Genomic DNA, 115,343 nt, shown 5'->3' with positions numbered 1-115,343 from the left:
CAAGGTAAAGACGGGTTCGAAGGGCTTTCACCAGGACGTGCCCGTCGACGACGTGATCATCGAAAAGGCGGTCGTCGTCGAATAAGACAACGCGCGGGTGCCGGTCAGTGAATCGGCTTATTCTTTAACCAGCGATGAGCCACTGAGAGAAGCACACTTCAATGCTGCAAGAAACGCCGCTGCGAAGCGTCGCCGCGGGCGTGCCTGGCGAGGGCAAACGCCCGCACGCGGCGCGCCCGTTCTTCTTCATCGCGGACCTGCACCTGAGCGAGGCGATTCCGCACACCGTCGCTGCGTTCGAGCATTTCATCCGTGTGACGGCCGAGCATGCTGATTCCGTTTTCATTCTCGGCGATCTGTTCGAATACTGGATCGGCGACGACATGCTCGCCGAGCCCTTTCCCGCCCGCATGGCCAAGCTGATGCATACGCTGTCGGAGCGCGGCATCGCCCTTTACATCATGCACGGCAACCGTGACTTTCTGCTGGGCAAGCGTTTCATGAAGGCGGCCGGCGCAATCTGGCTGCCCGATCCGTTCGTCATCACCGCGTTCGGCACCAAGATCGCGCTCACCCATGGCGACGCGCAATGCACGGCCGACCGCGGCTATCAACGTTTTCGCGGCTTCGCACGTAACCGGCTCGCGCAGTGGCTGTTTCTCGTGTGGCCGTATCGCTGGCGCAAGGCGCTGGCAGAAAAGATGCGCCGATCGAGCGAAGCAGGACGCGCGCGCCCCGTCTCGCCCCGCTACGACGTGACGTCGGAAGGCATCGCGGCGCTATTCAGAAAGACCAGGACGGCCACCATCATTCACGGCCATACGCATCGGCCCGCGCTGCATCATGAGAAAGGCGGCATGCGCTGGGTGCTGCCGGACTGGGATCTCGATCATGGTGAGCGCCGCGGCGGCTATGTGCGCATCGATTCCGAAGGGATCAAGGCGTTGCGGCTAGACAAGTAACACCCGGGCGCGTGGCATCGACGCGATAGCTGCCTCGTCCTCGCCGCCCGCCGCTTAACGTTCCGCTCAACGTTCCACCACCTCGACCTTGCCTTCGAGCGCCGCCGACAACCGGCGCAAATTCAGCAGTGCGGCATCCGCGCCTTGCAGCGCCTCGAGACTCGCGCCGAGACGCTCCAGCGCCGCGACGATCTCGTCGATGCGCTGCGACTGCGATGCCGCGTGATTGATGAGCCCGTGAATCGCGAGGGAAACGGGGTCGTCGGCATTCGGTGTGATGCCGTATGCGCAAAACCCCGGACGCGCCGCCGAGCTTACGTCGGCGCCGGACGAGGCCGTGGCCGACGCGCTCGCCGCTGCCGGCATGATCACACGCGCCGGGTTGCCGACAGCCGTGCCGCCCGCCGGCACCGGCTTCACGACGACCGCGTTCGAGCCGATCTTCGCATCCGCGCCGATCGTGAATCCGCCCAGCACCTTCGCGCCCGCGCCGACGATCACGCCGCGTTCGAGCGTCGGATGCCGCTTGGCGCCGCGCGTAAGCGACGTGCCGCCAAGCGTGACGCCCTGATAGATCGTGCAGTCGTCGCCGACTTCGGCCGTCTCGCCGATCACGACGCCCATGCCGTGATCGATGAACACGCGCCGCCCGAGCGTCGCGCCCGGGTGAATCTCGATGCCCGTCATGAAGCGGCCGATCTGCGAGACAAAGCGCGCAAGCCAGCGCCGCTTAGCGCGCCAGCACGCATGCGCAAACCGGTGAAACACCAGCGCGTGCAGGCCTGGATAGCACGTGAGGACTTCCCAAGCGCTGCGGGCAGCGGGATCGCGCTCGCGGATCGTGGCGATGTCTTCGCGGAGTCTCGTGAACATGGCAATGAGGCTGTCGTAGGGATTGAGCGCCGTCGCGCTGCGCGCGGGGACGGGCCGCCGCCGCTGGCGCCCATGGCAGGCGTCCATTGCACGCGGCGAGCTTTGCTTATGACGTTCGAGCCATTGTAGGGCGAATGCGCGAAACCTGCCGGAAGCCCACGCAAACGACAAGGTCACGCACGGCGCGGGCAAAACGGCCACCCACGGCTGCCGGACGCTGTCGGATTTCGTCCGTCCGGCCACGGCAGGACGACGGCGAATCGCGCGCTAACGTTCGTCGCCGTCGCGCCCTTTCGTATTCAGCAGAATATGTTTCGCGATGCCGCGCACGATGTTCACCTCTTCACGCTCGAGTCCTGCACGCGCGAACAGCCGCCGCAGACGCGACATCAGCTTCTTCGGGTTGCCGGGATCGAGAAAGTCGAGCGCGATCAAGGCGTTTTCCAGGTGCACGTACATGCGCTCGATTTCATCGCTCGCAGCGAGCACGCCCGCGTTGCCGGCCGGCGTCTGTGCGCTCTCACCTTCGACCAGATACGCAATGCGCAATTCGTACGACAGCACCTGGATCGCCTGCGCCAGATTCAGCGAGCTATACGCGGGATTCGCGGGGATATGCGCGAGCGCGCTGCAACGCTCGACGTCCTCGTTGGAAAGACCCGTGCGCTCGTTGCCGAACACGAGTGCAATGTCGCCGTGGGCGGCATGCTCGTGCGCCTGTGCCGCGGCGGCGCGCGGCGCGAGTTGCGGCGGCCCGTATTCGCGCGAGCGCGCCGTCAGCGCGAGCGACCAATGCGCACCCGACAGCAGCGTCGCGAGCGTCGACACGACGATGATGCCGAGCGCGAGCACGTCGTCGCCCCGCTCGCCATCGCGATCGCTTCCGGATCGTTCTTCACGTCGGCCACGCGCGGCGCGACCAGCACGAGCCGCGAGAAACCCATTGTCTTCAGCGCGCGCGCCGCCGCGCCGACATTGCCCGGATGACTCGGCTCGACGAGCACGAAGCGGGTCGACGTAAAACCGCCCCCGAGCGTGCTGGCGTTGTCGGGAGCGGTGCTGGGTGAAGGTGAAGATGAAGGCGAAGGCGTCTGAACCACGATAAATATGGAAGAGCGAGGAAACGGTAATGGTAGCGCCAACTTGCCACCTGTTTCCATCCGCCGATTGGCCCAGACGGCGCTTGTCCCGTCGCCACGGCTGCATCCGTCACGTTTTGCGCGCCGCCGGCACGCGGCACCCCGAACTGCCTCGAACGGGCGAGACTCAGGTAAAATCCCGATATTCGCGCCGTGCCACTTGCCTTTCGTGGGCAAACGGCTTATCGCATCGCTCTTCGTCAATTCGTCTCCGTCGACGGAATGTATGTCCAGGTTTTGACCCAGTCTCAACCGGCGTGCGTTTCGCGCGATTAACAGCTTGTTTTCAGCTCAATATCGGACAGCCGCCGCGCGTCCGGCTTAAGGATTCAGACTCATGCATCCCATGCTCAATATCGCTGTCAAGGCCGCTCGCCGCGCCGGGCAGATCATCAACCGCGCGTCGCTCGATCTCGACCTCGTGCAGGTCAGCAAGAAACAGCACAACGATTTCGTCACGGAGGTCGACAAGGCGTCAGAAGCGGCCATCATCGAAACGCTGACCACCGCCTACCCCGATCACGCCATCCTCGCCGAAGAATCGGGCGAATCGGGCAACGAGTCCGAATACCAGTGGATCATCGATCCCCTCGACGGCACCACGAACTTCATTCACGGCTTCCAGTACTACTGTGTGTCGGTTGCGCTCGCGCACAAGGGCATCGTCACGCAGGCGGTCGTCTATGATCCGACGCGCAATGACCTGTTTACGGCCTCGCGCGGCCGCGGCGCGTACCTGAACGACCGCCGCATCCGCGTCGGCCGCCGCGACCGGCTCGCGGACAGCCTGATCGGCACGGGCTTTCCCTTCCGCGAAAAGGACACGCTCGAGCCCTATACGCACCTTTTCGCCGACATGACCAAGGCGTGCGCGGGTCTGCGCCGTCCGGGCGCGGCGGCGCTTGATCTGGCGAACGTCGCAGCGGGCCGCCTCGACGGCTTCTTCGAACAGGGCATCAACGCGTGGGACATGGCAGCGGGCAGCCTGTTGATCACAGAAGCCGGCGGGCTCGTTGGCAACTACACCGGCGATTCGGACTTCCTGCACCGCAATGAAATCGTGGCGGGCAACCCGAAGATCTATGCGCAGATGATTCCGATTCTGTCGCGCTACACCCGCACCAGAGAACAAGCAGCATAAGACGCTGGGCGTTGTCGAAAGGCGGCTTCGGCCGCTTTTTGCGTTTTGGGGCGCCGCCAGGCATCGCCAGGCGCACGACGCGAACGCCCAGGAAACGGCCTGCGGCCGGCTAAGTGCGTCGCGCGTCGAACGCAAAAATCCGGGCGCTGTGTTCCAATCGAAACCATGAAGAAAGGTTTCTACACGATTATCGCGGCGCAATTCGTGTCGTCGCTCGCCGACAACGCGCTTTTGATCGCGGCCATCGCGCTGCTCACCGAGATCCGCTCGCCGGCGTGGATCACGCCGATGCTGCAGATGTTCTTCACGATCTCGTACGTGCTGCTCGCGCCGTTCGTCGGCGCGTTCGCCGACGCGCTGCAAAAGCGCCACGTGATGTTCATCTCGAACGCACTGAAGGCGGGCGGCTGCCTGATGATGATCGCGGGCGTCCATCCGATGATCGCGTACGGCGTGGTCGGCTTCGGCGCCGCCGCTTACTCGCCCGCGAAGTACGGCATTCTCACCGAGTTGCTGCCCGCCGAAAAGCTCGTTGCCGCCAACGCGTGGCTCGAATCGGCCACCGTGCTGTCCACCATCGTCGGCACGATGCTGGGCGGCGCGCTGATCAGCACGTACGCGACGCGCTTCGTGCAGCACGCGCAATGGCCGCTGATCCATTCCGCCGCCGACCTCGCGATGCTCGCCGTCATGATCACCTATGCAATCGCCGCCGCGCTCAACGTGGGCATCCCGGACACAGGCGCGCGCTACCCGAACCGGCTGAACGAACCCGGCGAGCTGGTCGGCGAGTTCGTGCGCTGCTTTAACGTGCTATGGTCCGACCGGCTCGCCCAGATCGCGCTGTGGGTCACGACGCTGATGTGGGGCGGCGCAGTCACGCTGCAGCTGCTCGTGCTGAAGTGGGCGGACGCAAATCTCGGGCTGTCGCTGTCGAAGGCGGCCGTCATGCAGGGGGTCGCGGGCCTCGGTATCGCCATCGGCGCGGCCGCCGCTGCGGCGTGGATTCCGCTGCGCAACTCGCTGAAGGTGTTGCCCGTCGGCCTGATCACGGGCGGCGTCGCCATCGCGATGGCCTTCTACAGCAAAAACCTCTTTCCACCTGACACGGGCCTGCGCGTCGGCTCATTCTTCACGCCCGCCTACATCGCCTTCGCCTACCCGTTGATGGTTTTGCTCGGTGCGCTGTCGGGCTTCTTCATCGTGCCGATGAACGCCGTACTTCAGCACCGCGGCGCAACCCTGCTCACGGCCGGCCATTCGATCGCCGTGCAGAACTTCAACCAGAACCTGGCGGTGCTGCTGATGCTCGGTGCGTACGCGATTCTGCTCACGGCGAAAATGCCCGTGCAATGGATCATCGCCGCGTTCGGCCTGTTCATCACGGCGATGATGTGGCTCGCAAAACGCCGCAGCGCCGCGAACGCGCACAAGGTCGACATGCATGCGCTGATCGAGGAATGAGCGAAGCGTGTGCCAAGCATAGCCTCGCCTATTTTGTGACGGGAACCTGGCCATCCGGCCAGGTTCGCTGGATGCGTCGACGGGTTACACTCACGCCCTGAACAGTTACGCAAGAAAGACACGAGGATGGGCACTCAAACGGCAGCCGCAAGCGATATCGCGCAACACACCCCCATGATGCAGCAGTACCTGCGCATCAAAGGGGAGCATCCGGGCACGCTCGTGTTCTACCGGATGGGTGACTTTTACGAACTGTTTTTCGACGACGCCGAAAGGGCCGCGCGCCTGCTCGATCTGACACTCACGCAGCGCGGCGCATCGGGCGGCAACCCGATCAAGATGGCGGGCGTGCCGCACCATGCCGTCGAACAGTACCTGGCAAAACTCGTGAAGCTCGGCGAGTCTGTCGCGATTTGCGAGCAGATCGGCGACCCTGCTACATCGAAGGGCCCCGTCGAGCGCAAGGTCGTGCGCGTGGTCACGCCGGGCACGCTGACGGACGCTGCCCTGCTCTCCGACAAGTCCGACACCTATCTGATGGCTGTGTGCACCGGGCATAACCGGCGAGGCATCGTGACGACCGTCGGTCTAGCCTGGCTCAATCTGGCAAGCGGCGCCCTGCGCCTCGCGGAAGTCGCGCCGGATCAAGTCGCCGCCGCGCTCGAACGCATTCGCCCCGCTGAAATTCTGGTGGCCGACGTGCCGTCGTCGAGCGAGTCGAACGGCTGGACCCTGCCGTCGGGCTTCGGCGCGACCACGCGCGTGCCCGTTTGGCATTTCGACATCGCTTCGGGCACGCAACGCCTGTGCGATCAGATGGAAGTGGCGAGCCTCGATGGCTTCGGCGCGCATTCGCTGTCGTGCGCGTGCGGCGCGGCGGGGGCGCTGCTGCTGTACGCGGCCGCCACGCAGGGCCAGCAGTTGCGCCACGTGCGCAGTCTGAAAGTCGAGTACGAATCGGAGTACATCGGGCTCGATCCGTCCACACGCCGCAATCTCGAACTGACGGAAACGCTGCGGGGCACGGATTCGCCTACGCTCTGCTCGCTGCTCGATACGTGCTGCACGACGATGGGCAGCCGTCTGCTGCGTCACTGGCTTCATCATCCACCGCGCGATGCGTCGATTGCGCAGGCGCGCCAGCAGGCAATCGGCGCGTTGCTCGATGCGCCGCATGAAGCCAGTCTCGACTCGCTGCGCGGCGCATTGCGCCAGGTGTCGGATATCGAACGGATCACGGGACGCCTTGCCTTGCTGTCCGCGCGTCCACGCGATCTGTCGAGTCTGCGCGACACCTTCATCGCGCTCCCCGAACTGCGGGCGCAACTCGCTCCCGTGACGTCGGCGGCGGATTCCCTCGCACGTATCGATGCCTCGCTGGAACCGCCCGCCGGTTGCGTCGATCTGCTGAAGCAGGCCATCGCGCCGGAGCCAGCCGCGATGGTGCGCGACGGCGGCGTGATCGCGCGCGGCTACGACGCGGAACTCGATGAACTAAGAGATATTTCGGAGAACTGCGGACAGTTCCTGATCGAACTCGAAACTCGCGAACGGGCGCGAACGGGCATCGGCAATCTGCGCGTCGAGTACAACAAGGTTCACGGTTTCTATATCGAAGTGACGCGCGGCCAAACCGACAAGGTGCCGGACGACTATCGCCGCCGTCAGACGCTGAAGAACGCCGAGCGCTACATCACGCCCGAGCTGAAGACATTCGAAGACAAGGCGTTGTCCGCGCAGGAACGCGCACTCGCGCGCGAGAAGGCCTTGTACGATGCGCTGCTGCAAGCGCTGCTGCCGTTCATCGCCGACTGTCAGCGCGTCGCGTCGGCGCTCGCCGAGCTCGATCTGCTTGCCGCCTTCGCAGAACGGGCCCGCGCGCTCGACTGGGTTGCGCCGGGCTTCAACGGAACGGGCGGCATCGAGATCGACCAGGGCCGGCACCCCGTCGTCGAGGCGCAGGTCGAACAGTTCATCGCGAACGACTGCGTGCTCAGCCCGGAGCGCAAGTTGCTGCTGATCACCGGCCCGAACATGGGCGGCAAATCGACCTTCATGCGCCAGACCGCGCTGATTGCGCTGATGGCGTATGTCGGCAGTTATGTGCCTGCGCGGCGCGCATCGTTCGGCCCGATCGATCGCATCTTCACGCGCATCGGCGCCGCGGACGATCTGGCAGGTGGCCGCTCGACCTTCATGGTCGAAATGACGGAAGCCGCTGCCATTCTCAACGACGCAACGCCGCAAAGCCTTGTACTGATGGACGAAATCGGCCGGGGGACGTCGACCTTCGACGGGCTCGCGCTCGCGTGGGCCATCGCGCGGCATCTGCTTGCGCACAATGGCTGCCATACGCTGTTCGCGACTCACTACTTCGAACTCACGCAGTTGCCAGCCGAATTCCCGCATGCGGCGAACGTTCATCTGTCGGCCGTCGAACATGGTCACGGAATCGTGTTCCTCCACGCCGTCAACGAAGGCCCGGCCAACCAGAGCTACGGCCTGCAAGTTGCACAACTGGCGGGCGTGCCGAACGCGGTGATTCGCGCGGCGCGCAAGCATCTCGCGTATCTGGAGCAGCAATCGGCCGCACAACCGGCGCCGCAACTCGATCTGTTTGCGGCGCCCGTCATCCAGCTCGAAGATGCGGACGACACCCCGTCAACAGCGGCGCCGGACGCTGCAACACAAGCCCTTGTCGAAAGGCTGCGCGAAATCGATCCGAACGATCTGCGTCCGCGCGATGCACTCGATCTGCTGTACGAACTGCATGAACTGGCCAAGTCGCCAGATGCTCACGGCTAAGACGCGCGGTGCGCGTATGCGGCCGCGCCGGCGTCGCGCGCGCGGCGCGGCGCGCTCCGCCCTCGTGCTCGCTGCCGGGCTGTTACTGGCCGCGCACGGCTGCGCGACGTTGGCGAAAGATGCGTCGTCTCACTACGCATTCGCTGTCATCGGCGGCACGCTCCAGAGTCCCGCGGACGAGCCGCTCACGCTGCGCCTGCTCGACGCGATCGGCCATGACCCCGACATCTCGTTCATCGTCTACGACGGCAACCTGAAGAACGGCAAGGAAGCCTGCCGCGACTCGCTGTTCGAAACGCGCCATACCGTGCTCGAAACATCGAAACCCGCCCTGATCTTCGTTCCGGGACAGCACGACTGGGCGGATTGCGGTACGGCCGAAGCCGGCGGCTATGATCCCGTCGAGCGGCTCGATCTGCTGCGACAGACGCTATTCGCGGACGAGTCGTCGATGGGACAGAATCCGATTCCGCTCGCGCGCGAAAGCGAAGTATCGCGATTTCGGCCCTATCGCGAAAATGTGCGCTGGCTGATGCACGATACGGTGTTCGTGGGGCTGAACGTGCCGGGGCCGAACAATCACTATCTGAACGCGGGCGGGCGCAACGGCGAGTTCGAGGACCGTGTCATCGCGAATGCGTTCTGGCTCGATCATGCTGCTGAATATGCGAAACGCCGCGACGCGCGCGCCATCGTCGTGCTGGTTCAGGGGGACTTCGATCCTGAGCGCTACGAGCGGCCTGAGCGATTTGCGTGGCTGCGCTTCGGGCATCGGTCGAAGCGCGACGGCTTCATGGAATTCAAGCGCAGTCTCGTCAAGCTCGCCGAAACGTTTCGCGGCCCTGTCGTGGTGATTCATCAGGATGACGATCGATCGCGTGCGAGCTTTATGATCGATCAACCGCTGCGCAACGACAAAGGCGAGCTGGTGATGAATCTCACCCGAATCGCATTCGCGCCGCGAAGCCCTCAGAACCAGTGGGTACAGATCGATGTGGATCTTGGCAAACGGCCACCGCTGCGCGTGAGCGTGAAGGACGTGCCGAAGAATTTGCCATTGCCCACCGCGCCGACACTGTCGCCGCACATCGATGCATCACCCCCCACGCCCCCGCCGATGCCGACCGTGCCCGATTCCGCGCCCGCATCGGAACTGCCGCCAATCCTGCCCGAGCCGCCTCGCTCGCCGGCGCCCGATTCCGGCGGCGCGGCCAGCAGCGGCGCAAACGCGGGCAACGGAGCAATGTTCCACTAACGCCCGCCAGATACGACAACGGGCGCCTAGGCGCCCGTTTCGGTTGGTGCCGCGCCGTCGGCTATCTGGCCGGGCGCGATGCGGTCGACTTCAATGCAGCGTCGGACGTGACGGTTCGGCGTCGTCGGCGCCATCTTCGTCATCGTCTTCATCGACGATTTCGAGGCCGCTGGCGCCATGCGCGTGCTCGTGCTGGATTTCGTCGTCGGTCGCTTCGCGCACGTCCTGAACCGTCAGCTTGAAGCGCAGCGCCATGCCCGCGAGCGGGTGATTGCCGTCGAGCACGACCTTGTCTTCGGCGACGTCAGTGACCGTGTAGATCAGCGAATCGAGGTCTTCGTCGCCTTCTTCCGGCGTGCCTTCGAACTGCATGCCGACTTCGAGCGGTTCGGGAAAACGGCTACGCGGCTCGATCTTCACGAGCTCGGGATCATACTCGCCGAACGCGTCCTGCGGCTCCAGCTGGATCTGGGTTTCGAAGCCGGGCTCATGGCCGTCAAGCTCTTCCTCGATCTTGGGGAACGTGCCATCATAGCCGCCGTGCAGATAAACCATCGGCTCGTCGCTTTCCTCGATCAGATTGCCTTGCGCATCCGACAGCTTGTAAGCGACCGATACGACGGTGTTCTTTGCGATTTTCATTCGATTCTCCAGATTACGACTCACATTATACGATGCCCGTGCGGCCCCCTGACTACCCCGCTGGCAAAGCTTCAGCGCGTCCTTCCAGGACTCCCGTTTCCGCCTCTCGCGCGCCATCGCCCGATCAATCCTCGCCCCTGTTAGGCAACCTGACGCCGTCGCAATTCATGCGGCGTTACTGGCAAAAAAAGCCGCTCCTGATCCGTCAGGCGATCCCGGACATTGCCGCGCCGCTCACTCGCGACGAACTCTTCGAGCTGGCCGACCAGGACGAGGTCGAATCGCGCCTCATCACGCACTTTCGCAACAAATGGCAGCTCGAGCATGGCCCGTTTGCTGCAGACGAGTTGCCGTCCGTCAGACAACGCGCGTGGACGCTGCTCGTCCAGGGCGTCGACCTGCATAACGACAGCGCGCGCGCACTACTTGACCGCTTTCGCTTTGTGCCCGACGCGCGCCTCGACGACCTGATGGTCTCGTATGCGACAGATGGCGGCGGCGTCGGTCCTCATTTCGACTCTTACGATGTCTTCCTGTTGCAAGTACATGGCAAACGCCGTTGGCGGATCGGCGCACAACGCGATCTGTCATTGCAGCCGGGCTTGCCGTTGAAAGTTCTACAACACTTCGAACCCGAAGAGGAATGGCTTCTGGAGCCCGGCGACATGCTTTATTTGCCACCGCATATCGCCCATGACGGCGTTGCGCAGGGCGAATGCATGACCTGTTCGATTGGCTTTCGCGCGCCGTCGACGGCCGAGTTGGCCGCGCAATTTCTCTACTACCTTGCTGAGCGCGGCGAAGCGGCCGGTGCGCGCGATCGCGACGCACTGTATCGCGATCCGCAGCAGCCCGCCGTCGCGAAGCCTGCGGCACTGCCCGCCGCGCTGGTCGATCGGGTGGGTGCAATCCTTGCTAAGATCGACTGGAGCGACAAGGATGTGTCGACGTTTCTCGGTACCTACCTGAGCGAGCCGAAACCTAGTGTCGTGTTCGATCCGCCGCAACGCCCACTCGATGCAGCGCGCTTTGCGAAGCGTGCAAGCAACGAAGGCGTGCGGCTCGACCGTAAAACTGTGCTGCTTTACGACAATCGCTTTTATTACCTGAATGGAGAAGAAAATAGCCTGACAGGCGTAAAAAGCTGGTTGACTGAACTCGCTGACAGCCGCTATCTGAGTGCGAAACGCTTTGTAACACTCTCACAGCAATCGTCGGTGACAGCACTGCTACACGAGTGGTATCGTGCGGGCTGGATACAGATGGGGGAACTGAGATAAGATTCGCTCCGCTGTCATACCGTATAGCGAAAAATTGTCTGAGAAAGACAACGTATTGGCCCCGGATTTGTCGACGGTCGATACGAAAGTGCATATAATTTCCGCCCAAGCCGTAGGGAAGATTCACGCTCATGAAGTGCGGTCTCCACCAGCGGCCCAGGTCGGTGTTGGAGCACATTACCGGTTTTATTTTGCGCTGTTGCTTACCTTTAACCATAAAAGGACGTGATCATGAAGAAATCCCTCCTCGTAGCATCCCTGTTGGCAGCTGTGGCACTGGCTGCATGCAACAAGAGCAGCGACCAGGCAGCTGCCCCGGCTAGCGACGCTGCTGCCGCTTCGGCACCGGCTGCTGCTGCTTCGGATTCGGCTGCTGCTGCTTCGGGCGCTGCCGCTGCTGCGAGCGACGCTGCTGCTTCGGCTTCGACGGCTGCTTCGGACGCAGGCGCTGCTGCTTCGGACGCTGCTGCTTCGGCAGCTGCTCCGGCTTCGGGCGCAAGCCAGTAAGCTGTAGCACAGGGTTCGCCTCAGGGCGAAACTGCCACGGGAAGTCCGAGGGCTTCCCGGGCAAAACAAAACGCCACGGTTCAAACCGTGGCGTTTTGTTTTATGCATCGATTTTTATTTTACTTATTCGACTCGCATGCGAACCGGGATTTAGCTTCCAAACGCTTTAAACCAATCGCACCGTATAAATCTCTGCACGACAAAGCCTCGCTGCCTCGGTAACGCAAAAAGCGTTCGCCGATACAACGAGCTTTTCTCTTCCTCAAGCCTGCGGGTTCTCCTCGAAAAACTCGCGCACGACATCGATCTCCCGCGTGCGCTTGAACGGCGGCAGGCTCTGCCATATACGGCGTCCATAGGGTTTGTCGACGAGACGCGTATCGCAGATCATCAGCACGCCCCGATCGGTTTCAGAACGGATAAGACGCCCCGCGCCCTGCTTCAGCGTAATCACGGCCTGAGGCAGCTGATGAACCGCAAAAGGACTCAGACCTTTCTTAGTCAGCGCATCGAGTCGCGCAGACAGCACAGGGTCATCAGGCGGCGCAAACGGAAGCTTGTCGATGATGACGAGCGACAACGCATCGCCGCGCACATCGACGCCCTCCCAGAAGCTCTGGCTGCCCACGAGAATCGCATTGCCGTACGACCGAAACCGGTCGAGCAGTTCCGTGCGGCTTGCATCGCCCTGCACGAGCAACGGCATGTTCCAGCCGCGCGATTCGATGACGTCGCGCAGCTTCGACGCGATCCGGTCGACGGCGCGCAGTGTCGTGCACAGCATGAAGACGCCCCCACCTGAGGCTTCGATTGCGGGGAGCGCGGCATCGAACACAGCATCGGTGAACATCGGTGACGACGGCTGCGGCAGGTTGCGCGGCACATAGAGCAAGCCCTGCACGCCGTAATCGAAGGGACTCGGCAGCGTCATCGAGCGCCGCGAGTTGAGGCCCATTTGCGCCGCATAATGCGTGAAGTCGCCGCGCACGGACAACGTGGCCGACGTGAACACCCACGCGCGCGGCACGCCTGCGCGCTGCTTCGCGAAAATCGGCGCGACCGACAGCGGCGTTTCGTGCAACTGCACAGTGTGCGAAAACACTTCGATCCAGCGAACCTTCTCGTTCAGATCGCTCTTCGCGTCATCGGCAGCCGTGGTTGCCGCATCGCGTTCCGTCTGCGTCGGCGGCGTCGTCCAGCCCGACAGCACGTCCTGCAATTCGCGCGCGCGGCGCAACAACGCGGCCAGCGACTCGGCCCGCTCCGACTGCGCCGCGAGCGCGCTGGCGAGCGCACCGAGTTCCGTTTCGACGGCTTGGAGCGCCGGGAACAACGGATGATCGTCGGGCAACTGGCCAATCGACAGACGTACCGAGTCTTCCTTGAACGCGAGCCGCACATCGCGCGCCGAACGTTCGAGCGCCGCGCCGAGCTTCACCCAGTCGACGGCATCACGCGCATGGCCAAGCCCCTCGGCTACCGAGTCGCGCGCGAGTTCGAGAAACTGCGTGGTCGACAGCGTTTCGCCGAAGAACAGCGTCGCCGTTTCGGGAAGCTGATGCGCTTCATCGAAGATGACTGTGTTCGCCGTCGGCAGCAATTCCGCCATGCCCGTGTCGCGCAACATGATGTCGGCGAAAAACAGATGGTGATTGACGACGACGATATCCGCCTGCTGCGCCTCGCGACGCGCCTGCATCACGAAGCAGTCCTTGTAGTGCGGGCATTCCTGGCCCAGACAGTTGTCGCGCGTCGACGTCACCATCGACCACACGGCCGCCGTCTCCGGCACGCTCGCGAGTTCGGCCTTGTCGCCCGTGCGCGTGATCTTCGCGAAGCGGATGATGTCCTGCAGATACGACGTTTCCTGCCGCGACGGCAAGCGGCCGTTGTCCGCCGTGCGCTGCAAATAGTAGTGGCACAGATAGTTCGCGCGCCCCTTGAGCATCGCGACCGACACAGGCACCGCAAGCGCGTCGCGCACGGTCGGAATGTCGCGCTGATAAAGCTGGTCCTGCAGATGCTTCGTGCCCGTCGACACGATCACCTTGCCGCCCCACAACATGGCCGGCACGAGGTACGCGTAAGTCTTGCCCGTGCCCGTGCCCGCTTCGACGATCAGCGTGTTCTCGCCGCCTTCCAGACTGTCGTCGGCAGCCGCGCCATCTTCCGGCACAGCCTGCCCGGCGGCAGTCGCGGATGACGACTGCAACCGCCGCGCCGGGCGCTTCTGCGCCTCGAACATCGCGGGTTCGGGCATCGCGCGGCCCGAGGCTTCCATTGCGGCCGCCACGGCACGCGACATTTCGATCTGTGAGGCACGCGGCCGGTAGCCGTCGATCTGGCGCGCAAGCAGGCCGTCGGCGGCGAAGATGTCGGCGAGTTCGGACGAACGCTTGTGGCTCAGCGAGGCCGCCAGCGCGCCGCCGCCCGACGCGGGCTTCGCGGCACGCTCACCATGCGCAGACGCGTCATCGGCGCTCGCCGCGCGGGAAGAAGTGTGAAGCGGTGAATTCAAGGCAAGCTGTTCCTGCAAAGTCCGGCGTACGCCACGGGCAGAACGACGCAGGCTGCCTCGCCGCTCCGTCAGTTGCGCACTTCGGGTTCCAGCTGCAATTGCAGCAGGATGATGGTGTCCTTGACCTTGAGTTTGCGCTTTTTCAGGCGCTGTATCTCGAGGTCGTCGATGCCGGGGTCCTCGGACATTCTGTCGATCAACCGGTCAAGCCCGCTGTGCTCCGATTCCAGTTGCAGAATGCGGTCGCGCAGGGTGTCCGCGTCGATGACGCGATGGTGGTCGCGCATGCTCGCCTCCTCTTTCGAAACGGCGAAGGCCGCGCCGTGCGGTCGCTACGCTCGAGGTTGCTGTCCGGCCTGAAACGCGTTACGGCTGCTGATGCCTGATGCTACTACTGCTGTTGCTGCTGCTTCTGTTGCTGCTGTTGCTTCGCCTGCTCATCCTGCTTCTGCTTCGCCTTCTCGGCCGCCTGCTTCTGGCGCGCCTCGACATCGGCTTTGTGCTGCGCGGCGTTCGTCTGCTTCTGCTGGTAGCGCTGCTGCTTCTCGATGCGCTCCTGCGCCTTCTGCGCCGCCTGCTGGTGTGCCTCGTCGAGCTTGCGCTGGAAGTCGGCCTGCTTCGCGTCGTACGCCTTCTGGTTCGCGGCCGCTTGCGACGGCGAGATGCCGCGCTGCGCCTGGTCGATTGCGTGCTGTTGCTGCTTTTGCTGATACGCCTGCTCGTTCGCGGCGCGCTGCGGCGCTTGCGCGTCGCGCTGTGCCTGGCTCAGTTGATGCTGACGCTGCTTGTCCTCGTACGCCTGTGCGTTGCGCGTGTCCTGCTCGGCGCGCGCGGGCGCCTCGGCTTCCGCCTGCGCCCGCTTGATGGCCGCCTGCTCGTCGCGTTGGCGCGCATGCTCGACGCGTTTTTCGTCGTCGAGCGCGAGCTGCTCCTTGCGGATGTCGGCAGCAACGACGCGCATGTCTTCACGCGCCGAATTCAGGCAGTGGTTGACAAAAAACTTGCTATAACAGTTGTGCTGCGCAACGCCGTAGCGGTAGTTGTTCTCGGCGGTGCGCGCGTCGAGCGCCTTCTGACGCGCGTCGAAGTCGTTCGCTGCCGAGGCTTGCGTGCTGCCAGCCGCGACGCCCGAAGCCGCCACCGCAGACGAAGCCGCGACGGGATTGTCCTGCGCATCGGCGATGCGCGGCATGACTGAGACGAACGAAACGAACGAGACCGACGCAGCAAGCGCGAGCGCCCGAACGGATGCCGCAACCCCGAATGCAATCGAAGCGACGGGCGGCCTCGAGACAGACGGTGCGGGCAATGCGAGCGATGATCGGCGTGAAGGTCCGGGCAGATTTCCGGACGTGAGGCGTGAGGTCGGCAACGTCGTAGAGGGTCAACGGAACATGCCCGAAATTCTATCACCCCGCGCTTGAGCGCTCGGTCATTTATGGCAAAATGCCCCGCTTCAGCGAGCTTTCACGAGCTTTGCCGACGTTTCAGCAACCCGGCCGCCGCCCGCCTCGCGCGAGAGCGGCCACAGTCGAATCCGGCAGGAAGATCAAGCCCTTATGACGGACACCGTAGCACTCAAGATCGTACAGCGCATCGCCACCGAACTGACCGTCCAGCCGCGCCAGGTCGCGGCGGCCGTGGAACTACTCGATGAAGGAGCGACTGTCCCGTTTATCGCCCGGTATCGCAAGGAAGTGACGGGCAATCTCGACGACACGCAGCTGCGCACGCTCGAAGAGCGCCTGCTCTATCTGCGCGAGCTCGAAGACCGCCGCGCCGCCATCATTGCGAGCATCGACGAACAGGGCAAGCTGACGGACGAGCTGCGCGCCGCTATCGAAGGCGCCGACAGCAAGCAGGTGCTCGAAGACCTTTATCTGCCGTACAAGCCGAAGCGCCGCACACGCGCACAGATTGCCCGCGAAGCCGGTCTGCAGCCGCTCGCCGATGCGCTGCTCGCCAATCCCCTGCTCGACCCGCAGACAGAAGCCGCGCAATACGTCGATGCCGACAAGGGCGTCGCCGATGTGAAAGCCGCGCTCGACGGCGCACGCGACATTCTCTCCGAACAGTTCGGCGAAACGGCGGAACTGCTCGGCAAGCTGCGCGACTATCTGTTCAATCAGGGCGTGGTGACGTCGTCGGTCGTGGAAGGCAAGGAAGGCGAAGAAGGCGAGAAATTTCGCGACTACTACGACTATTCCGAAACGATCCGAACCGTGCCGTCGCACCGCGCGCTCGCCCTCTTCCGTGGCCGCAATGCGGGCGTGCTGATGATCAAGCTGGGGCTCGGCGAGGAACTCGACGCGCAGGTGCCGCATCCCGGCGAGGCGATGATCGCGCGCCACTTCGGCATCGCGAACCAGAGCCGCCCGGCGGACAAGTGGCTGTCCGACGTGTGTCGCTGGTGCTGGCGCGTGAAGGTGCAGCCGCACATCGAAAACGAGTTGCTGACAAACCTGCGCGAAGAAGCCGAGAGCGAAGCGATCCGCGTGTTCGCACGCAATCTGAAGGATCTGCTGCTCGCCGCGCCGGCGGGCCCGAAAGCCGTGATCGGCCTCGATCCGGGCTTGCGCACGGGCGTGAAGGTCGCGGTCGTCGATCGCACGGGCAAGCTGCTCGCGACCGACACGATCTATCCGCACGAACCGCGCCGCGACTGGGACGGTTCGATCGCGAAGCTCGCGCGGATCGCCGCGCAGACGCAGGCGGAGCTCGTCAGCATCGGCAACGGCACGGCATCTCGCGAAACGGACAAGCTCGCGAGCGAGCTGATGTCGCGCCATCCCGAACTGAATCTGCAGAAGATCGTCGTGTCGGAAGCGGGCGCTTCCGTGTACTCCGCATCGGAACTCGCAGCCAAGGAATTCCCGGAACTCGACGTGTCGCTGCGCGGCGCGGTGTCGATCGCACGCCGTCTGCAAGATCCGCTCGCGGAACTCGTGAAGATCGAACCGAAGGCAATCGGCGTCGGTCAGTATCAGCACGATGTGAACCAGCGCGAACTCGCGCGCTCACTCGACGCTGTCGTCGAAGATTGCGTGAACGCCGTCGGCGTGGATGCGAACACGGCGTCAGTCGCGCTGCTCGCGCGCGTGTCCGGCCTGAACGCGACGCTCGCGCGCAACATCGTCGATTTCCGCGACGCGAACGGCCCGTTCCCAACCCGCGAACATCTGCGCAAGGTGCCGCGTCTGGGCGACAAGACGTTCGAACAGGCAGCGGGCTTTTTGCGCATCAATGGCGGCGAGAATCCGCTTGATCGCTCGTCGGTGCACCCGGAGGCGTACCCCGTCGTCGAGCGGATGCTTGCGAAGATCAGCAAGAGCATCGGCGAGGTGCTCGGCAATCGCGACGCGCTTGGCCGTCTGTCGCCCGCGGAGTTCGTCGACGATCGCTTCGGCCTGCCCACTGTGCGCGACATCCTCGCAGAGCTGGAAAAGCCCGGCCGCGATCCGCGCCCCGAGTTCAAGACGGCGACGTTCCGCGAAGGCGTCGAGAAGATTTCGGATCTGTCGCCGGGCATGGTGCTCGAAGGCGTCGTGACGAACGTCGCCGCGTTCGGCGCGTTCATCGATATCGGCGTGCATCAGGACGGTCTCGTGCACGTGTCCGCAATGTCGACCAAGTTCATCAAAGACCCGCACGAAGTCGTGAAGGCGGGGCAGATCGTCAAGGTGAAGGTGCTCGAGGTCGACGTGAAGCGCCAGCGCATTTCGCTGACGATGCGGCTGGACGACGACTTCGCGGCTGGTGCGGCAACGGGGCGTGCGGGCGGACAGCAGGATCGCGGCGCCGGACGTGCTGCGGGTGGCGGACGGCCCCAGCAGCGTTCGCGTGAGGCGGAACCCGTCAACGCGATGGCGGCGGCGTTCGCCAAGTTGAAGCGGTAAAAGCGCTGCCTAGGCTCGCGGGCGTCGCCGTCGGGTGACACCCGTGGCAAGGGCATGTGCGTCAGCGGTTTCGCGGATGCCACCGACGCCGCTCATCACACGCGTCACAGCCCCAGACAACCAAACATCAAATCTCGATCTTGGTTCCGAGTTCGACGACGCGATTGGCGGGAATACTAAAGAAGTCCGTCGGCTTCGCCGCGTTCTGATGCATCCACGCGAACACGCGTTCGCGCCATACGGACATGCCGGGCAACTGCGTCGGCACAACGGTCTCGCGCGCGAGGAAGAACGACGTGTCCATCAGCTCGAACGACATGTCATGCGAGACGCTGATCTGTTCGAGCACCGCCTTCACATCGGGCGTCTCGTTGAAGCCGTACGCGGCCTTCACCAGAAACAGCCCGCCCCCGACGTCCTTGACCGTCAAACGATCCTTGTCCTCGACATACGGAATATCGCGCGTGATGAACGTGAGGAAGATCGTGCGCTCGTGCAGCACCTTGTTGTGCTTCAGGTTATGCAGCAGGCTCACCGGGACCAGCGTCGCGCTGCCCGTCAGATAGATCGCCGTACCCGACACGCGATGCGGCGGATGCGCGAGCAGCCCTTGCACGAACGGCATGAGCGGAATACCGTCGGCGGCGGTGCGCTCCTTCACGATCATGCGGCCCTTGAACCACGTCATCAGCAGGAAGAACAACAGCGCGCCGATGCCGAGCGGCAGCCATCCGCCTTCCGCGACTTTCAGCAGATTCGCACCGAAGAAGCCGAGATCGACCAGCAACAGCGCGCCGATGATCAGCGCCACGACGCCTTTGTTCCAGTTCCACACCTTGACCATCACGACGCTCGCGAGGATCGTCGTGATCACCATCGTCGCGGTGACCGCGATGCCGTAAGCCGCGGCCAGATTGTCCGAACTCTTGAATGCGACGACGATGCACAGAATGATGAAGAGCAGCATCCAGTTGACGACGGGCACATAGATCTGCCCGATCGCCAGTTCAGAGGTGTGCAGGATCTTCATGCGCGGCACGTAGCCGAGCTGGATCGCCTGGCTCGTCAGCGAGTACGCACCCGAAATCACCGCCTGCGATGCGATCACCGTCGCCACCGTCGACAGCACGACGAGGGGCAGCAGCGCCCAGTCCGGTGCAAGGAGATAGAACGGGTTTTCGATCGCCTTCGGATCATGCATCAGCAGCGCGCCTTGGCCGAAGTAGTTGAGCACCAGCGACGGCATCACGAGCGAATACCACGCGCAGCGGATGGGCGCCGCGCCGAAGTGCCCCATGTCGGCGTACAGCGCTTCCGCGCCCGTCAGCACCAGCACCACCGAGCCGAGCACGACGTAGGCCTGCAACACGTGCGCCGACATGAACGAAAACGCGTAGTACGGATTGAGTGCCTTGATGACTTCCGGCGACTGCACGATGTGCGACAGGCCCAACACGGCAAGCGTCAGGAACCACAGCACCATGATGGGGCCGAACAGCCGGCCGACGGTGGCCGTGCCGTGGCGCTGAATCCAGAACAGCAACACCAGGATCACCATCGTCAGCGGCAGAACGAGGTGCGAGAGTTTGGGCGCGGCGATCTCCAGGCCTTCGACGGCCGACATCACCGAAATCGCGGGCGTAATCACCGCGTCGCCGTAGAACATGCAGGCGCCGAAGATGCCGAGCATCACCAGCAGGCCGGCTGCTTTGCTTTTTGCGTCGATCGAGCGCAGTGCCAGCGCCATCAGCGCGAGCACACCGCCCTCGCCGTTATTGTCGGCGCGCATCACGAACATCACGTATTTGATGCTCACCACCACGACGATCGCCCAGAACAGCAGCGAGATCACGCCGAGAATCGAACTTTCGGTAAGGGGAATGCCGTGGGAGGGGCTGAAGGCTTCTTTCAGCGAGTACAGCGGGCTCGTGCCGATGTCCCCGAAAACCACGCCGATCGCAGCGACTGCAAGCGATGGCAACGGCTGCTTCGGGACGTGAGAGTTGTCTGTCATAAACGCGAAAAGAATCCGTTCCTGAGCGGCAAAAACGAACGCTATTCTAAAGAATATGGGCGTCGAATCCCACCATGCGGCCCGTTGTGTCGGCGCCACGCCTTTCGGCCACGACAACGCAGTGTAGCATCGCGCCCTTTGCCCGGTCTGCGATTGCGCGTGTCAAGGGCTCCATTGTCAAATTCTAATGGCCCGCCTTGATGGGGCGGCAGGAAGTCACCACCGGGCCGCGCTGACGCTGTGCTCCCGTTTTGATGTGCCCATAAAAAACGGAGCCATCACAAGGCTCCGTTCGAGTACACCGCAACATGCCGTCGCCGAAATGGGGCGACGGCGTCCGCATACTAGCCGGCGTCCGACGAACGCTCCTGACCGCGCTTGATCCACGCGCTGAGATTGTGCGGACGTACTGTGTCCCACTCCTCGAACGGTTGATGAATCCACGGGTTTGTCGCGAGGTACTGGACGTGATAGTCCGGCTTGACCTTCGAGCACGCCTTCCACCACAGCACGGCCGAACGCACCGACGTGATGGCCGGATAGCGTTCCTTCAGATGCTGCTGCACGCGCGCGAGCGTCACGCCCGAGTCGACGAGGTCGTCGACCAGCAGGACATTGCCCGACAGTTCGCCGCGCGTCATCGTGATGTATTGCGCGATGTCCAGCTCACCCTGCTCCGTGCCCGCCGCTTCGCGGTAGGAGCTGGTCGCCAGGATCGCGAGCGGCAAGTCGTAGATGCGCGACAGCTGGTCGCCGACGCGCAGGCCGCCGCGCGCGAGGCACAGGATCTTGTCGAACTTCCAGCCCGACTCGTGGACAGCCAGCGCCAGCAGCTCGATCAGCCGGTGGTATTCGTCCCAGCCGACCCAGAGGTTCCTGTCGTCGTTGCGTGGGTCCTTCATTTCAATCATCGGTACACCCTGGATCATGCGTTAAACCTTGAAGGGGTGACGCAAAAGAATGGTCTCGTCGCGGTCCGGACCCGTCGACACCATGTCGATAGGCACGCCCGCCACTTCCTGCACGCGTGACAGATACGCCTGTGCGTTCGCGGGCAGCTTGCTCCATTCCTTGATACCGACCGTGCTTTCCTTCCAGCCGCCGAACGTTTCGTACACCGGCTCGCAACGCGACACTTCATACGCGCCGCGCGGCAGAATGTCGGCATTCTTGCCGTCGACCGTGTAGCCGACACATAGCTTCACTTCGTCGAGGCCGTCGAGCACGTCGAGCTTCGTGATGCACAAGCCCGACACACCGTTGATCTGGATCGAGCGGCGCAGCGCGGCGGCGTCGAGCCAGCCGGTGCGGCGCGGACGGCCCGTCACCGAGCCGAATTCCTTGCCGACCTTCGCAAGCGTCAGGCCGACTTCTTCCTGGCGATTCGCGTTGTCCGCGTCGTACAGCTCGCTCGGGAACGGACCCGAACCGACGCGCGTGCAGTAAGCCTTCGTGATACCAAGGATGTAGTTCAGCTTCTGCGGACCGACACCCGCGCCCGCGCTAGCCGCACCCGCGACGCAGTTGCTCGAAGTGACGAACGGATATGTGCCGTGATCGACGTCGAGCAGCGTGCCTTGCGCGCCTTCGAACAGCAGATTGTTGCCCGCGTGGTTCGCGTCGTACAGACGGCGCGAGACGTCCGTCACCATCGGCTTCAGACGCTCGGCGTAGCCCAGCATCAGATCGAGCGTCTGCTGATAGTCGACAGCAGCCGCGCCGAGGTATTGGGTGAGCACGAAGTTGTGGAAATCGAGGTTCGCGCGCAGACGTTCGGCAAAGGCTTGCGGCTCGAACAGGTCCTGCACGCGCAGACCACGGCGCGCGACCTTGTCTTCGTATGCCGGCCCGATGCCGCGGCCCGTCGTGCCGATCTTGCCTGCGCCGCTGCGAGCTTCGCGAGCCTGGTCGATGGCAATGTGGTACGGGAGGATCAGCGTGGTGGCTTCGGAAATGAACAGACGCTTTTGCACGTCGACGCCGGCCGATTCCAGCTCTTCGATTTCCTTGAACAGCGCTTCCGGCGACAACACGACGCCATTGCCGATGTAGCAGGCGACGCCCGGGCGCATGATGCCCGACGGAATCAGACGCAAGATGGTTTTCTTGCCGCCGATGATGAGCGTATGACCGGCATTGTGACCGCCCTGGAAGCGGACGACGCCTTGCGCGTGGTCCGTCAGCCAGTCAACGATCTTGCCCTTGCCCTCATCACCCCACTGGGTACCCACGACGACGACATTGCGCCCAGGGTTCACATTCACTGCGCTGGCAGACATGTTGATTCTTAAGCTGGTTAAAAACGTATTTTACCTATGTTCGCGGGAGGCACCGGATTTTTTCGCGGACTGATGCCGGGAATTTTTCCAGATTTTCCTTTTGCGCTCAAAGGCATGGAGGCGGCGGCGCACCGCCGCGTCAGCACACAAGGGCCGCGGCGGCCACACGGCCGATCGTTGCGGCGTCACGCTTCACATTGCGTTTCATATGACGCCGCACGCATTCAGGCCACTCAGGACTTTGATTCGACGATCCATTGGCCGTTGCGCTCGATCAGCACGCGGTCGCATGCGAATTCGTCGAGGGCATGATCGTGGCCCGGCAGGGCCTGAATCACGACCTCGCCCGCATCGCGCAACGCGGCCACGCTCGTGCGCAGCGCTTCGTCGTGCTGCCACGGCGCAAGGATCGCGCTGCTACGCGCCTCGATGGGCGAAATGCGCGCCACTTCGCGCAGGTCCAGCGAAAAGCCGGTTGCCGCGCGTGCGCGGCCATACGCCTGGCCGACCTTGTCGTAACGGCCGCCGCGCGCGACGGCGTTCGGCACGCCGTCCACGTACGCCGAGAACATCACGCCGCTGTGATACGCATAGCCACGCAGATCGGCGAGATCGATCATCACTTCCGCGCCGTCGACCTGCTGCGCGAGGAACGCGAGATCGTCGAGCGCACGCGCGATTTCCGGCGCGTTCGGAAGACGTACACGCGCTTCTTCGAGCACGGAAGCATCGCCGTAGAGCGTGGGCAACGCACGCAGCGCGTCGCGCGTGACGGGCGTCAGGCCCGCCGTCAACTCATTCAGCAGCGGCACGTCCTTGCCCGCGAGCGCGCCGTACAGCGCCTCGCCGAGCGCCGCAGCCGCCGGCTCGCCGTCGACCAGCGCGCCGAGCACGGCGGCATGGCACAAGTCGAGGCGGACCTTGCCGAGGCCCGCCAGATGCAGCGAATCGAGCATCAGTTGCTGGATTTCCAGATCCGCTTCGAGACCGGCGTGACCGTAGATTTCCGCGCCGATCTGGATCTGCTCGCGCGTTGCGTGCAGGCCGCGCGGGCGCGTATGGAGCACGTTGCCCGCGTAGCACAGCCGCGTCACGCCCTGGCGGTTCAACAGGTGCGCATCGATGCGCGCGACCTGCGGCGTGATGTCGGCGCGCAGACCGAGTGTGCGGCCCGACAACTGATCGACTAGCTTGAACGTACGCAGATTCAGGTCGCTGCCGCCACCCGTCAGCAGCGATTCCAGGTATTCGAGCAGCGGCGGCATGACCATCTCGTAGCCATACGCGCGAAAACGGTCGAGCAGCCGGCGGCGCAATTCTTCTATCTTGCGTGCCTCGGAAGGCAGCACGTCGGCGATATTCTCGGGAAGTAACCAGGTCGACATCGATACAGTCCTACGATGGTGAATCCGGCGCCGTGGCCGACGCCGTTGAAATGGGGACGAGGCGCAGCGCGCGTCAACGCGAAACGTCGTACGAAGCTCGCGTCTTGCATTGGCCTTCATCGGCACGGCCGGCCGTGCGAGCGCGGCCATGCGCGCAATGTTTTCAGGCGCCGAAAAGCTGCCGTGTTGCCCGGCGACGCCCCGGGCCGATAGCATCGTGACGCAGGACTACGCCTCGTGAGCGCCGCCCGGCATCCGATCACGTTTAAGTCGCGATCAGCAGCAGAAGCAGCCCGAGCACCATCACGATCAGCCCGCCGATCCGGATATGGTGCGGCGGACGCTCCGCTATTTTACGAAACGTGTCGCGCCACGCGCTCGGAAAGACGAACGGGAACATCCCCTCGATGATCAGCATCAGTGCGATCGCGAGCAATAACGAGCCGGCTATGTCCATGCGATGAAGGCCGCCGCGATGCGTGTGCCGCGGCGTTCCGGTAATCAGTGTTTGTGCGCGCCCGTTGACGCGCCGGAAGACGGTTGGGCGACGCCCGCGGCGTCCGGGCCACGCATGAAGCGGAAGAAGTCGCTGCTCGAGTCGACCACCATCACGTCGCCCGGCTTGAAGCTGTTTCTGTAGGCCTGCATGCTTTGGTAGAACTGATAGAACTGCGGATCGCGGCTGTACGCATCCGCTGCAATCGACGCCGCCTTCCCGTCCCCATCGCCCTTGATTGCCTGCGCCTGCTTGTAGGCGTCGGCGAGCACCGCCTGCTGCTGATGCGCGGCGTCGGCCTTGATCTGATCGGCTTCCGACTGGCCCTGCGCGCGCTCCTGATCGGCCAGCTGCTCGCGCGCGGCGATCATCCGCTTGTAGACGGAATCGGCCATCGAGGCAGGAAAGTCGATTCGCGTCAGCTGCACGTCAACGACATCCACACCCAGCGAAGCCGCACCCTTTTGCATGCCGTCGCGCGCGGCCGTCGCGATTGCTTCCTGCCGGGCGAGCGCGTCGGGCAGCGTGTATTTCGCGAACGCGTCGCCGAGCGCGCCGCGCGCGAGCAGCGCGAGACGGTCAGGCAGGCTCTGCACGTCGCCCTTGGTTTCCGCGACGAGCTTCACGGGATCGGACACGCGAAACTTGATGACGGGGTTCACCAGCAGATCGGTCTTATCCGACGTCGCATAGCGGTCTTCATCGGGGCTGTCGAGCGACTGGATGCGCGTGTCCACCGACGTCACCGTTTGCAGCGGCGGCGGCAGCTTCACATGCAGGCCGGGACCGGCGAGCGTCGGCGCAGCGCCGCCGCGTGCCGACAGGACGGCCATATGCCGCTGATCGACGATAAATACCATCGACGATGCCGCGAACAGCACGATCACGACGGCCACGATGAGCGCAACGATTTTATTCATGTTCGCGCTCCTTATTGCAGATCGTCTTCGCGGCCGCGGCTGCGGAACGAATCGCGCGAACGGAAGGCGTCGCTGGCGGCCGCCGCCTGGCTGGCGCCGCTGACGGGCGCGGCGGGCGGCGCGACGATGGTCGGCGTGTTGCCGCCTTGCGCAGCCGGCGACGCGTTCTGCCCCGGCGGCACCGCCTGCGCCGATTGAGCCGATTGCCCCGCCTGGGACGATTGCGCGGCGGATGCCGGGCCGGCCGCAGCCGCGTCGGCGACGCGCTGGCGGGTCTGCTCGACCAGCTTGTCGAGCGGCAGATACAGAACGTTGCTGCCCGTCTTGCTGTCGACGAATACCTTCGTCGTATTCGAATAAATGTGCTGCATCGTTTCGAGATACATGCGTTCGCGGACGACAGCGGGCGCCTTCGAATACTGCGCGTACACTTCCTTGAAGCGCTCGGCGTCGCCTTCAGCCTGCGCGACGACGCGGTCGCTGTACGTCTTCGCGTCATCGATCATGCGCGCCGCTTCCGCCTGCGCGCGCGGCAACAGGTCGTTTGCATAAGCTTGCGCGTCGCGCTTTGCGCGTTCGCGATCCTGGCGCGCCTTGGCGGCGTCGTCGAACGCGGCCTGCACCTGATCCGGCACCTGCACGCTCTGGATCGTCACGCCCGTCACCACGAGTCCCGTATGCAATTCGTCCAGGGAATGCTGGATCGATTCCGTCAGTTGCGCGCGAATGGCTTCGCGATCCTGATTGAGAATGTCGGTCATGCTGCGCGCGCCGACGATTTCGCGCACAGCCGCCTGCGCAGCCTGCGTGACACTCTGGTCGGGGTCCGCGCTGCGGAAGAGGTAATCGGCGGGCTTGCGGATCTGGTACTGGACGGCAAAGCGCACGTCGACGATATCGGCGTCGTGCGTGAGCATCGACGCGTCCTTCACGTTCGCGAGACGCACCACGTTGTTGCGGCCGATTTCGACGGAGCGGACCTGACCCACGTTGACGACTTCGTGCGTTTCGAACGGGTATGGCAGACGCCAGTGCACGCCCTGCCCGGCCGTGCCGCGCAGTTCGCCGAAGCGCAGCACGACGGCCGCCTGGCCGTCCTGCACGACAAATACGCCGCTGCCGAGATAAATGGCGATCAGCACGCCGATGATGATGCCGACACCGATGCGCGCACCCCGCCCGTTGTCCGGACGCGGACCGCCGCCGCCTCCCTTGCGGCCGAAGATGCGCGACAGACGCCGATTGAAGTCGCGCCACATTTCGTCGAGATCGGGCGGACCTTCGCTGTCTTTACCGTTGGGCGGGCGCTTCGAGTCGTTCAGGCGCTGGCGATCGCCATTGCCTTCGCCCCGGCCCCAGCGCGGGTCGTTCAGCGACAACATGGCGCGCAGACGCAGCCAGATACTCCGCTCGTTGTAATCGTTCACCTGTGTTCGTTCACCAGAGTAGACAGCGGGTCAATGCAATTGGAACGGGTCGGCGCCCGTGTCTGGGATCTTGCGGTCTTCGCGGTGGTCTTCGCCCGCATCATCGTGTAGGTCTTGATGAAGTGCCGCCGCTCTCGGGTCTCCCTCTGACAGTACACCGTCAGACTCCGGAAGTTGTTCGGCAGTTGCGATTTCGGCGATGGCAGCGCGCAGTGTGTCCAGCCCTTGCCCCGTGCGCGCGCTCAAAAAGACGCGCGAAATATTACCATACTCATCCCTTTCGACCGCGTCGCCTCGGGCCGCCAGTTCAGGCACGGCGTCGATCTTGTTGAACACCAGCACCTGGCGGATCGTGTCCGCGCCGATCTCGCGCAGGACATCGTTCACCTGATCGATCTGATCGAGCCGCACCGCGCTCGACGCATCGACGACGTGCAGCAGCAGATCGGCGTGAATGGTTTCTTCGAGCGTCGCACGGAAGGCCGCGACCAGTTGGTGAGGCAGTTCGCGGATAAATCCTACGGTGTCCGACACGACAATCTGCCCGACGTCCTCGCCGAGATACACGCGGCGCGAGGTGGTGTCCAGCGTGGCGAACAGCTGGTCGGCGGCATAGGCCTGCGCTTTGGTCAGCGCGTTGAACAGCGTGGACTTGCCCGCGTTCGTATAGCCAACCAGCGACACCGACATCGTGCGGTTGCGCGCACGCGCGCGACGCTGCGTGCCATGCTGACGGCGCAGCTTTTCGAGGCGCCCCTTGAGCATCTTGATGCGCTCGCCGATCAGCCGGCGGTCAGTTTCCAGCTGTGTTTCGCCAGGGCCGCGCAGGCCGATACCGCCCTTTTGCCGCTCAAGGTGAGTCCACGCGCGAACGAGCCGGGTGGCCAGGTATTGCAACTGCGCAAGCTCGACCTGCAGTTTGCCTTCATGACTGCGCGCGCGCTGCGCGAAGATATCGAGAATCAGGCTGGTACGGTCGACCACGCGTCTGTTAAGCGCCCGCTCCAGATTACGCTGCTGCGCGGGCGCAAGCGCGTGATTGAAGATGACGATGTCGACGTCGTTCGCTTCGCACGCGACGCGCAATTCTTCTGCTTTGCCGCTGCCGACGAACATCGCGGCATCGGGACTGGAACGGCGGCCGGTGAGAGTAACGGCGGGATGGGCGCCCGCGCTTTGCGCGAGCAGGCTGAGTTCTTCGAGACTGGCTTCGAAATCGATCTTGCCGAAGTCGATGCCGACGAGTGCGGCGTTAATCAAATTGGTGGATGTCAAAATGAAGCGGCCGGTCAGTGTCGCCTGCGGACGACGCTCGACCGGCCGAGACGAAGGTTAGGACGATTCGGAATCCGGGTGGAAGTTCACCGGACGGGCAGGCACGACCGTAGAAATGGCGTGCTTGTAAACCATCTGGGTGACCGTATTCCGGAGCAACACGACGTACTGGTCGAACGATTCAATGTTCCCTTGAAGCTTGATGCCGTTGACCAGATAGATCGAGACGGGCACATGCTCTTTACGCAGTGCGTTCAAAAACGGGTCTTGTAACAATTGCCCTTTGTTGCTCATAGCAAACTCCGTATTTTTTTGCAGGTTGACTTAATTGCCGGCGAAGAAAAAGAAATCCGCCGTCAATCGCTACACTATAGCCGATTTTCATTACCCGGCGGTTCGCCTGGCCGTTCGGCCAAGAGCCACTGTACATGCGGGTTTCAGCCCTTGTCCGCGTAGGGGTTCGTCGAGGATCGGAACTCTATTCGCAATGGAGTGCCTGTCAGCGCGAAAGTTTCACGGAAGCGGTTTTCGAGGTAGCGCTTGTACGTATCTGTGATGGCATCGAGCGCATTGCCGTGGATCACGATGATCGGCGGATTCTGCCCCCCCTGGTGTGCGTAGCGCAGCTTCGGACGCACGGGGCCCCGGCGGCGCGGCTGCTGGAACTCGACGGCTTCGATCAGCGCGCGTGTGAGCTTCGGCGTCGGCAGCTTGGCCATCGCGGCCTTGTAAGCGTCGTCGACAGAGCGCATCAGCGGGCCGATTCCCGTTTTTTCCGCTGCGGAAATGAAGTGAAACTTGGCGAAGTCGAGAAATTTTAGCTTGCGCTCGAGATCCGACTTGGTGCGCTCACGCACATGCGGATCGAGCCCGTCCCACTTGTTCACGCCCACCACGAGCGCCCGCCCCTGCTCGACCACGAAGCCCGCGATGTGCGCGTCCTGATCCGAAATGTCCTGGCGCGCGTCGAGCAGCAGAATCACGACATTCGCGTCGGAAATGGACTGCAGCGTCTTCACGACCGAGAACTTTTCGATCGCCTCGAACACCTTGCCGCGCTTGCGCAGGCCAGCCGTGTCGATCAGCGTGTATTTTTTGCCTTGTCGTTCGAAGTCGACGTAGATCGAATCGCGCGTCGTGCCGGGCATATCGAACGCGATTACGCGGTCTTCGCCGATCAGCGTATTGACCAGCGTCGACTTGCCGACGTTCGGGCGCCCGACAATCGCGATCTTGATGCCGTGCTGCGCCTTTTCTTCTTCGCTTTCTTCCAGCTGGTCGGCGTACGCGAGGTCGAGCGCCTCGTTGATCATTTCCGCGACGCCGTCGCCGTGCGCGGCCGAAATCGCGCGCGGGTCGCCGAGGCCGAGTTCGTAGAAATCGGCAGCCACGTTCGTGTACTTCATCCCCTCGGCCTTGTTGACGACGAGGAAGATCGGCCGGCCCGTCTTGCGCAGGTAGCCGGCGATCGACTTGTCCTGCGGCGCGAGGCCGTTACGGCCGTCGACGATGAACACGATGACGTCCGATTCCTCGACCGCCTGGCGGGTCTGGCGCGCCATTTCGAAAAGAATGCCGTCTTTCGCGACAGGCTCGAAGCCGCCTGTGTCAACGACCAGATACGGTCGTTCGCCGCCGACGCGCCCTTCACCGTAGTGACGGTCGCGTGTGAGGCCCGGCAAATCGGCGACGAGCGCATCGCGCGAGCGCGTGAGCCGGTTGAACAGCGTGGATTTCCCCACATTGGGGCGCCCGACGAGGGCAATAACGGGTTTCATCAGATTGTGTTCACAGTGAAGCGCGGTATCGAAAGGACGATCTTCCGCGCTGGCAACGCCATGCGGCCGTTGCACGGCTGCGTTTGACGAAAATTATCACGAATTTGACCCGTTTCGAACCGCGCAGAACTTGCGCGGGCGAACGGATGTCAGGCTGGCTCAATGGGCGGCTGCCCACGCGGTTGCTGCAGGGGTTGCTGCAGACGCTGAGGCACACGCGGTGCCGTTCTCATGCGGCGGGCGGCGCAAAACAGGAGCGTCGGTAGTTTCTTACCGCGTATTCACGCCTCGCTCTTGTGCCCCCTGCGTGTTCCCTTTTGTGCCCCCTCGGATCGCCCTTCGACTGGCAACGGCGTCACGCATCGCAAGACCGTCGGCGCAGCCTGTCCGACGGTCCCGGGGTCTTCGACGGCGCCGTTCGATTCGGCGCCATCAAAACAGATGCGGCCGGCAAAGCCGGCCTGCATGCCACCGCACGATGCGCCCGCAACCATCCGGACGCGCCGTGCAGCCGAACGCGGATTAACGCGGACGGAAACCGTACAGGTCGCCGTCGTGCGTCTGAACGATGAGCGTATCGCCGGCTAGCACGGGTGCCGCCGTAATCGCGCTGCCGTCCGTCTTCGCGCGGGCGACGAACGTGCCGTCGTCGCGCGACAGGAAGTGCACAAAACCCTGGTAATCGCCGAGCACGGCCGCGTGACCGAGCAGCAGCGGCACGCCGACGTCGCGGCTCTTCAGCTGGTCGTTGCGCCACAGCTGCTTGCCCGACGCGGCGTCATACGCCGACACGACGGCCCAGTCGTCGCCTGCGACCACGACGCGCTCGTCCTGCGCGAGACCGCTCGTGCTCGAGAACGCCTTTTCCCACAGCGCGCGGCCCGAGTTCGCATCGAAACAGCCGAGCTGCCCCTGGAACGTGACCGCGCAGGTTTCCGCGCCAACCAGCGTGGGCGGGCCCGTGACGTCGTTGATGCGCTCGACTTCCGTCACGCCCTTCGGATACGACACGGGTGTCGTCCAGTAAGCGTCGCCCGTCTGCAGATTAATGGCCGCGAACTGGCCGCCCGGGAAGCCAGCCAGCACGGCCTGGTCGCCCGCGAACGTCATGCCCGACGCCACGCGCAGATTGAGCGGCACCGCCCGGTTGCGGTAGTTCCACTTTTGCTCGCCCGTCTGCGCATTGAACGCAGTGATCTGCCCGTCGACGGTGCGCACGATCACGAGGCCATTGCCCACGAGCGGCGGCGACAGGATCTCGCCGGGCGCCGAACCCTTCCACGACAGCTTGCCATTCTGGTCGAGGACATACACCTCGCCCTTCAGACCGCCGACCGCCGTCAGCGTGCCGTCCGTGCCGACGCCTGCCGACAGGTCGTCGCCGAGTTTCGTGCGCCAGACGTCCTTACCCGTCTTCGCGTCGATCTTCGCGACCGAGCCGTTCTCGCCCGCCGCGTACACGGCGTCGCCGACGGCCACGGGCGAGAACAGGTAGCGACCGGCCTTGCCGACGCTCGCCGTCCACGTCTGCTGGACATCGAGCACGGGTTTGAACTCGGTGAGCGGCGTGGGCACGCGGCGCTCGTCTTTCGACGATGAGCAGGCCGTCAGAGCAAGCACGGTCATCGCACAAGCAACGGGCACAGCGTAACGTTTCAGCAGATTCATCGGTGAACGAAGCATGTATGTTGTATTGATCAAATAGAAACGGCGAACGTTGCGATTGCGCGCAACGCTCAGCCGCCCAGCGCGTCGAGCTTGAACTGGATCAGCTGACGGGCCGACACGTCGCTCTGCGGCATCGAGTCGAGCGCGAGCTTGTATGCGGCGCGTGCATCGTCGCGCTTGCCTTGCGCCGCGAGCAGATCGCCCCGGCGGTCAGCCACCACGCCCTTGAATGCATCCGACGGATCGTTTAGCAATGCGAGACCCGCGTCATACGCCTTTTCGTCGAGCAGCAGCGACGCCAGACGCAGCTTCGCGATCTGCTTGAATTCGTCGTCCTTCGCGTGATCGACGGCCCATTGCAGTTGCGCCTTCGCGCCCGGTTCGTCGCCCGCCGCGTAAAGCGCCTTCGCAGCCGCGAGCGCCGTCATTTGCGCGTATGCCGTGCCGCTGAATTTATCTTCCATGTCGGTGGCGACGCGCGCGATGGTCGCCTTGTCGCTGCCCGCCGTGGCTTGCTGAACCTGGTCGTACAGCACGGCCGCTTCCGCGGCCTGATGGCGCTGCCAGTAGTTCCAGCCGTTCCAGCCTGCGGCGGCGACCAGCGCTACCAGCACGATCCACGTGACGGCGTTCCCCCACTGCGTCCACCAAGCCTTCAGGCTTTCAATCGATTCTTGTTCGTCGTGGTAACTCATCGCGACGCGTTTTCCTTTCCTGGTGCCTTATCTGAATAGGGCCGCAGCGATCGCGGCCCGTCGAACGACGCAGCGATCAGTCGTCCCCGTCTTCGGTGGACGCAACCATCGCATTGATTAGATATTCGGTCAAGTGTTCGAGCGGCACCGATTGCTGCTCGCTCTTTGCGCCGCTTTGCGACGTGTCGCGCAGCGACTTGACGCCCGCCGTGCCGTTCGCGATCTCGTCTTCGCCGAGGATCACGGCGAACGCGGCACCGCTGGCATCGGCGCGCTTCATCTGCGACTTGAAGCTCGCCGCCTGACCGTCAGGACTGCAATGCAGAATCACGTCGAGGCCCGTGTCGCGCAAACGCTCGGCGACGATGAACGCCTGGTCGCGCGCCGCGTCGCCCTGATGCGCGACATAGACATCGCAGCCTTCCGCTTCCGGCACGAGGCCCTCTTCCTTCAGCAGCTCGAGAATACGCTCGATGCCCATGGCCCAGCCGCACGCCGCCGTCGGCTTGCCGCCCAGCTGCTCGATCAGCGGGTCGTAACGGCCGCCCGCCGCGACCGTACCTTGCGCGCCGAGCTTGTCGGTGACCCATTCGAACACGGTCAGATTGTAGTAATCGAGGCCGCGCACGAGACGCGGATTGATCGTGAACGGAATGTTGTTCGCCTTCAGGATGCGCTGCAGTCCTTCGAAGTGCGCGCGAGATTCGTCGCCGAGAAAATCGATCAGCTTCGGCGCGTTCTGCGCAACTTCCTGCAGCGCCGGATTCTTCGTATCGAGCACGCGCAGCGGATTCGTGTACAGACGGCGCTTCGCGTCTTCGTCGAGCACGTCCATGTGCTTTTCGAGGTACGCGATCAGTTCGACGCGATGCTTCGCGCGTTCTTCGGCGAGGCCCAGCGAGTTGATCTCGAGCTTGATGTCCGTCAGCCCCAGGTCGTCCCACAGACGCTGGCACATCAGAATGATTTCAGCGTCGGTATCCGGCCCCGCGAAGCCGAGCGCCTCGACGCCCACCTGATGGAACTGGCGATAACGGCCGCGCTGCGGACGCTCGTGACGGAACATCGGGCCGATGTACCACAGCCTCTTCGGGCCGTCGTACAGCATGTTGTGCTCGATCGACGCACGCACGACGGCCGCCGTGTTCTCCGGGCGCATCGTCAGGTTCTCGCCGTTCAAGGCATCGGTAAAGCTGTACATCTCTTTTTCGACGATGTCGGTCACCTCGCCGATACCGCGCGTGAACAGCTGCGTGTGCTCGACGATCGGCGTGCGGATATTCTGGTATCCGTACGAACGCAGCATCGACTTGACTGTCGTTTCGAAAAACTCCCACAAGCCGGCGTCCTGCGGAAGGATGTCGTTCATGCCCTTCACGCCGGACAACTTTTCAAGCTTCTGCTTCTTCTGTTCAGTCATCTGTCTTCGATTGACGATTGGATGTGGAGCGAATCAGTTCGTCGCTTCGGCGCGGACCGCGTTGGGGCCATAGCTGCGCTCGACGTAATCGCTCACGATCTGCTGGAATTCCTGCGCGATGTTTTCGCCGCGCAGCGTCTTGACCTTCACGCCGTCGATAAACACAGGCGCGGCCGGGTTTTCTCCCGAGCCCGGCAAGCTGATGCCGATATTCGCGTGCTTCGATTCGCCCGGACCGTTGACGATGCAGCCCATGACGGCCACGTGCATCTTCTCGACGCCGGGATACGTGTCGCGCCACACAGGCATTTGCGTGCGCAGATACGTCTGGATCTGCGAAGCCAGTTCCTGGAACAGCGTGCTCGTCGTGCGTCCGCAGCCGGGGCACGCGATGACCATCGGCGTGAATGAGCGCAGGCCCATGGTCTGCAGGATTTCCTGGCCGACGATCACTTCGCCCGTGCGCGACGCGCCCGGTTCCGGCGTCAGCGAAATACGGATCGTGTCGCCGATGCCCTGCTGCAACAGCACCGACAGCGCCGCCGTCGACGCGACGATGCCCTTCGAGCCCATGCCCGCCTCCGTCAGGCCCAGGTGCAGCGCGAAGTCGCAGCGGCGCGCCAGTTCCTGGTACACGGCGATCAGATCCTGCACGCCGCTCACCTTGCACGACAGGATGATCTTGTCGCGGCCGAGGCCGAGTTCGACGGCACGTTCCGCCGAACCGATCGCCGACTGGATCAGCGCTTCGTACATCACGCTTTGCGCTTCCCAAGGCTCGGCGCGCGCGGCGTTCTCGTCCATCATCTTCGCGAGCAGATCCTGGTCGAGACTGCCCCAGTTCACGCCGATACGAACCGGCTTGTCATACTTCGCGGCGGCTTCGATCATCTGCGCGAACTGCGTGTCGCGCTTCGCGCCCTGGCCGACGTTGCCGGGGTTGATCCGGTACTTCGACAGCGATTCCGCGCAGCCCGGATAGTCGCGCAGCAGCAGATGGCCGTTGTAATGAAAATCGCCGACGAGCGGCACCGTGACGCCCATGCGGTCGAGTTGCTCGCGGAGCGCGGGCACGGCGGCGGCCGCTTCCGGGGTGTTCACCGTGATGCGCACGAGTTCCGAGCCCGCTTGCGCGAGTTCCTTGATCTGGATTGCCGTGCCGATTGCGTCGGCCGTGTCGGTATTCGTCATCGACTGCACGCGCACGGGTGCGTCGCCGCCGATAGTGACGAGCTGGCCGCCCCAACGGACGTCGACGGCATGCGAGCGGCGACGCGGCGCGTGACCGCCGAACACCGGCACGGTCGAAACAATCTGACTGCTAGATTTCACTTGATCGGAATGCATCGATAAACCCGCTTACGCCGTCGGCCCAGCACCGCGAAACGCCCGGCGCGATGAGAAACACGGCGCGTGAATTGAAAAAGCGCCGCGGCCCCGAAGCCGCGACGCACACGATTGATTTGCGTCAGGGCAGCGCGAAGCGCGCCACATTGCCCTTCGCGGACGCATATTTGGCCGGGTCGACCGGCTGGCCGTCCAGCGTGATCGAATCCAGACCTGCCTTGTTGCCGACCGTCACCTTGAGCGGCGGCACCGCGCTGATTTCCTTCGATTCGCCCGCGTGCACAAGACCCGAGAACACTTCCTTGCCGTCCTTCTGACGCACGCTGAACCAGCTGTCCTGCTTGACCGACAGCGCCACCGTCGACGAACCCTCCGGCGCGACGGACGGCCCGCTGGCGGACACCGGCGCCGACGCCGTGATCGCGGGCGCAGCGCTTGCGGCCTTCGGCGGCGAGGCAACGGAAGCGGACGCCGGCGCGGACGCGGCGCCTGCCGTCGGCATCGGCGTGGGCATCGGCGTTGCCGACGCACCTTCGTCTGCCGCGGCCTGGGTGTTGGCGGGCGCTTCGGTTTGAGTCTCCACCTGCGCCGTCGACGCCGGCGCGGAGACTTCACCCGTCACGGCTGCGCCGCTGGCCGCCTGTCCCGCCGCCGACGACGCATTGTCCGTCGCGGCAGGCACGCCGACGATACCTTTCAGGCGCGCCAGCCACGCATTCGATTCGCCGCTGTTCGTATGCCACATCGCGAGCGCAATCAGTACGACGACGGCGAGCGCAACGCCCCAGATCCACGAGCGGCGGCGCGGCGCGCTATGGCCGAGCGACAGCGATACTTTTCCGCGCGGCAGATCGGTACCCGCCGATGCCGGCATCGTCAACGCGGGCTCCGGTACGCCTTTCTCGCGGCGCAGCGCCTGCGTCATCGGCGCGGGATCGGCGCCGACCATCTTCGCGTAACTGCGCACGACGCCCAACGCGAACGTGGTATCCGGCAGCTGGCTGAGATCGCCCGCCTCGAGACCGCGCAACTTGATCGGCGAGACCTTCAGGCGCGCCGACACATCCTCGACCGACCAGCCCTTTGCTTCGCGCAATTGCGCAAGGCGCGCGCCGACGGCCGCTAGCGAGTCGAACCCGGTCGGCACGGCAGCCGGCGCGACCGCCGACAACGGGCGGTCCGTATGCGTATCCATGTCGTGCGGTTGCGGGTGCTGCGGCTCACTCATCCCAAATCCTTTCGCGTCGATTCTTTTTTCACTCAGCGAACGGGTGAACCATTCGCTCACCCCGTTTCGCAGACCGTTTATAACAAAATGTGCGGCTGTGTGTGCCGCTTCCGATCGCTTCTGCAAACTTTCTTTCACTCCACGCGACGCGGCGTACCCCGAGCGGCCTGTTCGCTGACATGCCGCCTCTTTTCGCCTGTCGCGGGCCTTACACCGCGCGGACTTCGATGACCTTTGCGCGGCCGGTACGCTCGGCGAGCCGCGTACGGTCCTTGACGGCACCCGCCAGCTGACCGCAAGCCGCGTCGATGTCGTCGCCACGCGTCTTGCGCACTGTCGTGACGACCCCTGCGTCGATCAACACTTGCGCAAACCGCTTGATCTGCTCGTTTTTCGAGCGCAGCAGACCCGATTCCGGGAACGGATTGAACGGAATCAGGTTGAATTTGCACGGCACGTCGCGCGTGACGGCGAGCAGTTCGCGCGCGTGCGCCTCGCTGTCGTTCACGCCGTCGAGCATGCAGTATTCGAACGTGATGAAGTCGCGCGGCGCGACTTTCAGATACCGCTGGCACGCGGCCATCAGCTCGCGCAGCGGGTATTTCTTGTTGAGCGGCACGAGCTCGTCGCGCAGCGCGTCGTTCGGCGCGTGCAGCGAAACGGCGAGTGCCACGGGAAGGTCGGCGCCGAGCCGGTCCATCATCGGCACCACGCCGGACGTGGACAGCGTGACGCGCCGGCGCGACAGGCCGTAGGCGTTGTCGTCGAGCATCAGGCGCATGGCAGGCACGATGGCGTCGTAATTGAGCAGCGGCTCGCCCATGCCCATCATCACCACGTTCGTGACGACGCGCTCACCCTTGCCTTCGCCGCCCGTTGCGCGCCCGCCGGCCGTGCCGAGCGACGCGCGCAGCGCAAATTCGGCCATGCGCAACTGGCCGATGATTTCACCCGTGGTGAGATTGCGCGAGAAACCCTGTTTGCCCGTCGAACAGAACCGGCAGTTGACGGCGCACCCTGCCTGCGACGACACGCACAGCGTGCCACGCGTTTCTTCGGGGATGAAAACGGTTTCAACGGCGTTTCCGTTGCCGACGTCCACGAGCCATTTGCGCGTGCCGTCGGAGGAAATATGATCGCTGACGATGGGCGGCATCGTGATCGATGCGCGGCCCTTCAGCTTTTCGCGCAACGACTTCGCGAGATCGGTCATCCCGTCGAAGTCGGCAGCGTTGTACTGGTGAATCCAGCGCTGCAATTGCTTGGCGCGAAACGGCTTCTCTCCGAGGCTGTCGCAATACGCGACGAGACCCGCGGCGTCGAGATCGAGAAGGTTGACGGTTGGACTGCTCGTCATATCGAATCCTGCCATTCAGTGCGAGACTGCGTTCATGCAACAAGCTGCATGAACGCGAAAACCGCTCGCGCCCGCTCCTGCTGCTGTTACTACTGAACTACGAAGCGCTTAGCGCGAGTAGACGTTGACTTCCGGGAAGAAGAACGCGATTTCGACGGCTGCCGTTTCGGCTGCGTCCGAACCATGCACTGCGTTCGCGTCGATGCTGTCGGCGAAATCCGCACGGATCGTCCCCTTATCGGCCTTCTTCGGGTCCGTTGCGCCCATCAGGTCACGGTTTTTCAGAATGGCGCCTTCGCCTTCGAGAACCTGAACCTGCACCGGACCGGAGATCATGAATTCAACCAGATCCTTGAAGAACGGACGCGCAGCGTGCACAGCGTAGAACTTCTCCGCGTCGGCGCGCGACAGTTGAACCATGCGCGATGCGATGATCTTCAGGCCAGCGTTTTCGAAGCGGCTGTAGATCTGGCCGATCACGTTCTTTGCCACTGCGTCCGGCTTGATAATCGACAGGGTGCGTTCGAGCGCCATAAAAACTCCAGAAAATTAAGAGGTTACAGATTTAAATGAATCCGCTATTGTAGCATGTTCCCGTGTATGATTGCGATTGAACCCTTACGACGCTGTAAGGTCCAATTCAAACCTCGCAAACCGTTTAAGACAGTGCTAAGAAAGGGGAAACACAATGTAATCGCACGGTGTTGTGCGCCGCATTGAAACTCCCTGTTCCAGCGTTAATCTTAGGAGTGTGGGTTCGCGCGACCGGCGGCAACCGCCAGCCGGCGCCGTACGAAAAACCGTTGCAAGCCACGTCGCAACACTGCGTCTGACGCAAGGAGAAACCATGAACGAGTATCCCTATAACTTCGGCCGCGGCGGCTCCGTCACCACGGCCGAGACCCGCAACCGGGTGCTGCGCAACACCTACTGGCTGCTGGCGCTGTCGATGGTGCCGACAGTGATCGGTGCGTGGGTGGGCGTCGCCACCGGCTTCTCCCTGTTCGCCGCCACTAGCCCGGCGATGAGCATGCTCGCCTTCTTCGCGATCGCGTTCGGTTTCATGTTTGCCATCCAGAAGACGAAAGACAGCGCCGCGGGCGTGTTCGTGCTGCTCGGCTTCACGTTCTTCATGGGGCTGATGCTGTCGCGCCTGCTCAGCTTCATCCTCGGTTTTTCGAACGGGCCGCAGCTGATCATGCTCGCCTTTGGTGGCACCGGTGTGATCTTCGCCGCGATGGCAACGATCGCCACGGTCAGCAAGCGCGACTTTTCGGGCCTCGGCAAGTGGCTGTTCGTCGGCGTGATCGTGCTGCTGCTGGCTATGGTGGCGAACATCTTTCTGCAACTGCCTGCGTTGATGCTGACGGTGTCCGTGCTCGCCATCGTGATCTTCTCGGCGTACATGCTGTTCGACGTGCAGCGCGTCGTGAACGGCGGCGAGACGAACTACATCACGGCCACGCTGGCGATCTACCTCGACCTGTATAACGTGTTCGTCAACCTGCTGTCGATCCTCGGCATCTTCGGCGGCAACCGCAACTGACCGGCGCCGGCCGGCCTTGGCCGGATCGATCGCCCGCCAAAATAAAACGCCCGTGACGAGCCATCGTCGCGGGCGTTTTTTCATGCTTGCGCCCCAACGGGCGCGATCCAACCACTCAGAGAGTTAGCCAGCCAAACCCGTCTGTCTGGCTTGCGACCATCACTTCCGTCGACGCCGTACCGAGCACGCCTGCCATTGCTGCGCGTGCCAGTTCCGGCAAATTGTTCTGCTGGCTCAGATGTGCCGCGACGAGATGCCGCAGTTTCGAGCGATCGAGCGACGCGAGAATGTCCGCCGCCGCGTCATTGTTCAGATGCCCGTGGTTGCCGCCGATCCGCGCCTTCAGCGACGGCGGATAGCGCGATGCCGCCAGCATCCCGACGTCGTGGTTGCATTCGAGCACGAGCGCGTCACAGCCGCTCAACACCGCGCTGATATGTGCCGTCGAGGTGCCCACGTCCGTCAGGACGCCAAGGCGCGACGCACCGTCCGAGAATACGAACTGCAACGGCTCGCGCGCGTCGTGCGGCACCGTGTACGGCAGGACGCTGAGATCGCCGATCGCCACCGTCTCGTCGCTCCAGAGCACGTGCAGGTCGATATCCGCCTCATCGGCACCGACGGCGCGCGCCGTGCCCCAGCTCATGTACAGGGGAATCAACAGCTTGCGCGCCAGCGTCAGCGCACTGCCGATGTGATCGCTATGTTCGTGGGTGATGATAATGGCGTCGAGTTCGTCGACGCCCGCGCCCAGCCGTTCCAGCCGCCGGGCGACTTCCTTGCCCGAGAAGCCGCAATCCAGCAGAACGCGGGTGGTCGTGGCACCGCTTTGGGCTTCGACCAGCAATGCATTGCCTTCACTGCCGCTTCCCAGACTGGCGAATCGCACGACCCGCCTTTAGTTCAGTTGCGCATGCAGCAGCGACACGATGCGCTGCGCGTCCGACGACGTATCCACCTGGCCATTCGAATCGACGACAGCCACCTGCGTCAGTGCGTCGCCCTTCGAGCGCACGTTCACGAGGAATTCCGGGCTGTCCTTCTTCGCGCTCTTGTCGCTGTAGAAGAGCTTGCCGAACAGTCCGTCGCGCTTGAGTTCCTGCATCGAGTCTGCGTAGCGCACGTAATAGATGCCCTTCTCGCGATCGCGATTGTCGACGGTAAAGTTCGTGCGATCGAGCGCCAGCCCCACTCGCAGCCATGCGCGATCGAACGACTCAGGCAAGTCGAGCGTGGCGCCGCCAGCCGTCTTGTCGAGCTGCGCCGGCGCCACAGCCGGATGCGCATCCGTGAGCAGCTGCTTGGACTGCGCGTCGGTGAGGCCGAACTTCTGCATCAGCTTGGCGAGGAATTCGGCTTCCAGCACGGGATTGCGCGGCCGTTCGACCCAGCGCGACGACGTCTTGTCCTGCCCCGTCAGCACTTCTTCCATGGCCGAGTGCGTGATCGAAATGTCCGTGCCGCCGCTTGCGTCGCGCGAAACCAGCGTGCGGAAGCTGTCGCGCGTGCCCGACGAGTATGCAAAATCGACCACGCGGCCGATTGTGCGGCGGAACCAGTCGTCCGGAATGTTGGCGCGGTTTTCGGCCCAGTCGGTCGACATGATGCCCGTCGACGGCGCGTCCGTTTTCAGTGAGAAGCCGTTTTCGGTCCAGAATTCCTGCAACTGCGGCCACAGTTGTTCCGGCGTGCGGCCGTCCACGACGAGCCAGCGACGGTCGCCGTCACGCTCGACGTGCATCCCGAACGGGTCCTGCGCGGACGGCACACCTTCCGTCAGATTGCCCGCCGCCGTCTTCGCACGTTGCGGCGCGCCGCCAAGCGCGGTGCCCATGGGGGGGCGCCTCGTAGCGTTGGTCGATCTGCGCGGCCGTCAGGTCGCTCGGCACGGCGAGCGGCGGCGCGCTCGACGTGTCCTTGTAGTTCACCCGGTCCGACGCGAGCATGTCGTTCAGCGACTCGCAGCCAGAAAGCGACACAACCGTGCCAGCCGCAAGCGTCAGCGCCGCCAGGCGCGTTGCGTGGAGGGAAAGTGCGGAACGTTTCATGGGGTCCTTCGTGAAGCTAGAACGCGCTGCCGGGTTCGGTGCGGGACCGTGGGCGATATCGACGTCAGTTGAAAAAATGCCGGGAGGCGCCTGAAATGTCAGACGCTCAGCCGAGCAGCCCTGCCTCGCGCAGCGCGGCGCGCACCACATCGTGGTAACGCGCGTCGAGCGGCGTAAGCGGCAAACGGATGCCGCCCTGAACGCGGCCCAGTTGCTGCAGTGCCCACTTCGCGGGAATCGGGTTCGATTCGATGAAGAGGTTCTTGTGCAGCGACAGCAGTTTCAGATGAATTTCGCGCGCGGTCTTCGCATCGGCGGCGATGGCCGCCTTGCACAGCTCGCTCATCAGACGCGGCGCGACGTTGGCCGTGACCGAAATATTGCCGTGGCCGCCCAGCAGCATCAACGCGATCGCCGTCGGATCATCGCCGCTGTAGATGCCAAAGTGCGCCGGCGCGGACTTGATCAGGTGCGCGGCGCGGTCGATGTTGCCCGTCGCCTCCTTCACGCCGATGATGCCCGGCACGTTCGCGAGTCGCAGAATCGTCTCGTTCGACATGTCCGCAACCGTGCGGCCCGGCACGTTGTACAGAATGACGGGCAGATCGACCGTTTCCGCGATCTTCGCGAAATGGCGGTAGATGCCTTCCTGCGTCGGCTTGTTGTAGTACGGCACGACCTGCAGCGTGGCGTCGGCACCCACTTTTCTGGCCTGCTCGGTCAGCTCGATGGCTTCCGTGGTGGAATTGGCGCCGGCGCCCGCGATCACGGGAATGCGGCCCGCGGCGGCCTCGACGGCCGTCTTGACCATCAACACGTGCTCTTCGACCGACAACGTCGCTGATTCGCCGCTCGTGCCGACCACGACCAGCCCGTTCGTACCCTCTTCGATGTGCCAGTCGATCAGCTTGCGGAAAGCCGGCAGATCGAGGCTGCCGTCTTCGAGCATCGGAGTGATGATGGCGGGAATGCTGCCGCGAATCGCGACGCCGTCTTGCTGGGTGCCGTTAGCCATGAAACGCCATGAATTTGTTCAATAAACTTCGATTGTAGCGGATTAACCGGCCAAATCGTAACGCGGGGGAAGCCCCATATCTTTCGTTCTGACCGCCCCGTCGCCCTCGCGAATCGCGCAAATCCGCTGGACGTAGGCGGGGCGCGGCTCAGCAAGGAAGCCATCTTGAAATGCAACGACACGTAACAGGCCCCGAACGACGTCGAGCAATTCGCCGGGAGCGAGCAAAAAATGAGGGTTGGATGGCTTGCCGACCGTTTCGTTGCCTTGCGCGAACGTCTCGTAGACCAGCACGCCGCCGGGCGCCAACGCATCGATCAATTGGGGAAAGAGCGGACGATGCAAGTAGTTCGTCACGACGATCGCGGCGAATCGCGCGTGCGCGGCGATCGGCCACGGGCCGTTTTCGATGTCGGCGGCGATCGTTTCGAGGCCCGCGATCCCTTCCATTGACGCCAGCGCGGCGGCATCCCGGTCAATGGCCGTGACGGGATGGCCGCGCGATGCGAAATATCGCGCGTGCCGACCGGCCCCCGACGCCACGTCGAGCACCGCGCCGCCCGACTCGACCAGATGCGCCCAGCCCCTCACCCAACGTGACGGTTCACCGATCGCGGCGTGGCCGCCGGCGACCGACGCGCCCGGAGTCCGGCTGTCCGTCATCAGGTGTACGACAGGCCCATCGCCTCGCGCACGTCGCGCATCGTCTCCGATGCAAAACGGCGCGCCTTGTCGCAGCCGTCGGCGACGATCGCGCGCAGCAGCGAGGGATCATCCATGTACTTCTGCGCGCGCTCGAGCATCGGCTGCTGCTCGCGCAAAATGCCTTCGATCACCGGCTGCTTGCACTCCAGGCATCCGATGCCCGCCGAACGGCAGCCCTTCTGCACCCAGTCGTGCGTGTCCTTGTCGGTATAGACCTGATGCAGTTGCCACACGGGACACTTGTCGGGATCGCCCGGATCGGTACGGCGCACGCGCGCCGGGTCGGTCGGCATCGTGCGGACCTTCTTGGTGATCGTCTCGGCGTCTTCACGCAGGCCGATGGTGTTGCCGTACGACTTCGACATCTTCTGGCCGTCGAGGCCGGGCATGCGCGACGCTTCCGTCAGCAGCACCTGCGGTTCGACGAGAATGAGCTTGCGCGAGCCTTCGAGATAGCCAAACAGCCGCTCGCGATCGTTCATCGACAGGCTCTGCGACTCCTGCAACATCGCGCGCGCCTGTTCGAGCGCCTCGTCGTCGCCTTCCTGCTGATAAGCGTTGCGCAGTTCGTGATAGAGCTTGGCGCGCTTGCCGCCGAGCTTCTTCGCCGCTTCCATCGCCTTCTCTTCGAAGCCCGGCTCGCGACCGTACAGATAGTTGAAGCGGCGCGCGAGTTCGCGCGTCATTTCGACGTGCGGCACCTGGTCCTCGCCGACGGGCACGAGCGACGCGCGGTACAGCAGAATGTCGGCCGCCATCAGCACCGGATAGCCGAGGAAGCCATAGGTCGACAGATCCTTGTCCTTGAGCTTCTCGATTTGCTCCTTGTACGTCGGCACGCGTTCGAGCCAGCCGAGCGGCGCGCTCATGCCGAGCAGCAGCGACAGCTCCGCATGCTCGGGCACGCGGCTCTGGATGAAAAGCGTCGCCTGCGCGGGATCGATGCCCGAAGCGAGCCAGTCGATCAGCACTTCCCATACGTTCTTTTCGATCACTTCGGGCGTTTCGTAGTGCGTCGTTAGCGCGTGCCAGTCGACCACGCAGAAAAAGCACGGATACTCGGACTGCAGACGCACCCAGTTTTTCAGCACGCCGTGATAGTGGCCGAGGTGCAGCGAGCCGGTGGGCCGCATGCCGGAGAAAATACGGTCGGGGTACATGGTTTTTGGTTTAGAGAAGCGAAACGAGGGGAGTCAGGATGGCCGTCACGGCCTCGTAGCCCATACCGACGAGGGGACGCAGCCAGAAGCGCGTCAACGTGCCCGTCATCACGAGCGCCATCACGATGAAGAAGCCGTAGGGCTCGAGGCGCGCGAGCATCATCGCCGGCCGCACGGGCAGCAGCGCGGTCAGCACGCGCCCGCCGTCGAGCGGGGGCAGCGGAAACAGATTCAGCACGCCGAGCACGAGATTCACGCCGACGCCTGCGCCTGCCATCCGCGTGAAGAATGGCTCGTCGACGTTCATTGCCGCGAGCCCGACGCCGAATACGCCCCACACGAGCGCCTGCACGAAGTTGCACAGCGGCCCCGCGAGCGCGACCCACAGCGAACCCCAGCGCGGATTGCGCAGATTGCCGAACGCGACGGGCACGGGCTTCGCGTAGCCGAACATGAACGCGCCGCTGGTGGCGAAGTACAGCAGCAACGGAATCGCGATGGTGCCGAGGGGATCGATGTGCCGCATCGGGTTGAACGACACCCGCCCGAGCACATAGGCGGTGTTGTCACCGAGCATGCGCGCGACGTAGCCGTGGGCCGCCTCGTGCAGCGTGATCGCGAAGATCACGGGCAACGCGTAGACGACAATGGTCTGTATCAGGGAGGAATCCATATCTCTATTGTAACAACGGCGCCTTGCGGCTCTGTCGGCTTTCGTTCATGCGATGTTCAGGCCGTCTCTTCGAGACCGAACGGCGCGAGCGAGCCGCGCCCCGGCCGCACCAGCACGGGTTCGTCGCCCGTCAGGTCGATCACCGTCGAAGGCTCGCACGGGCACGCGCCGCCGTCGATCACGAGATCGAGCTGCTTCTCCAGCTTTTCGCGGATTTCTTCGGGATCGTTCAGCGGCTGCGTTTCTCCCGGCAGGATCAGCGTCGAGCCGAGCAGCGGCTGGCCAAGTTCCTCGAGAATGGCGAGCGTGATTGCGTGATCCGGCACGCGCAGGCCGATGGTTTTGCGCGACGGATGCGACAGCCGGCGCGGCACCTCTTTCGTGGCTTGCAGCACGAACACGTACGGGCCCGGCGTCACGGACTTGATCAGACGATATTGGCGGTTGTCGACAAGCGCGAAGTTCGCGAGCTCGGACAGATCGCGCACGAGCAGCGACAGCAGTTGCCGCTCGTCGATGCCGCGAATGCGACGCACGCGGTCGACGGCATTCTTGTTGTCGAGCTGGCAGGCGAGCGCGTAGCTCGAATCGGTAGGCAGCGCGACCACACCGCCGCTTTCGATGATCTGCACGGCCTGCTTGATCAGGCGCGGCTGCGGATTGTCCGGATGAAGCCGAAAGTATTGGGACATGATGTCGGTCGAGAGGTCGAGAAGCCGCTGGGTACGCAGCGACGGCTCATGCAGCACCCGTGCCTGCGCACGGCGAAACCAGAGCTTACAGCCAACGTTCCCAGACGGGCGTCAGATCCGACGGCAGGGGAGGCAAACTGCCCAGATCGACGCGACCTTCGCCCGCCGCGTGAAAATCCGAACCGCGCGACGCCTCGAAGCCGAAACGCCGCGCGACGTCCGCATATTCGCGGTACTGATCGGGCGTGTGACTGCCCGTGACGACCTCGATGGCCTTGCCGCCCAGATCGATGAACTCGCCGAACAGCGCGTCGAATTCGGTGGACGTGTAGGCGTAGCGGCCCGGATGCGCGATCACCGCTTCGCCGCCCGCCGCCTGTATCCATTTGACGGCGTCGGCGAGCTTCGACCAGCGGTGCGCCACGTAACCCGGCTTGCCGTCGCCGAGATAGCGGTTGAATACGTCCTGCGTGTTTTCCGCGTAGCCGCTCTCGACCATGAAACGCGCGAAGTGCGTGCGTGAAATCATGTCGGGGTTCGACACGAACTTCAGCGCACCCTCATACGCGTTGGGAATGCCGAGCGCCGCGAGCTGCTCGCCGATCGCTTCGGCCCGCGCGGCGCGGCCGTTGCGCGTGCGATAAAGCCCTTCGACCAGTTCCTTGCAGGCAGGATCGACATGCAAGCCGACGACATGAACCGTGCGCGAGGCCCACGTCACGGAGATTTCGACGCCGCTCAGATACCGCATGCCGAGCGCCTCGGCGGCTTCGCGCGCCTCGACCTGGCCAGCGATCTCGTCATGATCGGTCAATGCCCACAGCGTCACGCCGCCTGCGTGCGCGCGGCGCGCGACTTCGGCCGGCGCAAAGGCGCCGTCGGAGACGGTGGAGTGGCAATGCAGGTCGGCGTTCATCATTTTCTTGGTAGCGTGATGATCCATTTTACTGCAATGCAGTAAGCGGACGCAGACGTTTCATCGCGGCCAATTCGGAACGTCCGCTACGCGCAAAACGCCTCGATCAGCGCAGCGATTTGCTCCGGCTGATCGTGATGAACCATATGACCGGCGTCGTCGATGATCGCTTCGCGCCAGTCGGCGAACGCCTGGAACCGCGCCTTGAATTCGTCGAGCGGAATCGTGCCCGCGATGGCCGCCAGTGTCGGCGACGTAGCGGCTTCGACGTGCAGCACCTTGGCCCGCACGTTCGCCCATACGGCCATGATTTCGTCGAGCCGGTACAGCAGCGGCCCACGAATCTTGTGCGCGGGGTCGGCAAGCAGCACGTAGCCGCCCTCGCCGTCCGGCTTCGACCAGTGCTCGGCAAGAAAGCTCGCCCGCTGCGGCTCGAGCCGCGCGTTGGTCTTGATGAGGCGCGCGGCGACGTCGTCGAGCGTCGCGTAAGGACGCAGCGACGGCGGCGCGCGCAGCTCGTCCAGCCACGACGCGATCCGCCGCGGCAATTGCGCGGGCTTCGACGGTGCAAGGCCGAACCCCTCCAGATCGACGACGCGCCGCACCCGCTCCGGCCGCACGCCCGCGTACAGGCAGACGATATTCGCGCCCATGCTGTGCCCGACGAGATTCACCTCGCCCGTCGGCGCGTAATGGTCCAGCAGCGCGTCGAGGTCGGCCAGATAGTCCTGAAACCAGTAGTGGCCGCCGCCCCGCTCTTCGACGGGCCAGTCGGACAGGCCGAAGCCGCGAGCATCGGGCGCGATCACCTGCCAGTCGCCCGCGAGCGCATCGACCACGAACTGGAACGAAGCGGCCACATCCATCCAGCCGTGCAACATGAAGAGCATCGGCGCGTCGGCCTTGCCCCAGCGGCGCACATGCAGGCGCACGCCGCGCACGGTCAGGAATTCGGAAACGGAGCGACGGGGAGAACGGTCCATGACGGGGCTCGAAAACGAATGGTCGTTCGATTATATCGATATAGCGGCGCGACGGCTTGTAACGGGATCGCGCGCCGTCAACCGGCGTCGCGCGACGGCGGTTGCGCGTCCAGACCCGCCAGCGCCGCCAGTTCCTCTTCCTCGAAACCCGCGTCGCGGCGCGCTTCGAAGTTGAAGGGCCCGCGCAGCTTCGGGGCGCGATATTCGTCGGCGAGGCGCAGATAGGTCGGGTGCGCGTCGATGCCCGCCTCGTCGCACAGATGCCGGAACCAGCGATTGCCGATCAGCACATGGCCTATTTCGTCGCGCAGGATGACGTCGAGAATGGCTGCCGACGCGTGGTCGCCCGCCTGCTGCAAACGCGCGCGAATCGGCGGCGACGCGTCGAGACCGCGCGCCTCGAGTGTGCGCGGCACGAGCGCCATGCGCGCGAGAACGTCGCCGCGCGTGCGCTCGCACATGTCCCACAAGCCGTCGTGCGCCGGGAAGTCGCCGTATGCGTGGCCGAATTCCGCTAGACGCGCCGACAGCAGCGAAAAATGATGCGCCTCCTCCAACGCTACCTTCAGCCAGTCGACATAGAACGCTTCGGGCATGGCGCAGAAACGCCAGACGGCGTCGAGCGCAAGATTGATCGCGTTGAACTCGATATGCGCGAGCGCATGGAGCAGTACCGCGCGGCCTTCGCACGACTGCATGCTGCGCCGGCCGAGCTTGCGCGGTTCGACCAGTTCGGGCCGCGCGGGACGGCCCGGCAGTCCGGCAGGCTCGTCGAACGAACGCTCAGGCGCAATGGCCGCCGAGCCATGCTGCACGCGTGCGTAGAGCGCCTGCGCGGCCGCCGCTTTCAGGGCAGGCGCGGATTCGCGCAGAATTGCCAGCGCTTCGGCGCGCGCGCAGATCAGGGCTTGGGGACGAATGGAGTCGGCGGAATGCATCGCAGGACGGCACGTCGGCGCAAAGGACCAAACCCGCGATTCTGGCACAACGCGACGCGCGCGCAGCGTCCGCACGGGCTGATGGCACAACCGTTTACAATACGCGATTCGGCCTTGCCGCGCGGGCGGTCGCCGTTGCGCACCGCGCGGCGCGCACAGACGCCCCGCGACGACAGCACCCACCGATGCATCGGACCAGAGGAGACACCGTGGCAATCTACAAGCTGGGCGACGCCGCCCCGACCATCCACGAAAGCGTGTTCGTCGCGGACACCGCGACCATCATCGGCAACGTGACGCTGGAGGAAAACGCGAGCGTCTGGTTCGGCGCGTCGATTCGCGGCGACAACGAGCCGATCACCGTCGGCAACGGCACTAACATACAGGAAGGCGCCGTCCTGCACGCCGATCCCGGCTTCCCGTTGACGCTCGAAGCCAACGTGACGGTCGGCCATCAGGCGATGCTGCACGGTTGCACGGTGAAGGAAGGCGCGCTGATCGGCATTCAGGCCGTGGTCTTGAATGGCGCGGTAATCGGCCGCAATTGTCTGGTTGGCGCAGGGGCCGTCGTTACCGAAGGCAAGATTTTCCCTGACAACTCTCTGATTCTCGGGTCACCCGCAAAGGTCGTCCGGGAATTGACTGAAGCAGATATCAAAGGCCTACAGCGCGCCGCGGCCATTTACGTGGAGCGCAGGGATTATTTCAAGGCGCAACTCGTGCGCATCGGCTAGCGCCGACCGCACGACGCGCCACGCGCGGCTTTCGCACCGCGCGGTTCGACCGAGGAAAAGTTGTGAGCGACCAGTTGCAAAAATTCATGTTCAGCGCGGCGCCCGTTCGTGGCGAGATCGTTTCACTGCGCAATACGTGGCAGGAAGTGCTGACGCGGCGGAGCTATCCGACGCCCGTGCGGAACGTGCTCGGCGAAATGATGGCCGCGTGCGCGCTGCTGTCGGCGAATCTCAAGTTCGACGGCACGCTGATCATGCAGATCTTCGGCGACGGCCCGGTGAAAATGCTCGTCGTGCAGTGCAACTCGGATCTCTCGATGCGCGCGACCGCGAAATTCTCCGGCGACGCCGCGCACACCATTCCCGACGACATCACGCTGATCGAGCTTCTCAACACGAGCGGCCACGGCCGTTGCGTGATCACGCTCGATCCGCAGAACAAGGTGCCGGGCCAGCAGCCGTATCAGGGCATCGTCCCGCTGGCGGGTGAGGACGGGCCGCTGAAGTCGATGGCGGAAGTGCTCGAACACTACATGCGCCATTCCGAGCAGCTCGACACCCGTATGTGGCTGGCTGCGAACGGCGAGCGCGCCGTGGGCATGCTGCTGCAAAAGCTGCCCGGCGACGGCGGCATCGTTCCGCATCCGGGCGAGCTCGACGCCGATACGTGGGACCGCGTCTGCACGCTCGGCGGCACGCTGACGCACGACGAACTCCTCACGGAAGAACCGAACACGCTGTTCCGGCGCCTTTTCTGGCAGGAGAACGTCCAGCATTTCGAACCGGCGAGAACGCGCTTCGAGTGCAGTTGCTCGCGCGTGCGCGTCGGCAACATGCTGAAAATGCTGGGCCGCGAAGAGGTCGACAGCGTGATCGAGGAGCGCGGCCACGTCGAGATTCACTGCGAGTATTGCAACCAGCGCTATGAGTTCGACCCCGTCGACGTCGCGCAACTTTTCGTCGCAAGCGGGCTCTCACAGGGAGTGGCGCCCGCCGCCGACCAGCGGCACTGAGCGCACCTGCAGGCGCCGCCCTATCCGCATGCGGATGCACAACACACGGATGGCGGCGCTTCAGGTTCGGGCCCGGCGGTTGCTGGCAGGCTCGCCGCCCTTTGCTTAGGTATCCGACGGATGGAGATCGACATGAAAATCCGCACGTTGTTGCCGCACGCTTTTCACAACATAGCCGCGCTGGCGCTCGTGGCGGGAACGGCCGCACTGTCGGGATGCATGATGGACCCGCGCGGCCCGTCGCCGATCTACAGCCGCCTGCCTGCTGATCAATCGGGCATCGCCGCGACCGCGCAGCCGCTTACGCCGGAAGAGCGCGCCCGATACGATGCAATCGACAGGCAGGTGATGGCCGAGCAGAACCAGGCAATGGCCGACGCCGCCGCCGCGCAGGCGTGGTCGCGGTACTACGCCCCGCCCGTATCCGTCTTCGGCAGCTATTCCAGCGGCGGATGGGGGCACGGCTGGGGAACGGGGATCGGATACGGTTATGCGCCGGGCTGGGGTTGGGGCTGGTAAGCGCACGCTCTGCGTAATGCCGGCGCAACGCTGCCGTCGAGTGCTCCCATCCGAAGAAAAAGGCGCGGTTCATTGCTGAACCGCGCCTTTTTCATTGAACCGGCCAAAGCGGGCATTTAGCCCGACTTCTTCTCCTTCGCATCCTTTTTCGCGTGCTTGCGATCGGGCTTCGCACGCGACTCCGGATTCGGCACCACACGCAACGGCGCGCCCGTAATTTGCCCGCGCGTCGACGTATTCGACTGCGGCACGTTCGCTCCCGTCAGCGGCGCGTTCGGTGAAACGAACTGCACGAATACCTCGCTGTCCTTCACCATGCCCATTTCGTAGCGGGCGCGTTCTTCGACGGCAGCCGTGCCGTTCTGCAGATCCTGCACTTCGCCCTGGATGCGTTCGTTGCGCTCTTTCTCGTCGGCGTTCTTTTTCAGCTGTTGCGCGAGTTCCTGCTGAAGCTCGTGGACACGCAGCCAGCCGCCGTGGCCCCACCACAGCGGATATTGGATCAGCACCAGCAGAACGAGCAAGACGACGGTGACGAGCCGCATGAAATGAATTGCAGGGTTGAATACGCGCCGCCCTGCGCTGTACGCAGGGCGGCAAAGGTGAATCAGTAGCGAAGCATAACCGGTTTAACGGTTAATGAGACGGAAATGTTGACAGGAAGCGTCACTCTCGCCTGCCAACGGCCTCGAATGCGTCATCACTGGGACGGGAATCAGCGCAGGTTGTAGAACGCCGACTTGCCCGGATAGCTGGCGATATCGCCGAGATCTTCCTCGATACGCAGCAGCTGGTTGTACTTCGAGATGCGGTCGCTGCGCGACAGCGAACCCGTCTTGATCTGTCCGGCGTTCAGGCCGACCGCGATGTCTGCAATCGTCGAATCTTCCGTTTCGCCCGAGCGATGCGAGATCACCGCCGTGTAGCCCGCGCGCTTGGCCATTTCGATGGCCGCGAAGGTTTCCGTCAGCGTACCGATCTGGTTGATCTTGATCAGGATCGAATTCGCGATGCCCTTCTCGATGCCTTCCTTCAGGATGCGCGTGTTCGTCACGAACAAATCGTCGCCGACCAGCTGGATCTTCTTGCCGAGCTTGTCGGTGAGGAGCTTCCAGCCTTCCCAGTCGCTTTCGTGCATGCCGTCTTCGATCGACACGATCGGAAACTTGTCGGCGAGCGTGGCCAGGTAGTCCGTGAATTCCGCCGACGACAGCTGCAGGCCCTCGCCCGCCAGCTGGTACTTGCCATCGTGGTAGAACTCGCTCGCCGCGCAGTCGAGCGCGAGCAGCACGTCTTCACCGGCGCGGTAGCCGGCCTTTTCGATCGCCTGCAGGATGGTCGACAGGCATTCGTCGTTGCTGCCGAAGTTCGGCGCGAAGCCGCCTTCGTCGCCGACTGCCGTGCTCATGCCGCGATCCGACAGGATCTTCTTCAGCGCGTGGAAGACTTCGGCGCCGCAACGCAGCGCCTCACGGAACGTCGGCTGGCTGACGGGGACGATCATGAATTCCTGGATGTCCAGGCTGTTGTTCGCGTGCGCGCCGCCGTTGACGATGTTCATCATCGGGACGGGCAATTGCATCGCGCCCGAGCCGCCGAAGTAGCGGTACAGCGGCAAGCCGGCTTCTTCAGCGGCAGCCTTCGCGACGGCCATCGACACGGCCAGCATCGCGTTCGCACCCAGGCGCGACTTGTTGTCCGTGCCGTCCAGTTCCAGCAGCGTCTTGTCGAGGAAAGCCTGCTCGGAAGCGTCGAGACCCATGATCGCTTCGGAGATTTCGGTGTTGATGTGCTCGACGGCCTTCAGCACGCCCTTGCCGCTGTAGCGGCCCGTTTCGCCGTCGCGCAGTTCGATCGCTTCACGCGAGCCCGTCGACGCGCCCGACGGCACAGCCGCGCGGCCCATCGTGCCCGATTCGAGCAGCACGTCGCATTCGACGGTAGGGTTGCCTCGCGAATCGAGAATCTCGCGACCGATGATATCTACGATAGCACTCATGGTTTCCTCTGAAATGACGATGAATTCTTAAGGTGGGACGTCCGATTCGCTAAGACCGCGTGCGGCCGGACGCGTTCGACGACCATCGGATTGAATCACGCGCGTGTCGCCGGACAGCAGCAACACGCGCGTGTGTTTGCATCAGTTGAAATCGTTCTCGAGGAACGGTGTGCGCTTCACGGCCTGATCGAGCGTCATCAGCGTCTCGAGCAGATCGGCCATGCGATGCAGCGGCACGGCATTCGGACCGTCCGATCTGGCTTCGGCCGGGTTCGGGTGCGTTTCCATGAAAAGGCCCGCGACACCCGTGGCCACGGCGGCGCGCGCCAGCACGGGGACGAACTCGCGCTGGCCGCCCGAACTCGTGCCTTGCCCGCCCGGCAATTGCACAGAGTGGGTTGCGTCGAACACAACGGGCGCACCCGTTTCGCGCATGATCGCGAGCGAGCGCATGTCCGACACGAGGTTGTTATAGCCAAACGACACGCCGCGCTCGCACGCCATGAAGCGGTCTTCCGAGAGACCGGCTTCACACGCCGCATCGCGCGCCTTGTCGATCACGTTCTTCATGTCATGCGGCGCGAGGAACTGGCCTTTCTTGATGTTGACGGGCTTGCCCGAGCGCGCGCACGCGTGAATGAAGTCCGTCTGACGGCACAAGAATGCAGGCGTTTGCAGCACGTCGACGACGGCAGCAACCTGCTCGATTTCGTGCTCGCTGTGGACGTCCGTCAGAACCGGCACGCCCAGCTGACGCTTCACTTCGGACAGGATGCGCAAACCCTCATCCATTCCCAGACCGCGGAATGACTTGCCACTGCTGCGATTCGCCTTGTCGTACGAAGACTTGTAGATAAACGGAATCTTCAGCTTCGCGCAGATTTCCTTCAGCTTGCCGGCCGTGTCGATGGTCATCTGTTCGGATTCGACGACACAGGTGCCCGCGATCAGGAAAAACGGCTTGTCGAGGCCGATGTCGAAATCGCCCAGTTTCATACTTTCTCCTCGACGCTCGCCTCGCGATGAGCGCGCGCCGCTTCGACGAATGCTTTGAAGAGCGGGTGGCCGTCGCGCGGCGTCGACGTGAATTCGGGGTGGAACTGGACGCCGACGAACCACGGGTGCATCGAACGCGGCAGTTCCATCATTTCCGGCAGATCTTCGCTCGGAGTACGGGCGCTGATGATAAGGCCGCCCGCTTCGAGCTGGGGCACGAAGCGGTTATTGACTTCATAACGGTGACGGTGACGCTCGTTCACATCCTTGCCGTAGATCTCTTCGGCCATCGTGCCCGGCTTGATCGGGCAACGCTGCGAACCGAGGCGCATCGTGCCGCCCAGATCGGATTCTTCCGTACGCTTCTCAACCTTGCCTTCGCGGTCGTACCACTCGGTGATCAATGCGACGACGCGATTCGGCGTTTCCTGGTCGAACTCCGTGCTGTTCGCATCCTTCAGGCCGACGACGTCGCGCGCGAATTCGATGACGGCCAGCTGCATGCCGAGACAGATACCGAGGTACGGCACTTTCGCTTCGCGTGCGTAGCGGATCGCCTTGATCTTTCCTTCCGTGCCGCGACGGCCGAAGCCGCCCGGCACGAGCACGGCATCGAGATGCTTGAGACTGTCGACGCCGTTTTCTTCCAGCTCTTCAGAATCGATGTATTCGATGTTGACCTTGGTCGACGTGTGGATCGACGCATGGCGCAGCGCTTCGATCAGTGACTTGTACGACTCCGTCAGCTCGACATACTTGCCGACCATGCCGATCGTCACTTCGCTCTTCGGGTTTTCGAGCTTCTCGACCATTTCCGACCAGATCGACAGATCGGCCGGCTTCGCGCTCAGCTTCAGCTCTTCGCAGATCAGCTCGTCGAGGCCCTGGTCGTGCAGCATTTGCGGAATCTTGTAGATGCTGTCCACGTCCCACACCGAGATCACGGCGTCTTCCGGCACGTTCGAGAACATCGAGATCTTCGCGCGCTCGTCGTCGGGGATGCGGCGGTCGGCGCGGCACAGCAGCACGTTCGGATAGATACCGATTTCGCGCAGCTTCTGCACGCTGTGCTGCGTCGGCTTTGTCTTGAGTTCGCCCGCGGTGGCGATGAACGGCACCAGCGTCAGATGCACGAAGCATGCGCTGTTGCGCCCGAGGCGCAGGCTCATCTGACGCGCGGCTTCGAGGAACGGCAGCGATTCGATGTCACCCACCGTGCCGCCCACTTCGACGATTGCCACATCCGGCTCGCCGCACGTCGCGGATGCCGCGCCGCGCTCGACGAATGCCTGGATTTCGTTCGTGATGTGGGGAATCACCTGCACGGTCTTGCCGAGATAGTCGCCGCGGCGTTCCTTGCGGATCACCGATTCGTAAATCTGGCCCGTGGTGAAGTTGTTGGCCTTGCGCATCTTCGTGCTGATGAAGCGCTCGTAGTGGCCGAGGTCGAGGTCCGTTTCAGCGCCGTCTTCCGTCACGAACACTTCGCCGTGTTGAAACGGACTCATCGTGCCGGGGTCGACGTTGATGTAAGGATCTAGCTTGAGGAGGGTGACTTTCAGACCGCGCGATTCGAGGATCGCGGCGAGGGAAGCGGCGGCAATACCCTTGCCGAGGGAAGACACTACGCCGCCGGTGACGAAAACATATTTGGTCATCGCTGGATGCTCGCGGGAAAAACGGATTATACCCGAACGTCTGCTTCCAGCCCAGACCAGGGGCGGCTCCTTCGAGGCGATCGAACGTGCTTTTCGGCGCCTATGCAGCCCGGTCGGACCCGGACAAAACGACAGCCGCCGCACCCGGGCGGCGGCGTCATTCGAGCCCGTGCAGCAGACGTTGCACGGCGCGCGCCGTCTCGATGGGCCGCTCCATCGGGAACAGGTGGCTGCCCTCGATCCATTCGAAATGCTCGCCTGTCATTCGCCGCGTCGCATGGAGTCCCGCCTGGCGCACTTCCCGCGAGCGGGTGCCGGCGACGAAGCCGACCGGAACGGGCGCGCCGCGCGACAAACGGCCGCCGAACGTATGCGGCAAGGTCTTGTAAATGCGGTATTCCGTCTGCCGGTCGAAGGCCAGTTCGCGCGTGCCATCCGCGCCCGTCTGCGGAATGCCGAAGTCGATGTAGTCCGACAGCACGCGCTCGTCCCAGCGGGCGAACGCGTGCTTCGAGTGAAAGTGCCGCCACGCCTCGTCGCGGCTGCCCCAGCGTGTGCGGCGCGTGCGCGTCGCGGCAGCGGGCGACAGCCGCTCGTCCAGGCCCGTCCACTGCGAGACGCGCAGCATGTTGCTGCGCCAGCCCGCGATAACGGGCGAATCGAGCATCACGACGCCGCGCACCCATTGTGGTTTTCTGAGCGCGGCCATCAGCGATAGATAGCCGCCCAGCGAATGCCCGACGAGCCAAACCGGGTTCACATAGGCACGCTCGATGTCATCCAGCAACTCCTCGACGAGATGAGGCCAATCGCGCGTCACGGGATAACGCGCGTCATGTCCGATCCGTTCGATGAAACGCATGTCGTAGTCGTCTGCGAGTTCGGCGAAGATCGTCCGATAGACGGACGCAGGAAATCCGTTCGCATGCGAGAAATGGATGATGTTTTTCAAGCGCTACTGCCTCCGTTCTTATTTGTTCTCTAATTTGTTCTCTGTGGCGCTGCCGGGTTGTCTCATCTATCCATCCAGTAGCGACGATGCGTCTGCCGATAGCGCTCGAGCGACAGCGACGCGCCGCCTGCTTCGATGCGCGCGGCGCCGTCCTCGTCGCTGCGCGAAAGCGCGATGCCGCGCGCCCGAAACCGTTCGAAGACGCTTGCATACGGATGGTGAAAACGGTTGCGATAGCCTACCTGAAATACCGCAATGGACGGCCCGATAGAATCGAGGAACGGCTCGGTCGACGAGGTCTTGCTGCCGTGATGCGGCACAAGCAGCACTTGCGCGCGCAACGCGGCGCGCTCACGCGCCAGCAGCACTCGCTCGACGGGGGCTTCGATGTCGGCGGCCAACAAGGCAGTCAGCCGTTCTTCATGCGCTTGCGCTTGCGCTTGCGCTTGCACTTGCACTTGTCCTTGCCCGTCCGTTCCAACGGGCGTACCGTGACGCGCGCTCGCCGCCGCGCTCACGCGCAGCACGCAGCAATGCGCATTCGGCTTGCCCTGGAGCGGACCCGCGTCCGGCCACAGGATCGCGAAGTCGACGCCATCCCATTGCCAGTGCTGGCCCGCTGCGCAGCGCACGGTCTGCGCACCCTTTTTGACGGCATGGCGCCAGAGCGGATGCGTCGGCGCAAGACCGCCCAGCAGTTGCCGCACTTCGACGCCGTCGAGCACGGCGGGCACGCCGCCCGAGTGATCAGAGTCCGCGTGACTGACGACGAGCGTATCGAGCGATGCTATGCCCGCCGCCTGCAGATACGGTACGACGATGCGCTCGCCCGCGTGGGTCGACTCGGGGCCCGGCCCGGCGTCGAACAGCAGCACGTGGCGGGCTGTCTCGACGACGACGGACGAGCCCTGTCCGACGTCGAGCGCCGTGAGGCGGAACGCTCCTTCGGCGGGCGCCGCCGACGCGGGCGCAAGGAGCGGCAGCCATGCCAGCGGCGCAGCCCAACGCAACGGCCAGCCGGCCGGCGCGAGACACCACGCAACACCGATCGCGGCAGCGGCCATGGCCCACGCGCCAGGCTGCGGCAATTGCCACACCGTCCATGGCGGCCCCGACAGCAAGTGCAGCCCAGCCGCGAGCCCTTCGAGCAGATGATGCGCAAAGCGAAACGCGAACGCATCGAACGGCGCGGGCAGCGCGATTCCAGCCAGCACGGCGGGCGTCACGAACACGCTGACCCAGGGAATCGCGAAGGCGTTCGCGACGGGGCCAACTAGCGGAATCTGCGAAAAGAAGCAGACGGTGAGGGGCGCCAGCGCGATCGTCACCGCGAACTGCACGCGCGCGCCGCTGCGCATCCGCTCGACCAAAGCTTGGGCGCAGCTGCCCAGCGCATGCGCGCACCGCACTGCCAGCGAACGCTCGACGCCTTCGTCCGGCGACGGACCCGACTCCGCGCGACGCGCGACACGCGGGTGTCCTGACGTCGCGAACAGAATCGCGCCGACCGCGCAGAACGACAGCCAGAATCCCGCCGACAGCACTGCCCACGGATCGACCAGCAACACGAGCCCCAGTGCCCACGCCAGCACGACGGAAGGCGCGATGCGCCGTCCGCCCATCTGGCCGAGCGCAATGACGCCCGCCATCCACAACGCCCGCTGCGCGGGCACGTTAAAACCCGCCAGCGCCGCGTGAAAAGCGGCGAACAGCGCGCCGCTGCCGATCGCCACCTTCTGCGCGGGCACGATCAACGGCGAGCCGCCGCCGACAAAAAATGACCGCCGCCACAGCATCCCCGCCAGCCAACCCGCGAGACCGGCGGCAAAGCCGATGTGCAAGCCGGATATCGCGACAAGGTGGCTCGTGCCCGTGCGCCGCATCAGCAGCCAGTCGGCGGCGCTGACGGCGTCCTGCGCCCCGATGGCGAGCGCGACGACAATGCCCATGTGCGGCGCGTCGGCGAGCACAGCGGCGATGCGTTCGCGGATCATCCAGCGCCAGCCGTCGACCGTCACGCCGATGCCCTGCGCCCTTCCCTTTAGCCGCGCGGCCTGCAGCGGCGCGCTGACGTAGCCGGTGGCGCGCACGTCGCGAGCGAACAGCGCGGCTTCGGCGTCGCGCACGCCCCAGTTGGCATTGCCGTGTGGACGCTTGAGCCGCACGATCAGGCGCCAGTGCGAACCCGGCTCGAGCGCGGGCGGCGGTGCGTCTTGCGCGATCCACGACAATTGCAGCGTGCGCGGAAAGCGCTCGACGGATGCATCGGCGGATTCGACAGCGAAAAGGAAGCGCGTACCGTCCGCGGTGCGCGTGGACAGCCCTTTGACCCAACCACGCACGACGATGTCGCGCCCTTCCCACGCATGCGGCAATTCGAACGCAAGCCGCGTCTGCGCGCGCCACGCCGCATAGCCGAAGCCGACGCAAGCAGCCGCGACCAGCAGCATGCACCAGCCCGCCGAGCGCACGCACCCTGCGCCGCCAGGTCTCAAGCACGCAAATCCGATGCACGGCAAGACGAAAGTGCCGGCGGCCAGCACGAGCCAAGCGAGGCCCTCAGGCAGCGAAGCTTGCTGCTGCAACCACACGATGCCCAACGCAAATCCGCACCACACTGCCCGCATGCCACCTCCGCGCAAGATGCTCGCACCGCGCGCGGCATTTTCATCAGGATTCCGAAATATCTGAAACGAAGTGCCGGCCGCGCAAGCCAGACATCGATTATGCAGGGTAAAGGGCGAGCCGCGGCAAGGCGGCGTGTGCATTGGCCGTTGTGCCTATCGCCAGTTCGCTTTTGTCGATGCCGCGCTGCCCGGCAAGAATCGCGCCGATAGCGGGAATCTGGTCTGGCGTGTTGCGTTGTTTGTAGCGCCACGACGGCGCGATGTCGGGCGCATCGGTTTCGACGACGAGAGCATCGAGCGGCAACTGCGCCGCGAGCCGCCGGATCTGCAGCGCGCGCTCGAACGTCACGTTGCCGCCGAAACCGAGATGCATGCCTTGGTCGATGAACGCCTGCGCCTGCTGAAAGCTGCCGTTGAAGGCGTGCGCGATGCCGCGATGCACCTGATGGCGCCGCAAGCCCTTCAACACCTGATCCTGCGACTTGCGCACGTGGCAGATCACGGGCAGATCGAACTCGCGCGCGAGCTTCAGCTGCTCGTTGTAGTAGAACTGCTGGGTTTCGTCGTCGAGCCCCGGCACGAAATAGTCGAGCCCGATTTCGCCAAGTCCGACGAACAAGGGATCATCGAGACTGGCCTCGATCTCCATGCGCAGCACGTCGAGATCGGCGGGTTGCGCCTGCGGCGTGAAGAGCGGGTGAATGCCGAGCGCGTAGGCGCCGCCTTTCACCCGGTGCGCCAATTCGCGCACCGTCGAAAAGTTGCTGCGCGCGATGCCAGGAATCACGATCCGGCTCACGCCCGCTTCGAGCGCCGCACCGGCGACCTCGTCGCGGTCGGCGTCGAATTCGGAAGCGTCGAGATGACAGTGCGTATCGATCCACATGCGCGCGGCCTCGTTTCGATGAGTTCCGTTGAAACGCGGGTTGCGCTTCAGACGGGCACGGACGGCTCCTCGTACAGCACGCCGTCGCGCAGACGCATCGTCCGGTCGCAGCGCGCCGCCAGATCGGGATCATGCGTGACGATGACGAAGCTCGTGGACAGCGTGTTCGACAACTCCAGCATCAGGTTGAACACCGTGTCCGCCGTGCCGCCGTCGAGGTTGCCCGTCGGCTCGTCGGCGAGCACGCAGGCGGGCTGGGTGACCAGCGCGCGCGCAATCGCGACGCGCTGCTGCTGACCGCCCGACAACTCGCCCGGACGATGCTTCGCACGATGCGCGAGCCCTACGCGCTCCAGCATGTCGAGTGCCTGCTTGCGCGCGTCGTCCGTCGTCATGCGGCGGATGCGCAGCGGCATCGCGACGTTGTCGAGCGCGGTGAATTCGGGCAGCAGGTGATGAAACTGGTACACGAAGCCAAGCGCGCGGTTGCGCAGGTCGTTGCGCTCGCGCTCCGAGAGCTTCGTAAACGGCTTGCCCATCACTTCGACGTGCCCGGCGCTCGGATCATCGAGGCCGCCCAGTACGTGCAGCAGCGTGCTCTTGCCCGAGCCCGACGCGCCGACGATCGCCAGTTTCTCGCCGCGCCGCACGGAAAGTTGCGTATTGTTCAGCACCTGCACGTTCAGGCCGCCCTGAATGAACGACTTCGAAATGCCCGTCGCTTCGAGCACGTAGGGATGCAGCGCCGCTTCCTGGGATGCCATGAGGTTATTGTTCGGACGATCATTCATAACGCAGCGCCTCCGCCGGACGGACCTTGGCGCCGCGCCAGCTCGGATACAGCGTGGCAAGACACGACAGCAGGAAGGCGATCACGCCGATCCTGATCACGTCGCCGGGCACGAGTTCCGACGGCAGCTCGCTGATGAAATACACCGACGGCGGCAAAAACTGCACGTGCAGCAGATGCTCGATCATCGGCACGAGCCACGGAATGCTCCACGCGATCAGGCAGCCAAGCGCGACGCCGATGCCCGTGCCGACGAAGCCGATCGTCATGCCCTGCACGACGAAAATCTTCATGATTGAACTGGGATGCGCGCCAAGCGTGCGCAGGATCGCGATGTCCGCCTGCTTGTTGGTCACCGTCATCACCAGCGACGAAACGAGATTGAACGCTGCCACCGCGATGATCAGCGTGAGGATGATGAACATCATGCGCTTTTCGATCTGCACCGCCGAGAACCACGTCTTGTTCTGCTGCGTCCAGTCGCGGATGTACAGGTCGCCCGACAGCGTGCGCGCCAGCTGATGCGCGACTTCCGGCGCGCGCTGCATGTCCTTCAGGCGCAGGCGCACGCCTGTCGGCGCGGGCAGGCGGAACAGCGCCTGCGCGTCCTTGATGTTGATGAGCGCGAGCGTGCTGTCGTACTCGTAGTGGCCGGACTCGAATACGCCCACCACGTTGAACTGCTTCAGGCGCGGCAGCAGGCCGGCCGGCGTCATCGTGCCTTCGGGCGCGACGAGCGTGATCTTGTCGCCTGGCATCACGCCGAGATTCGCGGCGAGGTCCGCGCCGAGCACGATGCCGAACTCGCCCGGTTTCAGGTCGTTGAGGCTGCCCGCCTTCATCTCCTTGCCGATATCCGACACTTCGGGCTCCAGCGACGGCTCGACGCCGCGCAGCGCGACGCCGCTCACGGCGTCCTGGCGCGTGAGCAGCGCCTGCGCCTCGACGTACGGCGCGGCGCCGACCACTTCCTTGTTCTGCTTCGCTTCCTGGGCGGTCAGCTGCCAGTTCGGCATCGAGCCCGTCGGCGAAAAAATCTCGACGTGGGCGAGCACCGACAGCATGCGGTCGCGCACTTCTTTCTGGAAGCCGTTCATCACCGACAGCACGACGATCAGCGCCGCGACGCCGAGCGCGATGCCCGACATCGACACGAGCGCGATGAACGAGATAAAGCCGTTACCCGTGGTGCGTTTGCCGGCGCGCGTGTAGCGCCAGCCAATCTGCCATTCGTATGGAAGTTTCAAGCGAGTCCTTTTTCAGCGTGATTGCGCTGGTCTGCCATTGCGTGCCGGCGCGCGGCCTGGAGCGCAAACGCTCGCGGACACACGCACGCCGTCTCGATTGGGCGCGAACGGCGGCCGATGGTTCCGGAACGCGATGGTTCCGGCACGGATTTCCGCGCGCGTCGCTCGTCGTCTTCTGCCCGCTTCGGACAAGCGGTGCAGCCGTGCGAGGCTTCGCGCGATCGCCGTCCGGCCGTTGCCCAAGCGTTGCGCGAATTGTACGCGCCGTGGCACGCGCCGCCGTTTTCCCCTCGCGCGACACGCGCCGCCATCGCGGATCAACGGGGCGAAGTTTGCCATACAATGCGCAGCATCATGAACGCCAACCGACTGCATCTTCTTCTGCCGTTCGCGCTGCCCGCCGCGGCCGACGCCTCCACCGCACTGCATTCCCTCGACACGCCCGCGCTCGACAAGCTGGTCGCGCGCGCGACGCTCGTCGAACGCGTGATCGGCGAAGACTTTCAGCGCACGCTGCCGCACGAACGCTGGGTTGCGCGCAGCTTCGGCGCGGTGCTGGCGGGCACGGCCGCCGCCGACGAGGCGCCCCTCGCGCCCTACATGCTGCTCGCCGACGGCGGCCATCCCGGCGACGCCACCTGGGCGTGCGTTCAGCCCGTGCACGTGCGCATCGCGCACGACCATCTGGTGCTGATCGATCCCGCCTCGCTGGAACTCTCCGACGACGACGCGCGCGCGCTGCTCGACACCGCCCGTCCGCTGATCGAGGAACTCGGCGTGCGAATGGAGGCGCCGCATCCCGCGCGCTGGTATCTGTCGAGCGCAACCTTCGGCACGCTGGCGGGCGCCTCGCCGTTGCGCGCAAGCGGCCGCAACATCGAAATCTGGCTGCCGCACGAAGCGCACACGGGTGAGCGCTCGCGCGCGTGGATGAAGCTGCAGAACGAGGTGCAGATGGCGTGGTTCGAGCATCCCGTGAACGAAGCGCGCGAGGCGCGCGGCCTGCCCGCCGTCAATTCGATCTGGTTTCACGCGCAAGGCGCGGCGCAACCGGTGAGCAGCGACTTCACGCGCGTGCTGTCGGACGCTGCCGCCACGCGCGGACTCGCGCTCGCGGCGAAGGTCGGCATCGGCGCGCCGCCCGCTTCGTGCGACGCGTGGCGCAGCGACCGCGCGAACGGCGCCGCCGCGACGCTGATCGAACTCGACCCGTTCTCCGCACCGTTCATCGAGCAGGACTGGGGCCGCTGGAACGCCGCGTTCGCCGCGCTCGAGCGCGACTGGTTCGCGCCCGCGCTGGCCGCGCTGCAAGCGGGCGAACTCGGCGAACTGGGGCTGACGCTGTGCGGCGACACCGGCTCGGTGACGCTCAACATCACGCGCGGCGATCTGCGCAAATTCTGGCGGCGCCGTCTGTTCGCGTCGCTCTTTATCGAATGAACTGTCTTCCGACTCTCGCCGCATGACCCGAATCGTTACGCGCACCTGCGCCCCCGCCGACACCGAAGCGCTCATCCGCCACGGCCTGCATCCCGTCCTTGCGCGGCTGTACGCGTCGCGCGGCGTGTGCCTGCCCGATGAAATCGAAACCGGCCTTGCGCGCCTCACACCGCCGACGTCGCTCAAAGGCTGCGACGCGGCAGCGGCGCTGCTCGCCGATGCGCTCGAAAGCAGTCGCCGCATGCTGGTGGTCGCCGATTACGATTGCGACGGCGCGACGGCCTGCGCCGTCGCCGTGCGCGGCTTGCGGATGTTCGGCGCGCAGATCGACTACCTCGTGCCGAACCGCTTCGAATACGGCTACGGCCTGACGCCGGAAATCGTCGCGCTGGCCGCGCAGCGCGCGGGCGGCCGCCCCGATCTGCTGATCACCGTCGACAACGGCATCGCGAGCGTCGACGGCGTGGAGGCGGCGAACGCGCTCGGCATCGACGTGCTCGTCACGGATCACCACCTTCCCGGCGACGAGTTGCCCGCGGCCCGCGCGATCGTCAATCCGAACCAGCCGGAGTGCGCGTTTCCGAGCAAGTGCATCGCGGGCGTCGGCGTGATGTTCTATGTGCTGCTCGCGCTGCGCGCCGAGTTGCGCAAGCGCGGCGCATTCGGCGACGCGCGGCCCGAGCCGCGCCTTGACGGCCTGCTCGATCTCGTCGCGCTCGGCACGGTGGCCGATGTCGTGAAGCTCGACAGCAACAATCGCGTGCTGGTCGCGCAAGGCCTGCAGCGCATCCGCAACGGGCGGATGCAGCCCGGCATCGCCGCCCTGTTTCGCGCCGCGGGGCGCGATGCGCGCAGCGCGTCGGGATTCGATCTCGGCTTCGCGCTCGGACCGCGCCTGAACGCAGCGGGACGTCTGTCGGACATGTCGCTGGGCATCGAATGCCTGACGACAGACGATGTCGGACGCGCGTGGGAACTCGCGCAGCAACTCGACACGATGAACCGCGAGCGGCGCGAGATCGAAGCAGGCATGCAGCAGCAGGCGCTCGACGACCTGTCCACGGTCGATCCCGCCGGCTCGACGACGATCACGCTGTTCAATCCGGGCTGGCATCAGGGCGTGATCGGCATCGTCGCGGGGCGGCTGAAGGAGAAGTTTCACCGGCCGTCGTTTACGTTCGCGCTCGCCGACGACAGCGGCGAAACGGTCAAGGGCTCGGGGCGCTCGATACCCGGCTTCCATCTGCGCGACGCGCTCGATCTGGTGTCCAAGCGCGAACCGGGGCTGATCGCGAAGTTCGGCGGCCACGCGATGGCGGCGGGCCTGACGATCGCCACATCCGATCTGCCGCGCTTCACGGCGGCTTTCGAGCAGATCGGTCGCGAATGGCTGACGGCAGAGGTGCTTGCGCGCACCGTCGAAACCGATGGCGAACTGGAAGATGCGTACTTCACGCCGCAATTCGTCGAGATGCTGGACGCCGCCGTGTGGGGTCAGGGCTTTCCGGCACCTGTTTTCTCCGGCGAATTCGATGTGATGTCGCAGGCGCTCGTGAAGGACAAGCACCTGAAGCTGCAACTGATGCGCGGACGCCAGCGTTTCAACGCGATCTGGTTCAATCACACGACTCCGCTGCCGGCGCGGACCACGGTTGCCTATCGGCTTTCGGCCGATACGTGGAATGGGGTTGCGCGGGTGCAGCTCATTGTCGAGCACGCCGTGCTGTAGGTGCTGCTGGCGCAGCAGGCTCTTTTTGCTGATCCGTTATAATTTTCGTTTTTTTGCTGGCGTTCGCTTTTTGCCGGCATCCGCTCTTTGCTGGCATCCGCGTGGCGCCTTCGCGACGCGAGCGTTGCCCCTGTGCGGGGCGGCACCTACTTTTCTTTGCCGGCTGCAAAGAAAAGTAGGCAAAGAAAGCAGCACCAGCACTTACCCACGGGCCCCCAACGCCCCCACACAGGCATGACCCGTCGCCACGAAGCCCGATGTATAAAGGGTTACGCAAGCGCGTGAAGCGAGTCAGGCGTCGATTTTTGCGCTGGCAACGGTGTTCGACGGACGCGTTGCCGTATGAAGCGTGGGGACGTCGAGAGCCCGTGGGTAATTGTCAAGCGGCTCGGTGTGGAGCGGCTTTCTTTTGCCTACTTTTCTTTGCCGCTAAAGTAGGTGCCGCCCCGCACGGGGCAACGCGCGCGCCGCGTAGGCGGATCGCGGATGCCGACGACATCGCAAGCGCATGACGGCAAAGCCCGCGCCACGCAGACGCATCGCGGATGCCAACGACATGGCAAGCGCACCACGGCAACGCCCGCGCCACGCAGGCCTGACGGAAACCGCACCCAAACCGCCTATAATTTCACCTTTTAAAGCCCCTCAGAAAGAAAGCCAAAATGGAAGCGGAACGCCTCAACTCGATCGAATCCTCTCTGGCCGACCTGCGCGCTCGCGCAGGCGAGCTCCGGGGGTATCTTTGACTACGATGCCAAATCGGTAAGGCTTATCGAAGTCAACAAGGAACTCGAAGACCCGAACGTCTGGAACGACCCGCAGCACGCGCAGGCGCTCGGCAAGGAAAAGAAGCTGCTCGAAGGCGTCGTCGAGGTGCTCGGCTCGCTCGAAAACGACCTGCGCGACACGCAGGAACTCTTCGACATGGCGCGCGAGGAAAATGACGAGGACACCCTCGTCGCGTGCGAAGAAGACGTCGCCAAACTGACGGCCCGCGTCGAAGACATGGAGTTCCGCCGGATGTTCTCGAATCCGGCTGACCCCAACAACGCCTTCATCGATATCCAGGCAGGCGCCGGCGGCACGGAAGCGTGCGACTGGGCGTCGATGCTGCTGCGCCAGTATCTGCGTTACTGCGAGCGCAAAGGCTTCAAGGCCGAAGTGCTCGAAGAATCGGAAGGCGACGTTGCCGGCATCAAGAGCGCGACGATCAAGGTCGAAGGCGAATACGCATACGGCTTCCTGCGCACGGAAACGGGCATTCACCGCCTCGTGCGCAAGTCGCCGTTCGACTCGTCGGGCGGCCGCCACACGTCGTTCTCGTCGGTGTTCGTGTATCCGGAAATCGACGAGTCGTTCGAAGTCGACATCAACCCGGCCGATCTGCGCATCGACACCTACCGCGCTTCGGGCGCGGGCGGTCAGCACATCAACAAGACCGATTCCGCCGTGCGTATCACGCACTTGCCGTCGGGCATCGTCGTGCAGTGCCAGAACGACCGCTCGCAGCACCGCAACCGGGCCGAAGCCATGGCGATGCTGAAGTCGCGCCTGTACGAAGCCGAAATGCGCAAGCGCCAGTCGGAGCAGGACAAGCTCGAAGCGGGCAAGTCGGATGTGGGCTGGGGCCATCAGATCCGCTCGTACGTGCTCGACAACAGCCGCATCAAGGATCTGCGCACCAACGTCGAAATCAGCAACACGAAAAGCGTGCTCGATGGCGACCTGGACGCATTCATCAGCGCAAGCCTGAAACAGGGCATCTAGGCGCGCACCGGCGCGGCAGATTCTGCCGTGCCGCATTTTTTTCACTGCCTGTGCCCCGCCTTGACGGCGCGCGGCACCCGACACCGAACATCATCACCATGACCGAACCGACGCAGCCTAACGAGCCGAACGCGGCCCAAACGAATGCCGCCGAGTTGGACGACAACCAGATCATCGCCGAGCGCCGCGAAAAGCTGCGCGCGCTGCGCGAGCAAGGCGTCGCCTATCCGAACGACTTCCGTCCGACCCACCATGCCGCCGATCTGCAAACGCAATACGCGGACGCCGACAAGGACGCGCTCGAAGCGCAAGCGCTGCAGGTCGCGCTGGCGGGCCGGATGATGCTCAAGCGCGTGATGGGCAAGGCCAGCTTCGCGACGGTGCGCGACGGCTCGGGCCAGATCCAGTTCTTCATCACGCCCGCCGACGTCGGCGAAGCGACGTACGAAGCCTTCAAGAAATGGGACCTCGGCGACATCGTCGCGGCCAAGGGCTTGCTGTTCCGCACGAACAAGGGCGAGCTGTCCGTGCGCTGCACGGAACTGCGCCTGCTGTCGAAGGCGCTGCGCCCGCTGCCCGACAAGTTTCACGGCCTCGCTGACCAGGAAATGCGCTATCGCCAGCGCTACGTCGATCTGATCGTCACGGACGAAGCGCGCAAGACGTTTGTGGCGCGCACCAAGGCCGTGTCGTCGATCCGCAAGTTCATGGCCGACGCAGACTTCATGGAAGTCGAAACGCCGATGCTGCACCCGATCCCGGGCGGCGCGGCGGCCAAGCCGTTCGTCACGCACCACAACGCGCTCGACATGCAGATGTTCCTGCGTATCGCGCCCGAGCTGTATCTGAAGCGGCTGGTGGTCGGCGGCTTCGAGCGGGTGTTCGAGATCAACCGGAATTTCCGTAACGAGGGCGTGTCGCCGCGCCACAATCCGGAATTCACGATGATGGAGTTCTACGCCGCGTACACGGACTACAAGTGGCTGATGGACTTCACCGAGCAGTTGATCCGCCAGGCAGCCGTCGATGCGCTCGGCAATGCGGCCATCACATATCAGGGCCGCGAACTGGATCTGTCCAAGCCCTTCCATCGGCTGACGATCACGCAGGCGATCCAGAAATATGCCCCGCAATACTCGGACGCGCAGCTTGCCGACGGCGCGTTCCTGCGCACGGAACTCAAGAAGTTCGGCGTCGACACGACCCAGCCGCAGTTCCTCAACGCCGGACTTGGCGCGCTGCAATTGGCGCTGTTCGAGGAAACCGCCGAGTCGCAGTTGTGGGAGCCGACCTTCATCATCGACTACCCCATCGAAGTGTCGCCGCTCGCGCGCGCGTCCGATAGCGTCGCAGGCATCACCGAGCGTTTCGAGCTGTTCATCACTGGCCGCGAAATCGCCAACGGCTTCTCGGAACTGAATGATCCCGAAGATCAGGCCGCGCGCTTCAGGAAGCAGGTCGACCAGAAGGACGCCGGCGACGAAGAAGCGATGTACTACGACGCCGACTACATTCGTGCGCTCGAATACGGCATGCCGCCCGCGGGCGGCTGCGGCATCGGCATCGACCGTTTGGTGATGCTGCTCACCGATAGCCCGAGCATCCGCGACGTCATCCTGTTCCCGCATCTGCGCCGCGAAGACTGATCCTGTGGCTGTCGGCGCTGGCTTTTCCGCGCCGACTTTTGGCGCTGATTTTTCTGCATCTTCCCGCGCGCGACCGACTGTGCGTCGCGCGCGGCGCCTTGCGCCCTACCTCCCTTCCGCATATACCGATTGTTGTAACTATCGGTAAAAGCTGCCTGGCTATTCGCCTTTCGCCGCAGTGTCCCTTCCGCCGAAACGCAACGACGGCGCCGCTTCAGGCTGTTGGTGCAGTTTGTGCGTACGATGCAACTAAGTGTTGCTCGGCGCCCCGGTTACAAAATGAAACGCTGGCCGCGAGCGCATGTCCGACACTTATACGGCCGGCTTTCATCAACGCTTGCCGTGGCTCGCGAAGTCCCTTCAAGGTCGATTCTGCCCAGTCGGAGGCCTATATGAACAATCCGAACAATGCACCACGCCGCCTGCATCCGCTCATTGCCGTGGCCGCGGGTGCCGTCATCATCGCCAGTCTGGCGGCAACGGCTGCCGTGACGGGACTGTTCCCGAGGGCAACCAGTAGCGGCGCGCAAAACGATCAGACTCAGGCTGCGGCGGTGACGCAGCAACCTGTCGTCGATACGACGCAGCCCGTCAATCCCACTGCCCAGCAGCAGGCCGCCGCGCAAGAGCAGGCTGAGCAAGAAGCTCAACAGCGCGCCGCACAGCAGACAGCGCAGCAACAGGCGCAACAGGCTCAACAAGCACAACTGGCGCAGCAACAGCAAGCGGCGGCGGCCCAGGCAGCGCAGCAGGCGCCGCTCGCACCTGCACCGAGCCAGCCCTACGCGCAACAGCCGCAATACGCACAGCAAGCTCAGCCGCAGCAGCCCGCGCGCCCCGCCTATTGCTCGACCTGCGGTACCGTCGAGGCCATTTCCGCCGTTCGTACCGAAGGGCACGGCACGGGGATCGGCGCTGTCGGCGGCGCGGTGGCGGGCGGGGTCGTCGGCAACCAGTTCGGCAGTGGCGGCGGACGCACCGCGATGACGCTGCTTGGCGCACTCGGCGGCGGTCTCGCCGGCAACTCGGTCGAAAAGCATCTGCGCAGCACCACCAGCTATTCGGTGCGGGTGCGGATGGAGAACGGCAAGATGCGCTACTTCACGTTTCACGAACCGCCGCCGTTCCAGCAAGGCGAGCGCGTGCGCATTCAGAACGGCGCGCTTGTCGCGGGTTGAACGGCCTTCCAGTCCACCGCGCATAAAAAAGGCGACTCGCACGCGAGTCGCCTTTTCCTTTTCCTTCTGCCGGCTGCACGCCGGATTCAGCGCAAAGCGTGTTGCACTCAGTAATCCGCGTCCTCGATCCAGGCTGCCTGGATGGCTTCGAGAATCTTTTCGTTCGAGCGGTTCGGATCGTCGTCAAAACCGTCCAGCTCCATCACCCAGCGATGCAGATCGGTGAACCGCACCTGCTGCGGATCGATCTCCGGATGCTTGTCGGTCAAGGCCATCGCGATGTCTTGCGTATCGGTCCACTTCATGGCTGCTTGCTCCTTTTAGTGATTTTCCTTCGCGTGGTTGATCGAATAACGCGGAATCTCGACCACAAGGTCGTCGCCCTCGGGCATCAGCGCCTGGCACGACAACCGCGACTCCGGTTCGAGACCCCATGCCTTGTCGAGCAGATCGTCTTCCGTCTCCTCCGATGGCTCGAGCGCCTGGAAACCTTCGCGCACGATCACATGACAGGTCGTACACGCGCAAGACTTCTCGCACGCGTGCTCGATCTCGATGCCATGCTCGAGCAGATTGTCGCAGATGCTCTTACCCGGCACGGCGTCGATGACTGCGCCGTCCGGACACAGTTCGACGTGAGGCAGCACAACGATTTGAGGCATACGTATTCCGTTTGGTCTGTGGGGCACGGACGCCGCCCTTCAGGCACCGTACCATTTTACTGGTGGCGCGGCCGTTTTTGGCACGCGCCGCGTGATTCAGATTTCGTCGAGTTTGCGGCCCGCGAGCGCGCGGCGAATGCTCTTGTCCATCCGGCGCGCGGCGAATTCGTCGGTGCCTTCTGCGAGTGTCTTCGTCGCGGCCTCAATCGCGTCGACATCGTCCGACGGCGAAATCGCGCGCAGCGCGGCGACGAGATCTTCGAGCGCCGCACGTTCGTCGGTGTCGAGCAGTTCGCCGTCGGCGGCGAGCGCCGCTTCCGTCGCTTCGACCAGGCGCTGCGCCTCGACCTGCGCCTCGCGCAGCGCGCGGGCGCGCATATCGACCTCGGCGGTATTGAAGCTGTCTTCGAGCATTCGCGCGACGTCGTCATCGGCGAGACCGTAAGACGGCTTCACGACGACCGACGCCTCCACGCCCGAGTGCTGCTCGCGCGCGAACACGGACAGCAGACCATCGGCGTCGACCTGATACGTCACGCGGATGCGCGCCGCGCCCGCCGCCATCGGCGGAATGCCGCGCAGCTCGAACCGCGCGAGCGAACGGCAATCGGACACGAGCTCGCGTTCGCCCTGCACGACGTGAATCGCCATCGCCGTCTGGCCGTCCTTGAAGGTCGTGAACTCCTGCGCGCGCGCGACGGGAATAGTCGAGTTGCGCGGAATGATCTTCTCGGCAAGGCCGCCCATCGTTTCGACGCCAAGCGACAGCGGAATCACGTCGAGCAGCAGCCAGTCGTCGCCGTCCGCGCCGCGGTTGCCCGCGAGCAGATCGGCCTGGATCGCCGCGCCGAGCGCGACGACCTGATCGGGATCGAGATTGGTCAGCGGCGGCTGGCCGAAGTAGCCTTCGACGGCGCGGCGGATCACGGGCATGCGCGTCGCGCCGCCGACGAGCACGACGCCCTTGATGTCGGCGGGCGTCACTTTCGCGTCGCGCAGCGCCTTTTTGGTCGGACCGAGCGTGCGCTGCACGAGCGTCTGGGTGATCGCTTCGAAGGTCGCTTCGTCGACAGTGACGTCGATCTTCGCGCCGCTCGACAGCGTGACCTGAACGGCCGTGCTCGGCGCGGACGACAGCGCTTCTTTCGCAACGCGCACGGTGTCGAGCAGATGCCGCACGTCTTCCGGCTTCAGCGATTGTCCCGCGATGTCCGCCTGTTCGAGCACGTGCCGATACAGCGCGTGATCGAAATCGTCGCCGCCCAGCGCCGAGTCGCCGCCCGCTGCCAGCACTTCGAAAACGCCTTTCGTGAGCTTCAGGATCGACAGATCGAAGGTGCCGCCGCCGAGGTCATACACCGCGTACAAGCCTTCCGCGCCATTGTCGAGGCCGTAGGCGATCGCGGCTGCCGTCGGCTCGTTCAGCAGACGCAGCACATTGAGGCCCGCGAGACGCGCGGCGTCCTTGGTGGCCTGGCGCTGGGCCTCGTCGAAATAGGCGGGAACCGTGATGACGGCGCCCACCAGTTCGTCGCCAAGCGTGTCCTCGGCGCGATGACGCAGCGTCGCGAGAATTTCGGCCGACACTTCGACAGGACTCTTCACGCCGTCGACCGTGCGGATCTGCACCATGCCAGGCGCATCGACGAAATCGTACGGCGCGTTTTCCGCATGCTCCACTTCGCTTTTGCCGCGGCCCATGAAGCGCTTGACGGAGACGATCGTATTGCGCGGATCGGTCGCGGCTTCCGCCTTCGCCACGCGCCCGATGCGCCGGCCACCCTTTTCGAGGTAGCGCACGACGGACGGCAGAAGATAATGGCCTTCGTCGTCGGGGAGCACGTCGGGCACGCCGCTGCGCACGGCCGCGACGAGCGAGTTGGTGGTTCCCAGGTCGATGCCGACCGCGAGGCGCCGCTGGTGCGGCGCGGGCGCCATGCCGGGTTCAGAGATTTGCAGTAAAGCCATCTGGAATCTTCTTCGGGGTCTCGTGGGCCCCGGTCCTGATCATATGAGTTCGCGTTTGACTGGGCAGCGGCCGGTCCGGCCGGACGGGCGGCTAGCTGTCGAGTCGCTCGATCTGCGTGCCGATCTCGGCGGCCACCCGTTCGATGAACATCAGTTGCCGCACCGCCTCGCCCGCCGCCTGATTCGAGCCGCTGTCGAGCAGCGCGGCCAGTTTGGTGAAGCGCACCTTTTCTTCGTCGCGCAGTTCGACGAGCAGCGCGTCGAGCGCGTCGACGTTTTTCGCCGCCGACGCATCTTCGATCGCCTCGCGCCATTCCATCTGCTGCATCAGGAATGCCGGCTCCATCGCCGTGTTGTTCTCCGCACCGACATCCACGCCGCGCAGCGACAACAGATAGCGCGCCCGCTTGAGGGGATCGCGCAGCGTCTGATAAGCCTCGTTCGTGCGCGTCGCCCATTGCATCGCGATGCGCTTTTGCGCGTCGCCCGCGGCGGCAAAACGGTCAGGATGCACCTGCGCCTGCACCGTGCGGTACGCGTGATCCAGCGCGGACGCATCCAGCGCGAACTGCTCGGGCAGGTTGAAAAGCTCGAAGTGACTGTCGTTCAGCGAGGCCATCAGAGTTACTTTGTCCGTTCAGTGCACGCACACGCAGTGCAGCGACGCGGCGAAATTGAAAAAAGGCGGCACAGGCCGCCTTTTGAGCATGACTCGCGCGCTTACACGCGGAACGATTCGCCGCAGCCACACTCGTCCTTGACGTTCGGGTTGTTGAACCTGAAGCCTTCGTTCAACCCTTCGCGCGCGAAGTCGAGTTCCGTGCCGTCGATATAGGCGAGGCTCTTCGGATCCACCACGATCTTCACGCCGTTGCATTCGAAAACCTGGTCCTCGGGCGCGAGTTCGTCGACGTACTCGAGCTTGTATGCGAGCCCCGAGCAACCCGTCGTGCGCACACCGAGCCGCAGTCCGACGCCCTTGCCACGCCGGCTCAGATATTTCTGCACATGTTGTGCTGCTTTTTCGGTCAACGTAATTGCCATAGCGTTTCTCAATGTGCGGCACGCTGTCGTTCACTACGACGCCCCGCGACGCATGTCGCCACCTTGCTTGCGACCCTGCCTGCTTCCTGAATCGTTCAGGCGGACGTCGCGCGCAACTGCGCGTTCCGTCCGCGTTCTGCCTGCGCTTCGTCTTAAGCCGACTCGGTCTTCGCCGCGTCGGCCGTCTCGCCGTGACGCTGCTTGTAGTCGGCGACGGCTGCCTTGATTGCGTCTTCCGCGAGAATCGAGCAGTGAATCTTCACCGGCGGCAGCGCCAGTTCTTCGGCGATCTGCGTGTTCTTGATCGTGAGTGCCTGATCGAGCGTCTTGCCCTTCACCCATTCCGTGACGAGCGAGCTCGACGCGATGGCCGAACCGCAGCCGTACGTCTTGAACTTCGCGTCTTCGATCACACCGTCCGCGCCCACGCGGATCTGCAGCTTCATCACGTCGCCGCAAGCCGGCGCGCCGACCATGCCCGTGCCGACAGCGTCGTCGTCTTTCGCGAACGAGCCGACGTTGCGCGGGTTTTCGTAGTGGTCCAGAACCTTGTCGCTATATGCCATTTCTCACTCCTTGATTCGATTCAACCTGCGTGCGTTTATCGACTAATCGGGGCGCTCAGTGCGCGGCCCACTGGATGGTCGACAGATCGATGCCGTCCTTGTGCATTTCCCACAGCGGCGACAGATCGCGCAGCTTCGCAATCTTGCTCTTCAGCAGGTTGATGACGTAATCGACGTCCTGCTCCGTCGTGAAGCGGCCGACCGTGAAGCGGATCGAGCTGTGCGCGAGTTCGTCGTTGCGGCCGAGCGCGCGCAGCACGTACGACGGCTCGAGCGATGCCGACGTGCAAGCCGAACCCGACGACACGGCGACGTCCTTCACAGCCATGATCAGCGATTCGCCTTCGACGAAGTTGAAGCTGATGTTCAGGTTGTGCGGCACACGCTGTTCCATGTCGCCGTTCACATACGTTTCTTCGATTTCCTGCAGGCCGCGCATCAGACGATCGCGCAGCATGCGGATGCGTTCGTTCTCGGTCGCCATTTCTTCGCGCGCGATGCGGAACGCTTCGCCCATGCCGACGATCTGGTGCGTAGCCAGCGTGCCCGAGCGCATGCCGCGCTCGTGGCCGCCGCCGTGCATCTGCGCCTCGATGCGCACGCGCGGCTTGCGGCGCACGTACAGCGCGCCGATGCCCTTCGGGCCGTAAGTCTTGTGCGCCGAGAACGACATCAGGTCGACCTTCAGTTTCTGCAGGTCGATCTCGACCTTGCCCGTCGACTGTGCAGCGTCGACGTGGAAAATGATGCCCTTCTCGCGACAGATTTCACCGATGGTCGCGATGTCCTGGATCACGCCGATCTCGTTGTTCACGTGCATCACGGAAACGAGGATCGTGTCCGGACGCAGCGCAGCCTTGAAGACGTCGAGGTCGATCAGGCCGTCGTCCTTCACGTCGAGATACGTGACTTCGTAGCCTTCGCGCTCCAGCTCGCGCGTGGTATCGAGCACGGCCTTGTGCTCGGTCTTCACCGTGACGATGTGCTTGCCCTTGCTCTTGTAGAAGTGCGCGGCGCCCTTGATGGCCAGGTTGTCGGATTCCGTCGCGCCCGACGTCCAGATGATTTCGCGCGGATCGGCGTTGACGAGCGCCGCGACGTTTTCGCGCGCTTCCTCGACGGCACGCTCCGCATCCCAGCCATACGCGTGGCTGCGCGATGCCGGGTTGCCGAACTGCTCGCGCAGGTACGGAATCATCTTGTCCACCACGCGCGGATCGACGGGCGTCGTCGCGCTGTAGTCCATGTAAATGGGCAGGTGGGGAATGTCGTTATTCATCAATCGCTCCGGGGACATCAGTGCCAATGGCTTCGCTTTTCTGGCGATGCGCGTCTCAAGCGCGCTATCAGCCGGCCATGTTGAAAACAGAATTGGGTCCTTTCGGCACCACGCGCGGCTCGACGGCGGGCGCTTCCGTGCGCCGGTCGCGCAGCACGGCCGTCGCACCTTCGCGCGAGCGCTGCTGGTCGACCAGGTCTTTCAGGGAAACGGAGTCGAGATACTCGACCATCTTCTGGTTCAGCGTCGACCACAGCTCATGCGTCATGCAATGGCCGTCGTGATGCTTGGTGCCTTCGCACGAACCCTTGCCGCCGCATTGCGTGGCATCGAGCGGCTCGTCGACGGCGATGATGATGTCCGCAACCGTCACATCCTCCGCGCGACGCGCGAGGTTGTAGCCGCCGCCCGGCCCGCGTACGGATTCGACGATCTCGTGACGGCGCAGCTTGCCGAACAGCTGCTCGAGGTAGGACAGGGAAATGTGTTGGCGCTGGCTGATACCCGCAAGCGTCACCGGGCCCTGCTCCTGGCGCAGCGCCAGGTCAATCATCGCCGTGACGGCGAAACGGCCTTTCGTGGTGAGTCTCATATGTGGTGGGAACCGCAATTCTCGACAAGTTTGGTCAAGTATAAATACATGACGGATTTAGTCAAGTATCCCTATCTCGATTTGGGTCATTTACTTAACGAAAACTGGGTTAAGGGGTCAATTGGGGCCGCAACGCCGCAATCAGGCCGCGACAGGCGGCTTCGCACTGGTCCAGCACGATTTCGAAGCCCTCGCCGCCGCCGAAATACGGGTCGACGACCTCGCGCGAATCGAAACCAGGCGCGTCTTTTTCCGCGCCCCGGACGCCGGGCGCTTGGGCATCCGGCGCGAATTCCATCAACAGGCGAATCTTGTCGCGGTATTCCGGCGCGCAGATTAGCTTCAGCGCGGCGACGTTCTTGTCGTCCATCGCGATGATCAGATCGAAGCGCTCAAAGTCGGCTGCCGAGATCTGGCGGCCACGAAATGTCGACAAATCGTAACCGCGGGATTTGGCGGCACGCTGCGCGCGCTCGTCGGGCGCTTCGCCGATGTGCCAGTCGCCCGTGCCCGCCGAATCGACGATCACGCGATCCGTGAGCTGCGCCTGCGCCAGCATGTACCGCATGACGCCTTCCGCAGTCGGGGAACGGCAGATGTTCCCAAGGCACACGAAGCAGATAGCGACGGTTTTCATCGATGGCTGAGCGGCCCAGCCGCGAATGTCAAAAGTGTTGCGAAACGGTGCCGCGATTATACAAAGCCGTGCAAAATCACGCCCACGGCGCGTCAGGCAGACCCGTTACATCGGCTGCGCGGACATACGGGCCGTCGCGGGCATCGTTTCGGCGGGCATGACCGCCTCGCTTCCGACAAATCCGTACGAAACCGTACGCGCGAGTTCCGCCGACACGCGCTCGGCAGCGAGCGGCGTCTGCGACGACTGAACAGATGCAGCGTGATACAGATGCAGGTAAGCGGCAGCAGCGAGCGGCACAACGATTGCCAAAGGCCAGTACACCGATATTTTGTTTCTCATGATGTTGTTTCTCTCTAAGCGGGCCATCGTGCATAGGCGCACTCTGCCCAGTGAAAATGGTAGACGAGTACGCAATCCGGAAAAACCCGCCCCGGGAGAACACAGCGTTGCGCCTAGATGAATAGTCGGACGAGGCGACGTTGCAAGACACCCACGACAGCCTTTCGAGCGTCGAAAGAATTCCTTACAAAAGCACACACAGGTAATACGCTCGCGGCGCTACAAATGACATAAGGACCGCGCGCCTATCGTTGCGCCTCTTGTTTTCATAACACTCAAATGAAACGTCTTATTCCTCCTCTCGCTTCTGCCGCCGTTGCGCTGTGCGCCATGGCGGCGCTCGGCGGCTGCGTCGCGTATCCGTCCGGCGGGCCGGCCTATGGCTACGACGGCGGCTACTACGACGGCTACGGCGCGCCTGTATATGGCTATGCCGAGCCGCCCGTCCAGTCGAGCCTGTTCCTCGGCTTCGGCGGATCTTCCCGGCCTGACTACGATCGCCGGTATTGGGGCCGAGGGTACGACCACGGCTATCACGGGGATCGCGGCAACTGGAACGGTCACGGTGGAAACAATGGCAACCCGCACGGACCACCGCCCCAGGCGGGCGGTCCGCCGCCGAATGGCGGCGGTCAAGGCGGCTGGCATGGCAACCACCCGCCCCCGCAGGCGGGCGGCGGACAACCGCAAGGAGGCGGCAATCGCGGCGGCGGTCAAGCGCCGCCTCCCCCGCCGCGCGGCACGGGTAGTCAGGCATGGAGCGACGGCGTCAGGCCGCACTGAGCGACCGTTTGCCGTATCGATGCCAAAGAAAAAAGAGGCTGCATCACACGATGCAGCCTCTTTTCTATTGATGCGACCGCGAGCGGCCGATTCAGCCGAGATGCGTCTTGCTCGCCGCGTACAGTTCGCGGAAGGTGCGGCCGACGGGCGCCGGCATCTCCCGCGTATTCGTCCAGCCTGCGCCGAGCGGCAGCTTCGCGATCGACTTCCGGCTGCCGCCCATCCGTTCGAGTATCCGCACGGCGAGCTTCGTGAAGATGCCGTAAGCCGCCGGATGCATCGCCAGATAACCCCAGACGGCAAGACCAAAGCGCTCCTTCCATGGGCGCAGATGCCGTTCCACTTGGCGCTCGCGCAGCTTGCGCAAGAGGTCCGACAGCGGAATGCCGACGGGGCACACGCTATTGCACTCGCCGCACAGCGTGGCGGCCTGCGGCAAGTCGAGCGCCTTCTCTATGCCGACGTAGCTCGGCGTCAACACGGAACCCATCGGCCCCGGATACACCCAGCCATACGCGTGGCCGCCGACCTTCTGATAAACGGGGCAATGATTCATGCACGCGCCGCAGCGAATGCAACGCAGCATGTCCTGAAAGTCGCCGCCGATCAGCCCCGTGCGCCCGCCATCGACGAGCACGACATACATATGCTCCGGCCCGTCCTGATCGTCCGCGCCGCGCGGGCCCGTCAACACCGAGAAATAGTTCGACACGTCCTGCCCCGTTGCCGAACGCGGCAATAGGCGCATGGCCGTCGCGAGATCCTCGAGCGTCGGCAGTACCTTCTCGATCCCCGTCACGGCAACGTGCACGCGCGGCATCACCGTGCACATGCCCTCGTTGCCCTCGTTGGTCACGAGCGCCACGGAGCCCGTTTCCGCGATCACGAAGTTGCCGCCCGTCACGCCCATGTCGGCTGTCATGAAATGCGGGCGCAGCATTTCGCGCGCTTCGCGCGTCATCTCGGGAATTTCGGTCAGACGCGGCCGCTTGTGGGTCTTCGCGAACAGATCGGCGATCTCTTCCTTATCTTTGTGGACGACGGGCGCGATGATGTGGCTCGGCGGCTCGTTGTCGTTGATCTGCAGGATGTATTCGCCGAGATCGGTTTCGACCGACTGCACGCCCATCTGTCCGAGCACCTCGTTCAGGCGCATTTCCTCGGACACCATCGACTTCGTCTTGATCACCTTCTTCACGTCGTGCTTGCGCGCAATGTCGGCGACGAGTTTCGCCGCATCCTGCGTCGACTCCGCGAACAGCACCGTGACGCCGCGCCGCGTCGCCTCGCGCTCGAAGGTTTCGAGCCAGACGTCGAGATTCTCCAGCGCGCGGTTGCGCCGCTCCTTGAGCGCGGCGCGCGTAGCGGGAAAGTCGATCGCGGTCATCGCCGATGCGCGCGCCGACACGAACTTCGTCGACAGTTTCGTGAGGTTCTGCTGCAGGCGCTGGTCGGCGAGCTTCTGGCCTGCGCGCGCCTTGAACTGCATCGTTTGGACTTGCATGATGGCCCTAGGGACGGGTTACCGGTATGGACTCAAGCGCGAAACTGCGTGGCGCCGAAGCGCGGCGCGGCGAAACGGCGCACTCAGGCGTCGCCCGCCAGCACCTGCGCGATATGCAGCACGCGCGTGGTCGTATCGCCCGTACGACGCAGCCGCCCTTCGATATTCAGCATGCAGCCGAGATCGCCCAGCACCACGGCCTGCGCGCCGCTTGCCTGAATGTTCGCGCACTTCTCGTCGACAATCGCAGTAGAAATATCGCCGAACTTCAGCGCGAACGTACCGCCGAAGCCGCAGCAGTGCTCGCAGTCCTTCATCTCGGTCACGGCGACGCCCGCCTGCGCCAGCAGTTCGCGCGGCTGCCGCTTGACGCCCAGCTCGCGCAATCCGGAGCACGAATCGTGATACGTGACGGGCCCCGGGAAGTCGCCCGGCGTCAGCTCGACCTTTGCGACGCTCGCGAGAAAATCGGTCAACTCGTAGACCTTGGGGCGCAGGCGCCCGAAGCGGGCCATCAGTTCGGGGTCGTCGGCGAACAGGTCGCCGTAGTGCGCGCGGATCATCCCGCCACACGAACCGGACGGCACGACCACGTAATCGTATTGCTCGAACTCGCGCAGCGTCTTTTCGGCGAGATCGCGCGCGATGCGCCGGTCGCCGGAGTTGTACGCGGGCTGTCCGCAGCACGTTTGCGCCGGCGGCACGAACACGTCGAAGCCCGCGCGCTCAATCAGCTTGATGGCGGAAAAGCCGATTTCGGGACGCATCAGATCGATCAGGCAGGTGACGAAAAAACCGACTCGCATGGATGCTCCTCCGGGGAAACGTCCCCGATTATCCGCTGTTTGGCGCGCAATACCAACGCGTAACGCCATGCGCGCGCAATGGCGCGCGTGATCGTTGCGATTCGAGCCGCGCCTCCAATGGCGTTCGCTTTTTTCACAATACGAGATACAATCAGTTTTCCGCTGTTTGACGCGTCAACTGTCTAGCCTTTATGAGCGATACGAACCCGGACCCAAAAACGTCGATCCAGGTGATCGAGCGCATGATGCGCCTCCTGGACGCCCTCGCCGCGCACAGCGACCCTGTCAGTCTGAAGGAGCTCGCACAGCGCACCGATCTTCATCCTTCCACCGCCCATCGCATCCTGAACGACATGGTGACGTGCCGTCTCGTGGATCGCTCGGACCCCGGCACGTACCGCCTCGGCATGCGCCTGCTGGAACTCGGCAATCTCGTGAAGGCGCGTTTGTCAGTGCGCGACGCGGCATTGATGCCGATGCGCGAACTGCACCGTCTGACGGGGCAGACAGTGAACCTGTCCGTGCGCCAAGGCGATGAGATCGTCTACATCGAGCGCGCCTATTCCGAGCGCTCGGGCATGCAGGTGGTGCGCGCGATCGGCGGCCGGGCGCCGCTGCATCTGACATCTGTCGGCAAGCTGTTCCTCGCCGCCGACGAATCCACCCGCGTACGCGCTTATGCAACGCGCACGGGGCTTTCGGGCCACACGCAGAACAGCATCACTGATCTCACCAAGCTGGAACGCGAGCTGTCGCACGTGCGGCAGCAGGCGTGCGCGCGCGACAACGAAGAACTGGAGCTTGGCGTGCGCTGCATCGCTGCGGGCATTTACGACGACACGGGCAAGCTCGTCGCGGGACTTTCGCTGTCGGCGCCCGCCGACCGTCTGCAGGACTCGTGGCTTGGTCAGTTGAGCAAGACGGCGCTCGTTATCTCGGAGTCGCTCGGTTATCACCCGCAGACGCAGCACGCTGCGCCGACGGCCCAGGCGATGTGACCGGACGCGTCGCGAAGCTACGCTCTTCGCGACGCAAATCAGTCAGCACGCACAAAAAACCCCGCAGTGCGGGGCTTTTTGTCGAACAGACGGCGCTGGCGTTTGAGCTCAGGTTCCGGCGCCATTGGCGTCGGCGCTCGTGATGCGCTGCTCGCCGCCGTTGTCGATCCACGTGCGCAGACGTTGCGCATCGGCGAAACGCGAATATTTGCCCGACGAGTCGAGCAGCACCATGATCATCGGACGATCGTGGATCGTCGCCTGCATCACGAGGCACTCGCCGGCCTCGTTGATGAAGCCCGTCTTCTGCAGGCCGATGTCCCACGACGAATTGCGCACCAGCGCGTTCGTGCTGTTGTACGCGATCGTGCGCTTGCCGGTGTACACCTCGTAGCTGCGATCCGTCGAGAACCTGCGGATCATCGGATACTGATAAGCCGCGTTGACCATCTTGACGAGGTCGCGCGCGCTCGACACGTTCTGACTCGTCAGGCCAGTCGGGTTTTCAAAGTGGGTATCGGACATGCCGAGCGCCTTCGCCTTCGCGTTCATTGCCGCCATGAACGCTGGACGACCGCCCGGGAAGTAGCGCGACAGTGCCGCCGCCGCGCGGTTTTCCGACGCCATCAGCGCGATATGCAGCATGTCCTCGCGCGACAGCACCGAGCCGACGGACAGGCGCGAACCCGTGTTCTTTTCGTAGTCGCGGTCTTCGTCGGTGACTTCGATCTGCTCCGTCATCGGCGCCTTCGAATCCAGCACCACCATCGCCGTCATCAGCTTCGTGATCGACGCGATGGGCACGACGGCGCGCGAGTTCTTGTCGAACAGCGACTCCGACGTGTTCTGGTCGACCACGTACGCGACGCTCGAGCGCAGCGCCAGCGCGTCAGGCGTTTCGTGCAGGCCGAACGCCGTGCCGACGGACGGCTGGCGCGGCTCGAACGCGACGCGGCGCACGGCCGTGTGATGGCGGCCGTTCATCGTGTAGGCGACGCGGCGCTTCTTCGAAACGGCGCGGGGTTGATCATCGTCCGCCGCGGCGGCACTCACCGCCTTCGACGACTTGCTGGAGACCTTCTCGGCAGCCGCCTTCTTGGCCGGCTTCTTGCCTGCTTTCGCGGACTTGGCGGGCGCCGTGGCCGTTGCGGCAAACGCGTCCACGGGCGCGGCGAACGCGGCAGCGATGACCACCGAGGCAGCCACCGACAGAGCGGTGCTGAGCGCCGCGCCGTGCATCACTTTCAGTGACGAAAACATGTCGGTTTTCATTGGTGTTCTGGGTTGGAGCGGCGAGAGAGTTTTCGCCAGTGTAGTAAAACAGTTAAAAATTAGCAATATTAAGCACTTATCGACAGTCGTTAAACCGAGTTGTCAGGCTCGATTGATAAAAGCCAATAAGTTTCGCCTGCGTCATCGAAAAAACCAATGGCCAACGGACGAGCTGGCTTCACCTGCTGCTGAAAGGCTCGCACTCGTTCAGCATATCGGCATATTCGTCACAAACTTGATTGGGAGAAGTACGGTCGCGCACGATAGAGAAGCGATCCATCGGCCCGACTGGGCAAGACCTCTGCAAATGACGCCGCAGACCGGTCAACAATTAAGCGCCTACTGTGAAGCAGCACGCCGCGCGTTCGACCGGGATGGGCTTTTAACGTTCCGCCAAGGTTTTCGGTTTACCTGAGAATTTTACCTTTTTGCTCAGGAATTCGCCGTCAGACTGCCGACACCCTTGCCCAGCTTGAGAGACCACGATTTTTGCAGCACCACATCGGTGCAAACCCTGGCGTGCAGGCGCTTCATCGCGATGTCATAAACGCTTCATAACGTATTGTTTTATTAGTAATTTCCCTGCGTTGTGCGTTGCACAAAAAAGTACTTGACATCCATCGTTGTCATCCTAAAATGGGAACCGTTGCTGCGACGCACAATGCATCGCGGACAAGCGAACCACGCACATTTTGCTGTTAACCCAACTCGGACCGCGAAAGACGGGCCGGTACTCCAGGAGCGTAAACATGACTCTGCTGACCCCTGAGCAATTCGCCGCAGCACAGAAGGCCAACCTCGAAACGCTGTTCGGCCTGACCTCGAAGGCATTCGAAGGCGTCGAAAAGCTGGTCGAACTGAATCTGCAAGTCGTCAAGTCGACGATCGCCGAAAGCCAGGAAAACGCACAACGCGCGCTGTCCGTGAAGGACGCGCAGGAACTGCTCGCGCTGCAAGCGAGCCTGACGCAGCCGGTGGCAGAAAAGGTTCTGTCGTATGGCCGTCATCTGTACGAAATCGCATCGGCTACGCAAGCTGAATTCGCCCGTGTTGCTGAAGCGCAATACGAAGAGCAGAACAAGAAGGTGCAAGCGCTCGTCGAGAACGTCGCGAAGAACGCACCGGCTGGTTCGGAAACGGCTGTCGCCGTGATCAAGTCGGCCATCACGGCCGCGAACACGACGTACGAAACGGTTCACAAGGCAACCAAGCAAGCCGTCGAAATCGCTGAAAGCAACTTCAACGCGGCTGCTACGGCTGCGTCGAAGGCCGCTTCGCAAGCTGCTGCGCAAGCTTCGCGCACGGCAGCTTCGGCCAAGAAGGCTGCTGTCTAAGAATCGACGCAACGGATTCAACGGATCGGGCTTCACCTGTGCGTTGACGGATGCCCCATCATCCGCCGGCGCGCAGCCGCGAGACACACTATCGAAGTGACTGGCGGAACGGAACAGCGCCGCACGGTCGACACTTCGATGACCAGGCGGCCAGACGCTCCGATACGTTAAACAGCGTATCGTTTCCCCGGCTCACGCCGGGATTTTTTTGTCCGCTCGCCTTGCACCGACGCCGCACGCTGGCATCGATGCCCCATGCAAAACGGCGCCCCTTCTCGCGAGGGGCGCGCCGTTCTCACATGCGCAGACGGGAAGCGGCGCGTGCCGCTCGCGGCTTACTTCTTCTTCTGCGGCGGCAAATCCGTGCAGACGCCTTCGTACAGTTCGGCGGCCATGCCGATCGATTCGCCCAGCGTCGGGTGCGGATGGATGGTCTTGCCGATATCCGTCGCGTCCGCGCCCATCTCGATTGCGAGGCACACTTCGCTGATCAGATCGCCCGCATTCAGACCGACGATGCCGCCGCCGATCACGCGATGCGTCTCTTCGTCGAAGATCAGCTTCGTGAAGCCTTCGTCGCGGCCATTGGCGATGGCGCGACCCGACGCGGCCCACGGGAACACAGCCTTGCCGTACTTGATGCCTTCGGCCTTGCACTGGTCTTCCGTTTTCCCCGCCCACGCAACTTCCGGATCGGTGTAGGCCACCGACGGAATTTGCAGCGCGTCGAAGTACGCCTTCTCGCCGTGCGCCGCCTCCGCCGCAACGTGGCCTTCATGCACGGCCTTGTGCGCGAGCATCGGCTGGCCGACCACATCGCCGATTGCGAAGATGTGCGGCACATTCGTGCGCATCTGCTTGTCGACGTCGATGAAGCCGCGGTCCGTGACGGCCACGCCCGCCTTGTCAGCTCCGATCTTCTTGCCGTTCGGGCTGCGGCCCACGGCAACCAGCACGAGATCGTAGCGTTGCGGCTCCGCGGGCGCCTTTTCGCCTTCGAACGTCACATAGATGCCATCCGGCTTCGCTTCTGCGCCCGTCGTCTTGGTCTTCAGCATCACGTTGCCGAAACGCTTGCTGTTGAACTTCTCCCAGACCTTCACGAGATCGCGGTCCGCGCCCAGCATCAGGCCGTCGAGCATTTCGACGACGTCGATCTGCGCGCCGAGGGTCGCATACACCGTTGCCATTTCCAGCCCGATGATGCCGCCGCCGATCACCAGCATGCGCTTGGGAATCTGACGCAGTTCGAGCGCGCCCGTCGAATCGACGATACGCGGATCTTCCGGCAGGAACGGCAGCTTCACGGCCTGCGAACCGGCCGCGATGATCGCCTGCTTGAACTTCACGACCTTCTTGCCGTTCTCGCCCTGCACTTGCATGTGATAGGGATCGACAAACGTGCCGACACCCGTCGCCACTTCGACCTTGCGCGCCTTTGCCATGCCTGCGAGACCGCCCGTCAGCTTCTTGACGACGCCGGACTTGAAGTCGCGCAGCTTGTCCAGATCGATCTGCGGCTTGCCGAACGTGATGCCGTGCGAGCCGAGTGCCTCTGCCTCGTCGATGACGAGCGCGGTGTGCAGCAGCGCCTTCGACGGAATGCAGCCCACGTTCAGACACACGCCGCCGAGCGTCGAATAGCGCTCGACCAGCACCGTCTTCATGCCGAGGTCGGCCGAACGGAACGCAGCCGAGTAACCGCCGGGACCGGCGCCGAGCACGAGCATGTCGCATTCGATGTCGGCGGAGCCCGAGTAGCTGCCGGCTTGCGGTGCGGGCGTGGGTGCCGCAGCGGGCGACGGCGCGGGTGCAGCCGCCTTCGGTGTGGGAGCAGCCGCGGCGCCTTCCCCTTCGAGCAGCAACAGCACGCTGCCTTCCGACACGGTGTCGCCGACCTTGACCTTCAGCTCCTTGACGACGCCGGCAGCCGGGCTCGGGACATCCATCGTCGCCTTGTCCGATTCCAGCGTGACGAGCGACTGCTCTTTCTCCACGCGATCCCCGACCTTCACGGCCACTTCGATCACGGGCACATCTTTATAGTCGCCGATATCGGGGACTTTGATTTCCTGCACGCCGCCGCCGGATTTGGCCGGTGCCGCAGCGGGCGCGGGTGCAGCTTTCTCAGGTTCTTTGCTGGCTTTGGCTTCGCCACCAGCCGTTTCGACCAGCGCGATGACGGTGCCTTGCGAGACCTTTTCGCCCGCCTTTACGCGCACTTCCTTGACCGTGCCGGCCGTATCGCTCGGCACTTCCATCGACGCCTTGTCCGATTCGAGCGTCAGCAGCGACTGCTCTTTTTCGATAGTGTCGCCCGGCTTGATATTGACTTCGATGACATCGACGTCCTTGAAATCGCCGATGTCCGGCACCTTCACTTCGACGAGACTCATTAGTGTCCCCTTCTCTTATTGACCGTGTTGAAAGAAGGCCGCGAAAAATTGAACCCGAAAACCAGAGAACGACAGTCGACACACAGCGAAGACTTAATGCCGTCCGCCAAGGACGCGGCTTTCTTCTGCCTACTTTTCTTTGCAAGACAAAGAAAAGTAGGTGCCGCCCCGCACAGGGGCGACGCTCGGAGAAAGACGCGAACGCAGGTTCAACGGAGGCGCTTGAACAACCGCATCAAAACGGAACCCAAGCGCCAGCGGCAACCTGACAACAATCAAAGAATCACACGCCGGAAATCGGCAAGAATCGACCCAAGGTACGCATTGAAGCGCGCCGCCTCGGCGCCGTCGATCACGCGATGGTCATACGACAGCGACAGCGGCAGCGTGAGACGCGGCACGAACTGCTTACCGTCCCACACAGGCTTCTGATAGCCGCGCGACAGACCGAGAATCGCCACTTCAGGCGCGTTGATGATCGGCGTGAAGGTCGTGCCGCCGATGCCGCCCAGCGACGAGATCGAGAAGCAGCCGCCTTGCATCTGGTCGGGCTTGAGCTTGCCTTCGCGCGCGAGCTTCGACAGCTCGGTCATTTCCTTCGCGATATCGACGAGACCCTTCTTGTCCGCATCGCGGATCACGGGCACGACGAGACCGTTCGGCGTATCGGCTGCAAAACCGACGTGGTAGTACTGCTTGAACACGAGGTTGTCGCCGTCGAGGCTCGCGTTGAACGTCGGGAACTTCTTCAGCGCCGCGACGACGGCCTTGATCACGAACGCCAGCATCGTGAACTTGACGCCCGATTTCTCATTTTCCTTGTTCAGCTTGACGCGCAGTTCTTCCAGCTCGGTGATATCCGCTTCGTCGTTGTTCGTGACGTGCGGGATCATCACCCAGTTGCGGTGCAGGTTTGCGCCGGAAATCTTCTTGATGCGCGACAGCGGCTTCGGATCGACCGGACCGAACTTCGTGAAATCGATCTTCGGCCACGGCAGCAGGCCGAGTTCGCCGCCGCCTGCGCCCGCGGGTGCCGCTGCAGCAGCCGGCGCCCCGCGCTGCCCCGTCATCACACCCTTGACGAACGCCGTGACGTCGTCCTGCGTGATGCGGCCCTTCGGTCCCGTGCCCTGCACGCGCGACACGTCGACGCCCAGTTCGCGCGCGAACTTGCGCACGGAAGGCGACGCGTGGCTCGCGCGATGTGCGCCACCTTCGCCTGCGGGGATCACGGGCGCCTGAGCGAGCGCGGACGGCTGGGCGGGCGCCGGGGACGGCACAGCAGGCGCATCCGACGGCGCCTCTTCCCGCTTCGCAGCGGCGGGCGCGGGAGCGGGCGCGGCCGCACCGCCGCCTTCGCCTTCGCCTTCGAGCAGCAGGATCAGCGTGCCTTCCGACACGTTGTCGCCCACTTTGACCTTCAGTTCCTTGACGACGCCGGCGGCCGGGCTTGGCACGTCCATCGTCGCCTTGTCCGATTCGAGCGTGACAAGCGACTGTTCCTTCTCCACGCGATCCCCGACCTTCACGGCCACTTCGATCACGGGCACATCTTTATAGTCGCCGATATCGGGGACTTTGATTTCCTGCACGCCGCCGCTCTTTGCAGCAGCGGGCGCCGGCGCGGGTGCCGCAGCGGGTGCGGGCGCAGGCGCCGGAGCGGCTGCACCGTTGCCTTGCGCGGGCTTCGCGGCGGCCGCGCCTTCACCGTCGAGCAGCACGATCAGCGTGCCTTCCGACACCGTGTCGCCAAGCTTGACTTTCACTTCCTTGACCGTGCCCGACGCCGGGCTCGGCACATCCATCGTCGCCTTGTCGGATTCCAGCGTGACGAGCGACTGCTCTTTCTCGACGGTGTCACCCGCCTTCACCAGCACCTCGATTACAGGAATGTCCTTGTAATCGCCGATATCCGGTACCTTGACTTCGATCGCTTGGCTCATTGTTTTCTGTCTCCAGGGCCGCGCGCACCTCAGCCGCCCGCTTCGGGCGGCGAGGTGCGCATTTGGGGCTCGCGGGCGATGCCTTACACGGTCATCGGGTTGGGTTTGGACGGATCGAGGTTGTACTTCTTCAGCGCGTCGGCCACGACCTTGCGCTCAATCGTACCCTCGTCGGCGAGCGCGTTCAGCGCAGCGACCGTGGTCCAGTAGCGGTCGACTTCGAAGAAGTGACGCAGCTTTTCGCGCGTATCCGAGCGGCCGAAGCCGTCCGTGCCCAGCACGACGAAGCGTTGCGGCACAAACGCGCGGATCTGGTCGACCAGCGCGCGGACGTAGTCCGTCGACGCGATGACGGGGCCCTTCGCGTCCTTCAGCAGCGTCTCGACGTGCGAGAGCTTCTTCTCGCCGAGCGGGTTCAGCAGGTTCTGACGCTGGACTTCGTGACCTTCGCGGGCCAGTTCCGTGAAGCTCGGCACGCTCCACAGGTCGGCTTCGACGCCCCAGTCGTTTTTCAGCAGGTCGGCGGCGGCGATCACTTCGTTGAAGATCGTGCCCGCGCCCATCAGCTGCACGCGCGGCGCCTTCGCGTTGTCGGCGCCCTTGCGGAACGCGTACATGCCCTTGATGATGTCCTTCGCCACATGCTCGCCCTGCGGAATCGCCGGGTGCTCGTAGTTCTCGTTCATCACCGTGATGTAATAGAACACGTCTTCCTGCTCCTGCACCATGCGGCGCAGGCCGTCCTGCATGATGACGGCGAGTTCGTAGCCGAACGTCGGGTCATAGCTGATGCAGTTCGGCACGGACGCCGCCCACAGCAGCGAGTGGCCGTCTTCGTGCTGCAGACCTTCGCCGTTGAGCGTCGTGCGGCCTGCCGTGCCGCCCAGCAGGAAGCCGCGCGAGCGCATGTCGCCCGCCGCCCATGCCAGATCGCCGATGCGCTGGAAGCCGAACATCGAGTAGAAGATGTAGAACGGGATCATGATCTCGCCGTGCGTCGAATACGACGTCGCCGCTGCGATCCAGTCCGACATGCCGCCTGCTTCGTTGATGCCTTCCTGCAGGATCTGGCCCGTTTCCGACTCACGGTAGAACATCAACTGGTCGGAATCTTCCGGCACGTACTTCTGGCCGTCCTGATTCCAGATGCCGATCTGACGGAACAAACCCTCCATGCCGAAGGTACGCGATTCGTCCGGCACGATGGGCACGACGCGCTTGCCGATCGCCTTGTCCTTCAACAGGATGTTGAGGATACGGACGAACGCCATCGTCGTCGAAATTTCACGGCCTTCGCCCGTGCCTTTCAGCAGCGGCTCGAATGCGTCGAGCGCCGGGACGGGCAGCGATTCCGCCTTCTGGCGGCGCGCCGGCAGATAGCCGCCGAGTTCCTGACGGCGGGCGCGCATGTATTCGAGTTCCTTCGAGCCTTCTTCGAAGGTCAGATACGGCACGTGCACAATCTCGTCGTCCGAAATCGGCAGACGGAACTGGTCGCGGAAATGCTTGAGCGCCTCCACCTGCATCTTCTTCTGCTGGTGGGTGATGTTCATCGCCTGGCCCGCTTCGCCCATGCCGTAGCCCTTGATCGTCTTCGCGAGGATCACGGTCGGCTGGCCCTTGGCCTGCGTCGCTTCCTTGAACGCCGCGTAGATCTTGTGCGGATCATGGCCGCCGCGGTTCAGGTTCCACACGTCCTCGTCCGACCAGTCGGACACCAGCGCCTTCAGTTCCGGCGTGTTGAAGAAGTGCTCGCGAACGTAAGCGCCCGACTCCGACTTGTACGTCTGATATTCGCCGTCAACAACCTCCATCATCCGGCGCATCAGCGCGCCCGACTTGTCGCGTGCGAAGAGTGCGTCCCAGCGGCTGCCCCAGATCACCTTGATGACGTTCCAGCCGGCGCCGCGGAATTCGCTTTCCAGTTCCTGGATGATCTTGCCGTTGCCGCGCACCGGGCCGTCCAGGCGCTGCAGGTTGCAGTTGATGACGAACACGAGGTTGTCCAGACGCTCGCGGCCGGCCATGCCGATCGCGCCGAGCGATTCCGGCTCGTCCGTCTCGCCGTCGCCGAGGAATGCCCACACCTTGCGGCCGTCCGTCTTGGCGATGCCGCGCGCCTGCAGGTACTTCATGAAGCGCGCCTGATAGATGGCCATGATGGGACCGAGGCCCATCGAGACCGTCGGGAATTGCCAGAAGTCCGGCATCAGCCACGGGTGCGGATACGAAGAAATGCCCTCGCCGCCGACTTCCTGGCGGAAGTTGTCGAGCTGGTTCTGCGTCAGGCGGCCGAGCAGGAACGCGCGCGAGTAGACGCCCGGCGACGAGTGGCCCTGCACGAACACGAGGTCGCCGCCATGCTCGGACGACGGCGCGTGCCAGAAATGGTTGAAGCCGACGTCATACAGCGTCGCCGCCGACGCGAACGATGCAATGTGGCCGCCGACGTTGGTTTCCTTGCCGGCGCGCAGCACCATCGCCATCGCGTTCCAGCGCGTGTACGAGCGAATGCGGTGTTCGATGTCCTGGTCGCCCGGAATCTTGGCCTGGTTGGCGACGGGGATCGTGTTGATGTACGGGGTATTGGCGGAGAAAGGCAGATGTTCGCCGTGCACGCGGGCAAATTCGATCTGCTTCTCGATCAGGTAGTGAGCGCGGTCGGGTCCAACAGCAGAAATCACGCCATCTAGGGCTTCGAGCCATTCGGCCGTTTCTTGCGGGTCGCTATCGTCTTTGGCGTTGGCGACGTACTTCAGGACTTCGTCAGGTACAGCGGACATGCTCGTCTCCTGGATATGGGAACGCTCTGTGAACAGGCGACGCGGACGAACGACGACCGCGGCAGCTTCCGGCCGATTGTAATAAGGCCCACAACGCCTGCGCAAGGAAATTTTCGGATTACGAGAGTCTTTCTCATAATGCGGAAAAATGCTGCGGCGCACCCTGGTTTGACTGCCCATCAGCAAGTACGTCGGCTAGTTTGCGCCGAATTGCGTGACTTTCACCTCTTTTTTGCGTCATTTGCGTGTCAGCCGCTGCGCTACAATGCCAGCCATGTTGACCGATCGGCTTTTCGCACGCTCGGCGCGCTCTGCCGGACCGTCGGCGGATTCGTCGCCGTCCCGCTGGCACCACGGACCGTGGTGGTCGAATTCCTATTTGCTGACGCCGCTGCTGTCGATCCTCGTCTTCCTCGTGGTGATGAGCCTGATCCTGTGGAGCCTGAACCGGCGCGAGCAGCAGCAGCAGGAAGACACGCTCTACCGCAACGTCGCGTGGGCACAGCAGCAGATCCGCCTGTCGATGACGGGCGCGCAGGAACAGCTTCAGGCGCTCGCGCGCGATCTGGCCACGGGCCATACCGACTCGCATTACTTCCAGACGTCGACGGCCGACATCATGCAGGGGCATCCCGAGATCCTCTACATGAACTGGTACACGGGCGCGCAGCAGCCGCGCTGGCCGAACAACGAGCTGCCCGTGCTCGGGCAGCGCCTCGCCAAACCCAACGACCAGCAGATGGACGAGGCCGTCAAGGCCGCCTTCGCCGAAGCGAAGAACACGCGCCGCCAGGTCTACTCGCCGCTGATATATGACGACGTCGGCAACGGCTACATCACGCTGCAGACGCCCGTTTACCGCGACCGCGACTTTCTCGGCACAGTCGCGGCCGTATTTTCGATCGAAGGGATACTGAAGCGCGACATCCCGCCTGAGCTGTCCGCGAAGTACAAGATTTCGATCATCGACATCAACAACCGGGAACTCGCCACCACGTCGACGCGCCCCCGCCTGCCGCGCGACGCCTACTACGACCTGCCGCTCGATCCGCCGGGACAGGGCGTGTCGGTGCGCGTGTACGCGTATCCGCAGATGACCAACTTCACGAACAACACGCTCGTGTGGCTGGTCGCGGGGCTGTCGTGCTTCGTGCTGTGGAGCTTGTGGAGTCTCTGGAAGCACACGCGCCAGCGCTTCGAGGCGCAGCAGGCGTTGTACGCCGAAGCGTTCTTCCGCCGCGCGATGGAAAACTCCGTGCTGATCGGCATGCGCGTGCTCGACATGCACGGCCGCATCACGCACGTGAATCCGGCGTTCTGCCGGATGACTGGCTGGGACGAGAGCGATCTCGTCGGCAAGAACGCGCCGTTTCCGTACTGGCCGCGCGATTCGTACCCGGAAATGCAGCGTCAGCTCGACATGACGTTGCGCGGCAAGGCGCCCTCGTCCGGTTTCGAGCTGCGCGTGCGCCGCAAGGACGGCTCGCTGTTCCACGCGCGGCTTTACGTGTCGCCGCTGATCGACAGTTCGGGCCGGCAGACGGGGTGGATGTCGTCGATGACCGACATCACCGAGCCCAAACGCGCGCGCGAAGAACTCGCCGCCGCGCACGAGCGCTTCACGACGGTGCTCGAAAGCCTCGACGCCGCCGTATCCGTGCTCGCCGCCGACGAAGCCGAACTGCTGTTCGCCAACCGCTACTACCGGCACCTGTTCGGCATCCGCCCGGACGGTCATCTGGAGTTGGCGGGCGGCGGCGGTTTCGACAGTTCGGCGGCATCGTCGGATTCGATCGACATGGTCGACGCGTTCGCCGGCCTGCCCGCCACCGCGCTCACCGAAAGTACGGCCGACGCGCAGGAAGTCTACGTGCAAGGCATCCAGAAGTGGTTTGAAGTGCGTCGGCAGTACATCCAGTGGGTGGACGGCCATCTTGCGCAAATGCAGATCGCCACCGACATCACCACGCGCAAGCAGGCGCAGGAACTCGCACGCCAGCAGGACGAGAAGCTGCAGTTCACAAGCCGCCTGATGACGATGGGCGAAATGGCGTCGTCGCTTGCGCACGAGCTAAACCAGCCTCTCGCGGCCATCAATAACTATTGCTCTGGAACCGTCGCGCTGGTTAAATCTGGTCGGACAACTCCCGACAACCTGTTACCAGTCCTCGAAAAGACGGCGCAGCAGGCGGTTCGGGCCGGCATGATCATCAAGCGCATCCGCGAATTCGTGAAACGCAGCGAACCGAAACGCCAGGCCACCCGCGTCGCCGACATCGTCGCCGACGCCGTCGGTCTTGCCGAGATCGAGGCCCGCAAGCGCCGCATTCGCATCGTGACGGACATGCGCTCGCGTCTGCCCGTGATCTACGTCGACCCGGTGCTGATCGAGCAGGTGCTCGTGAACCTGCTGAAGAACGCCGCGGAAGCCATGCACGACGCACGGCCCGACGCCGTCGATCCCGTCATTCGCGTGGTCGTGAGGCTCGATTCGGGCTTCGTCTGCATCAGCGTCGTCGATCAGGGTCCGGGTGTCGACGAAGCCACGGCCGAGCGCCTCTTCGAACCGTTCTACAGCACCAAGTCCGACGGCATGGGCATGGGGCTGAACATTTGCCGTTCGATCATCGAATCGCATCGCGGACGCCTGTGGGTGGTGAACAACGTCGAGTCCGACGGCCATATCACGGGTGCCACTTTCCATTGCAGTCTGCCTATTGGAGAGCCTGACGGCCCGAGCAACGGCGGGTCCGAGGCGCCGACACCACAAACCGTTACGGGAGAGCTATGAACACCCCAGTTACCACACAGGAAACCGTGTTTGTCGTCGACGACGACGAGGCGGTGCGAGATTCGCTGCGCTGGCTGCTGGAGGCGAACGGCTATCGCGTGCAGTGCTTCTCGAGCGCCGAGCAGTTCATCGACGCCTGGCAGCCGCATCAGCATCCCGGCCAGATCGCGTGCCTGATTCTCGACGTGCGCATGTCGGGCATGAGCGGGCTCGAACTGCAGGAGCGCCTGATCGCCGACAACACGCTGCTCCCGATCATCTTCGTGACGGGTCACGGCGACGTCCCCATGGCCGTGTCGACGATGAAAAAAGGCGCGATGGATTTCATCGAAAAGCCGTTCGACGAAGCCGAACTGCGCAAGCTCGTCGAGCGCATGCTGGACAAAGCGCGCAGCGAAAGCAGCAGCGTCCAGCAGCAGCGCGCCGCGGCCGAGCGTCTGGGCAAGCTGACGGCGCGCGAGCATCAGGTGCTCGAGCGCATCATCGCGGGCCGTCTGAACAAGCAGATCGCCGACGACCTCGGCATCAGCATCAAGACAGTCGAAGCGCACCGCGCGAACATCATGGAAAAGCTCAACGTGAACACGGTCGCCGATCTGCTGCGTCTCGCGTTGTCAAACAAGCCTCAACAGGCGCAGTAAGCCGCAGTACATCCGCAGTACGTCGTATTGCGGCGGCCGTCGTCGGATGGCCGCGATCCACGCCCGCGCGATTGACGTGCGCGGGCGCATGCAGGTGCCAACGTCGCGCGACGCCACCTCCTCTCGGTCTTGAGCCGGCCGCAAACGATTCCGCCCGTCGCGTTCCGCGCCCGATTCATTAGCGGTCCCAACCGAATTTCACTTCCGCGTTTTACTCCCGTTTCCGGTCGGGCCCTCGCGCCTCGTTTGCCGTCGCTGGCAGCCAGAGACCGCCGCGTCGCTTCTCGTCCCGTGTCTTGAGATCCCGCATTGACAGCGGCGACTTTGCTTCCTAATTTACATACAAATCTTCCGGCAGCCTGACGGACACTGGACATGCGTAGCGCGGTCGCGCCGCGAGTATCGCCAGCCATGATGCACGTCGCATGCAACACCATCGCCGCGCTTGCGCGGGCAATCCACTTCCATTATCAGTCGACACACACCGTCGTCCGCTCATCGCTCCATTGCGACAACACCATACCCTGGCGATCCGGCGTTACCCGGCCGCCATCGAGTACATAACGCAGCAAGGAGGTTTTCATCGTGAAACGTTACGGACCGTACAGGTCGCGCGCGTGGCTCATTTGCGCGGCGCTTGCGGGCTTGCCGCTCGCCGTGGGTGTCGTCGCGCCGACTGACGCCGTCGCCCAGACGCCCGCCAAGGTGTCGAACCAGCAGCTCGATTCATTGACAGCGCCCATTGCGCTCTATCCTGACGCGCTGCTTGCGCAGGTGCTAATGGCCGCGACATTTCCGCAGGACGTCGATGCGGCCGCCGCGTGGTCGAAAGCGAACACGCAGTACAAGGGCGACGACGCGGTGAAAGCCGTCGCATCAGAGCCGTGGGACCCGAGCGTGCAGTCGCTCGTCGCGTTTCCACAGGTGCTCGCGACGATGGCGTCGAAGCCCGACTGGGTTACGCAACTCGGCAACGCGTTTCTCGCGCAGCCCAACGACGTGATGGACTCGGTGCAGCGCTTGCGCAAACAGGCGCAGTCGGCAGGCAATCTGAAGTCGAGCGAGCAGCAGAAGGTGATCGTCGAGCAGAACACGATCCAGATCGAGCCCGCCAATCCGCAAGTGGTCTACGTGCCCACCTACAATCCGACCGTCGTCTACGGTACGTGGCCGTATCCCGCCTACCCGCCCGTCTATGTGCCGCCGCCGCCCGGCTACGCCATCGCATCGGGCTTCATGACGGGGCTCGCATTCGGCGCGGGCATCGCCGTCGCCAACTCGCTGTGGGGCGGCTTCAACTGGAACAATCATGACGTGAACATCAACGTCAATCGCTACAACAACATCAACGTCAACAACCGGATCACCTCGAATAACACCACGGCGAACTGGAACCGTAACGCGAACATCAACCGCAACAACGCGAATCTCAATCGCAACAACGCCAATTTGAACAACGCCAATCTCTCTGCGCAGCGCGACCAGTATCGCGGCCGCGACGCCTCGCGTGCTCAGGCGCAGCAGACGCTGCAGAACCGAACCGGCCAGAACCTGAGCGGCAACGCGAGTCAGCGCGTGCAGAACATTCATCAGGGCGGCGCTGGCGCTGAAGGGGTCCGCAACAGCGCACAGAATCTGAACCGTGACAACGCGTTGCGCGGTTCGGGCGACGCAGCCGGCTCGCGGCAGGATCTCCAGCGAGGACAATCGAGCCGTCAATCGCTCGCGAGCAACGGCGCGAACAATCGGCCGGGCGCCGGCGGCGGCGGACAGCAGTTCGGCGGCGGACGGGGCGAAGGCGGTCGCGCTGGAGGCGCGGCTGGCGGCCAGGGTGGCGGCTTCCATGGCGGAGGCGGAGGTGGAGGCGGCAATCTCGGCGGCGGCGGCCGCGCCGGCGGTTTCGGCGGCGGCGGTGGCGGTGGCGGTGGCGGCGGACATTTCCATCGCCGCTAAACGACGACACAGGAGGCACACATGATCCGCAACTCGACTCGCGGCGCACTGCGCGCCCCGCATTCCGCACAACCATGCGCGGCACACGCGACTACCGGGCGCGTTTCGCACGCGCTCACGGTCGCTGCAGTCGCGGTGCTCTTCGCCGTCGCGCAGCCTGCTGCCGCGCAGGCGGTCTATCCGTCGCCCGATGCGGCCGCCGAAGCGTTCGCCAATGCGCTCTCGACAAACGACCAGCCGGCGATGGAAAAGGTGCTCGGCAAAAACTTCGGCCGTTACATTCCGACCACCAATATCGGCGAAGACGACATCTACGCATTCCTCGGGCAATGGGCGAAAGGCCATCACCTCGTCGACGATCCCACGCCCCACCACGGCCGCAAGAGCGTGCATCTGGCCGTCGGGGATGGCGGCTGGACGCTGCCCATTCCCATCGTGCAAACGGCGCGCGGCTGGCAATTCGATACGCCCGCCGCCACCGACGAGATGCTCACGCGCCGCATCGGCCGCAACGAGCGCGCGGCGATTCTCACGTCGCAGGCTTATGTCGACGCGCAGAACGACTATCGCGGCCAGATGCAGCACTACGCGCAGAAATTCATCAGCTCACCCGGCAAGCGCGACGGCCTGTACTGGCCGACCGCACCCGGCGAGCCCGACAGCCCCCTGGGCCCGCTCGCCGCGACGATGCCTCATCAGATCGCGCCCGGCGAAGCCTACTACGGCTATCACTACCGCATCCTCACGTCGCAGGGCGCGGCAGCCGATGGCGGCGCGCAGAACTATCTGCAGGACGGCGTGCTGTCGAAAGGCTTCGGCCTCGTCGCGTGGCCAGCGGAATACGGCAAGACGGGCGTGATGAGTTTCATCGTCAACCAGAACGGCAAGGTCTTTCAGAAGAATCTCGGGCCGCAAACGGCGCGCGTCGCGGGCGCGATCACGTCGTTCAATCCCGATTCGTCGTGGCAGGCAGCGCAGCCGTGACCGCCCGCTGAATCTGCGTCGAGCCCCGACGCCGCATGGGCGGCCGGCGTCGGGCCTTGGTATGAAAGCGCGACTGGCTCGCCCGCCGTTGCGAGCGTTTCGGCTCGCGGCCAGGTAGCTTCACATTCCCGCCGCGCACCCCAAACCGATCCCATCCCCGACGGTATAATGTCGAACTTCGCTGCGGCGCGGTTTTCGCGCCGGGCGCTTTGCGGCACGCGACGGGTTCCTGCCCGCCAGCGTCAATCGCGCGATGCGCAGCATCCGCCACGGCGAGGGCCGCAAACGCGCAAGCAGCACGCACGACGCGCGGCATGCGCGGCAACTTGTCTCCATGCCCTGCGCCTGTCCGCCCCGCCCGCATTCCGACACGCCCATTCTCGACCGACCATGACAGCCAAACTGATCGACGGCACCGCCCTTTCCAAGACCTTGCGCGCCGACGTCGCCACTCGCGCCGCCGCCCTCGCCGCCCGCGGACATCAACCGGGGCTCGCCGTCGTGCTCGTCGGCGACAATCCGGCGAGCGAGGTCTACGTCCGCAACAAGGTGAAGGCTTGCGAGGACAACGGTCTGTTCTCGTCGTATGACCGCTATCCCGCGACGCTGACGGAAGCCGGTCTGCTCGCGCGCATCGACGAACTCAACCGCGATCCGAAGATTCACGGCATTCTCGTGCAACTGCCGCTGCCCGCGCACATCGACGGCCACAAGGTGATCGAAGCAATCGCGCCGGAGAAGGACGTCGACGGCTTTCACGTCGCGAATGCCGGCGCGCTGATGACGGGCAAGCCGCTGTTCCGCCCGTGCACGCCGTATGGCGTGATGAAGATGTTCGAGGCTTACGGCATCGACCTGAACGGCGCGAACGCCGTCGTGATCGGGCGCTCGAACATCGTCGGCAAGCCGATGGCCATGCTGCTGCTGCAAGCCAACGCAACGGTCACGATGTGCCACAGCAGGACGCGCGACATCGGCGCGTTCACACGCGAAGCAGATGTCGTCGTGGTCGCGACGGGCCTGCGCAATACGCTGACGGCCGACATGGTGAAACCCGGCGCGACCGTCATCGACGTCGGCATGAACCGCGACGAGAACGGCAAGCTGTGCGGCGACGTCGACTTCGCGAACGTCAAGGAAGTGGCCGGCCACATCACGCCCGTGCCCGGCGGCGTCGGCCCGATGACGATCACGATGCTGCTCGTCAACACGATCGAAGCAGCCGAACGCGCGGCCGGCAACGCCTGAAGATGCGCCGTCAGATGCGCGGCAACTTAAAAGCGGCGGCCAACGAACGCTCAAATGGGCCATCTGCGTCGAACCGTCGCGTGCCTCGCGCTTGCGGCGTTCGAGTTGCCTCGCCGTGCTGCGCGCAATGCACGCGCGGCACAAGGCCATCGCGGGACGCTCGATCCAGCGCGAAGAAAACGCCGCCGCCGCGAGGATGAACGGCGCGCTGACGACGACCGAGAGCATCGGCGGCATGGCCGGTGCGATCGCCGCCACGCATTGCTGAACCATGAAGCCATACAGGTAGATCGCGTACGAGTAATCGCGGCGCGGCACCCAGTTGCGCAATAACGGCGTCGTGCCGATCCACAGCACGCCATAGACGAACGCGATATAAAACAGCACCCGCGCGCCCGCCATGTCGCGAAACACGAGAAAGACCAGCAACAGTCCCAGCGCGGCAAATCCGTCGATGCGCACGTGCTCCCGCCATCCGTACAGCAGAACGCCGAGAAAAAAGAACGACTCGGGGAAAAACGAATAGCCGCCCGCCTTATCCTGGAAATCGCGCAGCTCCACACGCAACGCAAACGCGATCGCGCAAAGCAGCACGGCGATCACGCAGCGTCGCGGCGTCGACAGCAGGCCTGGCATGCCCGTCACCAGCACGAGCAGATAGCAGCGCACTTCGAGCGGCAGCGTCCACAGCGGCGCGCAGATATCGTGGCCGAAGCGGTCGTGGTCGAACACGCCCGGCAGCGTGCAGGCGCGCTTGAGCGCGAGCGTCGAAAAATAGTCGACGTTTCGCCAGATGCTCACTGACGCGAAGTACTCGTGCAATGAAAGCGTCGTGAAGATCGCCCGACGATGCAAATCGCCACCAGCGAAGCCCCGACAAGCGCCGGCAGCAATCGCGCCAGCCGCAGCGCGACGAAACGCGGCACCGAGCGCTGATGCTCGAAGCTCGCGCTCACCAGCATGCCGCTCAACAGGAAGAACGCGTACACGGCAAGACTGCCCGCGCCGTCGAAACCCAGTGCCGCGGCGACACCGTCGGCGGCATGCGGGCGCTGGATCGTATACGCATGGCAGTAGACGACGGCGCACGCGGCCATCAGTCGGACGAGGTCGAAATTGTTCGCGTCGCGAGCGAGCGCGCGCGACAGGGTCGGTGGAAGCGGAGTCATCGCGAAGGCTACCTGATGCAGGGCGGCCGCCGTGCAGGCGCGGCGGCAACGGAAGGATGCGGGATGCGCGCCATGTTGCGGCGCGCGACGACGCTTCAACGATGCCCGACGACACCCGCCCCGACCGTGCGGTTGCCCACGCTTGCGTTCTGGTACAAATATGCCTGCGCCCGCCGTATCTGCGCGCGAGCGGCAGTTCTGATAACTTTGTCTCCCAAACGGCTGTACCTTGGCGACCGTCCACGGGCTGCGTCGTATAAAGCTTGAACAGTTGGAAATGGCGAACGGCGCCCCAAGCTATGTCGTGCAGCGCATCGCATGATCGACGCGCGCGGTTTGCGCGACGTGCGTTTCATGTGCCGCGCCTCATATTCAGACCCGGATGCGCATCGTCCGGGCCTTCATTTACCGCTTCATTTACCGCGTCAGACAGGAAGCATCATGTCCACCTCTCAATCGACATCAGACAATCCGCTCCTCGATTTCTCCGATCTGCCGCGCTTTGGCGAGATCCGCCCCGAACATGTGACCCCCGCTCTCGATGTGCTGCTCGCCAATGCAAGAGCCGCCGTCGACCGCGCAAGCCAGCCGTCGACGCCAGCGTCGTGGGACGACGTCGTCGAGCCCGTCGAGCGCGCGACCGAGCCGCTGTCGCGCGCGTGGGGCGTGATCGGCCACCTGAATGCCGTCGCCGATACGCCTGAACTGCGCGCCGCGCACGCCGACAATCTGCCGCGCGTGACCGAATTCTGGTCGAGCGTCGGACAGAATCTGGCGCTCTACGAGAAGTACAAGACGCTTGCCGCCAGCGGCGATTTCGAATCCCTGACGGGCGAACGCAAGAAAATTCTGAACAACTCGCTGCGTGATTTCAGACTGTCGGGTGCCGAACTGCCGGAAGACAAGAAGCCGCGCTTCGCCGAGTTGCAGGAGCGCCAGGCCGCGCTGTCGAAGGCATTCTCGGATCACGTGCTCGACGCGACCAACGCTTATGCGTACGTCGTCGAGAACAAGGACGACCTCGCGGGCCTGCCCGAAGATGTGATCGCCGCCGCGCGCGAAGCAGCCGAGCGCGAGCTCAAGAGCGGCTGGAAATTCACGCTGCATTTCCCGTCGTACTTCCCCGTGATGCAGTACTCGGAAAACCGCGCGATGCGCGAAACGATGTACCGCGCGTATGTCACGCGCGCCTCCGAGCTCGGTCCGCAGTACGGCAACGGCAAGGCCGAGTGGGACAACACGGAGAACGTCGCCGAGAGCCTGAAGCTTCGCCAGGAGGAAGCTCACATGCTCGGCTACGGGAACTTCGCGGAAGTGTCGCTGGCGCCGAAGATGGCCGAGTCGCCGGAACAGGTCATGGCGTTCCTCGAAGATCTCGCGACGCGCGCGCGCCCGCACGCCGAGCTCGACTGGAAGGAGTTGCGCGAGTTCGCCGCGAGCGAGCTCGGGCTCGCCGAACTGCAACCGTGGGATGTCGCGTTTGCCGCCGAGCGCCTGCGCGAGAAACGCTATTCGTTCTCCGAGAACGAAGTGAAGCAGTACTTCCCTGAAGACATCGTCCTCAAGGGCCTGTTCAAGGTCACGGAGACGTTGTTCGACGTGAAGATCCGCCCCGACCAAGCGGCCACCTGGCACGACGACGTGCGCTTCTTCCGCGTCGAGAACCAGGACGGCGGACTCGTCGCGCAGTTCTATCTGGACCTGTACGCGCGCGAAGGCAAGCGCGGCGGCGCCTGGATGGACGACGCGCGCTCCCGCCGCAAGCCCGTGAACGGCGCCGTGCAGACGCCCGTCGCGTATCTGACGTGCAACTTCTCGGCGCCCGTCGGCGGCAAGCCGGCATGCTTCACGCACGACGAAGTGATCACGCTCTTCCACGAGTTCGGCCACGGCCTGCATCACATGCTGACGCGCGTCGATGAACTGGGCGTGTCGGGCATCAACGGTGTCGAATGGGATGCCGTCGAACTGCCGTCGCAGTTCATGGAGAACTTCTGCTGGGAGTGGGATGTGCTCAGTGACATGACCCAGCACGTCGATACCGCGAAGCCGCTGCCGCGCGATCTGTTCGACAAGATGCTCGCCGCGAAGAACTTCCAGAGCGGTCTGGGCACGTTGCGCCAGATCGTGTTCTCGATGTTCGACATGAAGCTGCACGTCGACTTCGACCCCTCGGGCAAAGAGAGCGCGAACGATCTCGCGCGCGAGATCAACGAGCGTTTCCATGTGATTCCGCAAGCGGCGTTCTCACGCTGGCCAAATACGTTCAGCCACATCTTCGCGGGTGGTTATGCCGCGGGCTATTACAGCTACAAGTGGGCCGAAGTGCTGTCCGCAGATGCATATGCAGCGTTCGAAGAAGCCGCGCAGTCGGGCAAAGGCAGCGTGCTCGACGTGGCAACGGGCACGCGTTATCGCAAGGAGATCCTCGAAGTGGGCGGGAGCCGTCCCGCGATGGAATCGTTCAAGGCATTCCGTGGCCGCGAGCCGAACATCGACGCGCTGCTGCGTCACAACGGCATGGCGCCGGGCGCCGCGCATTGATGTGCCGCATTGATGTGCCGCATTGATGTGCCGCATTGATCTGACGCAGTGATCTGACGCAGTGATCTGAGACAGGACGAGCGGTCTGCCTGATGTCTGGTCAGTGACCGCTGAAACGACAACGGCCCGATAGCGTAACGCGCGATCGGGCCGTTTTTTTTATGCGACGTGCGCCGTGGTCATTCCGTCAAGGCAACAACGGGCGCGTGATCCGACGGCTGGTCCCACTTGCGCGGCGTCTTGTCGACGTCGCAATGTGTGCAGCTGGCGGCGAGCGGCTTCGACAGCAGGATATGGTCGATGCGCAGCCCGGCGTTGCGGCGGAATGCCAGCATACGGTAGTCCCACCACGTGAACGTCTTTTCGGGCTGCTCGAACAGCCGGAACGAATCGGCGAGCCCGAGTTCGATCAGACGCGTGAACTGCGCGCGCTCTTCCGGCGACACCAGGTTCTGCCCTTCCCACGCCTTCGGGTCGTGCACATCGCGGTCTTCCGGCGCGATGTTGTAATCGCCGAGCAACGCGAGCTTGGGATATTGCGCGAGCTCGCTCGCGACCCAGTCGTGCAGTGCGTCCAGCCAGCGCAGCTTGTAGGCGAACTTGTCCGTGCCGGGCGCCTGGCCGTTCGGAAAATATGCGGAGATTACGCGCACGCCTTCAATTGTGGCGGCAACCACACGCTGTTGCGGATCGTCGAAGCCAGGAATGTTGCGCACGATGCTGCTCTCGTCGACGCTCATGCCGTCGCGCACCAGAATGCCGACGCCGTTGTACGTCTTCTGTCCCGTGAACCAGCTGCGATAACCCTTTGCTTCGAGTTCGGCGCGCGGAAATTTTTCGTCGGGCAGCTTCAGCTCCTGAAGACACAGCACGTCGGTCTGACTCAGTTCGAGCCAGTCGATCACATGCTGCTGACGAACCTTCAGGGAGTTCACGTTCCACGTGGCTAATTTCATCGCTCGTTCTCGTTGTAGCGGGTGCTGGATGGAATCTTACCGCGATCGCGCCCGTGTGCTCAGTACGCCGCCATGCATAGGACAAAAAACAAAAAGCCCGCAACGCTTGTGGCGATGCGGGCTGTTTGAAGCGTAGTGCTTGAGGCCGTGTGGAGCAGGACACGATCCCTTGAAACTGGTTGCGGGGACAGGATTTGAACCTGTGACCTTCGGGTTATGAGCCCGACGAGCTGCCAGACTGCTCCACCCCGCGTCAGAGGAAGCGAATTGTACGGACACATTCGGCACCCGTCAAACATTTGGCCGAATTTTTTTCAGGCTCTTCCGCTACGCGCTCGCGACGTACGCTGAACGGTCACTCTTCCTATGTCATTCGAACGACTGCACACGCATGTCTTCCGCCGATAGAATCGATGTCATATCAAGGAGCCGCTCATGGATCTGATCATCCGTCGTGCCGTATTGCCGCGTAGCGCTGCGCAACAGAATGGCCCTGTCGATATCGGCATCGCGTCGGGGCGAATCGTGGATGTCGCGCCGCATGTCGCCGCCACCGCGCGAGAAGAGATCGACGCGAACGGCGCGCTCGTCACGCCGCCGCTCGTCGACGCCCACTTTCATATGGACGCGACGCTCTCCTATGGCCTGCCGCGCGTGAACGCATCGGGCACCTTGCTCGAAGGCATCGCGCTATGGGGCGAGCTCAAACCGCATCTGACACAAGAGGCGCTTGTGGAGCGCGCACTGCAGTATTGCGACTGGGCTGTCGCGCGCGGCTTGCTGGCTATTCGCACGCACGTCGACGTGTGCGACGAGCGGCTCCTCGCCGTGCAAGCGCTGCTCGAAGTGAAACGCCGCGTCGCGCCGTATATGGACCTGCAGCTCGTCGCGTTTCCGCAAGACGGCCTGCTGCGCAGCGCGGGCGCGTTCGACAACCTCAAGCGCGCCATCGAAATGGGCGTCGATGTGGTCGGCGGCATTCCGCACTTCGAACGGACAATGGCGGACGGCGCGGAATCCGTGCGGCTCTTGTGCGAGTTCGCGGCGCAAAAGGGTTTGCGTGTCGATATGCATTGCGACGAATCGGACGATCCACTCTCGCGCCATATCGAAACGCTGGCGGCACAAACACACCGGCTCGGTATGCAGGGTCGCGTCACGGGCTCGCACCTGACGTCGATGCATTCGATGGACAACTACTACGTCAGCAAGCTACTGCCGTTGATGCGCGAAGCGGGCGTGGCCGCCATCGCCAATCCATTGATCAACATCACGCTGCAAGGGCGCTCGGATACCTACCCGAAGCGGCGCGGCATGACGCGCGTGCCGGAAATGCTCGCGGCAGGCATCAATGTCGCGTTCGGTCACGACTGCGTGATGGACCCGTGGTACAGCCTCGGTTCCGGCGACATGCTCGAAGTCGCGCATATGGGTCTGCACGTCGCGCAAATGACAGGCATCGATGCGATGCATGCGTGCTTCGATGCCGTCACGGTCAACGCAGCGCGCATTCTGGGGCTCGAGCGTTATGGCATTGCGCCGGGCTGCGATGCGAACCTCGTCGTGCTCGATGCCCGCGATGCCGTCGAAGCAATCCGCTTGCGAGCCGCGCGGCTTGCCGTCGTGAGCCGCGGGAAAGTGGTCAGCCGCGCGCCCGCCGCCCGCGCGACGCTATCGCTGGACGGCCGTCCCACGGAAGTGGACTTCAAGCTGCATCGCGGATAAGAAAAAAAGCGGGTCCGGCGATACCGGACCCGTTTTGCCGTCGATTGCTGGCGGAAGCTCTGCGGTAGCGTCGGATGCGCAAAGAAACGCAGCGGCAACGCGAGCTTCACCCCATCAGGCGCTTACGGTTCGAGATTCAACTCCTGAATCTTGCGCGTGATCGTATTGCGTCCGATCCCGAGGCGCTCCGCTGCTTCCACTTTGCGCCCGCGCGTGAAATCGAGCGCTTCGCGGATCACGGCTGCTTCGAAACGGCGCGACAGTTCGTCCATCACATCGGGCGCATTTTCGCGCAACAGCTTTGCGACTTCCGTGCGCAGCCCGCTCTCCCAGACGGCGACAGGCAGCGGAATGCCGGCACCGCCGCCCGGCACGGACACGCCCGTTATCGGCGCAACGCCATTGGCCGCGCCGCCATTGCCCACTGCGGCCTCGCTCGAAACGACACCTGCAGCGGGGACGAATTCCGACCCGCCCTGCTGCGTCGAAACGAGATCGGGCGGCAAGTCCTTGATCTCGATGGTCTGCGCGGGCGCCATCACCGTCAGCCAGTTCGCGAGATTCTCGAGCTGACGCACGTTGCCGGGAAACGGCAGCGACGTCAGATAAGCGAGCGCCTCATCCGACACGCGCTTGGGCTCTACGCCCAGATCACGCGCGCTCTTTTGCAGGAAATGGCGCGTGAGCAGCGGAATGTCCTCGCTGCGCTCGCGCAATGGCGGCAGACGCAAGCGGATCACGTTGAGCCGGTGATACAAGTCCTCGCGGAACAGCCCTTGGCGCACACGCGATTCGAGATTCTGATGCGTCGCGGCGATCACGCGCACGTTCGCGCGCAGCGGATTGTGTCCGCCGACTCGATAAAACTGCCCATCCGACAAGACACGCAACAGACGCGTCTGCAAATCGAACGGCATATCGCCGATTTCATCGAGAAACAGCGTACCGTTCTCAGCTTGTTCAAAGCGGCCCTGACGCATCGCCTGTGCGCCCGTGAACGCGCCGCGCTCATGACCGAACAGTTCGGATTCCAGCAGATCCTTCGGAATCGCTGCTGTGTTCAGCGCGATGAATGGACCGTTCGCGCGTGGGCTATGTCGGTGCAAGGCACGCGCGACAAGTTCCTTACCGGTGCCTGATTCGCCCGTAATGAGCACGGTAGCGGCCGAATGCGACAGCCGGCCGATCGCGCGGAACATGTCCTGCATGGCGGGCGCCTGGCCGAGCATCTCCGGCGCTTCAGCGACGCGGTCGTCCCACGTCTGCTCGCCGCGCATGCTTTCGTCAACGGCGCGGCGAATCAGCTCGACGGCCTTGTCGACGTCGAACGGCTTCGCGAGGTACTCGAACGCGCCGCCCTGGAACGCGGCCACGGCGCTATCGAGATCCGAAAACGCGTCATGATGATGACGGGCAAGCCCGGCACGCGGTCGCGCACCGTCTGCAGCAGTTCGAGTCCCGAGCCGCCTGGCATCCTGATGTCGGAGACGAGCACCTGCGGGCTGTCGTGTTCCAGCGCGCCTGCAGCTTCGCGCACGTTCGCGAAGCTGCGCGTCGCGAAGTTCTCGCGCGCCAGTGCTTTTTCGAGCACCCAGCGGATCGATTGGTCGTCGTCTACTATCCAGATCGGCTTCATATAGGTCCGTCAGAAGTCTTGTATATCGTGTGGTGTCAGCAGTCGAGCGGCAGCAGAATCTGAAACTCGGTATGACCCGGACGGCTCTCCACTTCGATCATCCCGTCGTGCTGCTGCACGAAGGTCTGCGCGAGCGTCAGGCCAAGACCGCTGCCATCCTCACGCCCTGATACGAGGGGATAAAAGATGCGATCGCGTATGTCCTCGGGAATGCCGGGTCCGTTGTCGACGATATGCAAGTCCAGTGCCAGCTTGCAAAGACGTTTCGCGATCGTCACCTTCCGGGCGACGCGCGTGCGCAACTCGATGCGCGCATCGCCCTGCGAGATGCGTTCGCGCAGCGCTTCGGCCGCATTGCGCACGATGTTCAGCAGCGCCTGGATCAGTTGTTCCTTGTCACCGCGCAAGTCGGGGACGCTCACGTCGTAATCGCGCTCGATCGTGAGGCCGCGCGGAAACTCCGCGAGGATCACGGCGCGCACGCGCTCGCACACTTCGTGAATATTCACGTCGCCGACGATATGCGGATGACGATGCGGCTCGAGCAGCCGGTCGACGAGCGTTTGCAGCCGGTCCGATTCCTTGATGACGACCTGCGTGTACTCGCGCAACTCGTCGCGTTCGCGCGCGCCGAGTTCGAATTCGAGCAGTTGCGCCGCGCCGCGAATGCCGCCGAGCGGGTTCTTGATTTCATGCGCGAGGTTGCGGATCAGCTGCTTGTTGACGGCCGTCAGATCGTGAATGCGCTCTTCGCGATCGGAGCGCAGATGCCGCTCGTTCTCGAACAGTTCGAGCAGCACGTAGTCTTGCGCGCTCTCGAGAAAGCCGACGACGGCATGCACATGCAGCGGCTCGTGGCCTGGGCGTTCGAGCACGGCATCGAGATGCGTCGCGTGAAAACGGTGGGCGGCGATGGCGGCGATGGTCGCCGTCAGTTCTTCGCCGTTCGTGAAGATGTCGGGCCACGCCATTTGCGTCAACTGGCGGCGCGACATTTCGAGCATCGACTCAGCCGACGGATTCGCGAACGCAACGCGCAGCGTTCGCTTGTCGAGCACGAGCACGACGGTGGGCAGCGCCTCGAAGCCCGGCAGCAGACCGGACTCGACGAGTTGCGCATCATCCGACAGTGCGTCGGCATGCCCTTTTCTGGCCTTGATGAGGTTCTTCAATACCATCTTGATGTCGGGTCGGTACGCACGCGGTTCAGTACAGCTACGACTGGCTGTGCCACAAAAACGTCACTGTTTTCGATCCAACGAAAAAGGGACGGCGCCGCCGTCCCTTCATGACCGATCGCAGCGTCGGGGCGTACGCTTCGCCGCTCTTCGCGAGCGAAGCGCAGCGCCACCTGGAGCGATTACAGCGAGTAGTACAGTTCGAACTCAACCGGGTGCGTGGTCATACGCACGCGCTGCAGCTCGCTTTCCTTCAGTTCGAGGTACGCGTCGATCATGCCGTCGGTAAACACACCGCCGCGCGTCAGGAACTCGCGATCTGCGTCGAGTGCTTCCAGCGCCTGATCGAGGCCGGCACACACGGTCGGGATCTTTGCATCCTCTTCCGGCGGCAGGTCGTACAGGTTCTTGTCGGCAGCTTCGCCCGGATGGATCTTGTTCTGCACGCCGTCGAGACCCGCCATCATCAGTGCCGAGAAGCACAGGTACGGATTTGCGAGCGGGTCCGGGAAACGCGTTTCGATACGGCGGCCCTTCGGGTTCGCGACGTGCGGAATGCGGATCGATGCCGAACGGTTGCGTGCCGAGTAAGCCAGCTTCACGGGCGCTTCGAAGTGCGGCACGAGACGCTTGTACGAGTTCGTACCCGGGTTCGTGATCGCGTTCAGCGCGCGCGCGTGCTTGATGATGCCGCCGATGTAGAACAGCGCGAATTCCGACAGGCCAGCGTAGCCGTTGCCCGCGAACATGTTCTGGCCGTCCTTCCAGATCGACTGGTGAACGTGCATGCCCGAACCGTTGTCGCCGACGACCGGCTTCGGCATGAACGTCGCCGTCTTGCCGTACGTGTGCGCAACGTTGTGGACGATGTACTTCAGCTGCTGCGTCCAGTCAGCGCGCTGAACCAGCGTCGAGAACTTCGTGCCGATCTCGTTCTGGCCCTGGCCAGCGACTTCGTGGTGGTGCACTTCGACGGGAATGCCGATCTGTTCGAGCAGCAGACACATTTCCGAGCGGATGTCCTGGAACGTGTCGACGGGCGCGACCGGGAAGTAGCCGCCCTTCGTGCCCGGACGGTGACCCGTGTTGCCGCCTTCGAATTCCTTGCCCGACGACCACGGCGCTTCTTCCGAGCCAATCTTGACGAAGCAGCCCGACTGATCCGTGTTCCACTGGACCGAGTCGAAAATGAAGAATTCCGGTTCCGGACCGAAGAAGGCCGTGTCGCCGAGGCCCGTGCTCTTCAGGTACGCTTCTGCGCGCTTGGCGAGCGAGCGTGGGTCGCGCTCATAGCCCTTGCCGTCAGCCGGTTCGACGACGTCGCAGGTCAGCACGAGCGTCGATTCTTCGTAGAACGGGTCGATGAACGCGGTGTTCGAATCCGGCACGAGCAGCATGTCCGACGCTTCGATGCCCTTCCAGCCGGCAATCGAAGAACCGTCAAACGCATGGCCGCTTTCAAACTTGTCTTCGTCGAACGCCGACACCGGCACCGAAACGTGTTGCTCCTTGCCGCGCGTGTCGGTGAAACGGAAGTCGACAAACTTGACGTCCTCGTCCTTGACGAGCTGCATGACGTCGGCCACGGATTTACTCATAACCTATCTCCTGATTAACGAATTCGGCGGGTTCAGCCGCCGCCCAATCTAGCTGACCAGCCTCGACGCGTCCACCCCTCGCACGATTTCAGAGAGGGTTGGCCGTTTCTCGCATCGGGCCAGTTTTGATCGGCACCAATAAAGCAGCTTCCGTGCCATGTTCTCGCTCCGGCTGCGCCATTTCGTTGCAGCCCCAATGGCGACGCGCGTTCGCAGGGAATCCCCGCGCGCCGTTTGCGGGAATGTGGCGGCTCGCCGCCGCCGGAACGCACCGAGAATGTGCATGCATCAAATCATCGCCCGCTTAACACTTCATTCTGGTGCAACAACGCATATTCGCACCATTTTGAGGCGAATGCGTTAGCGCTCCGTTTCATGCGATCGATACGCCCCCGATGCGCCCGCCCGACACCTTGCTAGAATGTTTTTTTGGCCCTAAGGAGATTTGCTGTCATGAGTACGCTCGAACAGTTGTACAGCCAGGCTGAAAAGCGCCGTGTCGACAACCAGCTTCCGTACGCGGGCGCCCTCACGCCTGCCGAGGCATTCGAGCTGCTCCAACTCGACCCGCGCACCCGTCTCGTCGACGTGCGCACGCGCGCCGAGCTGGACTGGGTCGGCCGCCCCGTCGTCGGTGACGGGCAATACGCGCACGTCGAGTGGACGCGCTATCCGGGCGGCGTGCCGAACGCGGAATTCATCGATCAGCTGCGCCAGGTCGCAACGCCCGACACGCCCGTGCTGCTGCTGTGCCGCAGCGCCGCACGCTCGAAGCTCGCCGCCATCGCTGCTACGCAAGCGGGCTTCACGAAGGCGCTGGATCTGCTCGAAGGCTTCGAAGGCGACAAGGATGGCCAAGGGCATCGGAAGACCGTGTCGGGATGGTGTTTTCGCGGGTTGCCGTGGATCGGCGCGTAGGCGATCTCACGCAAGCGTGACAAGCGTAAGAAATCACCCTGCCTCATCTCAAGACATGCGGCGCACGGTGAACACGTGCGCCGCTTTTGTTTGGAATCGTCCGCGTGCGATGTGACATCCGGATGATGCCGATCCGGCGACGCAAATCGCCCGTTGGATCGGACCGGTTAGCGGCGCGGCTGAGCCTGCGCCGCTTCCGGCTCGACGATATCGCCGCCCAGCAGATGCACGCCTTCGCGCAGCTTCACGAACGCCGCGGCGACGGCCTCGGGCTCGCCCTTGACGCCGAGATCGATATGGCGGCGCGCATAGATGCCGCCGCGCTCGGCATCGCCGACGCTCGGCAGGCTGAACACGCGCACGCCCGGAAAGTCGTGCTCGATCTTTTCCATCAGCGGCGTCAGCGTCGATTCAGGCAACTCGAAGACGAGTAAGGACTTTTCCGCATGGGGCGTCGAGTGATGCAGGTGCTCATACTTCGTATCCAGTACCCATTCGATCATCGGCCAGGCCATCACGGGAAAGCCCGGCACGAAATGGTGATTGCCAACGGAGAAACCAGGAATCTTGTTGTACCCGTTCGGAATGATCGAGGCGCCGCGCGGATACGTGCCCATGTTCAGCCGATGCAGATTTTCCGGCGAGTTGAGGTCCACGGGCGCCGGCGAGTTCGCGGGATGCATCTCGCGGATGCGCTCCTGGATCAGCACTTTCGCTTCGGGATGCAGTTCGAGCGGCACGGCGAGCGCAGCGGCCGCGCACTGGCGCGTGTGATCGTCGGGCGTCGCGCCGATGCCGCCCGTCGAGAACACGATGTCACCCGTCGCAAACGTGCGGCGCAAGGTGGCCGTGATGCGGTCGGGATCGTCGCCGATATATTCGGCCCACGACAGCGCCAGGCCGCGCGCGCTCAAAAGCTGGATGACTTTCGGCAGATGCTTGTCGACGCGTCTGCCCGACAGAATTTCATCGCCGATGATGATGACGCCAAATGCCATGGCTGCCCCTTGTATCGCGGTTGTATCAGTAGGAAACGGGTGCCGTGCCGCGCGCGCCCAGGGAACCGGGCGGGCCATGATGGCCGTTCGAGCCGTGCTCTTCGGCGCGCATCCGCTGCAGCGCGCGCAGGCAGTAGTAGCCGAACCACAGCGCCGTAAACACGAGGATGAAAGCATAGATCCAGATGGTCACGGCGGTCATCACAGGGAACAGCACGATCAGCCACACGGAGGACGCCCAGATCAGCGTCGGCAGCGAGCCGAGCAGGCCGCTCGCCACGCCGATCAGCAGCAGGGGCAGCCGATGCCGGCGCACCAGCGCGCGCCGTTCTTCGATGCTCGCGTGCAGCGACAGCGCGTCGTATGTCATCACGCGATAGGTGAGCCAGCCCCACAGCAGCGGCGGAATCAGCGCGAAGAACGGTGGAATCAGCCACAGCGGCAGCGTGATCACGAGCACGACGAGGCACACGAGCGTCGTCCAGATGGAATGCACGACGCTGCCGTACCAGGTGCCGCCGCGCCGCATCTCCAGGCCGGCAAACTGACGCGCGGACAGATGGCGGATCACGGCGGGCATGGACAGCATTGCGATCAGCAGCAGCACGGTCACGACGATCAGCGGAATCGCGAGGGCAATCACGATGAACGGCGCCACAGCCGCGTGCAGCGACGAGAAGCCGAGCCAGTCGAACAGGCCGTAGAGCGTCGTCGTGAGCGGCCAGTTTTCGAGCCAGCTACGCGTCGTGCCGATCAGCGCCTGCCAGGAAAACCACAACGCCACGCCCCAGACGATGGCAGCCGCCGCGAACGGCATGAAAGTCAGCCACAGCATGCGTGGATGAAATACGGAAGAAAGCGCGCGCCCGAACGAGCGCAAGAGGTCATTCATGCGTAGTCGATGAGGTGATCGGAATGCGAGGAACGATGAGAAACGTGGACAGGATAAACCACGTTGGCGTACAACCGCTGAATGTGCCGATCGAACAGATCGCGAGCGGTCTGCGAGCCGCCTGGACGGCCCGCAACGGTCCGGCAAATCGAAGCCGATGGACGATTGCCGTGCCGCCCGCGTGCGCCATCACTGCGCCCACCGTTCTGCCATTGCGCGCGGTGGCGCGCAGTCCGCGTCGCAGTCCGCGTAAATACTGCGCGGATACAACCGCAAAGAGACGCCGACGCGGCGTGCCGTCAGACCGTACGCCGCTGCTTCTTGCCGCCCAGACGCTGCGCGATGCGCACGAACGCGAGCCAGTGCTGTGCCCAGAAGCCTTCGCCGTAGTGGCGGCCGCTCAATTGATCGCGGATGCCCGTCGGCTCCATTTCGCGGCTCCACGATGCGCTGCGAAACAGCATGTCCCACCACGGAAACAGCACGCCGAAGTTGCACCCGTACTTGAGCCCTTCGTGGCCGTAACCGATTGCATGATGACGACGATGGAACGTCGGGCTGACGAGCAGCCGCTCGCCGAGCCAGCCGAAATACAGACGGATGTTCGCGTGCTGCACGCTCTGCGCGAGGTTCGTGATTGCGACGAGCACGACGAACTGCGACGGCGGCACGCCGATGAACAGCGCGATGACGGCGAAGAAACACGCTTGCAGCAGATCGTCGAGCAGATGGTTGCGATCGTCGGCCCACAACGACATCTGCTGCTGGCTGTGATGCACGGCGTGCAGTTCCCACCAGACGCCGATCTTGTGCTGCCCGCGGTGATACCAGTAGCCCGCGAAGTCAAGCACGAGCAGATACATGATGAACGTGACGACAGGCTGCGTCGTCACGCCCGGCCACAAGTTGTCGAGCTCGATGTTGGCGATGCCGTGCAGCCGGAACCAGCCTTGCACGGCGTCGAAAAACGGTTGCAGCGCAAAGAAGAAAAACAGGTTGAGAATGCCGAGCTTCGCGATCCACGTGTACAGCACGTCGACGCGCACCGCCTTGCGGTCTTTCCACCGCTCGACGGGCCGCAGCGCCTCGAGCGGACGCAGCAGCGCGTACATCGCCAGCACCTCGAGCACACCGACGATCACCCAGTAAAGGCTGTCGTAGGTGTCCTCGTCGTAGTCCATCAGATTGAAGTGAAACAGCAACGGCTGCACGACGTCCACGTACAGCGCGGTCTGGATCGACGAGATGAAGCTGTCGAGACTGGAGGCGATCAGGTGGAACATGGTGCTCTATGTACGTCGCGCGGCGCGCGGCCCATGCGCGCCACCGGGGTGTCAGGCGCCGTTCGGCGCGGTGACGGGCGCGCGGTTGAAGAAATAGATGCCGTGCGGCGAACGGCCGACGGCGATCGTCTGGATCAGCTTGTGCGTCGTCAGGTCGATCACGCCGACGTGCTTCGCAAAGCGGAACGTTACCCACAGATAGCGCTTGTCGGCGGAAAGTTCCATGTCGTCCGGTCCCGGCATCAGGCCCGTGATGTCGCCGACGTTGGTGAGCGTGTCCTCGTCGATGATGCTGATCGTGCTCGCCACGCGGTTCGACACGGCCACATGCTTGCCGTCCGCGAGCGAACGGAAGTTGTGCGCGCCCTTGCCCGTCATGATGGTCTTGACGATCTTCTGGTTGCGCCAGTCGACCACGGCGACGTAATCCGCGCCCGTCATGCCGATCAGCAGGTACTTGTCGCCCGGCGTCATCCACAGGCCGGCCGGCACCTTGCCGACTTTCATCTTCCACTTGACCGTCTGCGTGGCCAGATCGACGGCGGCCAGTTCGCCCGACACCTGCAGCGTGACGAACACCGTCTTGCTGTCGTTCGTGAACGCCATGTGGCTCGGCATCACGGCGAGCGGCAGCCGGCTCGCGAGCGTCATGTTGTGACCGTCGTAGTGATAGATGTCGAGACGGTCGAGGCGCAGCCCCGTCGTCACGAGCCACTTGCGGTCAGGCGAGAAACCGATCTGATACGGATCTTCGATATTCTCCACCCAGCGTTGCGGCTTGCCCGTTTTCGGATCGACGAACATCAGGTTGTTCGACACCGAATTCGCGACGATCAGCGACGAATTGTCGGGCGTCGGCATCAGGTGATGCGGCTCCTTGCCAGTCGGCACCGTGTCGATGACCTGACGCGTGGCCTCGTCGATCAGGCTCAGCGTGGCCTCGCCCGAATTGAGCACGATCACGTTGTTGGCGAACACAGAGGGGGAGAAAAACGCTGCTGAAGCGACGAGCGTCGCGCCGGCTGCGAACGCGCTGGTCAAGCCGGACAGGAAAAATTTGCGCATGAAGACTCACATCAGGGGATAGCCGCCATTGTAGAACGTTTGCGATGCTCAACGGTTGACCTCGGTCGAGGAAAATCAGCGCGCTGCGGCAGCCCGCCGCGCGGGCTCGATCGCGTGCCCCGAGCAGGAAAATCCGCAACAAACCGGGCAGCGCGAATCACCCGCGTCCGCGCAGCGACACACAGCGCGCGCCGCCTGCTCACAGGCGTTACTGGTCGTCGTCATCGCGGGGCGGGCGCATTGGCAGGGCGCATAGCAGGCCTCCTCGTCCGTCAACGCTGCATCGACTCCCACACCTTGTACAGACGCTTGACGGACACGGGCATCGGCGTGCGCAGTTCCTGCGCGAACAGCGACACGCGCAGTTCCTCGAGCAGCCAGCGGAATTCCGCGAGCCGCGCATCCAGCACGCCGCCGCGCTGCGCGAGCGCCCGTTGATAGTGCTGCGCGAGCGGCGCGAATTCCGCGAACTGACGCGCGTCGCGCGCCGGGTCCGCTTTCAGCTTGTCGATGCGCAGCGCGATTCCCTTCAGATAGCGGGGAAAGTGCGTCAGCTGCGGGTACGGCGTATCGACGATAAAGCGTTTGCCGATCAGCGCGTCCAACTGGCCCTGCATGTCCGCGTAGGCCGCCGCGAACGGCTTCGCCTGCGCCATTTTTTTCACGACGGCCGAATACTCGCCGAGAATCTGTCCGACGAGACGGGCAATCTCCTGCGCGAGCAGTGTCAGCCGGCTGCGGCCTTCGTCCTTGCGCGCGTGGAAGCTCGCGTCGTCGTCGGGCAGCGGGTCCTGCAGACACGCGCGGTCGAGCGCCGTATCGATCAGCTGATCGCGCAGCTCTTCCTGCGTGCCGCGCGGCATGAACTGCATGGCCATTTCGCGCAGCCCCGGCAGATTCTTCTCCAGATACTTGATCGGTTCGCGCAACTGCAGCGCGAACAGCCGCCGCAGACCCGCACGATGGATACGCGCGGCTTCGTCGGGCGAATCGAACACTTCGACGTCGCAATGCGTGCCGCGATCGACGAGCGCCGGATAGCCGAAGAGCGTCTGCCCGCCGCGCCGGATTTCCAGCAGCTCGGGGAGCTTGCCGAAGTTCCAGGTCGTGAGGTTCTCGTAGAGCGCTGTCGCAGGCGCGGCCGCGGATTCGGCTGGCGCCGGCGTGTGCGGACGGCTGGATGCGCCGCGCGCGCCGCTGCCAACGCTGGCGCCGCGCGCTGGCGTG

General features: G+C 63.8%; 96 protein-coding genes, 1 tRNA gene and 3 pseudogenes (1 of these 100 running past the window's edge). 31 read left to right on the top strand and 69 right to left on the bottom strand.

What is annotated here, in order from left to right:
• On the top strand, positions 1-85 hold the 3' portion of the coding sequence (locus H3V53_RS11210) for a peptidylprolyl isomerase (protein WP_054926659.1). The gene continues 410 nt to the left of window position 1, outside the view; only the last 85 of its 495 coding nucleotides appear in the window; the start codon falls outside the window, past its left edge; it ends in the stop codon at positions 83-85.
• A 76-nt stretch (positions 86-161) separates the two neighbouring features.
• Entirely contained in the window at positions 162-962 is an 801-nt protein-coding gene (locus H3V53_RS11205; RefSeq protein ID WP_054926660.1) for a UDP-2,3-diacylglucosamine diphosphatase, read from the top strand.
• Positions 963-1,028: 66 nt separating this feature from the next.
• On the opposite strand, the gene cysE is transcribed toward H3V53_RS11205, so the two are convergent.
• Together cysE and H3V53_RS11195 are read right to left on the bottom strand one after the other, a co-directional pair.
• Positions 1,029-1,835: a serine O-acetyltransferase gene (gene cysE, locus H3V53_RS11200; RefSeq protein WP_336597961.1), complete on the bottom strand. Its 807-nt coding sequence runs from the start codon at positions 1,833-1,835 to the stop codon at positions 1,029-1,031.
• Between the two features lie 267 nt (positions 1,836-2,102).
• Positions 2,103-2,995 (bottom strand): annotated as a pseudogene (locus H3V53_RS11195) (RNA methyltransferase).
• Positions 2,996-3,311: 316 nt separating this feature from the next.
• On the opposite strand from H3V53_RS11195, the gene H3V53_RS11190 reads away from it, so the two are divergent.
• The 4 genes from H3V53_RS11190 to H3V53_RS11175 all read left to right on the top strand — a co-directional run bounded on the left by H3V53_RS11190 (position 3,312) and on the right by H3V53_RS11175 (position 9,639).
• Positions 3,312-4,115 carry an inositol monophosphatase family protein gene (locus H3V53_RS11190; protein WP_336597960.1) on the top strand — a complete coding sequence of 268 codons (804 nt, stop codon included), beginning with the start codon at positions 3,312-3,314 and terminating at the stop codon, positions 4,113-4,115.
• A gap of 165 nt (positions 4,116-4,280) precedes the next feature.
• Positions 4,281-5,579, top strand: coding sequence for a lysophospholipid transporter LplT (gene lplT / locus H3V53_RS11185; protein ID WP_336597959.1), 1,299 nt, complete (start codon positions 4,281-4,283; stop codon positions 5,577-5,579).
• 126 nt (positions 5,580-5,705) lie between these two features.
• Positions 5,706-8,384 (top strand): DNA mismatch repair protein MutS, encoded by a 2,679-nt coding sequence (gene mutS, locus H3V53_RS11180; protein ID WP_336597958.1) that lies wholly within the window; start codon positions 5,706-5,708, stop codon positions 8,382-8,384.
• On the top strand, positions 8,350-9,639 hold the full coding sequence (locus tag H3V53_RS11175) for a hypothetical protein (protein WP_336597957.1): 1,290 nt from the start codon (positions 8,350-8,352) through the stop codon (positions 9,637-9,639). The genes mutS and H3V53_RS11175 overlap by 35 nt, the downstream gene beginning before the upstream one ends.
• A gap of 90 nt (positions 9,640-9,729) precedes the next feature.
• Here the strand turns inward: H3V53_RS11175 and H3V53_RS11170 are convergent, their stop codons facing one another.
• Positions 9,730-10,281 carry an FKBP-type peptidyl-prolyl cis-trans isomerase gene (locus H3V53_RS11170; RefSeq protein ID WP_336597956.1) on the bottom strand — a complete coding sequence of 184 codons (552 nt, stop codon included), beginning with the start codon at positions 10,279-10,281 and terminating at the stop codon, positions 9,730-9,732.
• A 32-nt stretch (positions 10,282-10,313) separates the two neighbouring features.
• Between H3V53_RS11170 and H3V53_RS11165 the strand changes: the two genes are divergently transcribed.
• Entirely contained in the window at positions 10,314-11,561 is a 1,248-nt protein-coding gene (locus H3V53_RS11165) for a cupin domain-containing protein (protein ID WP_336597955.1), read from the top strand.
• A gap of 231 nt (positions 11,562-11,792) precedes the next feature.
• Positions 11,793-12,068, top strand: a complete 276-nt coding sequence (locus tag H3V53_RS43620; protein WP_082427479.1) for a hypothetical protein — start codon at positions 11,793-11,795, stop codon at positions 12,066-12,068.
• A 262-nt stretch (positions 12,069-12,330) separates the two neighbouring features.
• On the opposite strand, the gene H3V53_RS11155 is transcribed toward H3V53_RS43620, so the two are convergent.
• From H3V53_RS11155 to H3V53_RS11145, 3 genes are all read right to left on the bottom strand, one after another.
• Positions 12,331-14,586: a DNA repair helicase YoaA gene (locus tag H3V53_RS11155; RefSeq protein ID WP_336597953.1), complete on the bottom strand. Its 2,256-nt coding sequence runs from the start codon at positions 14,584-14,586 to the stop codon at positions 12,331-12,333.
• 68 nt (positions 14,587-14,654) lie between these two features.
• Positions 14,655-14,873 (bottom strand): DUF465 domain-containing protein, encoded by a 219-nt coding sequence (locus tag H3V53_RS11150; protein ID WP_336597952.1) that lies wholly within the window; start codon positions 14,871-14,873, stop codon positions 14,655-14,657.
• A 104-nt stretch (positions 14,874-14,977) separates the two neighbouring features.
• A complete protein-coding gene (locus H3V53_RS11145; RefSeq protein ID WP_336597951.1) occupies positions 14,978-15,778 on the bottom strand; it encodes a colicin transporter in 801 nt (266 codons plus the stop codon).
• 367 nt (positions 15,779-16,145) lie between these two features.
• Between H3V53_RS11145 and H3V53_RS11140 the strand changes: the two genes are divergently transcribed.
• Positions 16,146-18,482 carry a Tex family protein gene (locus H3V53_RS11140; protein WP_336597950.1) on the top strand — a complete coding sequence of 779 codons (2,337 nt, stop codon included), beginning with the start codon at positions 16,146-16,148 and terminating at the stop codon, positions 18,480-18,482.
• A gap of 127 nt (positions 18,483-18,609) precedes the next feature.
• Here the strand turns inward: H3V53_RS11140 and H3V53_RS11135 are convergent, their stop codons facing one another.
• From H3V53_RS11135 to ndk, 17 genes are all read right to left on the bottom strand, one after another.
• On the bottom strand, positions 18,610-20,496 hold the full coding sequence (locus H3V53_RS11135) for a potassium transporter Kup (protein ID WP_336597949.1): 1,887 nt from the start codon (positions 20,494-20,496) through the stop codon (positions 18,610-18,612).
• Positions 20,497-20,840: 344 nt separating this feature from the next.
• Positions 20,841-21,425 (bottom strand): phosphoribosyltransferase family protein, encoded by a 585-nt coding sequence (locus tag H3V53_RS11130; RefSeq protein WP_054924757.1) that lies wholly within the window; start codon positions 21,423-21,425, stop codon positions 20,841-20,843.
• Between the two features lie 3 nt (positions 21,426-21,428).
• Positions 21,429-22,775, bottom strand: coding sequence for an adenylosuccinate synthase (locus tag H3V53_RS11125; RefSeq protein ID WP_336597948.1), 1,347 nt, complete (start codon positions 22,773-22,775; stop codon positions 21,429-21,431).
• Positions 22,776-23,008: 233 nt separating this feature from the next.
• Positions 23,009-24,160, bottom strand: coding sequence for an ATP phosphoribosyltransferase regulatory subunit (locus tag H3V53_RS11120; protein WP_336597947.1), 1,152 nt, complete (start codon positions 24,158-24,160; stop codon positions 23,009-23,011).
• Positions 24,161-24,425: 265 nt separating this feature from the next.
• Positions 24,426-24,617, bottom strand: a complete 192-nt coding sequence (locus H3V53_RS11115; RefSeq protein ID WP_054924760.1) for a DUF2065 domain-containing protein — start codon at positions 24,615-24,617, stop codon at positions 24,426-24,428.
• Between the two features lie 44 nt (positions 24,618-24,661).
• The gene (hflC, locus tag H3V53_RS11110) at positions 24,662-25,576 is read right to left on the bottom strand and encodes a protease modulator HflC (protein WP_336597946.1); all 915 of its coding nucleotides are present in this window, start codon (positions 25,574-25,576) and stop codon (positions 24,662-24,664) included.
• Between the two features lie 11 nt (positions 25,577-25,587).
• Positions 25,588-27,003: an FtsH protease activity modulator HflK gene (gene hflK / locus H3V53_RS11105; RefSeq protein WP_336597945.1), complete on the bottom strand. Its 1,416-nt coding sequence runs from the start codon at positions 27,001-27,003 to the stop codon at positions 25,588-25,590.
• 30 nt (positions 27,004-27,033) lie between these two features.
• Positions 27,034-28,278 (bottom strand): GTPase HflX, encoded by a 1,245-nt coding sequence (hflX, locus tag H3V53_RS11100; RefSeq protein WP_336597944.1) that lies wholly within the window; start codon positions 28,276-28,278, stop codon positions 27,034-27,036.
• Positions 28,279-28,335: 57 nt separating this feature from the next.
• Positions 28,336-28,572 (bottom strand): RNA chaperone Hfq, encoded by a 237-nt coding sequence (gene hfq, locus H3V53_RS11095; RefSeq protein ID WP_007580427.1) that lies wholly within the window; start codon positions 28,570-28,572, stop codon positions 28,336-28,338.
• Between the two features lie 143 nt (positions 28,573-28,715).
• Entirely contained in the window at positions 28,716-30,056 is a 1,341-nt protein-coding gene (gene der, locus H3V53_RS11090; RefSeq protein WP_336597943.1) for a ribosome biogenesis GTPase Der, read from the bottom strand.
• 522 nt (positions 30,057-30,578) lie between these two features.
• Positions 30,579-31,724: an outer membrane protein assembly factor BamB gene (bamB, locus tag H3V53_RS11085; RefSeq protein ID WP_054924764.1), complete on the bottom strand. Its 1,146-nt coding sequence runs from the start codon at positions 31,722-31,724 to the stop codon at positions 30,579-30,581.
• A gap of 68 nt (positions 31,725-31,792) precedes the next feature.
• Positions 31,793-32,419: a tetratricopeptide repeat protein gene (locus tag H3V53_RS11080; RefSeq protein ID WP_336597942.1), complete on the bottom strand. Its 627-nt coding sequence runs from the start codon at positions 32,417-32,419 to the stop codon at positions 31,793-31,795.
• A gap of 76 nt (positions 32,420-32,495) precedes the next feature.
• Positions 32,496-33,839, bottom strand: a complete 1,344-nt coding sequence (hisS, locus tag H3V53_RS11075) for a histidine--tRNA ligase (RefSeq protein WP_336597941.1) — start codon at positions 33,837-33,839, stop codon at positions 32,496-32,498.
• A 33-nt stretch (positions 33,840-33,872) separates the two neighbouring features.
• On the bottom strand, positions 33,873-35,186 hold the full coding sequence (gene ispG, locus H3V53_RS11070) for a flavodoxin-dependent (E)-4-hydroxy-3-methylbut-2-enyl-diphosphate synthase (protein ID WP_336597940.1): 1,314 nt from the start codon (positions 35,184-35,186) through the stop codon (positions 33,873-33,875).
• 121 nt (positions 35,187-35,307) lie between these two features.
• Entirely contained in the window at positions 35,308-36,414 is a 1,107-nt protein-coding gene (locus tag H3V53_RS11065) for a helix-turn-helix domain-containing protein (RefSeq protein WP_336597939.1), read from the bottom strand.
• Between the two features lie 208 nt (positions 36,415-36,622).
• Positions 36,623-37,771: a dual-specificity RNA methyltransferase RlmN gene (gene rlmN, locus H3V53_RS11060; RefSeq protein ID WP_336597938.1), complete on the bottom strand. Its 1,149-nt coding sequence runs from the start codon at positions 37,769-37,771 to the stop codon at positions 36,623-36,625.
• Between the two features lie 108 nt (positions 37,772-37,879).
• The gene (gene ndk, locus H3V53_RS11055) at positions 37,880-38,305 is read right to left on the bottom strand and encodes a nucleoside-diphosphate kinase (RefSeq protein WP_054924770.1); all 426 of its coding nucleotides are present in this window, start codon (positions 38,303-38,305) and stop codon (positions 37,880-37,882) included.
• Between the two features lie 313 nt (positions 38,306-38,618).
• On the opposite strand from ndk, the gene H3V53_RS11050 reads away from it, so the two are divergent.
• A complete protein-coding gene (locus H3V53_RS11050; RefSeq protein ID WP_054924771.1) occupies positions 38,619-39,317 on the top strand; it encodes a Bax inhibitor-1 family protein in 699 nt (232 codons plus the stop codon).
• Positions 39,318-39,432: 115 nt separating this feature from the next.
• Here H3V53_RS11050 and H3V53_RS11045 read toward each other — a convergent pair whose 3' ends face one another.
• The 10 genes and pseudogenes from H3V53_RS11045 to H3V53_RS11000 form a co-directional block, all read right to left on the bottom strand.
• Entirely contained in the window at positions 39,433-40,206 is a 774-nt protein-coding gene (locus H3V53_RS11045; RefSeq protein ID WP_336597937.1) for an MBL fold metallo-hydrolase, read from the bottom strand.
• A gap of 9 nt (positions 40,207-40,215) precedes the next feature.
• Positions 40,216-41,365: pseudogene (gene bamC, locus H3V53_RS11040) on the bottom strand (outer membrane protein assembly factor BamC).
• 106 nt (positions 41,366-41,471) lie between these two features.
• On the bottom strand, positions 41,472-42,380 hold the full coding sequence (dapA, locus tag H3V53_RS11035; RefSeq protein ID WP_336597936.1) for a 4-hydroxy-tetrahydrodipicolinate synthase: 909 nt from the start codon (positions 42,378-42,380) through the stop codon (positions 41,472-41,474).
• A 42-nt stretch (positions 42,381-42,422) separates the two neighbouring features.
• Positions 42,423-43,043 carry a class I SAM-dependent methyltransferase gene (locus H3V53_RS11030; protein WP_336597935.1) on the bottom strand — a complete coding sequence of 207 codons (621 nt, stop codon included), beginning with the start codon at positions 43,041-43,043 and terminating at the stop codon, positions 42,423-42,425.
• On the bottom strand, positions 43,043-44,245 hold the full coding sequence (locus H3V53_RS11025; protein WP_054924775.1) for a tryptophan--tRNA ligase: 1,203 nt from the start codon (positions 44,243-44,245) through the stop codon (positions 43,043-43,045). The genes H3V53_RS11030 and H3V53_RS11025 overlap by 1 nt, the downstream gene beginning before the upstream one ends.
• 10 nt (positions 44,246-44,255) lie before the next feature.
• Entirely contained in the window at positions 44,256-44,918 is a 663-nt protein-coding gene (locus H3V53_RS11020) for a site-2 protease family protein (RefSeq protein WP_336597934.1), read from the bottom strand.
• A gap of 56 nt (positions 44,919-44,974) precedes the next feature.
• Complete coding sequence (locus tag H3V53_RS11015) at positions 44,975-45,610, bottom strand: L-threonylcarbamoyladenylate synthase (RefSeq protein ID WP_054924778.1); 636 nt, start codon at positions 45,608-45,610, stop codon at positions 44,975-44,977.
• Positions 45,611-45,695: 85 nt separating this feature from the next.
• Positions 45,696-46,526, bottom strand: coding sequence for a 3',5'-nucleoside bisphosphate phosphatase (locus H3V53_RS11010; protein ID WP_336597968.1), 831 nt, complete (start codon positions 46,524-46,526; stop codon positions 45,696-45,698).
• Positions 46,527-46,612: 86 nt separating this feature from the next.
• The gene (locus H3V53_RS11005; RefSeq protein ID WP_336597933.1) at positions 46,613-47,509 is read right to left on the bottom strand and encodes an alpha/beta fold hydrolase; all 897 of its coding nucleotides are present in this window, start codon (positions 47,507-47,509) and stop codon (positions 46,613-46,615) included.
• A gap of 77 nt (positions 47,510-47,586) precedes the next feature.
• Positions 47,587-48,447, bottom strand: a complete 861-nt coding sequence (locus H3V53_RS11000) for a ferritin-like domain-containing protein (protein ID WP_336597932.1) — start codon at positions 48,445-48,447, stop codon at positions 47,587-47,589.
• Positions 48,448-48,656: 209 nt separating this feature from the next.
• Between H3V53_RS11000 and H3V53_RS10995 the strand changes: the two genes are divergently transcribed.
• From H3V53_RS10995 to H3V53_RS10985, 3 genes are all read left to right on the top strand, one after another.
• Positions 48,657-49,181 (top strand): gamma carbonic anhydrase family protein, encoded by a 525-nt coding sequence (locus tag H3V53_RS10995; protein WP_336597931.1) that lies wholly within the window; start codon positions 48,657-48,659, stop codon positions 49,179-49,181.
• Between the two features lie 62 nt (positions 49,182-49,243).
• Positions 49,244-50,194: an Hsp33 family molecular chaperone HslO gene (gene hslO, locus H3V53_RS10990; protein WP_336597930.1), complete on the top strand. Its 951-nt coding sequence runs from the start codon at positions 49,244-49,246 to the stop codon at positions 50,192-50,194.
• Positions 50,195-50,326: 132 nt separating this feature from the next.
• Positions 50,327-50,713 (top strand): hypothetical protein, encoded by a 387-nt coding sequence (locus tag H3V53_RS10985; RefSeq protein WP_336597929.1) that lies wholly within the window; start codon positions 50,327-50,329, stop codon positions 50,711-50,713.
• Positions 50,714-50,829: 116 nt separating this feature from the next.
• Here the strand turns inward: H3V53_RS10985 and ftsB are convergent, their stop codons facing one another.
• The 9 genes from ftsB to H3V53_RS10940 form a co-directional block, all read right to left on the bottom strand.
• Entirely contained in the window at positions 50,830-51,258 is a 429-nt protein-coding gene (gene ftsB, locus H3V53_RS10980) for a cell division protein FtsB (RefSeq protein WP_054924782.1), read from the bottom strand.
• Between the two features lie 170 nt (positions 51,259-51,428).
• Positions 51,429-52,712 carry a phosphopyruvate hydratase gene (gene eno, locus H3V53_RS10975; protein ID WP_054924783.1) on the bottom strand — a complete coding sequence of 428 codons (1,284 nt, stop codon included), beginning with the start codon at positions 52,710-52,712 and terminating at the stop codon, positions 51,429-51,431.
• Between the two features lie 141 nt (positions 52,713-52,853).
• Complete coding sequence (gene kdsA, locus H3V53_RS10970) at positions 52,854-53,708, bottom strand: 3-deoxy-8-phosphooctulonate synthase (RefSeq protein ID WP_336597928.1); 855 nt, start codon at positions 53,706-53,708, stop codon at positions 52,854-52,856.
• The gene (locus tag H3V53_RS10965) at positions 53,705-55,366 is read right to left on the bottom strand and encodes a CTP synthase (RefSeq protein WP_054924785.1); all 1,662 of its coding nucleotides are present in this window, start codon (positions 55,364-55,366) and stop codon (positions 53,705-53,707) included. The genes kdsA and H3V53_RS10965 overlap by 4 nt, the downstream gene beginning before the upstream one ends.
• 157 nt (positions 55,367-55,523) lie before the next feature.
• Complete coding sequence (locus tag H3V53_RS10960) at positions 55,524-56,318, bottom strand: alpha/beta fold hydrolase (protein ID WP_336597927.1); 795 nt, start codon at positions 56,316-56,318, stop codon at positions 55,524-55,526.
• A 62-nt stretch (positions 56,319-56,380) separates the two neighbouring features.
• A complete protein-coding gene (locus H3V53_RS10955; RefSeq protein ID WP_336597926.1) occupies positions 56,381-58,945 on the bottom strand; it encodes a ComEC/Rec2 family competence protein in 2,565 nt (854 codons plus the stop codon).
• Positions 58,946-59,042: 97 nt separating this feature from the next.
• Positions 59,043-59,831 carry a TatD family hydrolase gene (locus H3V53_RS10950; RefSeq protein WP_054924787.1) on the bottom strand — a complete coding sequence of 263 codons (789 nt, stop codon included), beginning with the start codon at positions 59,829-59,831 and terminating at the stop codon, positions 59,043-59,045.
• Positions 59,832-59,878: 47 nt separating this feature from the next.
• Positions 59,879-60,622: a lipoprotein-releasing ABC transporter ATP-binding protein LolD gene (lolD, locus tag H3V53_RS10945; protein ID WP_336597925.1), complete on the bottom strand. Its 744-nt coding sequence runs from the start codon at positions 60,620-60,622 to the stop codon at positions 59,879-59,881.
• Complete coding sequence (locus H3V53_RS10940) at positions 60,615-61,868, bottom strand: lipoprotein-releasing ABC transporter permease subunit (protein ID WP_336597924.1); 1,254 nt, start codon at positions 61,866-61,868, stop codon at positions 60,615-60,617. Before H3V53_RS10940 ends, lolD begins: the two co-directional genes overlap by 8 nt.
• Before the next feature lie 342 nt (positions 61,869-62,210).
• Between H3V53_RS10940 and H3V53_RS10935 the strand changes: the two genes are divergently transcribed.
• From H3V53_RS10935 to H3V53_RS10915, 5 genes are all read left to right on the top strand, one after another.
• Complete coding sequence (locus H3V53_RS10935) at positions 62,211-63,308, top strand: regulator (protein ID WP_336597923.1); 1,098 nt, start codon at positions 62,211-62,213, stop codon at positions 63,306-63,308.
• A gap of 22 nt (positions 63,309-63,330) precedes the next feature.
• Positions 63,331-65,037 (top strand): single-stranded-DNA-specific exonuclease RecJ, encoded by a 1,707-nt coding sequence (gene recJ, locus H3V53_RS10930; RefSeq protein ID WP_336597922.1) that lies wholly within the window; start codon positions 63,331-63,333, stop codon positions 65,035-65,037.
• 662 nt (positions 65,038-65,699) lie between these two features.
• Positions 65,700-66,804 (top strand): peptide chain release factor 2 gene (gene prfB / locus H3V53_RS10925; RefSeq protein ID WP_336597921.1). Its coding sequence is split into 2 segments (ribosomal slippage): positions 65,700-65,780 and positions 65,782-66,804, totalling 1,104 coding nucleotides; the frame shifts between segments, so codons are not numbered across the junction.
• A gap of 98 nt (positions 66,805-66,902) precedes the next feature.
• Positions 66,903-68,450, top strand: a complete 1,548-nt coding sequence (lysS, locus tag H3V53_RS10920) for a lysine--tRNA ligase (RefSeq protein WP_336597920.1) — start codon at positions 66,903-66,905, stop codon at positions 68,448-68,450.
• A 392-nt stretch (positions 68,451-68,842) separates the two neighbouring features.
• The gene (locus H3V53_RS10915) at positions 68,843-69,628 is read left to right on the top strand and encodes a glycine zipper 2TM domain-containing protein (protein WP_336597919.1); all 786 of its coding nucleotides are present in this window, start codon (positions 68,843-68,845) and stop codon (positions 69,626-69,628) included.
• Positions 69,629-69,735: 107 nt separating this feature from the next.
• Here the strand turns inward: H3V53_RS10915 and iscX are convergent, their stop codons facing one another.
• The 10 genes from iscX to H3V53_RS10865 form a co-directional block, all read right to left on the bottom strand.
• The gene (gene iscX / locus H3V53_RS10910; protein ID WP_007586799.1) at positions 69,736-69,933 is read right to left on the bottom strand and encodes a Fe-S cluster assembly protein IscX; all 198 of its coding nucleotides are present in this window, start codon (positions 69,931-69,933) and stop codon (positions 69,736-69,738) included.
• A gap of 15 nt (positions 69,934-69,948) precedes the next feature.
• The gene (gene fdx / locus H3V53_RS10905; protein ID WP_054924793.1) at positions 69,949-70,290 is read right to left on the bottom strand and encodes an ISC system 2Fe-2S type ferredoxin; all 342 of its coding nucleotides are present in this window, start codon (positions 70,288-70,290) and stop codon (positions 69,949-69,951) included.
• A 96-nt stretch (positions 70,291-70,386) separates the two neighbouring features.
• Entirely contained in the window at positions 70,387-72,258 is a 1,872-nt protein-coding gene (hscA, locus tag H3V53_RS10900) for a Fe-S protein assembly chaperone HscA (protein ID WP_336597918.1), read from the bottom strand.
• Between the two features lie 91 nt (positions 72,259-72,349).
• The gene (gene hscB / locus H3V53_RS10895; RefSeq protein WP_336597917.1) at positions 72,350-72,877 is read right to left on the bottom strand and encodes a Fe-S protein assembly co-chaperone HscB; all 528 of its coding nucleotides are present in this window, start codon (positions 72,875-72,877) and stop codon (positions 72,350-72,352) included.
• Positions 72,878-72,978: 101 nt separating this feature from the next.
• The gene (gene iscA, locus H3V53_RS10890) at positions 72,979-73,302 is read right to left on the bottom strand and encodes an iron-sulfur cluster assembly protein IscA (RefSeq protein ID WP_054924796.1); all 324 of its coding nucleotides are present in this window, start codon (positions 73,300-73,302) and stop codon (positions 72,979-72,981) included.
• 152 nt (positions 73,303-73,454) lie between these two features.
• Positions 73,455-73,868, bottom strand: a complete 414-nt coding sequence (gene iscU / locus H3V53_RS10885) for a Fe-S cluster assembly scaffold IscU (protein WP_336597916.1) — start codon at positions 73,866-73,868, stop codon at positions 73,455-73,457.
• Between the two features lie 55 nt (positions 73,869-73,923).
• On the bottom strand, positions 73,924-75,147 hold the full coding sequence (locus tag H3V53_RS10880) for an IscS subfamily cysteine desulfurase (RefSeq protein ID WP_054924798.1): 1,224 nt from the start codon (positions 75,145-75,147) through the stop codon (positions 73,924-73,926).
• 67 nt (positions 75,148-75,214) lie between these two features.
• Complete coding sequence (gene iscR, locus H3V53_RS10875) at positions 75,215-75,739, bottom strand: Fe-S cluster assembly transcriptional regulator IscR (RefSeq protein WP_054924799.1); 525 nt, start codon at positions 75,737-75,739, stop codon at positions 75,215-75,217.
• A gap of 109 nt (positions 75,740-75,848) precedes the next feature.
• Positions 75,849-76,376, bottom strand: a complete 528-nt coding sequence (locus H3V53_RS10870; RefSeq protein ID WP_336597915.1) for a low molecular weight protein-tyrosine-phosphatase — start codon at positions 76,374-76,376, stop codon at positions 75,849-75,851.
• A 105-nt stretch (positions 76,377-76,481) separates the two neighbouring features.
• Positions 76,482-76,718: a hypothetical protein gene (locus H3V53_RS10865; protein ID WP_336597914.1), complete on the bottom strand. Its 237-nt coding sequence runs from the start codon at positions 76,716-76,718 to the stop codon at positions 76,482-76,484.
• 279 nt (positions 76,719-76,997) lie between these two features.
• On the opposite strand from H3V53_RS10865, the gene H3V53_RS10860 reads away from it, so the two are divergent.
• The gene (locus H3V53_RS10860; protein WP_336597913.1) at positions 76,998-77,501 is read left to right on the top strand and encodes a hypothetical protein; all 504 of its coding nucleotides are present in this window, start codon (positions 76,998-77,000) and stop codon (positions 77,499-77,501) included.
• A 91-nt stretch (positions 77,502-77,592) separates the two neighbouring features.
• On the opposite strand, the gene H3V53_RS10855 is transcribed toward H3V53_RS10860, so the two are convergent.
• A complete protein-coding gene (locus tag H3V53_RS10855) occupies positions 77,593-79,005 on the bottom strand; it encodes a lactate utilization protein B (protein WP_336597912.1) in 1,413 nt (470 codons plus the stop codon).
• 83 nt (positions 79,006-79,088) lie between these two features.
• Positions 79,089-79,811 carry a (Fe-S)-binding protein gene (locus tag H3V53_RS10850; protein WP_336597911.1) on the bottom strand — a complete coding sequence of 241 codons (723 nt, stop codon included), beginning with the start codon at positions 79,809-79,811 and terminating at the stop codon, positions 79,089-79,091.
• A gap of 191 nt (positions 79,812-80,002) precedes the next feature.
• On the opposite strand from H3V53_RS10850, the gene H3V53_RS10845 reads away from it, so the two are divergent.
• Entirely contained in the window at positions 80,003-80,809 is an 807-nt protein-coding gene (locus tag H3V53_RS10845; protein WP_054924806.1) for an IclR family transcriptional regulator domain-containing protein, read from the top strand.
• 108 nt (positions 80,810-80,917) lie between these two features.
• Here the strand turns inward: H3V53_RS10845 and pbpG are convergent, their stop codons facing one another.
• Positions 80,918-82,081: a D-alanyl-D-alanine endopeptidase gene (gene pbpG, locus H3V53_RS10840; protein ID WP_054924807.1), complete on the bottom strand. Its 1,164-nt coding sequence runs from the start codon at positions 82,079-82,081 to the stop codon at positions 80,918-80,920.
• Here pbpG and H3V53_RS10835 point away from each other — a divergent pair.
• Together H3V53_RS10835 and H3V53_RS10830 are read left to right on the top strand one after the other, a co-directional pair.
• The gene (locus tag H3V53_RS10835; protein ID WP_336597910.1) at positions 82,068-82,496 is read left to right on the top strand and encodes a hypothetical protein; all 429 of its coding nucleotides are present in this window, start codon (positions 82,068-82,070) and stop codon (positions 82,494-82,496) included. The genes pbpG and H3V53_RS10835 overlap by 14 nt on opposite strands.
• A 334-nt stretch (positions 82,497-82,830) precedes the next feature.
• Complete coding sequence (locus H3V53_RS10830) at positions 82,831-83,415, top strand: TIGR01841 family phasin (protein WP_054924808.1); 585 nt, start codon at positions 82,831-82,833, stop codon at positions 83,413-83,415.
• A gap of 335 nt (positions 83,416-83,750) precedes the next feature.
• Here H3V53_RS10830 and lpdA read toward each other — a convergent pair whose 3' ends face one another.
• The 3 genes from lpdA to aceE form a co-directional block, all read right to left on the bottom strand.
• Positions 83,751-85,811, bottom strand: coding sequence for a dihydrolipoyl dehydrogenase (gene lpdA / locus H3V53_RS10825; RefSeq protein ID WP_419539473.1), 2,061 nt, complete (start codon positions 85,809-85,811; stop codon positions 83,751-83,753).
• 275 nt (positions 85,812-86,086) lie between these two features.
• On the bottom strand, positions 86,087-87,754 hold the full coding sequence (aceF, locus tag H3V53_RS10815) for a dihydrolipoyllysine-residue acetyltransferase (protein ID WP_336597909.1): 1,668 nt from the start codon (positions 87,752-87,754) through the stop codon (positions 86,087-86,089).
• Between the two features lie 83 nt (positions 87,755-87,837).
• Positions 87,838-90,537: a pyruvate dehydrogenase (acetyl-transferring), homodimeric type gene (aceE, locus tag H3V53_RS10810; RefSeq protein ID WP_336597908.1), complete on the bottom strand. Its 2,700-nt coding sequence runs from the start codon at positions 90,535-90,537 to the stop codon at positions 87,838-87,840.
• Between the two features lie 274 nt (positions 90,538-90,811).
• Here aceE and fixL point away from each other — a divergent pair, with 274 nt between their 5' ends.
• The 6 genes from fixL to H3V53_RS10780 all read left to right on the top strand — a co-directional run bounded on the left by fixL (position 90,812) and on the right by H3V53_RS10780 (position 98,422).
• Entirely contained in the window at positions 90,812-93,328 is a 2,517-nt protein-coding gene (gene fixL / locus H3V53_RS10805; RefSeq protein WP_336597907.1) for an oxygen sensor histidine kinase FixL, read from the top strand.
• On the top strand, positions 93,325-93,969 hold the full coding sequence (fixJ, locus tag H3V53_RS10800) for an oxygen response regulator transcription factor FixJ (protein WP_007586834.1): 645 nt from the start codon (positions 93,325-93,327) through the stop codon (positions 93,967-93,969). Before fixL ends, fixJ begins: the two co-directional genes overlap by 4 nt.
• A gap of 585 nt (positions 93,970-94,554) precedes the next feature.
• Entirely contained in the window at positions 94,555-95,922 is a 1,368-nt protein-coding gene (locus H3V53_RS10795) for a DUF3300 domain-containing protein (RefSeq protein ID WP_336597906.1), read from the top strand.
• 21 nt (positions 95,923-95,943) lie between these two features.
• Positions 95,944-96,906, top strand: coding sequence for a DUF2950 domain-containing protein (locus tag H3V53_RS10790; protein ID WP_336597905.1), 963 nt, complete (start codon positions 95,944-95,946; stop codon positions 96,904-96,906).
• A 390-nt stretch (positions 96,907-97,296) separates the two neighbouring features.
• Positions 97,297-98,154, top strand: a complete 858-nt coding sequence (gene folD / locus H3V53_RS10785; RefSeq protein ID WP_336597904.1) for a bifunctional methylenetetrahydrofolate dehydrogenase/methenyltetrahydrofolate cyclohydrolase FolD — start codon at positions 97,297-97,299, stop codon at positions 98,152-98,154.
• A 115-nt stretch (positions 98,155-98,269) separates the two neighbouring features.
• Positions 98,270-98,422, top strand: coding sequence for a hypothetical protein (locus tag H3V53_RS10780; RefSeq protein ID WP_336597903.1), 153 nt, complete (start codon positions 98,270-98,272; stop codon positions 98,420-98,422).
• A gap of 529 nt (positions 98,423-98,951) precedes the next feature.
• Here the strand turns inward: H3V53_RS10780 and H3V53_RS10775 are convergent.
• Positions 98,952-99,323: an acyltransferase family protein gene (locus tag H3V53_RS10775; protein WP_336597902.1), complete on the bottom strand. Its 372-nt coding sequence runs from the start codon at positions 99,321-99,323 to the stop codon at positions 98,952-98,954.
• A 441-nt stretch (positions 99,324-99,764) separates the two neighbouring features.
• On the opposite strand from H3V53_RS10775, the gene H3V53_RS10770 reads away from it, so the two are divergent.
• A complete protein-coding gene (locus tag H3V53_RS10770; RefSeq protein ID WP_336597901.1) occupies positions 99,765-101,867 on the top strand; it encodes a M3 family metallopeptidase in 2,103 nt (700 codons plus the stop codon).
• A gap of 179 nt (positions 101,868-102,046) precedes the next feature.
• Here H3V53_RS10770 and xth read toward each other — a convergent pair whose 3' ends face one another.
• Positions 102,047-102,823, bottom strand: coding sequence for an exodeoxyribonuclease III (xth, locus tag H3V53_RS10765; protein ID WP_054924816.1), 777 nt, complete (start codon positions 102,821-102,823; stop codon positions 102,047-102,049).
• 176 nt (positions 102,824-102,999) lie between these two features.
• Positions 103,000-103,076: transfer RNA gene (locus tag H3V53_RS10760), tRNA-Met, on the bottom strand.
• Between the two features lie 182 nt (positions 103,077-103,258).
• Here H3V53_RS10760 and H3V53_RS10755 point away from each other — a divergent pair.
• Positions 103,259-104,548 carry an amidohydrolase family protein gene (locus tag H3V53_RS10755; protein ID WP_336597900.1) on the top strand — a complete coding sequence of 430 codons (1,290 nt, stop codon included), beginning with the start codon at positions 103,259-103,261 and terminating at the stop codon, positions 104,546-104,548.
• Positions 104,549-104,670: 122 nt separating this feature from the next.
• Here the strand turns inward: H3V53_RS10755 and ntrC are convergent.
• From ntrC to glnA, 3 genes and pseudogenes are all read right to left on the bottom strand, one after another.
• Positions 104,671-106,184, bottom strand: a pseudogene (gene ntrC / locus H3V53_RS10750) (nitrogen regulation protein NR(I)).
• Between the two features lie 35 nt (positions 106,185-106,219).
• Positions 106,220-107,362: a nitrogen regulation protein NR(II) gene (gene glnL, locus H3V53_RS10745; RefSeq protein ID WP_054924819.1), complete on the bottom strand. Its 1,143-nt coding sequence runs from the start codon at positions 107,360-107,362 to the stop codon at positions 106,220-106,222.
• Positions 107,363-107,544: 182 nt separating this feature from the next.
• A complete protein-coding gene (gene glnA, locus H3V53_RS10740) occupies positions 107,545-108,960 on the bottom strand; it encodes a type I glutamate--ammonia ligase (RefSeq protein WP_012400875.1) in 1,416 nt (471 codons plus the stop codon).
• A 453-nt stretch (positions 108,961-109,413) separates the two neighbouring features.
• Here glnA and H3V53_RS10735 point away from each other — a divergent pair, with 453 nt between their 5' ends.
• Positions 109,414-109,878 (top strand): rhodanese-like domain-containing protein, encoded by a 465-nt coding sequence (locus H3V53_RS10735; protein WP_336597899.1) that lies wholly within the window; start codon positions 109,414-109,416, stop codon positions 109,876-109,878.
• Positions 109,879-110,045: 167 nt separating this feature from the next.
• Here H3V53_RS10735 and H3V53_RS10730 read toward each other — a convergent pair whose 3' ends face one another.
• The 5 genes from H3V53_RS10730 to H3V53_RS10710 all read right to left on the bottom strand — a co-directional run.
• Positions 110,046-110,876: a competence/damage-inducible protein A gene (locus tag H3V53_RS10730; RefSeq protein ID WP_336597898.1), complete on the bottom strand. Its 831-nt coding sequence runs from the start codon at positions 110,874-110,876 to the stop codon at positions 110,046-110,048.
• Positions 110,877-110,901: 25 nt separating this feature from the next.
• Entirely contained in the window at positions 110,902-111,768 is an 867-nt protein-coding gene (locus H3V53_RS10725) for an EI24 domain-containing protein (protein ID WP_336597897.1), read from the bottom strand.
• A gap of 299 nt (positions 111,769-112,067) precedes the next feature.
• Positions 112,068-113,051 (bottom strand): sterol desaturase family protein, encoded by a 984-nt coding sequence (locus tag H3V53_RS10720; RefSeq protein WP_054924822.1) that lies wholly within the window; start codon positions 113,049-113,051, stop codon positions 112,068-112,070.
• A 51-nt stretch (positions 113,052-113,102) separates the two neighbouring features.
• A complete protein-coding gene (locus tag H3V53_RS10715) occupies positions 113,103-114,116 on the bottom strand; it encodes a YVTN family beta-propeller repeat protein (protein ID WP_419539472.1) in 1,014 nt (337 codons plus the stop codon).
• Between the two features lie 272 nt (positions 114,117-114,388).
• Positions 114,389-115,343: DUF3418 domain-containing protein (locus tag H3V53_RS10710; protein WP_336597896.1), on the bottom strand; the 955-nt coding region annotated here is incomplete at its 5' end.

It is taken from the genome of Paraburkholderia bengalensis (genome assembly GCF_037126505.1).
GTDB classification, from domain to species: domain Bacteria; phylum Pseudomonadota; class Gammaproteobacteria; order Burkholderiales; family Burkholderiaceae; genus Paraburkholderia; species Paraburkholderia bengalensis.
This window is presented reverse-complemented; position numbering and strand designations above follow the sequence as displayed.

What these genes read in the sequence shown, in the direction of transcription:
- H3V53_RS11205 (WP_054926660.1), top strand. Translation starts at nt 162, where the DNA reads ATGCTGCAAGAAACGCCGCTGCGAAGCGTCGCCGCGGGCGTGCCTGGC.
- cysE (WP_336597961.1), bottom strand. Translation starts at nt 1,835, where the DNA reads ATGTTCACGAGACTCCGCGAAGACATCGCCACGATCCGCGAGCGCGAT.
- H3V53_RS11190 (WP_336597960.1), top strand. Translation starts at nt 3,312, where the DNA reads ATGCATCCCATGCTCAATATCGCTGTCAAGGCCGCTCGCCGCGCCGGG.
- lplT (WP_336597959.1), top strand. Translation starts at nt 4,281, where the DNA reads ATGAAGAAAGGTTTCTACACGATTATCGCGGCGCAATTCGTGTCGTCG.
- mutS (WP_336597958.1), top strand. Translation starts at nt 5,706, where the DNA reads ATGGGCACTCAAACGGCAGCCGCAAGCGATATCGCGCAACACACCCCC.
- H3V53_RS11175 (WP_336597957.1), top strand. Translation starts at nt 8,350, where the DNA reads ATGAACTGGCCAAGTCGCCAGATGCTCACGGCTAAGACGCGCGGTGCG.
- H3V53_RS11170 (WP_336597956.1), bottom strand. Translation starts at nt 10,281, where the DNA reads ATGAAAATCGCAAAGAACACCGTCGTATCGGTCGCTTACAAGCTGTCG.
- H3V53_RS11165 (WP_336597955.1), top strand. Translation starts at nt 10,314, where the DNA reads ATGCCCGTGCGGCCCCCTGACTACCCCGCTGGCAAAGCTTCAGCGCGT.
- H3V53_RS43620 (WP_082427479.1), top strand. Translation starts at nt 11,793, where the DNA reads ATGAAGAAATCCCTCCTCGTAGCATCCCTGTTGGCAGCTGTGGCACTG.
- H3V53_RS11150 (WP_336597952.1), bottom strand. Translation starts at nt 14,873, where the DNA reads ATGCGCGACCACCATCGCGTCATCGACGCGGACACCCTGCGCGACCGC.
- H3V53_RS11145 (WP_336597951.1), bottom strand. Translation starts at nt 15,778, where the DNA reads ATGCCGCGCATCGCCGATGCGCAGGACAATCCCGTCGCGGCTTCGTCT.
- H3V53_RS11140 (WP_336597950.1), top strand. Translation starts at nt 16,146, where the DNA reads ATGACGGACACCGTAGCACTCAAGATCGTACAGCGCATCGCCACCGAA.
- H3V53_RS11135 (WP_336597949.1), bottom strand. Translation starts at nt 20,496, where the DNA reads ATGACAGACAACTCTCACGTCCCGAAGCAGCCGTTGCCATCGCTTGCA.
- H3V53_RS11130 (WP_054924757.1), bottom strand. Translation starts at nt 21,425, where the DNA reads ATGATCCAGGGTGTACCGATGATTGAAATGAAGGACCCACGCAACGAC.
- H3V53_RS11125 (WP_336597948.1), bottom strand. Translation starts at nt 22,775, where the DNA reads ATGTCTGCCAGCGCAGTGAATGTGAACCCTGGGCGCAATGTCGTCGTC.
- H3V53_RS11120 (WP_336597947.1), bottom strand. Translation starts at nt 24,160, where the DNA reads ATGTCGACCTGGTTACTTCCCGAGAATATCGCCGACGTGCTGCCTTCC.
- H3V53_RS11115 (WP_054924760.1), bottom strand. Translation starts at nt 24,617, where the DNA reads ATGGACATAGCCGGCTCGTTATTGCTCGCGATCGCACTGATGCTGATC.
- hflC (WP_336597946.1), bottom strand. Translation starts at nt 25,576, where the DNA reads ATGAATAAAATCGTTGCGCTCATCGTGGCCGTCGTGATCGTGCTGTTC.
- hfq (WP_007580427.1), bottom strand. Translation starts at nt 28,572, where the DNA reads ATGAGCAACAAAGGGCAATTGTTACAAGACCCGTTTTTGAACGCACTG.
- der (WP_336597943.1), bottom strand. Translation starts at nt 30,056, where the DNA reads ATGAAACCCGTTATTGCCCTCGTCGGGCGCCCCAATGTGGGGAAATCC.
- bamB (WP_054924764.1), bottom strand. Translation starts at nt 31,724, where the DNA reads ATGAATCTGCTGAAACGTTACGCTGTGCCCGTTGCTTGTGCGATGACC.
- H3V53_RS11080 (WP_336597942.1), bottom strand. Translation starts at nt 32,419, where the DNA reads ATGAGTTACCACGACGAACAAGAATCGATTGAAAGCCTGAAGGCTTGG.
- hisS (WP_336597941.1), bottom strand. Translation starts at nt 33,839, where the DNA reads ATGACTGAACAGAAGAAGCAGAAGCTTGAAAAGTTGTCCGGCGTGAAG.
- ispG (WP_336597940.1), bottom strand. Translation starts at nt 35,186, where the DNA reads ATGCATTCCGATCAAGTGAAATCTAGCAGTCAGATTGTTTCGACCGTG.
- H3V53_RS11065 (WP_336597939.1), bottom strand. Translation starts at nt 36,414, where the DNA reads ATGAGTGAGCCGCAGCACCCGCAACCGCACGACATGGATACGCATACG.
- rlmN (WP_336597938.1), bottom strand. Translation starts at nt 37,771, where the DNA reads ATGACGAGCAGTCCAACCGTCAACCTTCTCGATCTCGACGCCGCGGGT.
- ndk (WP_054924770.1), bottom strand. Translation starts at nt 38,305, where the DNA reads ATGGCGCTCGAACGCACCCTGTCGATTATCAAGCCGGACGCAGTGGCA.
- H3V53_RS11050 (WP_054924771.1), top strand. Translation starts at nt 38,619, where the DNA reads ATGAACGAGTATCCCTATAACTTCGGCCGCGGCGGCTCCGTCACCACG.
- dapA (WP_336597936.1), bottom strand. Translation starts at nt 42,380, where the DNA reads ATGGCTAACGGCACCCAGCAAGACGGCGTCGCGATTCGCGGCAGCATT.
- H3V53_RS11030 (WP_336597935.1), bottom strand. Translation starts at nt 43,043, where the DNA reads ATGACGGACAGCCGGACTCCGGGCGCGTCGGTCGCCGGCGGCCACGCC.
- H3V53_RS11025 (WP_054924775.1), bottom strand. Translation starts at nt 44,245, where the DNA reads ATGTACCCCGACCGTATTTTCTCCGGCATGCGGCCCACCGGCTCGCTG.
- H3V53_RS11020 (WP_336597934.1), bottom strand. Translation starts at nt 44,918, where the DNA reads ATGGATTCCTCCCTGATACAGACCATTGTCGTCTACGCGTTGCCCGTG.
- H3V53_RS11015 (WP_054924778.1), bottom strand. Translation starts at nt 45,610, where the DNA reads ATGTCCCAATACTTTCGGCTTCATCCGGACAATCCGCAGCCGCGCCTG.
- H3V53_RS11010 (WP_336597968.1), bottom strand. Translation starts at nt 46,526, where the DNA reads ATGAACGCCGACCTGCATTGCCACTCCACCGTCTCCGACGGCGCCTTT.
- H3V53_RS11005 (WP_336597933.1), bottom strand. Translation starts at nt 47,509, where the DNA reads ATGGACCGTTCTCCCCGTCGCTCCGTTTCCGAATTCCTGACCGTGCGC.
- H3V53_RS11000 (WP_336597932.1), bottom strand. Translation starts at nt 48,447, where the DNA reads ATGCATTCCGCCGACTCCATTCGTCCCCAAGCCCTGATCTGCGCGCGC.
- H3V53_RS10985 (WP_336597929.1), top strand. Translation starts at nt 50,327, where the DNA reads ATGAAAATCCGCACGTTGTTGCCGCACGCTTTTCACAACATAGCCGCG.
- ftsB (WP_054924782.1), bottom strand. Translation starts at nt 51,258, where the DNA reads ATGCGGCTCGTCACCGTCGTCTTGCTCGTTCTGCTGGTGCTGATCCAA.
- eno (WP_054924783.1), bottom strand. Translation starts at nt 52,712, where the DNA reads ATGAGTGCTATCGTAGATATCATCGGTCGCGAGATTCTCGATTCGCGA.
- kdsA (WP_336597928.1), bottom strand. Translation starts at nt 53,708, where the DNA reads ATGAAACTGGGCGATTTCGACATCGGCCTCGACAAGCCGTTTTTCCTG.
- H3V53_RS10965 (WP_054924785.1), bottom strand. Translation starts at nt 55,366, where the DNA reads ATGACCAAATATGTTTTCGTCACCGGCGGCGTAGTGTCTTCCCTCGGC.
- H3V53_RS10955 (WP_336597926.1), bottom strand. Translation starts at nt 58,945, where the DNA reads ATGCGGGCAGTGTGGTGCGGATTTGCGTTGGGCATCGTGTGGTTGCAG.
- H3V53_RS10950 (WP_054924787.1), bottom strand. Translation starts at nt 59,831, where the DNA reads ATGTGGATCGATACGCACTGTCATCTCGACGCTTCCGAATTCGACGCC.
- lolD (WP_336597925.1), bottom strand. Translation starts at nt 60,622, where the DNA reads ATGAATGATCGTCCGAACAATAACCTCATGGCATCCCAGGAAGCGGCG.
- H3V53_RS10935 (WP_336597923.1), top strand. Translation starts at nt 62,211, where the DNA reads ATGCGCAGCATCATGAACGCCAACCGACTGCATCTTCTTCTGCCGTTC.
- recJ (WP_336597922.1), top strand. Translation starts at nt 63,331, where the DNA reads ATGACCCGAATCGTTACGCGCACCTGCGCCCCCGCCGACACCGAAGCG.
- lysS (WP_336597920.1), top strand. Translation starts at nt 66,903, where the DNA reads ATGACCGAACCGACGCAGCCTAACGAGCCGAACGCGGCCCAAACGAAT.
- H3V53_RS10915 (WP_336597919.1), top strand. Translation starts at nt 68,843, where the DNA reads ATGAACAATCCGAACAATGCACCACGCCGCCTGCATCCGCTCATTGCC.
- iscX (WP_007586799.1), bottom strand. Translation starts at nt 69,933, where the DNA reads ATGAAGTGGACCGATACGCAAGACATCGCGATGGCCTTGACCGACAAG.
- fdx (WP_054924793.1), bottom strand. Translation starts at nt 70,290, where the DNA reads ATGCCTCAAATCGTTGTGCTGCCTCACGTCGAACTGTGTCCGGACGGC.
- hscA (WP_336597918.1), bottom strand. Translation starts at nt 72,258, where the DNA reads ATGGCTTTACTGCAAATCTCTGAACCCGGCATGGCGCCCGCGCCGCAC.
- hscB (WP_336597917.1), bottom strand. Translation starts at nt 72,877, where the DNA reads ATGGCCTCGCTGAACGACAGTCACTTCGAGCTTTTCAACCTGCCCGAG.
- iscA (WP_054924796.1), bottom strand. Translation starts at nt 73,302, where the DNA reads ATGGCAATTACGTTGACCGAAAAAGCAGCACAACATGTGCAGAAATAT.
- iscU (WP_336597916.1), bottom strand. Translation starts at nt 73,868, where the DNA reads ATGGCATATAGCGACAAGGTTCTGGACCACTACGAAAACCCGCGCAAC.
- H3V53_RS10880 (WP_054924798.1), bottom strand. Translation starts at nt 75,147, where the DNA reads ATGAATAACGACATTCCCCACCTGCCCATTTACATGGACTACAGCGCG.
- iscR (WP_054924799.1), bottom strand. Translation starts at nt 75,739, where the DNA reads ATGAGACTCACCACGAAAGGCCGTTTCGCCGTCACGGCGATGATTGAC.
- H3V53_RS10870 (WP_336597915.1), bottom strand. Translation starts at nt 76,376, where the DNA reads ATGAAAACCGTCGCTATCTGCTTCGTGTGCCTTGGGAACATCTGCCGT.
- H3V53_RS10865 (WP_336597914.1), bottom strand. Translation starts at nt 76,718, where the DNA reads ATGAGAAACAAAATATCGGTGTACTGGCCTTTGGCAATCGTTGTGCCG.
- H3V53_RS10860 (WP_336597913.1), top strand. Translation starts at nt 76,998, where the DNA reads ATGAAACGTCTTATTCCTCCTCTCGCTTCTGCCGCCGTTGCGCTGTGC.
- H3V53_RS10855 (WP_336597912.1), bottom strand. Translation starts at nt 79,005, where the DNA reads ATGCAAGTCCAAACGATGCAGTTCAAGGCGCGCGCAGGCCAGAAGCTC.
- H3V53_RS10850 (WP_336597911.1), bottom strand. Translation starts at nt 79,811, where the DNA reads ATGCGAGTCGGTTTTTTCGTCACCTGCCTGATCGATCTGATGCGTCCC.
- H3V53_RS10845 (WP_054924806.1), top strand. Translation starts at nt 80,003, where the DNA reads ATGAGCGATACGAACCCGGACCCAAAAACGTCGATCCAGGTGATCGAG.
- H3V53_RS10835 (WP_336597910.1), top strand. Translation starts at nt 82,068, where the DNA reads ATGTCGGTTTTCATTGGTGTTCTGGGTTGGAGCGGCGAGAGAGTTTTC.
- pbpG (WP_054924807.1), bottom strand. Translation starts at nt 82,081, where the DNA reads ATGAAAACCGACATGTTTTCGTCACTGAAAGTGATGCACGGCGCGGCG.
- H3V53_RS10830 (WP_054924808.1), top strand. Translation starts at nt 82,831, where the DNA reads ATGACTCTGCTGACCCCTGAGCAATTCGCCGCAGCACAGAAGGCCAAC.
- lpdA (WP_419539473.1), bottom strand. Translation starts at nt 85,811, where the DNA reads ATGAGTCTCGTCGAAGTGAAGGTGCCGGACATCGGCGATTTCAAGGAC.
- aceF (WP_336597909.1), bottom strand. Translation starts at nt 87,754, where the DNA reads ATGAGCCAAGCGATCGAAGTCAAGGTACCGGATATCGGCGATTACAAG.
- aceE (WP_336597908.1), bottom strand. Translation starts at nt 90,537, where the DNA reads ATGTCCGCTGTACCTGACGAAGTCCTGAAGTACGTCGCCAACGCCAAA.
- fixL (WP_336597907.1), top strand. Translation starts at nt 90,812, where the DNA reads ATGTTGACCGATCGGCTTTTCGCACGCTCGGCGCGCTCTGCCGGACCG.
- fixJ (WP_007586834.1), top strand. Translation starts at nt 93,325, where the DNA reads ATGAACACCCCAGTTACCACACAGGAAACCGTGTTTGTCGTCGACGAC.
- H3V53_RS10790 (WP_336597905.1), top strand. Translation starts at nt 95,944, where the DNA reads ATGATCCGCAACTCGACTCGCGGCGCACTGCGCGCCCCGCATTCCGCA.
- folD (WP_336597904.1), top strand. Translation starts at nt 97,297, where the DNA reads ATGACAGCCAAACTGATCGACGGCACCGCCCTTTCCAAGACCTTGCGC.
- H3V53_RS10775 (WP_336597902.1), bottom strand. Translation starts at nt 99,323, where the DNA reads ATGACTCCGCTTCCACCGACCCTGTCGCGCGCGCTCGCTCGCGACGCG.
- H3V53_RS10770 (WP_336597901.1), top strand. Translation starts at nt 99,765, where the DNA reads ATGTCCACCTCTCAATCGACATCAGACAATCCGCTCCTCGATTTCTCC.
- xth (WP_054924816.1), bottom strand. Translation starts at nt 102,823, where the DNA reads ATGAAATTAGCCACGTGGAACGTGAACTCCCTGAAGGTTCGTCAGCAG.
- H3V53_RS10755 (WP_336597900.1), top strand. Translation starts at nt 103,259, where the DNA reads ATGGATCTGATCATCCGTCGTGCCGTATTGCCGCGTAGCGCTGCGCAA.
- glnL (WP_054924819.1), bottom strand. Translation starts at nt 107,362, where the DNA reads ATGGTATTGAAGAACCTCATCAAGGCCAGAAAAGGGCATGCCGACGCA.
- glnA (WP_012400875.1), bottom strand. Translation starts at nt 108,960, where the DNA reads ATGAGTAAATCCGTGGCCGACGTCATGCAGCTCGTCAAGGACGAGGAC.
- H3V53_RS10735 (WP_336597899.1), top strand. Translation starts at nt 109,414, where the DNA reads ATGAGTACGCTCGAACAGTTGTACAGCCAGGCTGAAAAGCGCCGTGTC.
- H3V53_RS10730 (WP_336597898.1), bottom strand. Translation starts at nt 110,876, where the DNA reads ATGGCATTTGGCGTCATCATCATCGGCGATGAAATTCTGTCGGGCAGA.
- H3V53_RS10725 (WP_336597897.1), bottom strand. Translation starts at nt 111,768, where the DNA reads ATGAATGACCTCTTGCGCTCGTTCGGGCGCGCGCTTTCTTCCGTATTT.
- H3V53_RS10720 (WP_054924822.1), bottom strand. Translation starts at nt 113,051, where the DNA reads ATGTTCCACCTGATCGCCTCCAGTCTCGACAGCTTCATCTCGTCGATC.
- H3V53_RS10715 (WP_419539472.1), bottom strand. Translation starts at nt 114,116, where the DNA reads ATGCGCAAATTTTTCCTGTCCGGCTTGACCAGCGCGTTCGCAGCCGGC.